This is a genomic window from Citrobacter sp. GW821-FHT02E08 (genome assembly GCF_059421685.1).
Window position 1 is genome coordinate 57,242 of the sequence record NZ_JBWKVL010000007.1, and the last position, 115,343, is coordinate 172,584.

General features: G+C 54.3%; 99 protein-coding genes (2 of these 99 running past the window's edge). 63 read left to right on the forward strand and 36 right to left on the reverse strand.

Features of this window, described 5'->3' with window-relative positions; translation table 11 throughout:
- From iscA to sseB, 7 genes are all read left to right on the forward strand, one after another.
- A protein-coding gene (iscA, locus tag AC07UY_RS11345) for an iron-sulfur cluster assembly protein IscA (protein ID WP_003037681.1) crosses the window boundary here: on the forward strand, positions 1-169 show its 3' portion. 155 nt of this gene lie to the left of the window's left edge; 169 of the gene's 324 nt are visible here — the last part of the coding sequence; its start codon lies off the left edge, out of view; the stop codon is at positions 167-169.
- Between the two features lie 92 nt (positions 170-261).
- Entirely contained in the window at positions 262-777 is a 516-nt protein-coding gene (gene hscB / locus AC07UY_RS11350) for a co-chaperone HscB (protein WP_494661023.1), read from the forward strand.
- Between the two features lie 15 nt (positions 778-792).
- A complete protein-coding gene (gene hscA, locus AC07UY_RS11355) occupies positions 793-2,643 on the forward strand; it encodes a Fe-S protein assembly chaperone HscA (RefSeq protein WP_494701222.1) in 1,851 nt (616 codons plus the stop codon).
- 1 nt (position 2,644) lies between these two features.
- The gene (gene fdx / locus AC07UY_RS11360; RefSeq protein WP_276294335.1) at positions 2,645-2,980 is read left to right on the forward strand and encodes an ISC system 2Fe-2S type ferredoxin; all 336 of its coding nucleotides are present in this window, start codon (positions 2,645-2,647) and stop codon (positions 2,978-2,980) included.
- An 11-nt stretch (positions 2,981-2,991) separates the two neighbouring features.
- Positions 2,992-3,192 (forward strand): Fe-S cluster assembly protein IscX, encoded by a 201-nt coding sequence (gene iscX, locus AC07UY_RS11365; RefSeq protein WP_162379114.1) that lies wholly within the window; start codon positions 2,992-2,994, stop codon positions 3,190-3,192.
- A 70-nt stretch (positions 3,193-3,262) separates the two neighbouring features.
- Positions 3,263-4,546, forward strand: coding sequence for an aminopeptidase PepB (gene pepB / locus AC07UY_RS11370; protein ID WP_494661020.1), 1,284 nt, complete (start codon positions 3,263-3,265; stop codon positions 4,544-4,546).
- A 107-nt stretch (positions 4,547-4,653) separates the two neighbouring features.
- Complete coding sequence (sseB, locus tag AC07UY_RS11375) at positions 4,654-5,430, forward strand: enhanced serine sensitivity protein SseB (protein ID WP_494661019.1); 777 nt, start codon at positions 4,654-4,656, stop codon at positions 5,428-5,430.
- Positions 5,431-5,519: 89 nt separating this feature from the next.
- On the opposite strand, the gene sseA is transcribed toward sseB, so the two are convergent.
- On the reverse strand, positions 5,520-6,362 hold the full coding sequence (sseA, locus tag AC07UY_RS11380) for a 3-mercaptopyruvate sulfurtransferase (RefSeq protein ID WP_494661018.1): 843 nt from the start codon (positions 6,360-6,362) through the stop codon (positions 5,520-5,522).
- 209 nt (positions 6,363-6,571) lie between these two features.
- Here sseA and AC07UY_RS11385 point away from each other — a divergent pair, with 209 nt between their 5' ends.
- The 11 genes from AC07UY_RS11385 (at position 6,572) to AC07UY_RS11435 (ending at position 23,312) form a co-directional block, all read left to right on the forward strand.
- Positions 6,572-11,533 (forward strand): alpha-2-macroglobulin family protein, encoded by a 4,962-nt coding sequence (locus tag AC07UY_RS11385; RefSeq protein ID WP_494701221.1) that lies wholly within the window; start codon positions 6,572-6,574, stop codon positions 11,531-11,533.
- Positions 11,534-13,846, forward strand: coding sequence for a peptidoglycan glycosyltransferase PbpC (pbpC, locus tag AC07UY_RS11390; RefSeq protein WP_494701220.1), 2,313 nt, complete (start codon positions 11,534-11,536; stop codon positions 13,844-13,846). It abuts the gene before it with no gap.
- A gap of 174 nt (positions 13,847-14,020) precedes the next feature.
- A complete protein-coding gene (ndk, locus tag AC07UY_RS11395) occupies positions 14,021-14,452 on the forward strand; it encodes a nucleoside-diphosphate kinase (RefSeq protein WP_162379108.1) in 432 nt (143 codons plus the stop codon).
- Between the two features lie 168 nt (positions 14,453-14,620).
- On the forward strand, positions 14,621-15,787 hold the full coding sequence (rlmN, locus tag AC07UY_RS11400) for a dual-specificity RNA methyltransferase RlmN (protein ID WP_203360416.1): 1,167 nt from the start codon (positions 14,621-14,623) through the stop codon (positions 15,785-15,787).
- A gap of 292 nt (positions 15,788-16,079) precedes the next feature.
- Entirely contained in the window at positions 16,080-17,090 is a 1,011-nt protein-coding gene (gene rodZ / locus AC07UY_RS11405) for a cytoskeleton protein RodZ (protein WP_494701219.1), read from the forward strand.
- A gap of 26 nt (positions 17,091-17,116) precedes the next feature.
- Positions 17,117-18,235 (forward strand): flavodoxin-dependent (E)-4-hydroxy-3-methylbut-2-enyl-diphosphate synthase, encoded by a 1,119-nt coding sequence (ispG, locus tag AC07UY_RS11410; RefSeq protein WP_203360418.1) that lies wholly within the window; start codon positions 17,117-17,119, stop codon positions 18,233-18,235.
- A 110-nt stretch (positions 18,236-18,345) separates the two neighbouring features.
- Complete coding sequence (gene hisS, locus AC07UY_RS11415) at positions 18,346-19,620, forward strand: histidine--tRNA ligase (protein ID WP_494661014.1); 1,275 nt, start codon at positions 18,346-18,348, stop codon at positions 19,618-19,620.
- 13 nt (positions 19,621-19,633) lie between these two features.
- Positions 19,634-20,254 carry a YfgM family protein gene (locus AC07UY_RS11420; protein ID WP_203360420.1) on the forward strand — a complete coding sequence of 207 codons (621 nt, stop codon included), beginning with the start codon at positions 19,634-19,636 and terminating at the stop codon, positions 20,252-20,254.
- A 10-nt stretch (positions 20,255-20,264) separates the two neighbouring features.
- Positions 20,265-21,443, forward strand: coding sequence for an outer membrane protein assembly factor BamB (gene bamB, locus AC07UY_RS11425; RefSeq protein ID WP_494661013.1), 1,179 nt, complete (start codon positions 20,265-20,267; stop codon positions 21,441-21,443).
- A 116-nt stretch (positions 21,444-21,559) separates the two neighbouring features.
- Positions 21,560-23,032: a ribosome biogenesis GTPase Der gene (der, locus tag AC07UY_RS11430; RefSeq protein WP_192613062.1), complete on the forward strand. Its 1,473-nt coding sequence runs from the start codon at positions 21,560-21,562 to the stop codon at positions 23,030-23,032.
- A 58-nt stretch (positions 23,033-23,090) separates the two neighbouring features.
- The gene (locus AC07UY_RS11435) at positions 23,091-23,312 is read left to right on the forward strand and encodes a zinc ribbon domain-containing protein (protein WP_203360422.1); all 222 of its coding nucleotides are present in this window, start codon (positions 23,091-23,093) and stop codon (positions 23,310-23,312) included.
- Between the two features lie 5 nt (positions 23,313-23,317).
- Here the strand turns inward: AC07UY_RS11435 and xseA are convergent, their stop codons facing one another.
- Positions 23,318-24,697: an exodeoxyribonuclease VII large subunit gene (gene xseA / locus AC07UY_RS11440; RefSeq protein ID WP_494661012.1), complete on the reverse strand. Its 1,380-nt coding sequence runs from the start codon at positions 24,695-24,697 to the stop codon at positions 23,318-23,320.
- 161 nt (positions 24,698-24,858) lie between these two features.
- Here xseA and guaB point away from each other — a divergent pair, with 161 nt between their 5' ends.
- From guaB to AC07UY_RS11460, 4 genes are all read left to right on the forward strand, one after another.
- Positions 24,859-26,325 (forward strand): IMP dehydrogenase, encoded by a 1,467-nt coding sequence (guaB, locus tag AC07UY_RS11445; RefSeq protein WP_203360424.1) that lies wholly within the window; start codon positions 24,859-24,861, stop codon positions 26,323-26,325.
- 68 nt (positions 26,326-26,393) lie between these two features.
- A complete protein-coding gene (gene guaA / locus AC07UY_RS11450; RefSeq protein WP_203360425.1) occupies positions 26,394-27,971 on the forward strand; it encodes a glutamine-hydrolyzing GMP synthase in 1,578 nt (525 codons plus the stop codon).
- A 617-nt stretch (positions 27,972-28,588) separates the two neighbouring features.
- Complete coding sequence (locus tag AC07UY_RS11455) at positions 28,589-29,683, forward strand: NapC/NirT family cytochrome c (protein ID WP_494701218.1); 1,095 nt, start codon at positions 28,589-28,591, stop codon at positions 29,681-29,683.
- 21 nt (positions 29,684-29,704) lie between these two features.
- Positions 29,705-32,149: a trimethylamine-N-oxide reductase 2 gene (locus tag AC07UY_RS11460; protein ID WP_494701217.1), complete on the forward strand. Its 2,445-nt coding sequence runs from the start codon at positions 29,705-29,707 to the stop codon at positions 32,147-32,149.
- A 128-nt stretch (positions 32,150-32,277) separates the two neighbouring features.
- Here the strand turns inward: AC07UY_RS11460 and AC07UY_RS11465 are convergent, their stop codons facing one another.
- Entirely contained in the window at positions 32,278-32,469 is a 192-nt protein-coding gene (locus tag AC07UY_RS11465) for a YfgG family protein (RefSeq protein ID WP_192613055.1), read from the reverse strand.
- Positions 32,470-32,822: 353 nt separating this feature from the next.
- Here AC07UY_RS11465 and AC07UY_RS11470 point away from each other — a divergent pair, with 353 nt between their 5' ends.
- On the forward strand, positions 32,823-35,066 hold the full coding sequence (locus AC07UY_RS11470; RefSeq protein ID WP_494661009.1) for a bifunctional diguanylate cyclase/phosphodiesterase: 2,244 nt from the start codon (positions 32,823-32,825) through the stop codon (positions 35,064-35,066).
- A 7-nt stretch (positions 35,067-35,073) separates the two neighbouring features.
- Here the strand turns inward: AC07UY_RS11470 and ppx are convergent, their stop codons facing one another.
- The 4 genes from ppx to purM form a co-directional block, all read right to left on the reverse strand.
- Entirely contained in the window at positions 35,074-36,618 is a 1,545-nt protein-coding gene (gene ppx, locus AC07UY_RS11475; RefSeq protein WP_494661008.1) for an exopolyphosphatase, read from the reverse strand.
- Between the two features lie 4 nt (positions 36,619-36,622).
- On the reverse strand, positions 36,623-38,689 hold the full coding sequence (gene ppk1, locus AC07UY_RS11480) for a polyphosphate kinase 1 (RefSeq protein WP_494701216.1): 2,067 nt from the start codon (positions 38,687-38,689) through the stop codon (positions 36,623-36,625).
- 211 nt (positions 38,690-38,900) lie between these two features.
- Complete coding sequence (purN, locus tag AC07UY_RS11485; RefSeq protein ID WP_490470877.1) at positions 38,901-39,539, reverse strand: phosphoribosylglycinamide formyltransferase; 639 nt, start codon at positions 39,537-39,539, stop codon at positions 38,901-38,903.
- A complete protein-coding gene (gene purM, locus AC07UY_RS11490) occupies positions 39,539-40,576 on the reverse strand; it encodes a phosphoribosylformylglycinamidine cyclo-ligase (protein ID WP_494661006.1) in 1,038 nt (345 codons plus the stop codon). The genes purN and purM overlap by 1 nt, the downstream gene beginning before the upstream one ends.
- Positions 40,577-40,862: 286 nt before the next feature.
- Here purM and AC07UY_RS11495 point away from each other — a divergent pair, with 286 nt between their 5' ends.
- From AC07UY_RS11495 to AC07UY_RS11510, 4 genes are all read left to right on the forward strand, one after another.
- The gene (locus AC07UY_RS11495; RefSeq protein ID WP_494661005.1) at positions 40,863-42,293 is read left to right on the forward strand and encodes a 6-phospho-beta-glucosidase; all 1,431 of its coding nucleotides are present in this window, start codon (positions 40,863-40,865) and stop codon (positions 42,291-42,293) included.
- Between the two features lie 210 nt (positions 42,294-42,503).
- Entirely contained in the window at positions 42,504-43,130 is a 627-nt protein-coding gene (gene upp / locus AC07UY_RS11500; protein ID WP_162379081.1) for a uracil phosphoribosyltransferase, read from the forward strand.
- 86 nt (positions 43,131-43,216) lie between these two features.
- Positions 43,217-44,506, forward strand: coding sequence for a uracil permease (gene uraA, locus AC07UY_RS11505; RefSeq protein WP_203360433.1), 1,290 nt, complete (start codon positions 43,217-43,219; stop codon positions 44,504-44,506).
- A 95-nt stretch (positions 44,507-44,601) separates the two neighbouring features.
- Positions 44,602-45,303 carry a DnaA inactivator Hda gene (locus AC07UY_RS11510; RefSeq protein ID WP_238929233.1) on the forward strand — a complete coding sequence of 234 codons (702 nt, stop codon included), beginning with the start codon at positions 44,602-44,604 and terminating at the stop codon, positions 45,301-45,303.
- Between the two features lie 43 nt (positions 45,304-45,346).
- Here the strand turns inward: AC07UY_RS11510 and AC07UY_RS11515 are convergent, their stop codons facing one another.
- Genes AC07UY_RS11515 through celB form a run of 3 tightly spaced genes read right to left on the reverse strand, consistent with a single transcriptional unit; the run spans position 45,347 to position 49,056 of the window.
- Positions 45,347-46,777 (reverse strand): leucyl aminopeptidase family protein, encoded by a 1,431-nt coding sequence (locus tag AC07UY_RS11515; RefSeq protein ID WP_494661004.1) that lies wholly within the window; start codon positions 46,775-46,777, stop codon positions 45,347-45,349.
- Positions 46,777-47,733 carry a glycosylasparaginase gene (locus tag AC07UY_RS11520; protein WP_494701215.1) on the reverse strand — a complete coding sequence of 319 codons (957 nt, stop codon included), beginning with the start codon at positions 47,731-47,733 and terminating at the stop codon, positions 46,777-46,779. The genes AC07UY_RS11515 and AC07UY_RS11520 overlap by 1 nt, the downstream gene beginning before the upstream one ends.
- A 3-nt stretch (positions 47,734-47,736) precedes the next feature.
- Positions 47,737-49,056: a PTS cellobiose transporter subunit IIC gene (gene celB, locus AC07UY_RS11525; protein ID WP_494701214.1), complete on the reverse strand. Its 1,320-nt coding sequence runs from the start codon at positions 49,054-49,056 to the stop codon at positions 47,737-47,739.
- 155 nt (positions 49,057-49,211) lie between these two features.
- On the opposite strand from celB, the gene AC07UY_RS11530 reads away from it, so the two are divergent.
- A complete protein-coding gene (locus tag AC07UY_RS11530; RefSeq protein WP_494661001.1) occupies positions 49,212-50,057 on the forward strand; it encodes a transposase family protein in 846 nt (281 codons plus the stop codon).
- Here AC07UY_RS11530 and arsC read toward each other — a convergent pair.
- Positions 50,054-50,413: an arsenate reductase (glutaredoxin) gene (arsC, locus tag AC07UY_RS11535; RefSeq protein ID WP_494661000.1), complete on the reverse strand. Its 360-nt coding sequence runs from the start codon at positions 50,411-50,413 to the stop codon at positions 50,054-50,056. The two genes, AC07UY_RS11530 and arsC, sit on opposite strands and share 4 nt — an antisense overlap.
- Before the next feature lie 11 nt (positions 50,414-50,424).
- Positions 50,425-51,888: a beta-barrel assembly-enhancing protease gene (bepA, locus tag AC07UY_RS11540; RefSeq protein ID WP_494660999.1), complete on the reverse strand. Its 1,464-nt coding sequence runs from the start codon at positions 51,886-51,888 to the stop codon at positions 50,425-50,427.
- A gap of 224 nt (positions 51,889-52,112) precedes the next feature.
- Here bepA and AC07UY_RS11545 point away from each other — a divergent pair, with 224 nt between their 5' ends.
- Positions 52,113-53,177 (forward strand): AI-2E family transporter, encoded by a 1,065-nt coding sequence (locus tag AC07UY_RS11545; protein ID WP_203360441.1) that lies wholly within the window; start codon positions 52,113-52,115, stop codon positions 53,175-53,177.
- A 76-nt stretch (positions 53,178-53,253) separates the two neighbouring features.
- Here the strand turns inward: AC07UY_RS11545 and focA are convergent, their stop codons facing one another.
- The 14 genes from focA to AC07UY_RS11615 all read right to left on the reverse strand — a co-directional run bounded on the left by focA (position 53,254) and on the right by AC07UY_RS11615 (position 68,397).
- Positions 53,254-54,105, reverse strand: coding sequence for a formate transporter FocA (gene focA, locus AC07UY_RS11550; protein WP_494701213.1), 852 nt, complete (start codon positions 54,103-54,105; stop codon positions 53,254-53,256).
- Between the two features lie 117 nt (positions 54,106-54,222).
- On the reverse strand, positions 54,223-56,238 hold the full coding sequence (locus tag AC07UY_RS11555; RefSeq protein ID WP_494660998.1) for a sigma 54-interacting transcriptional regulator: 2,016 nt from the start codon (positions 56,236-56,238) through the stop codon (positions 54,223-54,225).
- A gap of 109 nt (positions 56,239-56,347) precedes the next feature.
- Positions 56,348-56,761, reverse strand: a complete 414-nt coding sequence (locus tag AC07UY_RS11560; protein WP_494660997.1) for a formate hydrogenlyase maturation HycH family protein — start codon at positions 56,759-56,761, stop codon at positions 56,348-56,350.
- Positions 56,754-57,521, reverse strand: a complete 768-nt coding sequence (locus AC07UY_RS11565; protein WP_494660996.1) for an NADH-quinone oxidoreductase subunit B family protein — start codon at positions 57,519-57,521, stop codon at positions 56,754-56,756. Before AC07UY_RS11565 ends, AC07UY_RS11560 begins: the two co-directional genes overlap by 8 nt.
- Complete coding sequence (gene hyfH / locus AC07UY_RS11570; RefSeq protein WP_494660995.1) at positions 57,518-58,066, reverse strand: hydrogenase 4 subunit H; 549 nt, start codon at positions 58,064-58,066, stop codon at positions 57,518-57,520. The genes AC07UY_RS11565 and hyfH overlap by 4 nt, the downstream gene beginning before the upstream one ends.
- A 10-nt stretch (positions 58,067-58,076) precedes the next feature.
- On the reverse strand, positions 58,077-59,804 hold the full coding sequence (locus AC07UY_RS11575) for a hydrogenase large subunit (RefSeq protein ID WP_203360447.1): 1,728 nt from the start codon (positions 59,802-59,804) through the stop codon (positions 58,077-58,079).
- Complete coding sequence (hyfF, locus tag AC07UY_RS11580; RefSeq protein WP_494660994.1) at positions 59,782-61,374, reverse strand: hydrogenase 4 subunit F; 1,593 nt, start codon at positions 61,372-61,374, stop codon at positions 59,782-59,784. Before hyfF ends, AC07UY_RS11575 begins: the two co-directional genes overlap by 23 nt.
- A gap of 4 nt (positions 61,375-61,378) precedes the next feature.
- Positions 61,379-62,029 carry a hydrogenase 4 membrane subunit gene (gene hyfE / locus AC07UY_RS11585; protein WP_494660993.1) on the reverse strand — a complete coding sequence of 217 codons (651 nt, stop codon included), beginning with the start codon at positions 62,027-62,029 and terminating at the stop codon, positions 61,379-61,381.
- Between the two features lie 11 nt (positions 62,030-62,040).
- The gene (locus tag AC07UY_RS11590) at positions 62,041-63,480 is read right to left on the reverse strand and encodes a hydrogenase 4 subunit D (RefSeq protein ID WP_494701212.1); all 1,440 of its coding nucleotides are present in this window, start codon (positions 63,478-63,480) and stop codon (positions 62,041-62,043) included.
- A 16-nt stretch (positions 63,481-63,496) separates the two neighbouring features.
- Complete coding sequence (locus tag AC07UY_RS11595) at positions 63,497-64,444, reverse strand: respiratory chain complex I subunit 1 family protein (protein ID WP_203360451.1); 948 nt, start codon at positions 64,442-64,444, stop codon at positions 63,497-63,499.
- A gap of 10 nt (positions 64,445-64,454) precedes the next feature.
- On the reverse strand, positions 64,455-66,476 hold the full coding sequence (hyfB, locus tag AC07UY_RS11600; protein ID WP_494701211.1) for a hydrogenase 4 subunit B: 2,022 nt from the start codon (positions 66,474-66,476) through the stop codon (positions 64,455-64,457).
- On the reverse strand, positions 66,476-67,093 hold the full coding sequence (locus AC07UY_RS11605) for a 4Fe-4S dicluster domain-containing protein (protein WP_494701210.1): 618 nt from the start codon (positions 67,091-67,093) through the stop codon (positions 66,476-66,478). The genes hyfB and AC07UY_RS11605 overlap by 1 nt, the downstream gene beginning before the upstream one ends.
- Before the next feature lie 261 nt (positions 67,094-67,354).
- Positions 67,355-67,825, reverse strand: a complete 471-nt coding sequence (gene bcp, locus AC07UY_RS11610) for a thioredoxin-dependent thiol peroxidase (RefSeq protein WP_162379060.1) — start codon at positions 67,823-67,825, stop codon at positions 67,355-67,357.
- On the reverse strand, positions 67,825-68,397 hold the full coding sequence (locus AC07UY_RS11615; RefSeq protein ID WP_202882566.1) for a glycine cleavage system transcriptional repressor: 573 nt from the start codon (positions 68,395-68,397) through the stop codon (positions 67,825-67,827). The genes bcp and AC07UY_RS11615 overlap by 1 nt, the downstream gene beginning before the upstream one ends.
- Positions 68,398-68,542: 145 nt before the next feature.
- On the opposite strand from AC07UY_RS11615, the gene dapA reads away from it, so the two are divergent.
- The 6 genes from dapA to ypfH all read left to right on the forward strand — a co-directional run bounded on the left by dapA (position 68,543) and on the right by ypfH (position 75,103).
- Positions 68,543-69,421 carry a 4-hydroxy-tetrahydrodipicolinate synthase gene (dapA, locus tag AC07UY_RS11620; protein WP_203360454.1) on the forward strand — a complete coding sequence of 293 codons (879 nt, stop codon included), beginning with the start codon at positions 68,543-68,545 and terminating at the stop codon, positions 69,419-69,421.
- Positions 69,422-69,437: 16 nt separating this feature from the next.
- Positions 69,438-70,472 (forward strand): outer membrane protein assembly factor BamC, encoded by a 1,035-nt coding sequence (gene bamC / locus AC07UY_RS11625; RefSeq protein WP_494701209.1) that lies wholly within the window; start codon positions 69,438-69,440, stop codon positions 70,470-70,472.
- Between the two features lie 110 nt (positions 70,473-70,582).
- Positions 70,583-71,296: a phosphoribosylaminoimidazolesuccinocarboxamide synthase gene (gene purC, locus AC07UY_RS11630; protein WP_203360456.1), complete on the forward strand. Its 714-nt coding sequence runs from the start codon at positions 70,583-70,585 to the stop codon at positions 71,294-71,296.
- A gap of 138 nt (positions 71,297-71,434) precedes the next feature.
- Complete coding sequence (ypfJ, locus tag AC07UY_RS11635; RefSeq protein WP_203360457.1) at positions 71,435-72,301, forward strand: KPN_02809 family neutral zinc metallopeptidase; 867 nt, start codon at positions 71,435-71,437, stop codon at positions 72,299-72,301.
- Between the two features lie 15 nt (positions 72,302-72,316).
- On the forward strand, positions 72,317-74,332 hold the full coding sequence (locus AC07UY_RS11640) for a tRNA(Met) cytidine acetyltransferase TmcA (RefSeq protein WP_494660990.1): 2,016 nt from the start codon (positions 72,317-72,319) through the stop codon (positions 74,330-74,332).
- A 72-nt stretch (positions 74,333-74,404) separates the two neighbouring features.
- Entirely contained in the window at positions 74,405-75,103 is a 699-nt protein-coding gene (ypfH, locus tag AC07UY_RS11645; RefSeq protein ID WP_494701208.1) for an esterase, read from the forward strand.
- 80 nt (positions 75,104-75,183) lie between these two features.
- Here ypfH and AC07UY_RS11650 read toward each other — a convergent pair whose 3' ends face one another.
- Genes AC07UY_RS11650 through AC07UY_RS11660 form a run of 3 tightly spaced genes read right to left on the reverse strand, consistent with a single transcriptional unit; the run spans position 75,184 to position 76,899 of the window.
- Positions 75,184-75,384 carry a YpfN family protein gene (locus AC07UY_RS11650; protein ID WP_203360460.1) on the reverse strand — a complete coding sequence of 67 codons (201 nt, stop codon included), beginning with the start codon at positions 75,382-75,384 and terminating at the stop codon, positions 75,184-75,186.
- Between the two features lie 27 nt (positions 75,385-75,411).
- The gene (dapE, locus tag AC07UY_RS11655; protein WP_203360461.1) at positions 75,412-76,539 is read right to left on the reverse strand and encodes a succinyl-diaminopimelate desuccinylase; all 1,128 of its coding nucleotides are present in this window, start codon (positions 76,537-76,539) and stop codon (positions 75,412-75,414) included.
- Positions 76,540-76,542: 3 nt separating this feature from the next.
- The gene (locus AC07UY_RS11660; RefSeq protein ID WP_494701207.1) at positions 76,543-76,899 is read right to left on the reverse strand and encodes an ArsC family reductase; all 357 of its coding nucleotides are present in this window, start codon (positions 76,897-76,899) and stop codon (positions 76,543-76,545) included.
- Between the two features lie 413 nt (positions 76,900-77,312).
- Between AC07UY_RS11660 and ypfM the strand changes: the two genes are divergently transcribed.
- A complete protein-coding gene (ypfM, locus tag AC07UY_RS11665; RefSeq protein ID WP_001386977.1) occupies positions 77,313-77,372 on the forward strand; it encodes a protein YpfM in 60 nt (19 codons plus the stop codon).
- 94 nt (positions 77,373-77,466) lie between these two features.
- Here the strand turns inward: ypfM and acrD are convergent, their stop codons facing one another.
- Together acrD and narQ are read right to left on the reverse strand one after the other, a co-directional pair.
- Positions 77,467-80,580, reverse strand: coding sequence for a multidrug efflux RND transporter permease AcrD (gene acrD / locus AC07UY_RS11670; protein WP_494701206.1), 3,114 nt, complete (start codon positions 80,578-80,580; stop codon positions 77,467-77,469).
- A 184-nt stretch (positions 80,581-80,764) separates the two neighbouring features.
- A complete protein-coding gene (gene narQ / locus AC07UY_RS11675; RefSeq protein WP_494701205.1) occupies positions 80,765-82,465 on the reverse strand; it encodes a nitrate/nitrite two-component system sensor histidine kinase NarQ in 1,701 nt (566 codons plus the stop codon).
- A 236-nt stretch (positions 82,466-82,701) separates the two neighbouring features.
- Here narQ and aegA point away from each other — a divergent pair, with 236 nt between their 5' ends.
- The 3 genes from aegA to AC07UY_RS11690 all read left to right on the forward strand — a co-directional run bounded on the left by aegA (position 82,702) and on the right by AC07UY_RS11690 (position 86,492).
- Positions 82,702-84,681: a formate-dependent uric acid utilization protein AegA gene (aegA, locus tag AC07UY_RS11680; protein ID WP_494701204.1), complete on the forward strand. Its 1,980-nt coding sequence runs from the start codon at positions 82,702-82,704 to the stop codon at positions 84,679-84,681.
- 67 nt (positions 84,682-84,748) lie between these two features.
- Positions 84,749-85,324 (forward strand): GDP-mannose pyrophosphatase NudK, encoded by a 576-nt coding sequence (gene nudK / locus AC07UY_RS11685; RefSeq protein WP_494701203.1) that lies wholly within the window; start codon positions 84,749-84,751, stop codon positions 85,322-85,324.
- A gap of 124 nt (positions 85,325-85,448) precedes the next feature.
- On the forward strand, positions 85,449-86,492 hold the full coding sequence (locus tag AC07UY_RS11690; protein ID WP_494701202.1) for a DUF1176 domain-containing protein: 1,044 nt from the start codon (positions 85,449-85,451) through the stop codon (positions 86,490-86,492).
- A gap of 97 nt (positions 86,493-86,589) precedes the next feature.
- On the opposite strand, the gene tkt is transcribed toward AC07UY_RS11690, so the two are convergent.
- Both tkt and tal read right to left on the reverse strand, forming a co-directional pair.
- Positions 86,590-88,584, reverse strand: coding sequence for a transketolase (gene tkt, locus AC07UY_RS11695; protein WP_494701201.1), 1,995 nt, complete (start codon positions 88,582-88,584; stop codon positions 86,590-86,592).
- Between the two features lie 20 nt (positions 88,585-88,604).
- Positions 88,605-89,555 carry a transaldolase gene (gene tal / locus AC07UY_RS11700; RefSeq protein ID WP_494701200.1) on the reverse strand — a complete coding sequence of 317 codons (951 nt, stop codon included), beginning with the start codon at positions 89,553-89,555 and terminating at the stop codon, positions 88,605-88,607.
- Positions 89,556-89,827: 272 nt separating this feature from the next.
- Between tal and maeB the strand changes: the two genes are divergently transcribed.
- The 18 genes from maeB to eutR all read left to right on the forward strand — a co-directional run bounded on the left by maeB (position 89,828) and on the right by eutR (position 107,256).
- Positions 89,828-92,107, forward strand: a complete 2,280-nt coding sequence (gene maeB, locus AC07UY_RS11705; protein WP_203360470.1) for an NADP-dependent oxaloacetate-decarboxylating malate dehydrogenase — start codon at positions 89,828-89,830, stop codon at positions 92,105-92,107.
- A 159-nt stretch (positions 92,108-92,266) separates the two neighbouring features.
- Entirely contained in the window at positions 92,267-92,602 is a 336-nt protein-coding gene (gene eutS, locus AC07UY_RS11710) for an ethanolamine utilization microcompartment protein EutS (RefSeq protein ID WP_192613012.1), read from the forward strand.
- A gap of 12 nt (positions 92,603-92,614) precedes the next feature.
- Positions 92,615-93,094: an ethanolamine utilization acetate kinase EutP gene (eutP, locus tag AC07UY_RS11715; RefSeq protein WP_192613011.1), complete on the forward strand. Its 480-nt coding sequence runs from the start codon at positions 92,615-92,617 to the stop codon at positions 93,092-93,094.
- Entirely contained in the window at positions 93,072-93,788 is a 717-nt protein-coding gene (eutQ, locus tag AC07UY_RS11720; RefSeq protein ID WP_494701199.1) for an ethanolamine utilization acetate kinase EutQ, read from the forward strand. The genes eutP and eutQ overlap by 23 nt, the downstream gene beginning before the upstream one ends.
- 9 nt (positions 93,789-93,797) lie before the next feature.
- Positions 93,798-94,607 (forward strand): ethanolamine utilization cob(I)yrinic acid a,c-diamide adenosyltransferase EutT, encoded by an 810-nt coding sequence (eutT, locus tag AC07UY_RS11725; RefSeq protein ID WP_494701198.1) that lies wholly within the window; start codon positions 93,798-93,800, stop codon positions 94,605-94,607.
- On the forward strand, positions 94,597-95,613 hold the full coding sequence (gene pta / locus AC07UY_RS11730; RefSeq protein WP_494701197.1) for a phosphate acetyltransferase: 1,017 nt from the start codon (positions 94,597-94,599) through the stop codon (positions 95,611-95,613). The genes eutT and pta overlap by 11 nt, the downstream gene beginning before the upstream one ends.
- Positions 95,614-95,649: 36 nt before the next feature.
- A complete protein-coding gene (eutM, locus tag AC07UY_RS11735; RefSeq protein WP_005121908.1) occupies positions 95,650-95,943 on the forward strand; it encodes an ethanolamine utilization microcompartment protein EutM in 294 nt (97 codons plus the stop codon).
- A 105-nt stretch (positions 95,944-96,048) separates the two neighbouring features.
- Positions 96,049-96,336, forward strand: a complete 288-nt coding sequence (eutN, locus tag AC07UY_RS11740; protein WP_162379037.1) for an ethanolamine utilization microcompartment protein EutN — start codon at positions 96,049-96,051, stop codon at positions 96,334-96,336.
- Between the two features lie 11 nt (positions 96,337-96,347).
- Positions 96,348-97,751, forward strand: coding sequence for an aldehyde dehydrogenase family protein (locus tag AC07UY_RS11745; RefSeq protein ID WP_203360475.1), 1,404 nt, complete (start codon positions 96,348-96,350; stop codon positions 97,749-97,751).
- Positions 97,752-97,907: 156 nt separating this feature from the next.
- The gene (gene eutJ / locus AC07UY_RS11750) at positions 97,908-98,747 is read left to right on the forward strand and encodes an ethanolamine utilization protein EutJ (RefSeq protein ID WP_494701196.1); all 840 of its coding nucleotides are present in this window, start codon (positions 97,908-97,910) and stop codon (positions 98,745-98,747) included.
- Positions 98,737-99,924 (forward strand): ethanolamine utilization ethanol dehydrogenase EutG, encoded by a 1,188-nt coding sequence (gene eutG / locus AC07UY_RS11755; protein WP_494660976.1) that lies wholly within the window; start codon positions 98,737-98,739, stop codon positions 99,922-99,924. Before eutJ ends, eutG begins: the two co-directional genes overlap by 11 nt.
- 123 nt (positions 99,925-100,047) lie before the next feature.
- On the forward strand, positions 100,048-101,274 hold the full coding sequence (gene eutH / locus AC07UY_RS11760) for an ethanolamine utilization protein EutH (RefSeq protein ID WP_203360478.1): 1,227 nt from the start codon (positions 100,048-100,050) through the stop codon (positions 101,272-101,274).
- Complete coding sequence (gene eutA, locus AC07UY_RS11765; RefSeq protein WP_494701195.1) at positions 101,271-102,674, forward strand: ethanolamine ammonia-lyase reactivating factor EutA; 1,404 nt, start codon at positions 101,271-101,273, stop codon at positions 102,672-102,674. Before eutH ends, eutA begins: the two co-directional genes overlap by 4 nt.
- Positions 102,675-102,685: 11 nt before the next feature.
- A complete protein-coding gene (eutB, locus tag AC07UY_RS11770) occupies positions 102,686-104,047 on the forward strand; it encodes an ethanolamine ammonia-lyase subunit alpha (RefSeq protein WP_494701194.1) in 1,362 nt (453 codons plus the stop codon).
- A gap of 20 nt (positions 104,048-104,067) precedes the next feature.
- Positions 104,068-104,967 carry an ethanolamine ammonia-lyase subunit EutC gene (eutC, locus tag AC07UY_RS11775; RefSeq protein WP_203360481.1) on the forward strand — a complete coding sequence of 300 codons (900 nt, stop codon included), beginning with the start codon at positions 104,068-104,070 and terminating at the stop codon, positions 104,965-104,967.
- A 9-nt stretch (positions 104,968-104,976) separates the two neighbouring features.
- Positions 104,977-105,636 carry an ethanolamine utilization microcompartment protein EutL gene (eutL, locus tag AC07UY_RS11780; RefSeq protein ID WP_203360482.1) on the forward strand — a complete coding sequence of 220 codons (660 nt, stop codon included), beginning with the start codon at positions 104,977-104,979 and terminating at the stop codon, positions 105,634-105,636.
- Positions 105,637-105,647: 11 nt separating this feature from the next.
- Positions 105,648-106,154 carry an ethanolamine utilization microcompartment protein EutK gene (gene eutK, locus AC07UY_RS11785; protein ID WP_203360483.1) on the forward strand — a complete coding sequence of 169 codons (507 nt, stop codon included), beginning with the start codon at positions 105,648-105,650 and terminating at the stop codon, positions 106,152-106,154.
- 49 nt (positions 106,155-106,203) lie between these two features.
- On the forward strand, positions 106,204-107,256 hold the full coding sequence (gene eutR / locus AC07UY_RS11790; RefSeq protein ID WP_203360484.1) for an HTH-type transcriptional regulator EutR: 1,053 nt from the start codon (positions 106,204-106,206) through the stop codon (positions 107,254-107,256).
- Positions 107,257-107,339: 83 nt separating this feature from the next.
- Here the strand turns inward: eutR and hemF are convergent, their stop codons facing one another.
- Both hemF and amiA read right to left on the reverse strand, forming a co-directional pair.
- Entirely contained in the window at positions 107,340-108,239 is a 900-nt protein-coding gene (hemF, locus tag AC07UY_RS11795) for an oxygen-dependent coproporphyrinogen oxidase (RefSeq protein WP_494660973.1), read from the reverse strand.
- A gap of 2 nt (positions 108,240-108,241) precedes the next feature.
- A complete protein-coding gene (gene amiA / locus AC07UY_RS11800) occupies positions 108,242-109,111 on the reverse strand; it encodes an N-acetylmuramoyl-L-alanine amidase AmiA (protein ID WP_276294414.1) in 870 nt (289 codons plus the stop codon).
- A gap of 337 nt (positions 109,112-109,448) precedes the next feature.
- Between amiA and AC07UY_RS11805 the strand changes: the two genes are divergently transcribed.
- The 4 genes from AC07UY_RS11805 to yfeX all read left to right on the forward strand — a co-directional run bounded on the left by AC07UY_RS11805 (position 109,449) and on the right by yfeX (position 111,943).
- Positions 109,449-109,874 (forward strand): GNAT family acetyltransferase, encoded by a 426-nt coding sequence (locus AC07UY_RS11805; RefSeq protein ID WP_192612996.1) that lies wholly within the window; start codon positions 109,449-109,451, stop codon positions 109,872-109,874.
- The gene (locus tag AC07UY_RS11810) at positions 109,861-110,310 is read left to right on the forward strand and encodes a DUF2919 domain-containing protein (RefSeq protein ID WP_494660972.1); all 450 of its coding nucleotides are present in this window, start codon (positions 109,861-109,863) and stop codon (positions 110,308-110,310) included. Before AC07UY_RS11805 ends, AC07UY_RS11810 begins: the two co-directional genes overlap by 14 nt.
- Before the next feature lie 60 nt (positions 110,311-110,370).
- Positions 110,371-110,946: an RpoE-regulated lipoprotein gene (locus AC07UY_RS11815; RefSeq protein WP_494660971.1), complete on the forward strand. Its 576-nt coding sequence runs from the start codon at positions 110,371-110,373 to the stop codon at positions 110,944-110,946.
- 97 nt (positions 110,947-111,043) lie between these two features.
- Positions 111,044-111,943, forward strand: a complete 900-nt coding sequence (yfeX, locus tag AC07UY_RS11820; protein ID WP_494660970.1) for a porphyrinogen peroxidase — start codon at positions 111,044-111,046, stop codon at positions 111,941-111,943.
- A gap of 128 nt (positions 111,944-112,071) precedes the next feature.
- Here the strand turns inward: yfeX and murP are convergent, their stop codons facing one another.
- Complete coding sequence (murP, locus tag AC07UY_RS11825) at positions 112,072-113,496, reverse strand: PTS N-acetylmuramic acid transporter subunit IIBC (protein ID WP_494701193.1); 1,425 nt, start codon at positions 113,494-113,496, stop codon at positions 112,072-112,074.
- A 327-nt stretch (positions 113,497-113,823) separates the two neighbouring features.
- On the opposite strand from murP, the gene ucpA reads away from it, so the two are divergent.
- Together ucpA and AC07UY_RS11835 are read left to right on the forward strand one after the other, a co-directional pair.
- Positions 113,824-114,615 carry an SDR family oxidoreductase UcpA gene (gene ucpA, locus AC07UY_RS11830; RefSeq protein ID WP_203360491.1) on the forward strand — a complete coding sequence of 264 codons (792 nt, stop codon included), beginning with the start codon at positions 113,824-113,826 and terminating at the stop codon, positions 114,613-114,615.
- Positions 114,616-114,919: 304 nt separating this feature from the next.
- On the forward strand, positions 114,920-115,343 hold the beginning of the coding sequence (locus AC07UY_RS11835) for a sulfate ABC transporter substrate-binding protein (protein WP_494660969.1). It continues 593 nt past the right edge of the window; the window shows 424 of its 1,017 coding nt (coding positions 1-424); the start codon lies at positions 114,920-114,922; its stop codon lies off the right edge, out of view.

A 115,343-nucleotide genomic window follows, 5' to 3' on the forward strand; every position in this document is an offset into this window, starting at 1 on the left:
CACCGTGTTTGAAGACAAAGGCGTAAAAGTAGTGGTCGACGGCAAGAGCCTGCAATTTCTGGACGGTACGCAACTGGACTTCGTAAAAGAAGGTCTGAACGAAGGGTTTAAATTCACTAACCCGAACGTAAAAGACGAGTGTGGATGCGGCGAAAGCTTCCACGTGTAACGCGCTTACCGATAACCCCACCGTGGTCGCCTGCGCGTGGGGTTTGTTTTACCTGACTCTCTGTGAAAGAGAATCGCTGCCCTGAGAATGTTATGGACTACTTCACCCTCTTTGGCTTGCCGGCGCAATATCAACTCGATACTCAGGCGCTGAGCCTTCGTTTTCAGGATCTTCAACGTCAGTATCATCCTGATAAATTCGCCAGCGGCACGCAGGCGGAGCAACTCGCTGCAGTACAACACTCCGCCAACATTAACCAGGCATGGCAAACGTTGCGCCATCCTTTGATGCGCGCCGAATACCTGTTGTCACTGCACGGTTTCGATCTTTCAAGCGAGCAGCACACCGTGCGCGATACCGCGTTCCTGATGGAACAGCTCGAACTGCGTGAAGAGCTTGATGAGATTGAACAGACGAAGGACGAAGTGCGGCTGGAAGGTTTTATCAAGCGTGTGAAAACGATGTTTGAGACCCGCCGTCAACTAATGGTGGAACAGTTAGACAGTGAGACGTGGGATAGGGCGGCAGACACCGTGCGTAAACTGCGTTTTCTCGATAAACTGCAAAGCTCAGCAGAACAACTCGAAGAAAAGCTGCTCGATTTTTAATTTTCGGAAGCGAATATGGCCTTATTACAAATTAGTGAGCCTGGTCTGAGTGCAGCGCCGCACCAGCGTCGTCTGGCGGCTGGCATCGACTTAGGCACCACCAACTCTTTAGTGGCGACCGTGCGTAGCGGACAAGCAGAAACGCTGGCCGATCACGAAGGCCGTCACCTGCTGCCGTCTGTGGTTCACTATCAGCAGCAGGGCCACACGGTCGGTTATGACGCGCGCACCAATGCCGCGCTGGATACCGCCAACACCATCAGCTCGGTTAAACGTATGATGGGCCGTTCTCTGGCGGACATTCGTGCGCGTTATCCGCACCTGCCATATCAGTTTCAGGCAAGTGAAAACGGTCTGCCGATGATCGAGACCGCGGCAGGATTGTTGAATCCGATACGTGTCTCTGCCGATATCCTGAAAGCGCTGGCGGCGCGGGCAACCGAATCGCTGTCAGGCGAACTGGACGGCGTCGTCATAACGGTTCCGGCGTATTTCGATGACGCACAGCGTCAGGGCACCAAAGACGCCGCGCGGCTGGCGGGCCTGCATGTGCTGCGCCTGCTTAACGAACCCACGGCGGCGGCGATTGCCTACGGCCTGGACTCGGGTAAAGAGGACGTCATCGCGGTTTACGACCTGGGCGGTGGCACGTTTGATATTTCGATTTTACGTCTGAGTCGCGGTGTGTTCGAAGTGCTGGCGACCGGTGGTGATTCCGCGCTGGGCGGCGATGACTTCGACCACCTGCTGGCGGACTACATTCGCGAACAAGCCGGAGTTGCCGACCGTAGCGATAACCGCGTACAGCGCGAACTGCTGGATGCGGCGATTGCGGCAAAAATCGCGCTCAGCGATGCCGATGTCGTCACCGTAGATGTGGCGGGATGGCAGGGTGACATTACCCGCGAACAGTTTAACGAACTCATTTCCGCACTGGTCAAGCGTACCCTGCTGGCCTGTCGTCGCGCATTGAAAGATGCCGGTGTTGAGGCGCAGGATGTGCTGGAAGTGGTGATGGTCGGAGGCTCCACCCGTGTGCCGCTGGTGCGTGAACGGGTGGGCGAATTCTTTGGTCGTCCGCCGCTGACCTCGATCGACCCGGATAAAGTGGTCGCCATCGGCGCTGCAATCCAGGCCGATATTCTGGTTGGTAACAAGCCGGACAGCGAAATGCTGCTGCTGGATGTGATCCCGCTGTCGCTGGGTCTTGAAACCATGGGCGGCCTGGTGGAAAAAGTGATCCCTCGCAACACCACGATTCCGGTGGCGCGTGCGCAGGACTTCACCACCTTTAAAGACGGTCAGACCGCCATGTCTATCCACGTGATGCAGGGTGAACGTGAACTGGTGCAGGATTGCCGTTCGCTGGCACGCTTCGCGTTGCGAGGAATTCCGGCGCTGCCTGCGGGTGGGGCGCATATTCGCGTGACTTTCCAGGTCGATGCCGACGGTTTGCTGAGCGTCACCGCGATGGAGAAATCCACTGGCGTCGAGTCGTCTATTCAGGTTAAGCCTTCGTACGGCCTGACGGACAGCGAAATCGCCTCCATGATCCAGGACTCCATGAGCTTTGCCGAGCAGGATGTAAAAGCCCGTATGCTGGCAGAGCAAAAAGTCGAAGCTGCACGCGTGCTGGAAAGCTTGACCAGCGCGCTCATTGCGGATGCCGCGCTGCTCAGCGCCGCAGAGCGTCAGGTTATCGACGATGCCGCCGCGCGCTTGAGCGAGGTTGCACAGGGCGATGATGTTGACGCCATTGAACAAGCCATTAAAAACGTAGACAAACAAACCCAGGAATTCGCCGCTCGCCGTATGGACCAGTCGGTCCGTAGCGCGCTGAAAGGCCAATCCGTGGACGAGGTTTAATATGCCAAAGATTGTTATTCTGCCTCATCAGGATCTCTGTCCCGATGGCGCAGTTCTGGAAGCGGATCGCGGAGAAACCATTCTCGATGTTGCCCTGCGTAACGGTATCGAGATTGAACACGCCTGTGAAAAATCCTGTGCCTGCACCACCTGCCACTGCATCGTGCGTGAAGGTTTCGACTCCCTGGCCGAAAGCACGGAAGACGAAGACGACATGCTGGATAAGGCCTGGGGACTGGAGCCTGAGAGTCGTTTAGGCTGCCAGGCGCGCGTCACTGACGAAGATTTAGTGGTCGAAATCCCACGTTACACAATCAACCATGCGCGTGAGCATTAACAGAGGGTAGTATGGGACTGAAGTGGACTGATAGCCGCGAGATTGGCGAAGCGCTGTATGATGCCTTCCCCGACCTTGACCCAAAAACCGTTCGTTTCACCGACCTGCATCAATGGATCTGCGAGCTGGAAGATTTCGATGATGACCCGCAGGCATCAAACGAAAAAATTCTTGAAGCCATCCTGCTGATCTGGCTGGACGAAGCTGAATAAGTAAACGGGCTGCCCACGGGTGGCCCGTTTTTCTGTATGTGCGAATTATGTGCGAATAAGGAAAATAACAATGACAGAAGCCATGAAAATTACGCTTTCCACGCAACCTGCTGACGCTCGCTGGGGAGAAAAAGCGACATACAGCATTAATAATGAAGGCATTACCCTGCATCTCAATGGGAAAGACGACCTTGGTGTTATCCAGCGTGCGGCGCGTAAAATCGACGGCCTGGGTATCAAACATGTAGAGCTGACCGGAGAAGGCTGGGATGCGGATCGCTGCTGGGCATTCTGGCAGGGTTACAAAGCGCCGAAAGGCAGCCGTAAAGTGGAGTGGCCAGATCTGGAGGACGCGCAGCGTCAGGAGCTGAATAGCCGTCTGACCATTATCGACTGGGTGCGCGATACCATTAACGCGCCAGCGGAAGAGCTCGGGCCGGAGCAACTGGCGCAGCGTGCGGTGGATCTGCTGTGCAGCGTGGCGTGCGACCACGTCTCTTACCGCATTACCAAAGGCGAAGATCTGCGCGAGCAGAACTATATGGGTCTGCATACGGTGGGTCGTGGTTCCGAACGTCCGCCGGTCCTGCTGGCGCTGGATTACAATCCAACGGGCAGTAAAGAAGCTCCGGTGTATGCCTGTCTGGTGGGGAAAGGGATCACTTTCGATTCTGGTGGCTACAGCATCAAACAGAGCGCGTTTATGGACTCGATGAAGTCCGATATGGGCGGTGCGGCAACGGTGACCGGCGCGCTGGCGTTTGCTATCACCCGTGGTCTGAACAAACGCGTGAAGCTCTACCTGTGCTGTGCAGATAACCTGATCAGCGGCAATGCGTTCAAACTGGGCGATATTATTCGCTATCGCAACGGTAAAAACGTTGAAATCATGAACACCGACGCAGAAGGGCGTCTGGTTCTGGCGGACGGGCTGATTGATGCCTGCGCGCAAAAACCGGAGCTGATCATTGATGCCGCGACGCTCACGGGGGCGGCGAAAACGGCACTGGGTAATGATTATCACGCGCTGTTCAGCTTTGATGATCAACTGGCGGGGCGCCTGTTGGCGAGCGCGACAGCAGAAAACGAGCCGTTCTGGCGTTTGCCGCTGGCTGAGTTCCACCGTAGCCAGTTGCCGTCAAACTTTGCGGAACTGAACAATACGGCCAGTGCAGCGTACCCGGCAGGGGCGAGTACGGCGGCGGGGTTCCTGTCGCATTTTGTGGAAAACTACCAGCAAGGTTGGCTGCATATCGACTGCTCCGCAACCTACCGTAAGGCGCCTGTAGAGCAGTGGTCCGCAGGGGCAACAGGACTGGGTGTCCGCACGATTGCTAATCTACTGACTGCCTGAAAAGTGTTTTTGTAGGCCGGGTAAGCGAAGCGCCACCCGGCATTTTGCCTGATGGCGACGCAGTGCGTCTTATCAGGCCTACAATCCATATATAATTTGTGATCTCTATGTCTGAAACAAAAAATGAATTAGAAACCCTGCTGGAGAAGGCGGCCACCGAGCCCGCGCATCGTCCGGCATTTTTCCGTACTTTACTGGAGTCTACTGTCTGGGTTCCGGGCACCGCTGCAGAAGGCGAAGCGATTGTTGAAGACAGTGCGCTGGATTTGCAGCACTGGGAAAAAGAAGACGGCACCACGGTAATCCCGTTTTTCACCTCGCTTGAAGCATTGCAGCAGGCTGTGGAAGAGGAGCAGGCATTTGTGGTGATGCCAGTGCGTACCTTATTTGAAATGACGCTGGGCGAGACGCTTTTTCTCAATGCCAAACTGCCGACGGGCAAAGAGTTTATGCCGCGTGAAATCAGCCATTTGATCGGCGAAGAAGGCAATCCGCTGAGTACCCAGGAGGTACTGGAAGGGGGAGAGTCGTTAATTCTCTCTGAAGTGGCAGAACCGCCCGCGCAGATGATTGATTCGCTAACGACGCTGTTTAAAACCATTAAACCGGTAAAAAGAGCCTTCCTCTGTTCGATTAAAGACAGCGCAGAGGCACAGCCCAACCTGCTGATTGGTATCGAAGCGGATGGCGATATTGAGGAGATTATTCAGGCGGCGGGCAGCGTAGCGACCGACACGTTACTGGGTGATGAACCGATCGATATCTGCCAGGTAGTGAAAGGCGAGAAGGGGATCAGCCACTTTATTACTGAGCACATTGCGCCGTTCTACGAGCGTCGCTGGGGCGGGTTCCTGCGCGATTTTAAACAGAATCGGATTATCTGAAAAAGCCTGATGGCGCTGCGCTCATCAGGCCTGTAAGGTGCAATTCTGTTGGCCGGATAAGCGTTTAGCGCCATCCGGCATGGCAAACATTACGCAGGCTCTACCGGTAAATCGGCGCGAGCGCCCCATTCACTCCATGCTCCGTCATACAGTGCAACGTTCTGCACGCCGAGCGTCGTCAGTGCCAGAACCACAACGGCCGCCGTGACGCCTGAACCGCAACTTGCGATGATCGGTCTGTCAAAACTCACCCCGTGGCTGAAGAAAATAGTATCCAGCTCGTCGGTCGTTTTTAACTCGCCATCACGAACCAGTTCACTCCACGGTACGTTTAGCGCGCCAGGAACGTGACCACGTCTCAGGCCCGGACGCGGTTCGTCGACTTCAGCATTGAATCGTGCGGCCGGGCGGGCATCGACAATCTGGGCGGTTTTTTCGTGGCTGGCCAGCAGGACATCGGTTAGACGCACGACGGCCTCTGGGGTGAATTTAACCTCAAACTCCCCTTCAGACCAGGCGGCTTCCCCTTCCTGCAACGGCAGTTCTTCACGCTCCCAGCCTGCCAGACCACCGGCAAGAATAGAGACATTTTCCACCCCGAAGGTGCGGAGCATCCACCACGCTCGCGGTGCAGAGAAGAGGTTGCCGTCGTCATAAACCACCAGATGTTTATCCTGAAAGACGCCCAGTTCGCGCATCGCGACGGCGAAAGCTTCCGGGCGCGGCATCATGTGCGGCAATGGCGAGGTATGGTCGGAGAGCGCTTCGATATCGAAAAAAACAGCCCCGGGAATATGCCCTGAACGGTATTCGCCCGCAACATCACGGTCTTCTTGTCCAGGGGGAGCCATACGGGCGTCAATGATTTGTATTTCCGGGTCATCGATATGTTCGGCAAGCCAGTCGGCTGCAACAAACCAGGGGGTAGTCATAGGCGTCTCCATTTTTACCAGTGCTTTGGCAAATTGTCGGCCGTTTGCCGTAAAGGAACAAGTAAAAGAGGCTGATTTATCAGGCGGAGCCACATTTCTCACCCAAAAATCAGAATTCAGCCCCCTGATACAGACTTACACAACTGGAAATCTCGCGCATAATATCTTATCAACAGTGGCTAACGGGCCTGAGTGGCCAGGGATGAACAATGAAACACTTACGTGCAGCAGCCTGTATGCTGCTGGCGGTGCTGGCTGGATGCGACGACAACGCAACGACAGCGGCAAAAAATGCCGCTCCTGCGCCGCAGGTGACAAAGGAAAAAAATACAGCTCCTGCGAAACAGGCTGCAGCGGTGAAAGATCCCGCGCAGTTGCAGAAGCTGGTTCAGCAAAGTCAGGGGAAAGCGCTGACGCTGCTGGATGCATCGGAAGTCCAGGTGGATGGCGCGGCGGCGCTGGTGCTTACATTCTCGATCCCGTTAGATCCTGAGCAAGATTTTTCCCGTACCGTACATGTGGTTGATAAAAAAAGCGGCAAGATTGATGGTGCCTGGGAGCTTGCGCCAAATCTGAAAGAGTTGCGATTACGGCATATTGAGCCAAATCGGGATCTGATCGTGACCGTCGAACGCGATGTCAAAGCGTTGAATAAAGCCACGTTTGGCAGCGAATATGAGAAAACCATCACGACGCGGGATATTCAACCGAGTGTTGGATTCGCCAGCCGCGGTTCGTTGCTGCCGGGGAAAGTGGTTGAAGGTTTGCCGGTGATGGCGCTCAACGTGAACAATGTGGATGTTAATTTCTTTCGTGTAAAACCCGAGTCGCTGGCGGCGTTCGTCAGCCAGTGGGAATACCGTAACGCCCTGTCTAACTGGGAGTCCGACAATCTGCTAAAAATGGCGGATCTGGTCTATACCGGCCGCTTTGATTTGAATCCTGCCCGTAATACCCGTGAAAAACTCCTCTTGCCGTTAAGCGAGATTAAGCCATTACAGCAGGCTGGGGTCTATGTGGCAGTGATGAATCAGGCGGGTCAGTATAACTACAGCAATGCCGCTACGCTGTTTACGCTCAGCGACATCGGTGTTTCTGCGCACCGTTATCACAACCGTCTTGACGTTTTTACCCAAAGCCTGGGGAACGGCGCCGCACAGCAAGGCATTGAGGTCACTTTACTCAATGATAAGGGGCAAACACTGGCGCAAGCGACCAGCGATGCACAGGGACATGTCCAACTGGAGACGGACAAAAACGCGGCGTTATTGCTGGCGAGAAAAGACGGGCAAACCACGCTACTGGATTTGAAATTGCCAGCGCTGGATCTGGCTGAATTTAATATTGCGGGCGCCCCCGGTTACAGCAAACAGTTCTTTATGTTTGGTCCCCGCGATCTCTATCGTCCTGGCGAAACGGTGATCCTCAATGGATTACTGCGTGACAGCGACGGCAACGCGTTACCCGATCAACCCGTCAAACTGGAAGTGGTGAAACCGGACGGCCAGGTGTTGCGTACGGTCGTGAGCCAGCCAGAAAACGGCTTGTATCGCTTTACGTATCCGCTGGACAGTGGTGCGACGACCGGCATGTGGCACATCCGCGCGAACACAGGCGATAACCAGTCGCGGATGTGGGATTTCCACGTTGAAGACTTTATGCCCGAGCGGATGGCGCTCAACCTGACGGCACAAAAAACACCAATAGCTCCCGCCGATGAGGTGAAATTCTCGGTCGTCGGCTACTACCTGTATGGCGCACCGGCAAACGGTAATGCGCTGCAAGGGCAACTGTTTTTGCGCCCGCTGCGAGACGCGGTACCGGCGCTGCCGGGATTCCAGTTTGGCAATATTGCTGAGGAGAATCTCTCCCGCAGTCTCGATGAAGTTCAGCTCACGCTGGATGATACAGGTCGCGGTGAGGTGACTACGGCAAGCCAGTGGCAAGAGGCGCACTCGCCGTTACAGGTGATCCTGCAGGCAAGCTTGCTGGAGTCGGGGGGACGCCCGGTGACACGCCGTGTTGAACAGGCCATTTGGCCAGCGCAGACATTGCCCGGCATTCGCCCACAATTCGCCGCGAAAGCTGTGTATGACTACCGCACGGACACCACGGTGAATCAGCCGATTGTTGACGAAGGCAGCAATGCGGCCTTTGACATTGTCTACGCCGATGCGCAAGGCGTAAAAAAAGCGGTTTCAGGATTGCAGGTTCGTTTGATTCGCGAGCGACGTGATTACTACTGGAACTGGTCAGAAAGCGAAGGCTGGGAATCACAGTTTGATCAAAAAGATTTGATGGAAGGAGAGCAGTCTCTCGATCTTAATGCGGATGAAACCGGTAAAGTCAGCTTCCCCGTTGACTGGGGTTCCTATCGTCTGGAGGTGAAAGCGCCAAACGACGTGGTCAGTAGCGTGAGATTCTGGGCCGGATACAGCTGGCAGGATAACAGCGATGGCAGCGGCGCAGCGCGTCCGGATCGCGTAACGCTGAAACTGGATAAACCGACCTATCGCCTTGGCGACACCCTCAAATTACATATCGCTGCACCTGCTGCGGGCAAAGGGTATGCGATGGTGGAATCGAGTGACGGTCCACTGTGGTGGAAAGAAATTGATGTCCCCGCCGGGGGGCTTGAACTTGCAATTCCGATCGATAAAACCTGGAATCGCCACGATGTATACCTGAGCGCGCTGGTGGTGCGCCCTGGCGATAAATCACGCTCAGCCACGCCGAAACGTGCTGTCGGGTTATTACATCTGCCGTTAGGGGATGAAACACGCCGTCTGGATCTGAGCCTGGACACACCAGAAAAGATGCGACCCAATCAACCGCTGACCGTGAAAGTGAAAGCCAGCGTCAAGCAGGGCGAGACGCCAAAGCAGGTCAATGTGCTGGTGTCTGCCGTGGACAGCGGGGTGCTGAATATTACGGATTACGTGACGCCGGATCCGTGGCAGGCGTTCTTCGGGCAAAAACGCTATGGCGCAGATATCTATGATATTTACGGCCAGGTGATTGAAGGTCAGGGGCGTCTGGCGGCGCTTCGCTTTGGTGGTGATGGCGATGCACTCAAACGCGGCGGTAAACCGCCGGTCAACCATGTGAACATTGTGGCGCAGCAGGCGCTGCCGGTGGCGCTCAATGAACAGGGTGAAGGCACGGTGACTCTGCCGATTGGTGATTTTAATGGTGAACTGCGGGTGATGGCGCAGGCATGGACTGCCGGAGATTTCGGCAGCAGTGAAAGCAAGGTGGTCGTTGCGGCACCGGTCATTGCGGAGCTGAACACCCCGCGCTTTATGGCTGCTGGCGATACCTCACGCCTGACGCTGGACGTCACAAACCTGACTGACAAACCGCAAACGCTCAATATCGCGCTGACCGCCAGCGGATTACTCGAACTGGTGAGCCAACAGCCTGATCCCGTCAATCTGGCGCCGGGCGTCAGGACGACGTTGTTTATTCCCGTTCGTGCTCTTGAGGGCTTTGGCGATGGCGAATTACAGGCAACGATCAATGGAGTAAACCTGCCGGGTGAAACCATTGCCGCGCAGAATAAACAGTGGAAGATTGGGGTACGCCCTGCCTGGCCTGCCCAGACGGTAAACAGCGGCGTCACTCTGCAACCCGGAGAAACCTGGCGTGCGCCTGCGCAGAATCTGGAGAATTTCTCTCCGGCTACGCTACAGGGACAATTGCTGTTGAGCGGCAAACCGCCGCTGAATCTGGCGCGTTATATTCGTGAATTGAAAGCGTATCCGTATGGGTGTCTTGAGCAGACTGCCAGCGGGCTGTTCCCTTCACTTTATACCAATGCGGCACAACTGAAGGCGCTGGACATTGCGGGCGATAGCGATGAAAAACGTCGTGCGGCGGTTGATATCGGTATTTCTCGTTTGTTGCAGATGCAGCGTGATAACGGCGGTTTTGCACTGTGGGATAAAAACGGTCCGGAAGAGTATTGGCTGACGGCCTATGCGATGGACTTCATAGTGCGTGCTGGTGAACAAGGGTACAGCGTGCCAACGGAGGCCGTTAACCGTGGCAATGAACGCCTGCTTCGTTATCTGCAGGACCCGGGCATGATGTCGATCCGCTATAGCGATGATACTCCGGCCAGCAAATTTGCGGTTCAGGCGTACGCTGCGCTGGTACTGGCACGCCAGCAAAAAGCGCCGTTGGGCGCGTTGCGTGAGATCTGGGAACGTCATGCTCAGGCTGCATCAGGCTTACCCCTGTTGCAATTGGGTATTGCGCTGAAAAACATGGGCGATGCCACTCGCAGTGAGCAAGCGTTGACGCTGGCACTCAATACACCGCGGCGTGATACGCAGCAGTGGATGGCGGATTACGGCAGTTCGCTGCGCGATAATGCGCTGATGTTGTCGCTGCTGGAGGAGAATAAACTTAAACCGGATGTGCAAAATACCTTGCTGAACACCTTGTCTGAGCAGGCATTCGGTCAGCGCTGGCTTTCCACTCAGGAAAGTAATGCCCTGTTCCTTGCCGCGCGAACCTTGCAGGATTTGCCGGGGAACTGGCAGGCACAGACGTCGCTTTCAGAGCAGCCGCTTGTGGGCACGAACGCGCAAACGCGTAATCTTGATGCTGACCAGTTATCGACTCTAGCCGTCACCAACAGTGGCGATCAACCGCTGTGGCTGCGTCTGGACAGCAGCGGTTATCCGAATTCTGCCCCTGCGTCGACAAGTCAGGTTCTGCAAATTGAACGCCAGATCCTGGGGACCGACGGGCAGCGTAAATCGCTCTCGTCACTGCGCAGCGGCGAACTGGTGCTGGTATCGTTGACGGTGAAAGCCAGCCAGAATGTACCCGATGCTCTGGTCGTGGATTTATTACCGGCCGGGCTTGAACTGGAAAACCAGAATCTGGCGAACGGCAGCGCCAGCCTGCAGGACAGCGGTAGCGCGGTGCAGAATCTGTTGAGCCAGATGCAGCAGGCGGACATCCAGCATCTGGAATTCAGAGACGACCGCTTTGTTGCCGCCGTCGCGGTAAATGAAGGACAGCCCGTGACGCTGGTCTACCTGGCGCGAGCGGTGACGCCGGGAACGTATCAGGTGCCGGTTCCGCAGGTGGAATCAATGTATGTTCCACAGTGGCGGGCGACCGGGACAACCGAAGGGCTTATGATTGTCACACCGTAAATGATGGGTTTTCGAGGAAAACGCGGCTATTGGATTGGGCTGATAGCCGCCCCCCTGTTCATTCTCTTTTTGGTCTGGGGGGCAGATAAGATCTGGCCGCTACCGCTCAGAGAGGTGAATCCTGCACGGGTGGTGGTGGCGCATGACGGCGTACCGCTTTGGCGTTTTGCCGATGCGGACGGCATCTGGCGTTATCCGGTGACGATCGAAGAGGTGTCGCCCCGATATCTGGAGGCGCTCATCAATTATGAAGATCGCTGGTTCTGGAAGCATCCTGGGGTAAACCCGTTTTCAGTATTACGCGCTGCCTGGCAGGATCTTTCCTCCGGGCGCGTGGTGTCTGGCGGCAGTACGCTCACCATGCAGGTCGCAAGATTGCTTGATCCCCATCCGCGCACATTCGGTGGCAAATTTCGTCAGCTTTGGCGCGCACTTCAGCTTGAATGGCATCTCTCTAAACGCGATATTTTGACGTTGTATCTTAACCGCGCGCCCTTTGGGGGAACGTTGCAAGGCATTGGCGCAGCAAGCTGGGCCTACCTTGGCAAACCGCCAGGTCAACTGAGCTACTCAGAAGCAGCATTGCTGGCCGTTTTACCGCAGGCACCCAGTCGTTTGCGCCCCGATCGCTGGCCGGAGCGCGCACAAGCGGCGCGAAATAAAGTGCTGGAACGGATGGCGGCCCAGGGCATCTGGTCGGCAAAAATCGTGCAGGAATCCCGTGAAGAACCGGTCTGGCTGTCGCCCCGGAAAATGCCGCAACTGGCGCCGCTCTTCTCGCGCATGATGCTCGGGAAAAGTAAAAGCGACAAAATCGTTACTACGCTGGATGCGGGATTACAGTATCAACTGGAAGAGCTTGCCCAGATCTGGAAAAGCAGGCTTCCCGCCCGCAGTTCACTGGCGATGATCGTTGTTGATCACACGGATATGAGCGTGCGTGGCTGGGTGGGATCGGTGGACATGAACGACGACAGTCGTTTTGGTCATGTCAATATGGTCAATGCTATCCGATCGCCGGGATCGCTGCTCAAACCGTTTGTTTACGGTCTGGCACTGGATGAAGGACTGATCCACCCGGCGTCACTCTTACAGGATGTCCCGCGCCGTACCGGTGATTATCGTCCGGGGAATTTTGACAGTGGCTTTCATGGTCCGGTCAGCATGAGTGAAGCGTTGGTGCGTTCGTTGAATTTACCCGCGGTACAAGTGCTGGAAGCGTATGGGCCAAAACGTTTTGCCGCCAAACTTCGCAATGCGGGGTTGCCGCTCTATTTACCTGCCGGGGCAGCCCCCAATCTTTCACTGATTCTGGGGGGCGCAGGGGCGAAGCTGGATGAGATGACCGCAGCCTGGAGCGCTTTTGCGCGTCATGGCAAAGCCGGTACTTTGCGGCTTCAGCCTGACGACCCGTTACAAGAACGCCCGCTGATGTCGCCAGGCGCAGCGTGGATTATCCGGCGAATTATGGCGGATGAGGCGCAGCCTTTACCGGATAATTCGCTGCCGAGGATTGCGCCGCTGGCACGGAAAACCGGCACCAGCTATGGCTATCGTGATGCCTGGGCCATCGGCCTTAATGCGCGCTATATCATTGGAGTCTGGACGGGCAGGCCGGACGGCACGCCCGTTGTGGGACAGTTTGGATTCGCAAGCGCCGTCCCGTTACTGAATCAGGTGAACAATATTTTGCAGGCGCGGACAACGGTTCAGCCTGAAGATCCGCGCCCGCCATCGGTCAGTCAGGGCGTTATTTGTTGGCCTGGGGGACAATCACTTCCCGCCACAGAGCCGAACTGCCGCCGCCGACTGGCCACGTGGCTACTGGAGGGCAGTCAGCCGCCAACGTTGTTGCTACCTGAACAGGAAGGGATTAACGGCATCCATTTCCCGGTCTGGCTGGACGACTCGGGAAAACGTGTCGCGGCTGATTGTCCGCAGGCACGCGAGCAAACGCTGATTGTATGGCCGTTACCGCTTGAACCCTGGCTTCCAGCCTCCGAGCGCCGCGCATCGCGGCTTCCGCCGGTTTCAACCACCTGTCCGCCGTTGGGGCAGGGGGCGCTTTTACCCCTCCAGTTGACAGGGGTTCTCGACGGCGCGATTCTGAGGCGCTTACCCGGAACGCCAGAAGCCTCTTTACCGATCCAAACCCGTGGTGGAACAGAAGCGCGTTGGTGGTTTTTGAATGGTGAACGGTTGCAAGAGCGCGGGCGGAATATCACGTTACGCATTGCGGAAAAAGGGGAGTATCAGCTTCTGGTAATGGATGATGCGGGGCAGGTGGCGACAGTGAGATTTACCTTGCAATAGCCGGACAGTAGACCAGATCGCGTAGAATTGTTGCTAATGCTCGTTTTATTTTAAAAAAATGTTACCTCTGTCAATGGTCAATTGGCTGGAGGGCCATTATAATCCGCGCCAGGTCGTACATGCGTATATAAACCCTGGCGGGTATACAACAACAGAACATATTCAGAGGTAATCATGGCTATTGAACGTACTTTTTCCATCATCAAACCAAACGCGGTGGCAAAAAACGTTATTGGCAACATCTTTGCGCGCTTTGAAGCAGCAGGGTTTAAAATTGTCGGTACTAAAATGCTGCATCTGACCGTTGAGCAGGCGCGTGGATTCTATGCAGAGCATGACGGTAAACCTTTCTTCGATGGCCTGGTAGAGTTCATGACCTCTGGCCCGATCGTTGTTTCCGTACTGGAAAGCGAAAATGCCGTTCAGCGTCATCGCGACCTGCTGGGTGCAACCAACCCGGCTAATGCGCTGGCAGGCACCCTGCGCGCTGACTACGCTGACAGCTTCACTGAAAACGGCACCCACGGTTCTGATTCCGCTGAGTCTGCCGCACGTGAAATCGCCTATTTCTTTGGCGAAGGCGAAGTGTGCCCGCGTACTCGCTAATCGAGCACGCTTTTACACATTATTTTCGCTAATGTCTCGCGCAAGCGTGGCATCCTTGCGATAGAATTTGTACAATGCAGCGCCCCCGGACGAGCACCGCTCACCGGGGCGTTTCTTTTTTCAACCCTCCAGGGGCCATAACGTGTAATAACGAGGCCGGAATCGATTATGTCTGAACAAATTGTCACGTCTGAAAGCATCACCCCAGTAGTCCCTAATAAAGAGGGTAAAATTAATCTGTTGGATCTCAACCGCCAGCAGATGCGCGAGTTTTTTAAAGAATTAGGTGAAAAGCCCTTCCGCGCCGACCAGGTGATGAAGTGGATGTACCACTACTGCAGCGATGACTTTGATGATATGACCGATATCAACAAGGTATTGCGTGGTAAGCTGAAAGAGGTGGCGGAAATCCGTGCGCCAGAGGTGGTTGAAGAGCAGCGTTCATCTGACGGTACCATCAAATGGGCGATCGCGGTTGGCGATCAGCGTGTTGAAACGGTCTACATCCCGGAAGACGATCGCGCCACCCTGTGCGTCTCTTCACAGGTGGGTTGTGCGCTGGAATGTAAATTCTGCTCAACTGCGCAGCAAGGCTTTAACCGTAACCTGCGCGTGTCGGAAATTATCGGCCAGGTGTGGCGGGCGGCGAAGATCGTCGGTGCTGCGAAAGTCACCGGGCAACGTCCTATCACCAATGTGGTGATGATGGGGATGGGCGAGCCATTACTCAACCTGACCAACGTCGTTCCTGCCATGGAAATCATGCTGGATGATTTCGGATTCGGTTTATCAAAGCGTCGCGTTACCCTGTCCACCTCCGGCGTTGTACCCGCGCTGGACAAACTGGGTGATATGATTGACGTTGCGCTGGCAATTTCACTGCATGCGCCGAACGATGAAATTCGTGATGAAATCGTTCCTATCAACAAAAAGTACAATATCGAAACGTTCCTGAGCTCGGTTCGTCGCTATCTGGAGAAATCCAATGCGAACCAGGGGCGCGTCACGATTGAGTATGTCATGCTCGATCATGTTAACGACGGCACTGAACATGCGCATCAACTGGCGGAATTGCTGAAAGATACGCCGTGCAAGATTAACCTGATTCCGTGGAACCCGTTCCCGGGCGCACCGTATGGACGCAGTTCAAACAGCCGGATTGACCGTTTCTCCAAGGTGTTGATGGGCTACGGCTTCACCACCATCGTGCGTAAAACCCGCGGTGATGATATTGATGCAGCCTGCGGCCAGTTGGCGGGTGACGTGATTGACCGTACTAAACGCACTCTGCGTAAGCGCATGCAGGGTGAGGCAATCGACATTAAAGCGGTTTGATGTTAGTTACGCTGCGGTATAATTAATCTACCGCAGCACTAAGGTAAGCTATTTTGAGGGTATTGCTATCTCTCTCAGGTCAATATTAACGGTGCGTTTTTGTCGACTTTAGGGCAGTATGTAGCGGTGCAACAATAGTTTAGCCTTAGGCTTTAGCTGTTTTGTCATGAGTAACCTGACAGTCTTATACTGTCCGACTAAGGTTAACTGACCTGATGTTTCGCGGTGCGGGTGGGCATTGTGGCTCGCCGGCACCTGAACCCTTATTTACACGTACCTGCAGCTGTAGCGAATGAATACTGAAGCCACGCACGACCAAAATGAAGCACAAACCACCGGCGTTCGTCTGCGCAATGCCCGTGAACAACTCGGACTCAGCCAGCAGGCAGTCGCGGAGCGACTTTGCCTGAAGGTTTCCACGGTACGCGACATTGAAGAAGATAAGGCGCCAGCCGATCTCGCTTCAACGTTCCTGCGCGGGTATATCCGTTCTTACGCACGTCTGGTGCATATTCCTGAAGAAGAACTGCTGCCAGGGCTGGAAAAGCAGGCGCCGATTCGACCGGGCAAAGTCGCCCCGATGCAAAGTTTTTCTCTCGGCAAGCGTCGTAAAAAACGCGATGGCTGGTTGATGACTTTCACCTGGCTGATTCTGTTTGTGGTCGTTGGCCTGACGGGTGCCTGGTGGTGGCAAAATCACAAGGCGCAGCAGGAAGAGATCACCACGATGGCCGATCAATCCACCGCTGAACTGAGCGCCAGTAACGAGAGCTCGCAGAGCGTGCCGCTGGATACCAGCGCGACGGCAAGCCAGAATAACGCACAAGCGCCTGCGGACGCCGCGAGTACGGCTGCGACAACTGCGCCGCAGACGTCGGAAGCGACTTCCGCTGCGCCGACGGCAGATGCGCAACAAAATGCGGTTGTTGCTCCTTCCCAGGCTAACGTTGATACCGCAGCGACGGCTCCTGCTGTTGCTCCAGTCGCCCCGGGCGCGCCATTGCCAGCTGACCAGGCTGGTGTAACGACGCCTGCGGTTGATCCCAATGCGCTGGTCATGAACTTCACTGCCGATTGCTGGTTAGAAGTGACTGATGCAACAGGTAAAAAGTTGTTTAGCGGTATGCAGCGTAAAGATGGCAATTTAAACTTAACGGGCCAGGCGCCTTACAAGCTTAAAATTGGTGCTCCGGCCGCGGTACAGATCCAGTATCAAGGAAAGCCTGTCGATCTTAGCCGTTTTATCAGAACTAACCAGGTTGCACGTCTGACCGTTAATGCCGAACAATCACCGGCTCAGTAACAGACGGGCAATGCGGGAGATTTTTCATGCATAACCAGGCTCCAATTCAACGTAGAAAGTCGAAACGTATTTACGTTGGGAATGTGCCGATTGGCGATGGTGCTCCCATCGCCGTACAATCTATGACCAATACGCGTACCACAGATGTGGCGGCGACGGTCAATCAAATCAAAGCGCTTGAACGCGTTGGCGCCGATATTGTTCGTGTCTCTGTACCGACGATGGATGCTGCCGAAGCGTTTAAACTGATCAAACAGCAGGTCAACGTACCTCTGGTTGCCGATATCCATTTTGACTATCGCATTGCGCTAAAAGTGGCGGAATACGGTGTCGATTGTTTGCGGATTAACCCAGGCAATATTGGCAGTGAAGAGCGTATTCGCATGGTGGTGGATTGCGCTCGCGACAAAAACATCCCGATCCGCATTGGCGTTAACGCCGGATCGCTGGAGAAAGATCTCCAGGAAAAATACGGTGAACCCACACCGCAAGCGTTGCTGGAATCCGCAATGCGCCATGTGGATCATCTCGATCGTCTCAATTTTGATCAGTTTAAAGTCAGCGTTAAAGCCTCCGATGTCTTTTTGGCGGTTGAATCCTATCGTTTGCTGGCGCGCCAAATCGAACAACCCTTGCATCTCGGGATCACCGAGGCGGGCGGCGCGCGCAGCGGCGCAGTGAAATCAGCGATTGGTCTGGGGTTACTGCTGTCGGAAGGGATTGGCGATACGCTGCGCGTCTCGCTGGCTGCCGATCCGCTGGAAGAGATTAAAGTCGGTTTCGATATTCTGAAATCGCTGCGTATTCGTGCCCGCGGAATCAACTTTATCGCGTGTCCAACCTGTTCTCGCCAGGAGTTCGACGTCATCGGTACGGTGAACGCGCTGGAACAACGTCTGGAAGATATCATTACGCCAATGGACGTTTCGATTATCGGCTGCGTTGTCAACGGACCGGGCGAAGCGCTGGTTTCTACGTTGGGTGTGACGGGCGGTAACAAGAAAAGCGGCCTCTATGAAGACGGCGTGCGTAAAGACCGTCTCGACAACGACGATATGATCACGCAGCTTGAAGCCCGCATTCGTGCGAAAGCCAGCATCCTGGATGAAGCGCGTCGAATTGACGTGCAGCAGGTTGAAAAATAATAACGTGATGGGAAGCGGCGTGCTTCCCGTGTATGATTGAACCCGCATGGCTCCCGCACCGTTTGGGGAAGCGCTGAGGGTTCATTTTTATATTCAGAAAGAGAATAAACGTGGCAAAAAACATTCAAGCCATTCGCGGCATGAACGATTATCTGCCTGGCGAAACCGCCATCTGGCAGCGCATTGAAGGCACACTCAAAAACGTGCTCGGCAGCTACGGTTACAGTGAAATCCGCTTGCCGATTGTAGAGCAGACCCCGTTATTCAAACGCGCGATCGGTGAAGTTACTGACGTGGTTGAAAAAGAGATGTACACCTTTGAGGACCGTAACGGCGATAGCCTGACATTGCGTCCCGAAGGGACGGCGGGCTGTGTACGCGCCGGCATCGAACATGGTCTCCTGTACAATCAGGAACAGCGTCTGTGGTATATCGGGCCGATGTTCCGCCACGAACGTCCACAGAAAGGACGTTATCGTCAATTCCATCAGCTGGGTGTCGAAGTGTTTGGCCTGCAAGGCCCGGACATTGATGCCGAGTTGATCCTGCTCACTGCGCGCTGGTGGCGTGCGCTGGGTATTTCTGAACATGTCAGCCTTGAGTTGAACTCTATCGGTTCACTTGAAGCCCGCGCTAACTATCGTGATGCGCTGGTTGCCTTCCTCGAACAGCATAAAGAGAAGCTGGACGAAGATTGCAAACGCCGTATGTACACCAATCCTCTGCGTGTCCTGGATTCCAAAAATCCGGAAGTGCAGGCGTTGCTCAACGACGCCCCGGCGCTGGGTGATTATCTGGACGACGACTCACGCGAACACTTCGCGGGTCTGTGCAAGTTGCTTGAAGCAGCAGGTATAGCCTACACCGTCAACCAACGTCTGGTGCGCGGCCTTGATTACTACAACCGTACCGTCTTTGAATGGGTCACCAATAGCCTGGGCTCGCAAGGCACCGTATGTGCGGGTGGTCGTTATGACGGTCTGGTGGAGCAACTTGGCGGTCGCGCAGCCCCGGCAGTCGGTTTTGCCATGGGTCTCGAACGACTTGTTTTGCTTGTTCAGGCAGTTAATCCGGAATTTAACGTCGATCCTGTTGTCGATATATACCTGGTCGCTTCAGGCGTTGATACGCAGTCTGCTGCAATGATCTTCGCTGAACGTCTGCGTGATGAAATTCCAGGCGTAAAACTGATGACAAACCACGGCGGCGGCAACTTTAAAAAACAGTTTGCCCGTGCCGACAAATGGGGCGCCAGCGTTGCATTGGTGCTGGGTGAGACTGAAGTGGCCGACGGTACTGTGGTTGTGAAGGATTTGCGCTCTGGTGAGCAAACGACAGTCGCGCAGGATAGCGTTGCCGCACATTTGCGCACTTTGACTCGTTAAGGAGAAGGACAGCGTGGAAATTTACGAGAACGAAAACGATCAGATTGATGCGATCAAACGTTTCTTTGCTGAGAACGGTAAAGCGCTGGTTGTTGGGGTTATTTTAGGGGTTGGTGCGCTGGTAGGTTGGCGCTACTGGACCAGCCATCAGACGGAGTCTGCACGTTCTGCTTCTCTGGCCTATCAAAATGCGGTAACCGCAGTGAGTGCGGGCAAACCGGAGAGCCTTCCTGCTGCGGAGAAATTTGCTGCAGAAAACAAAAATACTTACGGCGCGCTGGCCTCTATGGAACTGGCGCAGCAGTTTGTTGATAAAAATGAACTTGAGAAAGCCGCTGCCCAGTTACAACAGGGGTTGACGGCCACCAGCGATGAGAATCTCAAAGCGGTGATCAATCTGCGTCTGGCCCGCGTTCAGATGCAACTCAAGCAAGCGGATACTGCGCTGAAAACGCTCGACACCATCAAAGGTGAAGGGTGGGCAGCCATTGTAGCCGATTTGCGTGGAGAAGCATTGCTGAGTAAAGGCGATAAACAAGGCGCGCGTAGTGCATGGGAAGCAGGCGTGAAGAGCGACGCTACCCCAGCGCTGAGCGAAATGATGCAGATGAAAATCAATAATTTGTCCATCTGAGAGGGACCCGATGCAATTGCGTAAATTACTTCTGCCAGGGCTGCTTTCCGTGAGCCTGGTGAGCGGCTGTTCACTGTTTAGTGGCGAAGAAGATATCGTTAAGATGTCCCCGTTACCTGTAGTTGAAAATCAGTTTCAACCGTCTACGGCCTGGAGCACCTCTGTAGGCAACGGTATTGGTGATTTCTATTCCAATCTTCATCCTGCTCTGGCGGATAACGTCGTCTATGCAGCCGATCGTGCTGGCGTTGTTAAGGCACTGAATGCAGACGATGGCAAAGAGGTCTGGTCTGTTAATCTGGGAGAGAAAGACGGGTGGTTCTCCAGAGCCTCTGCGCAACTCTCTGGCGGTGTGACCGTTTCTGGCGGCCATGTTTATATCGGCAGCGAAAAAGCGCAGGTGTATGCCTTGAATACCAGCGACGGTACGCCAGCATGGCAGACGAAAGTCGCCGGTGAAGCGTTGTCCCGTCCAGTGGTCAGTGATGGCGTGGTGCTGATTCATACCAGCAACGGTCAACTCCAGGCGTTAAACGAGGCTGACGGTGCTATCAAATGGACCGTTAACCTTGATATGCCGTCGCTCTCTCTGCGCGGTGAGTCTGCTCCAGCGACCGCTTATGGCGCTGCGATTGTGGGTGGCGATAATGGCCGTGTAAGTGCGGTACTGATGCAGCAGGGCCAGATGATTTGGCAGCAGCGTATTTCGCAAACTACAGGGACGACTGAAATTGACCGCCTGAGCGACGTTGATACGACGCCGGTCATCGTCAATGGCGTCGTTTACGCGCTGGCTTATAATGGTAACCTGACGGCGCTTGATCTGCGCAGCGGTCAGATTATGTGGAAACGCGAGCTGGGTTCGGTGAATGACTTTATCGTCGACGGCAACCGTATTTACCTCGTTGACCAGAATGACCGTGTCATGGCGTTGACCACTGACGGTGGCGTAACCCTGTGGACACAAAGCGATCTCCTGCACCGTCTGCTGACCTCACCAGCGCTGTATAATGGCAACTTAGTGGTCGGCGATAGCGAAGGCTATCTGCACTGGCTCAACGTTGAAGATGGTCGTTTCGTGGCTCAGCAAAAAGTAGACGGCTCCGGTTTACTGACCGAACCGGTATCGGCTGATGGTAAACTGCTGCTCCAGGCAAAAGACGGCACGCTGTATTCTATTACGCGTTAACCGTCACGGCCGCTCGCTTTGAAAAACGGCTCCTGGTGCAGGGGCCGTTTTACTGTTTTTAACAACGGCATAAAATGTGCGCGTTGTCTGATGATTTTTTAAATGAGGCTTTAAACATGGTACCTGTGGTCGCGCTTGTCGGGCGCCCTAACGTCGGAAAATCCACGTTATTTAACCGTCTAACTCGCACCCGAGATGCGCTGGTTGCGGATTTCCCGGGTCTGACTCGTGACCGTAAGTACGGTCGTGCGGAAGTTGAAGGCCGCGAGTTTATCTGCATTGATACCGGTGGTATTGATGGCACTGAAGACGGTGTCGAGACGCGTATGGCGGAACAGTCGCTGCTGGCGATTGAAGAAGCCGATGTGGTGTTGTTCATGGTTGATGCGCGAGCAGGGCTGATGCCAGCCGATGAAGCCATCGCCCAGCATCTGCGCTCTCGCCAGAAACCGACGTTCCTCGTTGCCAACAAAACTGACGGACTTGATCCTGACCAGGCGATCGTCGATTTCTATTCACTGGGTTTAGGTGAAATCCACCCGATCGCTGCATCCCATGGGCGTGGTGTACTGAGCCTGCTGGAACACGTGCTGCTGCCGTGGATGGATGATGTTGCTCCGCAGGAAGAAGTCGATGAAGACGCGGAGTATTGGGCAAAGCTTGCAGCCGAAGAAAACGGTGAAGAAGAGCCGGAAGATGATTTCAACCCGCAAGACTTGCCGATCAAGCTGGCTATCGTTGGCCGCCCGAACGTAGGTAAGTCTACACTCACTAACCGTATTTTGGGTGAAGATCGTGTTGTCGTTTATGACATGCCGGGCACGACGCGTGACAGCATCTATATTCCGATGGAGCGCGATGAGCGTGAGTATGTACTGATTGATACTGCGGGTGTTCGCAAACGCGGTAAAATCACTGACGCAGTAGAAAAATTCTCCGTTATCAAAACGTTGCAGGCGATTGAAGACGCCAACGTGGTGATGCTGGTGATTGACGCTCGCGAAGGTATTTCCGATCAGGATCTGTCGCTGCTGGGCTTCATCCTCAATAGTGGGCGCTCACTTGTTATTGTGGTGAACAAATGGGATGGCCTGAGCCAGGAAGTTAGAGAGCAGGTAAAAGAGACGCTGGACTTCCGTCTGGGCTTTATCGACTTTGCCCGCGTACACTTTATTTCTGCCTTGCACGGCAGCGGTGTAGGCAACCTGTTTGAATCTATCCGTGAGGCTTACGACAGCTCAACGCGTCGCGTGAGCACGGCGATGCTGACCCGTATCATGACGATGGCGGCAGAAGATCACCAGCCGCCGCTGGTGCGTGGTCGTCGCGTGAAGTTGAAATATGCCCATGCCGGTGGTTATAACCCGCCAATCGTGGTGATCCACGGTAACCAGGTGAAAGATTTACCGGACTCCTACAAGCGTTATCTGATGAACTACTTCCGTAAGTCGCTGGAAGTCATGGGGACGCCGATCCGCATTCAGTTTAAGGAAGGGGAAAACCCGTATGCCAACAAACGCAATACGTTGACCCCAACCCAGATGCGTAAGCGTAAGCGTCTGATCAAGCACATCAAGAAAAGTAAGTAATCTGCTCACCCTCTCCGTTCCGGGGAGGGTGTCATCAACAGGAATGTGAGGAGGATGTATGGAACTCATTTGTCCCGTCTGTCACCAGGCACTGGAACGCAATGGCGAAACAGCGCACTGTGCGTCATGTGAAAAAGATTTCAAACTGGAAGCACGCTGCCCGGATTGCCATCAGCCCCTGCAGGTTTTAAAAGCCTGTGGCGCGGTGGATTATTTTTGCCAGAATGGTCACGGTCTTATTTCAAAAAAACGGGTTGAGTTCGTCATTAATAACGAGTAACGCGATTACTGACTCGCGGGCTTACGTTTTCGGGGAGCTTTCACTGGCTTAATGTCGGTTATCTGGCTCTCCACCCAGCCATCTTTCAGGCGAGTGGTCATTGTTTCTCCTGCCTTCACCTGCTTAACCTGCTTCAGCACCGCGCCATCGGCAGTGCGGGTCACGCTATAACCACGCGCCAGTGTAGAAAGTGGACTGACGGCCTCAAGGTGGGTCACGGCGTTACCGAAGCGTTCACGCGTGGCGCTCAGCTTCGTTCGGAACGTTTCCGCCAGGCGATATTCCAGCTGCTGGATACGCGTTTGGGCACGATGAATTCGCGGTTGCGGACTCTGCTGATTCAGGCGTTGAGCAAGACGTTGCTGTTGCGTTGACGCGCGTTTGAGCTGGTTCTCCAGGGCAAAACGCATCCGTTTTTGCAGACGCTCCAGCGTGGTTTGCTGGCGCGCCAGTCGTAGCTGTGGATGCTGCTGCTGTAAGCGGTGATGGAGCTGGGTAAAACGGCGGGCGCGGTTGGCGAGATAATAATCCATCGCCATCTCCAGCCGCTGCTGTGCAGACTGCACCTGGCGCAGTAATTCTTGCTGATTTCGACTGACGATTTCCGCAGCAGCGGAAGGTGTCGGTGCCCGCAGGTCGGCAACAAAATCAGCAATCGTGACGTCGGTTTCGTGGCCGACGGCGCTGACCACCGGAATCTGGCTTGCAAAAATGGCCCGTGCAACGCGTTCGTCGTTGAAGCTCCATAAATCTTCCAGCGAACCGCCGCCACGCCCGACAATCAACACGTCACACTCGTTGCGGGCGTTCGCCAGTTCAATGGCGCGGACGATTTGCCCCGGTGCGTCATCGCCCTGTACGGCCGTTGGGTAAATGATCACCGGCAGTGACGGATCGCGACGTTTCAGGACGTGGAGAATATCGTGCAGCGCAGCCCCGGTTTTAGAGGTAATCACCCCTACGCAGTGTGCGGGGGAGGGAAGTGGTTTCTTTAACTGCTGATCGAAAAGACCTTCAGCCTGCAACGTTGCTTTTAGCTGCTCATATTTCTGCTGAAGTAACCCTTCACCCGCGGGCTGCATGCTTTCGACAATAATTTGATAGTCGCCGCGTGGTTCATAAAGCGTAATATTGGCGCGCACCAGAACTTGCTGACCGTGCTGTGGACGAAAGGTGACGCGGCGGTTGCTGTTGCGAAACATGGCGCAGCGGACCTGGGCGGTGTCGTCTTTTAGCGTGAAGTACCAGTGACCGGAAGAGGGCTGGGTAAAATTTGAGATTTCGCCGCTGATCCATACCTGCCCCATTTCCTGTTCAAGTAACAAACGAACCGTCTGGTTGAGGCGGGTGACAGTAAAAATTGAGGTGGTTTGAGCGGATAACATGTGAGCGGGATCAAATTCTAAATCAGCAGGTTATTCAGTCGATAGTAACCCGCCCACAGAGGAGCGCAAGTATTATTTGCAAAAAAGTGTGGAAGCAATCGGTTCCGCTCTGTATAATGCCACGGCAATATTTAACCACCCCCAGGTCAGAGATATTGCCCATGCTACGTATTGCTAAAGAAGCTTTGACGTTTGACGACGTCCTCCTCGTTCCCGCTCATTCTACCGTTCTGCCGAATACTGCCGATCTCAGCACGCAGTTAACGAAAACCATTCGCCTGAACATTCCTATGCTCTCTGCAGCAATGGACACCGTGACGGAAGCGCGTCTGGCGATTGCCCTGGCGCAGGAAGGCGGCATCGGTTTTATCCACAAGAACATGTCTATTGAGCGCCAGGCTGAAGAAGTTCGCCGCGTGAAAAAACATGAGTCTGGTGTTGTGACCGACCCACAGACTGTCCTGCCTACCACCACGCTGCGTGAAGTCAAAGAGCTGACCGAACGTAATGGTTTTGCCGGTTACCCGGTCGTCACTGAAGATTACGAACTGGTTGGCATTATCACCGGTCGTGATGTTCGTTTTGTGACCGACCTGAACCAGCCGGTGAGCGTATACATGACGCCGAAAGAGCGTCTGGTCACCGTTCGTGAAGGCGAAGCCCGTGACGTAGTGTTAGCGAAAATGCACGAAAAACGCGTTGAAAAAGCCCTGGTAGTTGACAGTGGTTTCCATCTGCGCGGCATGATTACCGTAAAAGACTTCCAGAAAGCGGAACGTAAACCGAACTCCTGTAAAGATGAGCATGGCCGTTTGCGCGTTGGCGCTGCAGTCGGCGCGGGCGCGGGCAACGAAGAACGCGTTGATGCGCTGGTGGCTGCCGGTGTTGACGTGCTGCTGATCGACTCCTCTCACGGCCATTCCGAAGGCGTTCTGCAACGTATTCGTGAAACCCGTGCAAAATACCCGGATCTGCAAATCATCGGTGGCAACGTGGCGACTGGCGCTGGCGCACGTGCGCTGGCTGACGCTGGCGTGAGCGCGGTGAAAGTCGGTATCGGTCCTGGTTCTATCTGTACGACTCGTATCGTTACTGGCGTCGGGGTTCCGCAGATCACTGCCGTATCTGACGCGGTTGAAGCGCTGGAAGGTACTGGTATTCCGGTTATCGCAGACGGCGGTATCCGTTTCTCAGGTGATATCGCGAAAGCGATCGCAGCAGGCGCGGCTGCCGTGATGGTCGGTTCCATGCTGGCAGGTACCGAAGAATCCCCGGGCGAAATCGAACTGTACCAGGGTCGTTCTTACAAATCTTACCGCGGTATGGGTTCCCTTGGCGCGATGTCCAAAGGTTCCTCTGACCGTTACTTCCAGAGCGATAACGCCGCTGACAAACTGGTGCCGGAAGGTATCGAAGGTCGCGTTGCCTATAAAGGTCGCCTGAAAGAGATCATTCACCAGCAGATGGGCGGCCTGCGCTCCTGTATGGGGCTGACCGGTTGTGGTACCATTGACGAGTTGCGTACCAAAGCAGAGTTTGTACGCATCAGCGGTGCGGGCATTCAGGAAAGTCACGTTCACGATGTGACGATCACCAAAGAGTCCCCGAACTACCGTCTGGGCTCCTGATTTTCTTCGCCCGACCTTGTGTCGGGCGATTTATTTAATCTGTTTCACTTGCCTCGGAATTAGCGTCAATGACGGAAAACATTCATAAACATCGCATTCTCATCCTGGATTTCGGTTCTCAGTACACTCAGCTGGTGGCGCGTCGCGTGCGTGAACTTGGCGTTTACTGCGAACTGTGGGCATGGGATGTTACGGAAGCACAAATTCGCGAATTCAATCCAAGCGGCATCATCCTTTCCGGCGGTCCGGAAAGTACCACTGAAGACAATAGCCCACGCGCACCGCAGTACGTGTTTGAAGCGGGTGTTCCGGTCTTCGGCGTTTGCTATGGCATGCAGACCATGGCAATGCAGTTGGGCGGTCATGTTGAAAGCTCTAACGAACGTGAATTCGGTTACGCGCAGGTTGAAGTGAAAACCGACAGCGCCCTGACGCGTGGTATTGAAGATTCCCTGACCGCAGAGGGTAAACCGCTGCTGGATGTGTGGATGAGCCACGGCGACAAAGTGACCGCGATTCCGGCTGACTTTGTCACGGTCGCCAGCACCGAAACCTGCCCGTTCGCCATTATGGCCAATGAAGAAAAACGCTTCTATGGCGTGCAGTTCCACCCGGAAGTGACTCACACGCGTCAGGGCCTGCGTATGCTGGAGCGCTTTGTGCGCGACATCTGCCAGTGTGAAGCGCTGTGGACCCCGGCGAAAATTATCGACGACGCCGTTGCCCGCATCCGCGAGCAGGTGGGCGACGATAAAGTGATCCTCGGTCTTTCCGGTGGCGTGGACTCCTCTGTCACTGCAATGCTACTGCATCGCGCTATTGGCAAAAACCTGACCTGCGTCTTCGTGGATAACGGTCTTCTGCGCCTGAACGAAGCCGAGCAGGTGATGGACATGTTTGGTGACCATTTCGGTCTGAACATCGTTCACGTGGAAGGCGAAAAACGCTTCCTCGATGCGCTGGCGGGTGAAAACGATCCGGAAGCGAAACGTAAAATTATCGGCCGCGTCTTTGTTGAAGTCTTCGACGAAGAAGCTCTGAAACTGGAAGACGTGAAATGGCTGGCGCAGGGCACCATCTACCCGGACGTTATCGAGTCTGCCGCTTCTGCGACCGGTAAAGCACACGTCATCAAATCTCACCACAACGTGGGCGGCTTGCCGAAAGAGATGAAGATGGGTCTGGTTGAGCCGCTGCGTGAGCTGTTCAAAGATGAAGTGCGTAAAATTGGTCTGGAACTGGGCCTGCCGTACAACATGCTCTACCGTCACCCGTTCCCGGGGCCAGGTCTTGGCGTTCGCGTGCTGGGCGAAGTGAAGAAAGAGTACTGCGACCTGCTGCGTCGTGCGGATGCTATCTTCATCGAAGAGCTGCATAAAGCTGACCTGTACAACAAAGTGAGCCAGGCGTTCACCGTCTTCCTGCCGGTACGTTCTGTGGGCGTGATGGGCGATGGCCGTAAGTACGACTGGGTTGTTTCCCTGCGTGCTGTCGAAACCATCGACTTCATGACTGCGCACTGGGCGCATCTGCCGTATGACTTCCTGGGCCGAGTCTCCAACCGCATCATCAACGAAGTGAACGGCATCTCCCGCGTGGTGTATGACATCAGCGGCAAGCCGCCAGCTACGATTGAGTGGGAATAATTACGAGTCCCTCTGCTTTGTTCATGCGCAGGAAAAAATGAAATCAACCCTCTGTTTTTACAGAGGGTTTTTTATGTGTGTTATAAATTCCCAGACGTTGAAAATTATGTGGGATAAATATATTTATAAAATCTATCAAATAAAATGACAACATTTAAATGATTTATATATGATGATGGAAATTGCTCAGAAGCAGCACTCTGGTCAATGATTTTGCGCTTTTAGGATATTTTAAATATAGTATTGGAATATCTTTTTCTAACCATAAATAAAGTGAATTATATAAAGCGTTTGGTCTTAGGTGTAAAATCATTATGTATTTAATTATATAACGATGTGCATTTTTCAGATGCAGATGATAATATTTGGTGCTGTCAAAATTTTATTCGTAGTAGTGCTTTTTATTTAGTTTAATAATCCAGCGCTGGTGGTTTAACTCACTATTTTTAGTGTTATTTTTGCTTTAATCTCTCGCTGTTTCTGAATTGAGACGTCATTCATAGTTTCTTCTTTGTCTGTTTCTTCTTCCTTTTCAATTGATGAATGTCAATAAGTCACTTGTGGTGCCTATTTAATGTCTACCTATAAAAGGGTATTTAGGCTTGCCAGGGTATACGATGAAAAAAACAAATAGAATAGTTATATGGATGGTGCTTCTGGGGGCCATTCTTGGGGGGTTTGTTATTTTGGCCGCGCAATGGACATTGCATAAAACGTCCAGCACGGAATTTTGTTTGTCGTGTCATACGATGCAGGCACCTTATGAGGAATATCAGGGGTCCAAACATTTTCAGAACCAGAAGGGGATCCGTGCGGAGTGCGCAGATTGTCACCTTCCGCAAGGTGGTGTGGATTACCTGTTCGCTAAGTTGCGTGCTTCGAAAGATATCTATCACCAGTTCATTACCAAAAAGATCGATACCCCCGAAAAATTTGAAGACCATCGTCTGGAAATGGCGCAAACAGTATGGGCAGAACTCAAAGCCAGTGACTCAGCGACCTGCCGCAGTTGTCACAGTATGGATGCCATGGATCTCGAAGCGCAAAGCGCGGACGCCCGAAAGATGCATGAGATGGGCGCTAAGGAAAAACAAACCTGTATCGACTGCCACAAAGGGGTCGCCCACTTTCCTCCAGAAATAAAAATGGACGATACCGCGTTACAGGGGCTTGAAGCACAGGCGGCCTCAACTCCTGCATCAACGAAAGAGCTCTATGTTGTCAGCGCTGGCGCGCTTGGCGATCTGGCGACGCTTTATCCGGCGACGCAACTGCATGTGCTGAAAACCACCGGAACCTCGCGTCATGTTGAAATTCGCGGTAGCCAGATGCAGGGCAGTGAACAGGTCATTTATTACGCGGCAGGCCAGCGACTTGTTCTTGCCAGTCTGAGTGAAAAAGGACAACAGGCGCTGAACGTACTCTCTGACTGGAAGAAAGATGAGTATGGCAATGCGTGGCGGGACGTCGCGCTACAGGGGGAGTGGAATGCTTCTGCCCTGGCCAGTCGTGAACCGATGTGGGATTACGCGCGTAAGCTCGACAATGTGTATTGCGCAGGTTGTCATGCGCCGATCCCCGCGAAGCACTTTACCCTCAATGCCTGGCCTTCAGTGGCAAAAGGGATGGGAGCACGAACCAACATCAGTGAAAACGAGCTGGATATTCTGAGTCGTTATTTCCAGTACAACGCAAAAGACATGAATAAATAAGCGACAACTCCAGGAGAAATCATGAAACTCACAAGACGTGACTTTATCAAAACGGCTGGCGCGGCAACCGGGACTATGGCGATTTCTTCAATGATCCCGATGCCCGCCTGGGCAGCAGGACCGGGAGGCGGCGCAGTTCTGACAGCGGCGCGCTGGGGGGCTGTTTATGTCGAAGTCAAAGACGGGAAGGTTGTCTCTTCGAAAGGGGCATTACAAAAAACAATTCCTAACTCATTGCAACAGACAGCCCCTGATCAGGTTCATACCAGCGCGCGTATAAAATACCCGATGGTGCGTAAAAGCTATCTGGAAAATCCAGGAAAGGCCGATGGTAAACGGGGAAGCGATCCTTTTGTCCGTGTGAGTTGGGAGCAGGCGCTTAAACTTATCCATGAGCAGCACAGCCGGATCCGTAGCAGCTATGGCCCTGCCTCGGTGTTTGCGGGTTCTTATGGCTGGCGTTCCAGCGGTGTGCTGCACAAAGCACAAACCCTGTTGCAACGTTACATGAGCATGGCGGGGGGCTACGCAGGTCATTCCGGTGATTATTCTACCGGTGCGGCGCAAGTGATCCTGCCTTATGTCGTCGGATCGGTGGAAGTCTACGAACAGCAGACAACGTGGCCGATGATTCTTGAACACAGCCAGGTTGTGGTGCTGTGGGGGATGAATCCGCTCAATACATTAAAAATTGCCTGGAGTAGCACTGACGAGCAGGGACTTGAGTACTTTAATTTGCTCAAAAAATCCGGGAAGAGCGTGATTGCTATTGACCCAATGCGATCTGAAACCATTGAATTTTTTGGTGATAATGCCACCTGGATTGCGCCGCACATGGGGACTGATGTTGCGATGATGCTGGGCATTGCACATACGCTGGTGAAAAAGGGTCTGCATGATAAGGCCTTCCTGGAGAAATACACGACCGGTTATCCACAGTTTGAAGAGTACCTGCTGGGTAAAAGCGATAAAACAGAGAAAACCGCGCAGTGGGCCGCGGGCGTATGCGGTGTACCTGCAGAGCAAATCGAGAAACTGGCGGAAATCTTCTCCGGTAATAAAACCATGCTCATGGCGGGTTGGGGCATTCAGCGTCAGCAGTATGGCGAGCAAAAACACTGGATGCTGGTGACACTGGCTGCCATGTTGGGGCAAATCGGCACGGAAGGGGGCGGCTTTGGTTTCTCCTACCATTATTCTAACGGTGGTAACCCGACGCGTACGGGTGGGGTATTACCTGCAATTTCAGCGAAGATTGAAGGCGGCTCCTCTGCAGGCAATGACTGGGCGGTCTCCGACGCGGTGACGAGCCTTCCTGTCGCACGAATTGTTGAAGCGCTCGAAAACCCGGATGGAAAATATCAGCATAATGGTAAAGAACAAACCTTCCCGGATATCAAAATGATCTGGTGGGCAGGTGGTGGGAACTTTACGCACCACCAGGATACGAACCGCTTAATTAAAGCGTGGCAGAAACCGGAGCTGGTCGTCATTTCTGAGTGCTACTGGACTGCGGCAGCCAAACACGCTGATATTGTTCTGCCGATCACCACATCGTTTGAACGTAACGATCTCACCATGACCGGGGATTACAGTAACCAGCATCTGGTGCCAATGAAGCAGGTTATTGAACCTCAATTTGAAGCGCGCAATGACTTTGATGTGTTTGCCGATTTGGCGGAGATGCTCAAAGCGGGCGGTAAAGCTGTCTATACCGAAGGCAAAGATGAAATGGCGTGGCTGAAGCAATTCTACGACGCTGCGCAAAAGGCCGCGCGTACGCAGCGTGTGGCGATGCCTCAGTTCAATACCTTCTGGCAACAGAATAAATTGATCGAGATGCGCGAGAACGAGAAGAATAACAAGTATGTGCGCTATGCTGATTTCCGCAGCGACCCGGTGATGAATGCACTTGGCACACCAAGTGGAAAGATTGAGCTCTACTCGAAAACGATTGAAGGATATCACTACAAAGATTGTCCGCCGCATGCTTCATGGCTAGAACCAGATGAGTGGAAAGGCTCAGCGGATAAGGATCAGCTGCAGTTGCTGACCGCGCATCCTGCGCATCGTCTGCACAGTCAGCTGAATTACGCTTCACTGCGTAAAGAGTACGCCATTGCTAATCGTGAGCCAGTGACAATTCACCCGGATGATGCGAAGGCTCGCGGTATATCCGATGGTGATTTGGTTCGGGTATGGAACGGTCGCGGACAAGTGCTGGTGGGTGCGCGCGTCAGTGATGGAATCAAACCCGGGATTATCTGCATTCATGAAGGGGCCTGGCCGGACCTGGAGAATGGGATCTGTAAAAATGGCGGCGCTAACGTACTGACTGCGGATATTCCGACTTCCCGACTGGCGAACGGCTGCGCGGGTAATACGTCACTGGTCTACGCAGAAAAATTCACCGGCGAAGCGCCAAAACTGACCGCGTTTGACGAGCCTGCGATTGTCACTTTGTAAACGGTGCATTGTCAGTTTATCTGAACAAAACGGGAGTCTGCGTACTCCCGTTTTTACTGCCCAATGCCAGGGTTGAATAAAAATATATTAAATTACAACGATGTGGGGAGTTTTTAGTCGCGAACAGATTATGACTGTGATGGCGTTTCAGTCGTCAGGGTTGATTGTTGTGATTCTTTTTTATCCTGATGATGATGCCAGGCGCCAATAGAAGAGTAGACGAAACGTCCAAAAAAGAAGAGAAAACTGATAAGCAGTACGATACGTGTCATGCGAGTGTTAAATCGATGTCGTTTTCGCATACTGGTTGCCTGACTCACAAAAGGTTCCTTAGGGTGGGCCCAACGCGTGGGCGATAATGACATTAAGGCACACTGTGGGGCGATGGTCAATTCTTCATTATGTAAAATTACGTCAGTCAATTTATCTTTTAATGTTATGAGAAATAAATTTAATATTTAAATAAATAATAACTTAATGATAAAACAGCAGAAATAAAGGAATAATTAATTAGTGATAAGTGAGTTATTTGACATAAGTCAAATGTTACACGCTGACGATAACTAAAATCTATGCTCCACAATTGTGATGAGTTTTTCATCATTGTTCTGACGTCAGGTGGGATGCCTGTCTGAATAAAGCCTTCAGGAAACGGAGGTTCTGCTGAGCATCTATGAGCCTTAAGAAATTATATATTCGTATCAGAGATAAATGGTGGGCACTGCCTCTTGTCTTGCCCTCTTTGTTATTACCCATATTGAGCAATACCAATACCTTTGCAAGTACTGCAACAGGTAATGTCGTGCTGTTTTATCTGCCTTTGGCATTAATGTTAAGCCTGATGCTATTTTTCGGCTGGGCGGCGTTACCCGGAATTGCAATTGCCATCTTCTGGTATAAATTTTCGCAGGTAGGATGGTATGAGACGCTGCCCATTATCATTCACTTTGTGGTAACGGTAGTGCTCAGTTGGGGAGGGTATCATGTGTTCGCCCCGCGGCGTGGGCATGTCTATCATGGCGATGTGCGATTAGTCTTTCAGCGAATGTTCTGGCAGGTAGTTTTCCCGGCATCGCTGTTTTTAGTCATATTTCAATTTGCCGCCTTTGTAGGAATGTATGATAGCAAACCCCATCTGATGGGAGTCATGCCTTTCAATATTAACGCATTGATTGATTATCAGGCGCTACTGGTCGGAAATCTTGTCGGGGTTCCGCTGTGCTATTTGATCATTCGAATTATTCGAAATCCTTGTTATTTATATGGTTATTTTTCGCAGCTTAAACTACAAATTGATGCGAAAGTAACGAAAAAAGAAATAGCTATCTGGCTGATAGTATTGGGTATGCTGATGGTTTTGTTATGCATGCCTTTAAATGAAGATAGCTCAATACTTAGCACAAACTATACGTTGTCACTCCTGTTACCCGTTATGTTATGGGGGGCAATGCGCTACGGTTATAAATTTATTTCGCCGTTATGGGCGATCATACTCATAGTATCGATAAATTATTATCACCGTTATATGCCGTTGTATTCCGGATACGATACCCAACTGGCTATTACCTCTTCGAGCTATCTGGTTTTTTCATTTATTGTGAATTATATGGCGATCCTGGCGACGCGCCAGAGGATTGTCAGTAGCCGTGCTCGCCGTCTCGCTTACCTTGATCCTGTTGTGCATCTTCCCAATTTACGCGCTCTGAATCGGGCTCTCAAAAGCGCACCCTGGTCTGCCCTCTGCTATTTGCGTGTGCCAGGAATGGAATTACTCATTAAAAATTATGGGATTATGTTGCGCATTCAATACAAGCAACAACTATCCCACTGGATCTCCCCCTTGCTGGCGCAAGATGAGTATGTGTTTCAACTGTCCGGCAACGATTTGGTGCTGCGTCTGAATACCGAATCCCACCAGCAGCGGATAGAAGCACTGGATAACCATATAAAGCAATTTCGATTTGCATGGGATGGAATGCCAATGCAGCCGCAGATTGGGGTCAGTTACTGCTATGTCCGCTCGCCTGTTAACCATATCTATCTGTTACTGGGTGAATTAAGTACCGTTGCCGAACTTTCGATCGTGACAAATACGCCGGAGAATCTACAACGTCGCGGCGCCATGAATTTGCAGCGCGGACTGAAAGACAAAGTGGCGATGATGAATCTTCTGCAACGGGCGCTGGAGTACGATCGCTTTTGTCTGATGGCTCAACCTATTCAGGGCGTTCGCGGTGATGTCTATCATGAAATTCTGCTGCGGCTTAAAGACCAGAACGGCGGGATGATTAATCCCGATATTTTTCTGCCTGTCGCTCATGAATTTGGTTTGTCTTCCAGTATCGATCTCTGGGTTATCGAACATACATTGCAGTTTATGGCGGTGAATCGGCAAAAAATGCCTGCCCGGCGTTTTGCCATCAATCTGTCGCCGACATCAGTGTGTCGTGCCCGTTTCCCCATTGAGGTGAGTAAGCTGCTGACTCATTATCAGGTTGAAGCCTGGCAGCTGATATTTGAGGTTACGGAGAGTAATGCACTTGCCGATGCCGAGCATGCGCAAACGACCCTGTCGCAATTACAGCAACTGGGCTGTCAGATTGCTATTGATGATTTTGGTACCGGGTATGCCAGCTATGCGCGTCTGAAAAACGTGAACGCAAATATTCTCAAAATTGACGGCAGTTTTATTCGCAATATCGTCTCGAACAGCCTCGACTATCAGATTGTGGCTTCCATTTGCCATCTGGCGCGCATGAAAAAGATGTTGGTGGTGGCTGAGCACGTAGAAAGTGAAGAGATACGCAACGCGGTGATCTCGCTGGGTATCGATTACCTGCAGGGTTATCTGATAGGGGAGCCGCAGCGACTGGAAGATACGTTGGAGAAACAAGCGCCGGAGTCCTCCGGCGCCTGAATGAGGATCATGCCGCAATATCGGGCGAGCTTTCTTCTTCTTCAATGGTCAGACGCCAGCCGGTTACGGCTTCCCAGTATTGCTGTTCTCTTTCCAGATCGAGCAAAACCAGCGCGTTCTGGCTGAACCAGTCGTGCGGGAAACGTAAAATCCAGTGACTGTCGTGGGTTATCAGCGTTAGCGTTGGTGGCGTAGTCGTTGCCTGACGCTGATTGTTCAGCAGGACGCCGAGGCGCAACAGCTGGATGAGCGGCAGAAACTGCTTCTTCTTAAACAGTGTAAACCGGGGCAAATCATCCAGTTTTACGCCTTTACGATGGTAACGAACTAAAGTCGCCATCATCATTTGCTGTTCCTGGTTAAAACCGGGCAGATCGCTGTGTTGAAGAATATAGGCGGAATGGCGGTGCAGACCGCTATGGTTGATGTTCAGCCCAACTTCATGCAGCATCGCCGCCCATTTGAGCAAAGCTTCCAGTTGCAGGTTCACCAGTTTAGGTTGCTGCGACTGCCACTGATCATACATCTGCATCGTGGTGTCCAGCACCCGTCTTGCCTGTTCGCTGTCGATATTGTACTGGTTTGCCAGGCTACTGGCGGTACGGCTGCGCACGTCCTGATGACGGAATCGGCCTTCCATTTCATACAAGACACCTTCACGCAGCGCGCCATCGGAAAGACGCAGTTCACGAATGGCCAGCGCGTCAAATACACCGCACAAGATCGCCAGACCCGGTACAAAAACGGCTTTGCGTTCTTCCGAAAGACCCGGAAGACTGAGCGCATCGAATGAGCGATGTTTAAGAACTTCAGCTTTCAACTTATCCAGACGCTCAGGCGTAATAAAACCATCTTTCTCGCCCATTTCCAGCAGCACTTCGTGTGCCGCTTTTATGGTGCCGGAAGCGCCCAGTGCAACGTTCCAGCCCTGGATACGGAACTGCCAGGTCAACGTTTCCAGTTTTTGCGCTGCCGCCATCCGCGCACGCTGGAAGTTCTCCTCGTTAATCACACCGCCCCGGAAGTAGAGCTGCGCAAAGCTGACGCAACCCATACGACGGCTTTCAACCAGTTTCGGTTCGAAGTTCTCGCCAATGACCAGTTCTGTTGAACCGCCACCAATATCGATAACCAGCTTGCGGCCTTTTTCCGGTTGCGTGTGTTCCACGCCCATGAAAATCAGACGGGCTTCTTCGTTACCGGAAATGATTTCAATCGGGTAGGGGATGACCTTTTCCGCACGCTTTAGAAAATCAGTGGCATTCAGTGCCTGACGTAACGTATGGGTCCCGACAATACAGACGCTCGACGGCGCGAAACCTTGCAGGCGTTCAGCAAACAAGGATAAGCAGCTTAAACCGCGTTCCATCGATTCTTCACTTAGCCTGCCGTCTTCACCGAGACCATCGGCCAGATGGACACGCTGTTTCAGCCGACCGATAATTTGCATCGCGCCATCCACAACGCGCGCAATGACCATATGGAAACTGTTTGAACCGAGGTCGACCGCAGCAAACTCCTGCGGTCGGGGTGTCCTGTCATGTATTGGCATAGCGTTAGTCTGGTTGCTCAAGTGATTTGATGTAGTCATAGATCGCCAATTGTGACTGCACTTTACGGCGATTTCCGCGCGGTACATAGCGATTACTCAGTTCTTTATCGATATAACGGGCTTTAACCGTGTCGCTAAACAGAATGTCTATAATATCAAGGACTCGCTGTTTGAGGCGAGGGTCAAGCAACGGCGTGGCAACTTCAATTCGATAATCGATGTTGCGCGTCATCCAGTCGGCGGAGGAGAGATACACCCGCTTATCGCCGCCATTCTCGAAAATATAGACCCGGTCGTGCTCAAGGTAGCGATCCACGATGCTGATCACCCGAATATTGTCGCTGATACCTTCCAGATTGGGGATCAGCGAACACATACCGCGGATCAGCAGGTTAATCTGCACGCCGGAACCGGATGCGGCATACAGTCTGTCAACCAGCCCTTTATCGACCAGGTTATTGAGTTTCAGTGTGATGCCCGACGGTAATCCCTGTTGTGCATTAGAAATTTCCCGGTCGATCATCTCATACAGCAGGCGACGGGAGTTTTGCGGCGAAACCAGCAGGTAATCGAATGTCACCGGACGATAGGGGTTCTCGATAAAATTGAACACCCGACGCACTTCGTTGGTGATCCTCGCATCCGCAGTCAGTAATGAATAGTCGGTATACAGACGCGCTGTTTTTTCGTTGAAGTTCCCGGTGCCGATGTGTGCGTAACGCACCACGTCATCGCCTTCTTTACGCGAGATGAGGAACAGCTTGGCGTGGATTTTCAGCCCCGGCGCAGAGAAGATCACATGGACGCCAGCCTCGGTCAGACGTTTAGCCCAGTGAATATTGGCTTCCTCATCGAAACGGGCCTGCAATTCCACAACCACGGTCACTTTTTTACCGTTATGGGCGGCGTGAATCATCGCGTCAATAATGCGCGAGTCTTTCGCCACGCGATAAATATTAATTTTTATCGCCAGAACACTCGGATCAAAAGAGGCCTGACGCAGCAGTTCCAGCACATGCTCAAAGGTATGGTATGGATAATAGAGCAGCACATCTTGCTCACGAATGGCGTCAAAGCCATTGCGGAACTTTTCTTTATCGAACCAGATATGGCGCTGCCGCGGTAGCGGTTTATTCACCAGGTTGGCTTTGCCCACATTGGGGAAATTAATAAAGTCTTTGAAATTATGGTAACGCCCGCCGGGAACAATCGAGTCATAGCGGGAAATGGTCAGTTTTTCGCGCAGAACCTCCACCAGCGCATTAGGCATATCACGTTGATAGACAAAACGAACCGGCTCTGCTGTCAGACGTTGCTTCAGGCTGGAGGACATCAACTCCATCAGACTGGATTCCATTTCGTGCACCAAATCGTATTCGGCGTCACGGGTCATCTTCATGGAATACGCATTGAGGGCATCGTAATCAAAGAACCCTTTGAAGATATCGTCGAGGCAGTAGCGCAGAATGTTATCCAGCAAAATCATCGGTTTGCGACGACGTGGCGCTTCCGGCGGCAGATTCACAAAACGAGGAACCTTGTCGGAAGGAATTTCCAGTAGCGCGTAGCGGATGGAATCTCCGCGAATAATCTCCACCGCCAGATAGGTGTAATCGTCCTTCAGAAACTGAACTAAATCCGTCTCCCGGTTGATCAAAATCGGCGTAATGTGTTGGCGAAGATAGTGTTTAAAGTAGTGGCGCAACCAGTCTTGCTGGTTTACCGACAGCTGGCGTTCGTTAATCAGGAAAATTTGATTACGCGCCATCTCCAGCAGTAATTCGTTGTACAGACCGTCAAATTCTTGATCGGCTTTCAATACGCGGGACTGGATTTTGCCTAACAGGTGACGAGAATGAGAATTTGAACCCTGTTCTTCACTAATAATGATGCGACGCTTTAATTCGGCAAAGCGGACTTTGTAGAATTCGTCAAGATTATTGGAATAGATGCCTAAAAAACGCATCCGTTCAATCAGCGGGTTTGATTTATCCGCTGCTTCCTGGAGTACGCGTTCATTGAACGCTAACCAGCTCAGTTCTTTCTCGATGTATAGCTTTTCCTGACCCATTACAACTTTTACTCCGTTTCAATCACGGGACACTGCCGGGTTATTATGGCGAGCATTAGTGTCAGATGTCCAACTGCGCCAGAAGAGTATGACAATAAACCGTCTGTGGCATGTGAGCAACTGACGCATTTTTGCGAAAAGGATGGGGAGACGAACGAGAGATAATGGAGCCGTTCCCCGTCAGTGGTTACTAACGGGGAACAGAGAGACGTTACTCGTCTGATGCGTATCCCTGAGGAGAGAGTTTGATGCCGTCAAGCCATGCTGCGTTTTCGCGCATTTCAAGACGCCCATCGACAAACCAGCTAACCACTAACGGGTAAATTGCATGCTCCTGCACCTGAACGCGTGCGGTGATGTCATCCTCGCTATCGCCTTCAAAAACCGGAATTTTAGCCTGGAGAATGACCGGGCCGCCATCCAGTTCATCAGTAACAAAATGCACAGAAGTGCCGTGCTCTTCGTCGCCGTTTTCCAGCGCCTGACGATGCGTATGCAGGCCAGGGTACTTTGGCAACAGGGACGGGTGAATATTGAGCAAACGCCCTTCGTAGTGCGCGACAAACGCCGGACTGAGGATTCGCATATAGCCTGCCAGTACCACCACATCGGGGGCATAAGCATCAATTTCCCGCATCAGTTCGCGATCGAACGCTTCACGGTTGGCAAATTGACTGGCGGTCAGCGCATGCGCTGGAATGCCTGCTTCCCGGGCACGTTCAAGGCCGAACGCGTCGGCCTTGTTACTGAATACTGCCCTGAGGGTGCCTTTAATTTTCTGCTCTTTGCAGGCGTCGATAATTGCCTGCAAATTGCTTCCGTTACCGGAAATAAGCACCACAATATTCATCATTCAATAACCACACGCTGTTCGGAATCAGAGGCTTTGATGATACCGATTTTCCACGCCTTTTCACCTTTGGCCTTCAGCAGCGTGAGCGCGTTATCGACTTCCGCTTCCGGCAGGGCAATCACCATCCCGACGCCGCAGTTGAAGGTGCGATACATTTCATGCTGACTGACATTACCTGCGGTTTTCAGCCACTCAAAGACGGCCGGCCACTGCCAGGAAGATTCGTCAATCACTGCCTGTGTGTTGTCGGGCAGAACGCGCGGGATGTTCTCCCAGAAACCGCCGCCCGTCAGGTGCGCGATGGCGTGTACATCAACCTGTTCAATCAGCTCCAGGATTGACTTCACATAGATACGCGTTGGCGCCAGCAGATGATCGGCTAACGGTTTGCCTTCGAGTTCTGTTATTTCAGGGTCGCAACCGCTGACGTCGATGATTTTACGCACCAGAGAGTAACCGTTGGAGTGCGGGCCGCTGGAACCCAGCGCTATCAGCACATCGCCATCAGCCACTTTCGAGCCGTCGATAATTTCTGATTTTTCGACCACACCAACGCAGAACCCGGCCACGTCGTAATCTTCGCCGTGATACATGCCCGGCATTTCAGCGGTTTCTCCGCCGACCAACGCGCAGCCAGACTGCAGACAACCCTCGGCAATACCGCTGATCACACTGGAGGCGGTGTCGACATCCAGTTTGCCGGTGGCATAGTAATCCAGGAAAAACAGCGGTTCTGCACCCTGAACGACCAGATCGTTAACGCACATCGCCACGAGATCGATACCAATGGTGTCGTGACGTTTTAAATCCATTGCCAGACGCAGTTTTGTCCCTACGCCATCAGTGCCGGAAACCAGTACAGGCTCACGATATTTTTGCGGCAATGCGCACAGCGCGCCGAAGCCACCCAGACCACCCATCACTTCGGGACGACGGGTTTTCTTCACTACGCCTTTGATTCGATCAACCAGAGCATTACCCGCGTCGATATCAACACCGGCATCTTTATAGCTAAGAGAGGTTTTATCGGTCACTGCTTGGGTCCCCACGCGTTTACTTGCGGTGAAAATTAAATTCGGCGCAATTCTAACAGGGAAAGCAAACGTTTGCGAGCCTGCTTTGCATCGGCATAGAACTGCTGATTTTTTCAACATTTCGCTCTCGAAATTCGGGTTATTTGAACTGCGCCACGAAAATGAACCCGGTTTCATTCTCGTTCTTGAAACCCGCCTGATAAATGCACAGTATCGTAATGAAACCGGTTTCTGTGAGTGTGGCCTGAGACTGCGGACAGCAAATTGCGACGAATGAGGGAAGCGTATGTCTGGATTTAAAGCGAATTTCATGTGGGGAGGCGCAGTGGCGGCTCACCAGTTAGAAGGCGGCTGGCAGGAAGGGGGAAAGGGCGTCAGCGTGGCGGATGTCATGACCGCCGGCGCGCATGGTATTCCCAGAGAGATCACCCCCGGCGTCATTCCCGGTAAGAATTACCCCAATCACGAAGCCATCGATTTCTATCACCGCTACAAAGATGACATCTCGCTCTTTGCTGAAATGGGATTTAAATGTTTCCGCACCTCCATCGCGTGGACGCGTATTTTTCCGTTGGGCGACGAATCCCAGCCGAATGAAGCAGGCCTGCAATTTTATGACTGCCTCTTTGATGAATGTCTGAAACACGGCATTGAACCTGTTATTACGCTGTCGCATTTCGAGATGCCGTATCATCTGGTGACGGAATACGGCGGCTGGCGCAACCGTAAACTGATCGACTTCTTTGTCCGTTTTGCGCAGGTGGTTTTCAAACGCTACCAGCACAAAGTGAAGTACTGGATGACGTTCAATGAAATCAACAACCAGGCCAACTTCCACGAAGACTTTGCGCCCTTCACCAACTCCGGCCTGAAATACCTGCCGGGTGAAGACCGCGAGCCCGTGATGTTTCAGGCGGCGCATTATGAACTGGTGGCCAGCGCGCTGGCGGTAAAAGCGGGGCGTGAAATTAACCCGTCACTGCAAATCGGCTGCATGATCGCCATGTGCCCAATCTATCCGCTGACCTGTGCGCCGAACGACATGATGATGGCGATGAACGCCATGCATCGCCGCTACTGGTTCACCGATGTACACGTGCGGGGGAAATATCCGCAGCATCTGCTGAACTACTTTGCGCGTCGTGGTTTTACGCTGGATATCACCGAAGACGATAAACAGGCGCTGATGCAGGGCTGCGTCGACTATATCGGGTTCAGCTACTATATGTCGTTCGCCACCAAAGCTACGGCGGATAACCCGCAACTGGACTACGACGAAAGCACCAGCCTGGTCTCTAACCCGTATGTGCAGAAGTCCGACTGGGGTTGGCAGATTGACCCGGTGGGGCTGCGCTATTCGCTCAACTGGTTCTGGGATCACTATCAGCTACCGCTGTTTATCGTCGAAAACGGCTTTGGCGCGATTGATGTCCAGCAGGCCGACGGCTCTGTAGACGATCAATACCGCATCGATTATATGGCCGCGCACATCCGTGAAATGAAAAAAGCGGTGGTAGAAGATGGTGTCGATCTGATGGGTTACACCCCGTGGGGCTGCATTGATTTAGTTTCTGCGGGGACGGGCGAAATGAAAAAACGCTACGGCTTCATCTATGTCGATAAAAATAATGACGGTAGCGGGACGTTAGCACGCCATCCAAAGAAATCATTTGCCTGGTATCAGCAGGTGATTGCGTCTAATGGTGAAAAACTGTAATCCGCGCAAATAGCGGTCAGCCCTGGTTGGCCGCTATCCCTTTTCGTTTATGCCCAGCGCTGAGATATTCGTCTGTCGAATATTTGCTCTATTCACGCCAACCCCTCCTATGCTTGATCAACATCAAGTAAATAAATGTTGCCCACTAAAAGAATGGCGGTATAATCCGTCGATTTTTTTTGTGGCTGCCCTATTCAAAGGAGAAAGAGAATGAAGATTGTGGAAGTGAAACACCCACTCGTCAAACACAAGCTGGGCCTGATGCGCGAGCATGACATCAGCACTAAACGCTTCCGTGAACTCGCCTCCGAAGTTGGCAGCCTGCTGACTTATGAAGCCACTGCGGGTCTGGAAACAGAAAAAGTGACTATCGAAGGCTGGAACGGCCCGGTAGAAATTGACCAGATCAAAGGCAAGAAAATTACCGTTGTGCCGATCCTGCGCGCAGGTCTGGGCATGATGGACGGCGTACTGGAAAACGTCCCGAGCGCGCGTATCAGCGTTGTGGGCATGTACCGTGACGAAGAGACGCTGGAGCCAGTACCGTACTTCCAGAAACTGGTTTCTAACATCGACGAGCGTATGGCGCTGATCGTTGACCCGATGCTGGCAACTGGCGGTTCCGTTATCGCCACCATCGACCTGCTGAAGAAAGCGGGCTGCTCCAGCATCAAGGTGCTGGTGCTGGTTGCGGCGCCGGAAGGTATCGCAGCGCTGGAAAAAGCGCACCCGGACATCGAGCTGTACACGGCGTCGATTGACCAGGGACTCAACGAGCACGGATACATTATTCCGGGCCTCGGCGATGCCGGCGATAAGATTTTTGGTACGAAGTAAACGAAAAAATAAAAAGAGCCGACTTTTAGAGTCGGCTTTTTTTTGAATAAAACACCAATAACATACAACACTCAGAGGAAAACACTATGACGCGCCGTGCTATCGGGGTGAGTGAAAGACCGCCGCTTTTACAGACTATCCCGCTTAGTTTGCAGCATTTGTTTGCCATGTTTGGCGCAACCGTGCTGGTGCCAGTCCTGTTTCATATCAACCCGGCCACTGTCCTGCTGTTTAACGGCATTGGCACCTTGCTGTACCTCTTTATTTGTAAAGGTAAAATTCCTGCCTATTTAGGTTCAAGCTTTGCCTTTATCTCTCCGGTTCTGCTGTTGCTGCCTCTGGGATATGAAGTCGCGTTAGGCGGCTTTATTATGTGCGGCGTCCTGTTCTGCCTGGTATCAGTGATTGTGAAGAAAGCGGGGACCGGCTGGCTGGATGTGATGTTCCCGCCTGCGGCGATGGGCGCAATCGTTGCCGTCATCGGTCTGGAGCTGGCGGGTGTTGCTGCAGGGATGGCGGGATTACTGCCTGCCGAAGGCCAAACGCCGGACTCGAAAACCATCATCATTTCTATGGTCACCCTGGCGGTAACGGTATTCGGTTCAGTGCTGTTCCGTGGCTTTATGGCGATCATCCCGATTCTGATCGGCGTGCTGGCGGGCTATGCGCTGTCGTTTGTGATGGGCGTTGTGGATACCACGCCGATTGCACAGGCACACTGGTTTGCGCTGCCGACCTTTTATACTCCGCGTTTTGAGTGGTTCGCCATTCTGACGATTCTGCCCGCAGCGCTGGTGGTTATTGCGGAACACGTGGGTCACCTGGTGGTCACGGCGAATATCGTGAAGAAAGATCTGATCCGCGATCCGGGGTTGCACCGCTCAATGTTTGCAAACGGCCTGTCGACCGTCATCTCCGGGTTCTTTGGCTCCACGCCAAACACCACCTACGGTGAGAACATCGGCGTGATGGCGATTACGCGTGTGTACAGTACCTGGGTTATCGGCGGCGCAGCCATTATTGCGATTCTGCTTTCATGTGTAGGTAAACTGGCTGCCGCCATTCAGATCATCCCACTGCCGGTGATGGGCGGCGTGTCGCTGCTGCTGTACGGGGTGATCGGCGCATCGGGTATCCGCGTATTGATCGAATCAAAAGTGGATTACAACAAAGCGCAAAACCTGATCCTGACCTCGGTCATTCTGATCATCGGTGTCAGCGGCGCGAAGGTGCACATTGGCGCGGCAGAACTGAAAGGTATGGCGCTGGCGACCATTGTCGGGATTGGCCTGAGCCTGATTTTCAAAGTGATCTCGCTGTTGCGTCCGGAAGAAGTCGTACTGGATGCGCAGGATGCGGATCGTCCTCAACACTAACTCTCTGTCCGGGCAGCGACGCTGCCCGGTTCTATCGCGACGGAATTCTGTGGTAAACTCACTGCGATTTTGTGAAATCCTGGGTTGAGGTATCTCTGAACACACCGGCACAGCTCTCTCTGCCACTTTATCTTCCTGACGATGAAACGTTTGCAAGTTTCTGGCCGGGGGATAACGCCTCTTTACTGGCCGCGCTGCAAAACGTGCTACGTCAGGAACATAGCGGATATATTTATCTCTGGTCGCGCGAAGGTGCGGGCAGAAGCCATCTGCTGCATGCCGCGTGCGCCGAGTTGTCGCAGCGTGGCGATGCGGTCGGTTATGTCCCGCTGGATAAACGTACCTGGTTTGTGCCGGAAGTGCTCGACGGAATGGAACATTTGTCGCTGGTATGCATTGATAATATTGAATGCGTAGCGGGAGACGAACTGTGGGAGATGGCGATCTTCGATCTCTACAACCGTATCCTGGAGTCGGGGAAAACCCGTTTACTGATCACCGGCGATCGCCCTCCGCGTCAGTTAAATCTTGGGCTGCCCGATCTGGCCTCTCGTCTGGACTGGGGGCAAATCTATAAACTTCAGCCGCTCTCCGATGAAGATAAACTTCAGGCTTTACAGCTGCGGGCAAGATTGCGTGGTTTCGAACTGCCGGAAGATGTGGGGCGTTTCCTGCTGAAACGACTGGACCGAGAAATGCGTACGCTCTTTGATACGCTGGATCAGCTCGATCATGCCTCTATTACCGCACAACGTAAACTTACGATCCCCTTCGTAAAAGAGATCCTCACGTTGTAATTTTGCCGGGCGGCGGTTCTACCTTACCCGGCTATTCATAGACTCACGCCTGTCGCATATCCTCCAGGAGATGTTCTACCAGCAGGGGAATCGGCCTGCCTGAGGCAACACTCTTCCCGTTTTCCCGCCATAGCGCCGTACCGCTAATATCCAGATGCGCCCAGGGAATTGTCGGCGGGCAAAAGTGGTGTAGCAACCAGGCGGCGGAAGCGCTGATCGCCGCGTTATTGCCGGGCGTATTGCACAGATCGGCAATGGCGCTTTCGGTCTGTTTTTTCAACCGCGCATCAAGCGGTAGCGACCAGACTTCATCTCCGCACTGTTTTCCGGCTACGTTTAGCGCCTGACGCAAAGGTTCATCCTGAGTCATGAGTCCGTTCAGTTCATAGCCCAGCGCTTTCACTACCGCACCGGTTAAGGTTGCCATATCAATAAGATACCTGGCCTGTGGATGTCGCTGGCTGGCCCAGGCAATCGCGTCTGCCAGCACCAGTCTTCCTTCTGCATCCGTATTATTGATTTCCACCGTCAGACCGTTGCAGGCGCGCGCCACGCTACCCGGCTGCATGGCGTCAGGGCCGATGGCGTTTTCAGCCAACGCCAGCACGCCCATAATGCGAACCGGTAAATGTAACTCTGCAACCGTCAGCAGCAACCCCAGCACATTGGCTGCGCCGCACATGTCGTACTTCATGGTGTACATACCCGCGCCTTCTTTCAGCCACAGGCCGCCGGTATCAAACGTAATACCTTTTCCCACATAGCAGCGTACCGGACCCTCGGTGATGCCATCGTAGTGAATGGCAAGCAAACGAGGCGGGCAGGTCGCGCCTTTACCCACGGCATACAGCAGACCCAGACGTTGCTCAATAATTTGTTTTTCATCAAGTACTTCGCAGCGAAGGGCAGGGAATGCGGAGCACTGCCTTTGCGCTTCTGCCACCACGAACTGCGGCGTACAGCGGTCTGATGGAATATCTGCCAGGCGGCGAGCGGCAAGCATGCCATTGGCAATCGCCTGCTGTTGGCGAAATAGCGTCTCTAATCTTTTTTGCTGCGCGGGCAGACAGAGTGCATCTATATGGCAAACTCGCACTGACGTTTGATCGGTCTTTTTGAGCTGTAAATCGCTGAGCCGGTGCGCCTGATTGAACAAAAAACGCAATAACTGCATCAGGACGGTGTCATTGATGTCCGTCACATCAATGACCACACGGGAACTGACAGGCTCTGCCAGCACCGGACGCAACGCGATCAGCAAACTTTCGGTCAGCGGATCGTGCCAGAAGGCTTCGGGGAGTAGCGTAATACGTGCGAACGGGGCGCAACCGAAACACGTATCGGCCGTTTTATCCTGCTGGCGCATTTCGTTGATGAGCGGGGTATCGGGCAGCTGCGGGCAGGATGCGCGTGCAATAAGATGGCTTTCCTGTTGCGTCTCTGTGAGTGAATGAATTAACTGAAAGGTAATCATTATTCTTCCTCTATCGGGGCACGAATTCGCGCAGCGTAGGCCTGCATCCATTCTTCATCGACAGGCTGATAATGCGTCTTTTCACGTTGGCGCTCGGCGCGATAAACGGTAAGCGGATGGTGGGCGGAGGCCACCGTGAATGAAAAGGTTTTAATATTGGTGGCGGCGCCAAACTCACCTTTATTGTTCATACAAACAACGGAGAGATCGCCTACGCGGCCAAAGCGCGACATCAGCTTGTCTTCCAGTTCGAACACCACGGAATCGGCGGCGTGTTGCGGCGTCATCCCCTGCGCCATGCGGCGCACGATTTCATAACTGACGCAGCCTTTCATCAGGTCTTCGCCGACGCCTGTTGCGGTCGCCGCGCCTGTCTCGCTGTCGCAATAGAAACCGGAACCCATGATTGGCGAGTCGCCAATACGTCCGCGTTTTTTCATAAACAGGCCGCTGGTGGAGGTCGCGACGCTCATTGAACCGTGTTTATCAAGCCCGATAATTCCGACCGTATCGTGGCCGTCATAGGGGCTCAGACCTTTATCCAGCGTTTCGCGACAGCGCTTGCGATAATGTTGCATAGCGCGGTCAGTCAGCATGGTTTTGCTCGCAAATCCCTGATTCAGCGCCCACTCGCGAGCTCCCTGACCCACCAGCAAATTGTTATAGCGCTGGCGGCTTAATGCGTGGGCCACCCGCACTGGGTTGGCGATATCGATCAGATTGCCCACCGCACCAAACGCCAGCGTGTCGCCATCCATAAAGGCGGCGTCCAGTTCGACATCGCCATTTTCAGTGGGCAAACCACCGTAGCCGACGGATTTGTAAAGCGGAAAGTCTTCAACGGTGGCAACGGCGTCGACGACGGCTGATGCCGCGTGTTTCCCCGCCGCCAGCGCAGACGCAGACTCCGTGACGCCCTCAAGCGCCATTCGCCAGGTGGCGATAATTCCCCACATGGTTTACTCCTGTTTAGCCAGCGTGGCTTCGGTTTGCGTAAGAGACGAGATTTCTGCAGCCCGGTATTGCTTGTCCAGAATACGCAGGAAAGGCAAATACAGCATGGCGCCAATCAGCAGGTTGATAAGCTGCATAATGCTGCCGCTGATATGCCCGGTAACGATAAAGCCGCTGATGACCGGTGGCAGCGTCCAGGGGATAAACACCCCGGTCGTCACTGCCACCATGCCTATTTTCATGGCCGCATACTGGATAGTCACCAGCACCAGCGGTACCAGATTGAATGGAATCAGCATGATCGGGTTCATGATCACTGGAAGTCCAAACAGAATCGGTTCATTGATATTGAACAGTGATGCGCCTGCGCCCAGTCGGGCCACTTCCCGCATATTTTTGCTACGGGCGAAAATCAACATAGCGATAACCAGCGACAGCGTCGCGCCCGCACCGCCCATCCAGATCATGTCAAAAAACTGTTCGGTGATAATGTGCGGCGGCGTGATGCCCGCCTGAATCGCGGCGATGTTATCGGTCTGATTTTCCATCCATGACGGACGAATGATGCCGTTGACCATCGAACCAGAGTTGATCCCCACTGACCACAAAATGGTAATGCTAAATACCGTCAGCAGTGCGCCAATGTAAGAGGTGCCGAAATGGCGTACTGGGGTGGCGACGACTTCGTAAATAAACTGATGAATTGTCTGGTAATGGGTGTTCTGGAAGAGAATACGAATGGCGAGCACCAGAATCATCACCAGCAATGCCGGAATCAGCGCGGCGAAGGACTCCTGCACGGCTGGCGGCACGCCATCGGGCATTTTGATCACCAGCTTTTTACGTTTCAGCCAGCAGAACAGCTCTGTCCAGAGCAGCGAGCCAATCATGGCCACGAACAGCCCTTTGCTGCCGATCCACTCAACCGGCATTACCGTAATCCCGCCGTTTTCAGCGACTTTCATAAACGGGGTGAGGATAAGAAAACTGACCAGCGACAGAATCCCGCAGGAGAGACGGTCATCACCATAATATTCGGCCAGTCGGAAGCCGACCAGAAAACAGATAAACAGCGACATGGTAGAGAAAACGGCATTAAACGGGATCTCAACGATGTTGCCCCAGTTTTCGCCAAAGGTGCTGGACATGAAATGCTGATAGCCCTCATTGGGAAACGACGAGATCACCAGCAGGATAGAACCGACGATAATAAATGGCATGAACGAGACGTATGCGCCGCGAATCGCACCTAAATGACGCTGCTGCGCCGTTTTTGCTGCGATGGGCATCAGTTTCGCTTCAAGAAATCCCAGAACATTGTTCATTGTGAACTCCGTACAAGATCAAGTGACGTGATGTGTGTTATGTCTGCGGATTATCAGTGAAGCATGGCGGCTGAAAGGTGAATCAGGTCACAATGTAATCGCTGTATTACTATAAATCTCACATGATTAGTTACGTAAATGCGGAAATTCTTACGATGGAAATCAAATTACACGCCAATGCCACGACCACACCACGTATTCGCCGTTATCTCCAGAATTCGGATAAAAGTGACAGAGAACTCGCCGCTGAGCTTGGCATATCGGTGACTACCGTGAGGCGCTGGCGTTGCCGCGAGGAGGTTTTAGACAAAAAAACGACGCCCGCTGTGATACACAAAGTGATGAGACAAGAACAGGTGTCTCTGGTCAATGCATTGCGTGATTTGTCGGGCGCGCCACTGGATGAACTGCTGTTGCTGGTGAATGACGTGTTGGGGATACCGGTCTCCCGTGCGACGCTGAACCGGTATTTAAAACCGGTGGCACCTAAACACCGGGACGCGCCGTTACAAGGGAAAAAAGCGTTAAAAGCGGGGCTGTTGCCACATCACCTGGAGGTGCATCACCTTCTGCTGTCATTGCATATGGACGATGGCGGCGAGCATCATTTGCTGTGGGCGCGTGAACCGTTAAGCGGATGGTGTTTTGCCAGACTGTATGCCGGGATCTCACCGCAGCGCGTGGTGAACTGGCTGGAAGAATTACTGAGTGAATGTCCTGCTGATATACAATCTATTGAGACTTTTCTTTTTGAAGCTGACAACGCCAGCGTGAGAAGCGTGCTAAAGCTGCGTGGAATTGAGCACAAAATCAATCCAGGTTCACCCGTCAGGGCGCAGGTGACTGTTCCGTTAATGACGATAATTCCGCGATTGCAAACAGAATCTGCCAGTCAGTTACTGATTCAGATATGCGATTTTTATAACGCAGGGCGGGCGCAAAAAAAATTGGGCGATAAGACGCCGCAGGCTTTTCTTGAAGCGCTGCGGCATGAGGATTAGCGGACGATGTCCAGTACCTGTTCTGGCGGGCGACCGATACGCGCCTGGCCGTTGGCAACCACAATCGGGCGTTCCATCAGTTTCGGGTTCTCTACCATTGCCTGAATCAGCGCCGCTTCGCTCAACTGGCTGTCTGCCAGGTTGAGCGAAGCATATAGATCTTCTTTCTGGCGCATGAGCTCACGTGCGCTGGACATTCCCAACATCCGTAACAGTTCACGCAGGGTAGCGGCATCAGCGGGGCTTTCCAGATAGAGCACCACTTCCGGCTCGACGCCGTTTGATTTCAGCAGGCTAAGCGTCTCGCGGCTCTTCGAGCAGCGAGGATTATGGTAGATTTTTACCGTGTCAGACATGAGTTCTCCTTTTACATCTTTTCATACGGCTTGAAGCGCTGCTGTAGCTGGCGCAACTGGTCGATGCGGGCATCGTAACGCGCCTGCTGCTGACTCCCCAGTTTGACCTGAGAGCTTGCGTTGCTGAGCATGGTGATCGCCTGATCCAGACGTCCCGACAGTGCATACACTTCAGCACGCGCAGCCAGTTCTTGATCGCGGTTATTTATCGCCGCTTCCACCTGCGCCAGCAGGTCCCAGCCGTTGCTGTCATCTTTATTATTGAAGGTATAGCGATTGAGTATGGTTGCGGCCTCTTTCGCTTGTCCTCCCTGCAACAAGGCATTGGCCAGGTTGAGTTGCAGGACGGGGTTAACGCGCAGATCGCGGGCGCTTTTCAGCCGGTTAATGGCGTCGTTGGGTTTCTTCTGACCGAGATCGATATCGGTTGCCAGGTCGAGATACCACGCATTGTTCGGCTCTGCGCTCAGCAATGGCTGCAGCGTTTTACGCGCCTCGTCATATTTATTGGCTTCCATCGCCTGTAACGCTTTGCCGTATTGCGCAGCGCGTTGCTGACGAACGTTGCCTTTGCTCCATTCATCCAACAGGTCGCTGGTTAACTGGTTGCGCCCTGAATTGTACATCCCCAGCGTACGCGCTTTCGCCAGATAAAAGTCTTCTGAAGATTGCACTACGTTTGGTCGCATCTGGTTCGCACGGTTACGGGCGTCCGCGAGACGGCTTTCCGGCAAGGGGTGGGTGAGCAAAATTTCAGGCGGTCGGGTGGAGTAACGTGCCTGATCGAGCAGTTTTTCCAGGAACGTCGGCATCGCCTGGGGATCGAAGCCCGAACGTTGCAGAACCTGAATACCGATACGATCGGCTTCCTGCTCGTTTTGCTGCGTGAAGCTGATCATCCCCTGGCGCGTACCTGCCAGAGTCCCGGTGAGCGCCGCCATACCCGCCTGCGGGCTGGCCATCGCCAGTAATATTGAGCCTAACGCGCCAACCCAGGTGAGCGGGGCGCTACGCTGTTGATCTTCCATCGCACGCGCCAGGTGACGCTGGGTCACGTGAGAGATTTCGTGCGCCATAACGGAGGCCAGTTGGCTTTCGTTGTCGGAATAGCGAAAAAGCGCAGAATGCAGAACGACGTTGCCGCCGAAGAAGGCAAAGGCGTTTATTTCGTCGTTATTAATCAAAAAGAAATGGAAGGGAGTTTTCACCGAGTCGGCATGAGAGACCAGGCGCATCCCGAGGGTATTGATGTACTGTACCAGCAGCGGATCGTTAATCAGCGGCGCGCTGCCTCGCAGCTGGCGAACATAATAATCGCCCATCTGCATTTCCTGACCGATGGAAAGCGTGCTGGCTGCCGAGGTCCCCATATCGGGCAGTGTGTCCGTTGGATCTGCAAACGCGGGCGCTATCTGACCGAGGGTCAGCGCAGCGATGAGGGTAGCAACCAGGTTTTTTTTAAACTGCCTGAACATGACCTCTGTCCTGTATTCTTTGAGATAGCCATTTGACCGATGCTGCGAAATATCGTTCCCGCTTCGGTGACATTGGGAGTGTAACTGCGAAACCCGTCAATGAACACCCGGACCAGGACGCTTCTCAGTTTCCTGAATCAGCCATAAAAAGCGAAGTCTTTTTTGAGACATTTCGATACAATTCGGGATCACAATCCCGCTATTGAGTTCAGGGAAGGGTTTTTATGCTCGAAATGTTGATGCAATGGTATCGCCGTCGCTTTAGCGACCCGGAGGCGATTGCTTTGCTGGTTATTCTGGTGGCTGGTTTTAGCATCCTGTTCTTTTTTAGTGGGCTTTTAGCGCCGCTGCTGGTGGCGCTTGTGCTGGCTTATCTGCTCGAGTGGCCGACAGTGCGTCTGGAGGCCATTGGCTGTTCCCGGCGATGGGCGACCTCGATTGTGCTGGTGTTCTTCGTCGGCATATTGCTGTTGATGGCATTTGTGGTGATGCCGGTGGCGTGGCAGCAGGGGATCTATTTAATCCGCGACATGCCGGGCATGCTGAATAAGCTCTCCGATTTTGCTGCGACATTGCCGCGTCGCTATCCGGCGCTGATGGATGCCGGGATCATTGATGCAATGGCGGAAAATTTGCGCACCCGAATGCTCTCAATGGGCGATTCGGTGGTGAAATATTCGCTGGCGTCACTGGTGGGGCTGTTGACGCTGGCGGTCTATCTGGTGCTGGTGCCGCTGATGGTTTTCTTCCTGATCAAAGATAAAGATCAGATGCTGAATGCCGTGCGTCGGGTTTTGCCGCGAAATCGGGGTCTGGCAGGCCAGGTCTGGAAAGAGATGAACCAGCAGATTACCAACTATATTCGCGGCAAAGTGCTGGAAATGGTGGTCGTTGGCGTGGCGACATGGCTTGGCTTTTTACTGTTTGGCCTGAACTACTCATTGTTGCTGGCGGTCCTGGTCGGATTCTCAGTGCTGATCCCCTATATCGGCGCATTTGTGGTGACGATTCCGGTGGTGGGGGTGGCGTTGTTCCAGTTTGGTTTAGGAACGGAGTTCTGGAGCTGTTTTGCCGTGTACCTGATTATTCAGGCGCTGGACGGCAATCTGCTGGTGCCGGTGCTGTTCTCTGAAGCCGTTAATCTTCACCCCTTAGTGATTATTTTGTCGGTGGTCATTTTTGGCGGTCTGTGGGGATTCTGGGGCGTCTTTTTTGCCATTCCACTGGCAACGTTAATCAAAGCGGTGGTTCACGCCTGGCCAGATGGACAGACCACGCTCGAAGAGTAATCTTTAGCCCATAAAATAGCCCGGCGACGATATGCGCGCTGGGCTACCCTTCATCTCTCTGTACTTGCGTTAATATTTAGTGTTTATCTTTACGCAAATAAATGATCCAGTACGTCACGCTGACCAGCAAACCACCACCGATAATATTGCCGATGGTCACCGGGATCAGATTATCGGTAATGAAATTGCTCATTGTTAAGGCCGGAAAATTATCCGCGGTGGTTTGCGTAAGATTCCAGAATGCGTCCGGCGAAAAATTGCGAATCAGCATAGCCAGAGGGATAAGAAACATATTAGCAATACTGTGCTCGAAACCGCTGGCGACAAACATGCTGATCGGTAATAACATGGCGGCAATTTTATCGGTGAGCGAATGGCCGGAATAACTTATCCATACCGCGAGACAGACCATTAAATTACACAGCGTGCCCAGACAAACGGCTTCGATAAAGGTGTGATGCATTTTGTGATCGGCGGTTTGTAAAACGTTTAACCCCCACAAACCGTTGCTGTTCATCGCCTGCCCGGAAAACCAAATCAGGCATACAAAAAAGAGCGCGCCGACCAAATTACCGCAATAGACGATAAACCAGTTGACGATTAATTGCCGCCAGCTGATCAGCCCACTTGCTTTGGCCATGACCGTCATTACTGTCGACGTAAATAGATCGGCACCACAAACGACGACAAAAATAAGACCGAGAGAAAAACAGAGACCGCCAACCAGTTTGGTTAACGCTGTCGCTGGCCCTGCGCCAGTGGTTACGGTGATATAAAAGACAAAGGCAATAGAAATGAACACACCGGCAGTGATTGCCAGAAAAAATGCCAATTCCTTTTTCTTTGTCACCTTATAGACGCCTGCCTGTTCGGTGACTTTTGCCATTTCTGCAGGCATTCTCAAATCTAAAGAAACGCTGTTCTTCATAAGATACTCCTGAATAGCACTGAGATATCAAAGACTGCATACCTTTATGCACAGTGCGTACCAGAGTGAGAGCCTCTTACGAGAATGAAATGTGAATCCCTTCACAGAGTTGCAGCGTTATAAGACCTCACGCGCGGTAATGCCCAGCCGTTGCATACGCGATAATAAGGTTGTGCGTTTCATGCCCAGTCGCGTAGCGGCGCCACGAGGTCCGGCGACAATGCCGTTTGTTTCCCGTAGAACCTGAATAATACGCTGGCGCTCCTCTTCATCATTTTCTGGTGTGGCGGGATTAAGCATTTCCGACATCGGCCCGGAAACGGGGGAGTCGCTTCCCAGCGGCGGCAGTAGCCGGGTCTGGCGGGTATTCAGATGCAAATTCAGGCTATTGCCCCGGGTGAGCAATACCGCACGTTCGATCACGTTTTCCAGTTCACGCACGTTCCCCGGCCAGTCCCAGGTCATCAGTTGACGTAGCGCTTCCGTCGGGATCACGTCAATGTTCCGGTTCATCCGCTTCGCCATCTTTTGCGTAAAGTGTTTCGCCAGAAGCGGAATATCTTCCGGGCGTTCGCGCAGCGGCGGTATCTCAAGGGGAAAAACGTTCAACCGATAAAACAGATCGCTACGGAATTGCCGGTCTTCGACCATTTGCCAGAGATCGCGGTTGGTGGCGGCAATCATTCGCACGTTGACCGGTATTGTTTTGTTTCCGCCAAGACGTTCGATCTCCCGTTCCTGCAGTACACGCAGCAATTTGGGCTGTAACTCGAGGGGAAGATCGCCGATCTCATCGAGAAATAAGGTTCCGCCGTCGGCAATTTCAAAGCGGCCGCGATGGGTGTTGATCGCGCCGGTAAAGGCCCCTTTATCGTGTCCGAACAGTTCACTTTCCAGCAGGCTGGCGGGGATCGCGGCGCAGTTAATCTTTACCAGCGGTTTATCCCGACGCAGACTTAACTGATGGATCGCGCGGGCAATCACCTCTTTCCCCGTCCCCGTTTCACCGCAGATCAATACGGTGCTGTCGCTCTGCGCCACAATGTTGATCTGCGAAAGCAGATCATCCATTGCCTGGCTTTGATAGATAATATTACCGGCGCCCTGGCTGGCGAACAGTTGTTCACTCAGCTGAAAATTTTCCTGTTTCAGGCTCTCTTTCAGGTCCGTCATACTGCGCCAGGCATCGGCATTATCTACGGCGATAGCAACGCGGTCGGCAATATGTTGGAGAAGTTCGCAATTCTCTTCGCTGAACTGCGATCGCGAAGGGTGGGCGAGAAGTAAGACGCCCGGCGTATGGCTGCCAAAGGTCAGTGGCAGAAAGAAGGCGTTTCCGACGTTGTTGTTTTTCAGATCCAGCAGCAGCGGGTCGTGCTCCCACAGAACGGGATCATCTGCCAGATGCAGCAAACAGGCGTGCTTGTCGCGCAGCGTTTGCATCAGCATGATGCTCTGTTCCTGCAGGATAAACTGCAGGCGTTCCGGCTGTTCTTCCTGAGAGAAATCGGTACTCCATGCGCAGAACTTGTCTGTCCGCCGGGTATCCCGCAAAACCATGCTGACGAAAGTAATACCGAAGAAGTGGTTAATCTCTCTGGCAACGTCGTCGATCAGCTCTTCCAGATTTAAATGGGAGAGCACCGAGTTGGTTATATCGACCAGCACACGATGATGATCGCGTTCTTTCGAGACGGTCTGAAGGGATTCCTGCTGGCTCGACTGGGTAAGCATAGATTCCAGTACAGGCGTCATAATGCGAACTAACCAGTTGAATAAGCTGGTGTCCTGGCGGGTAAACGTTCCTTTATCCGTGCGAATGAAGCGCAACTCCGCCATCAGCGTATCGCCGAGCAGCGTGGCGTGTAGCGAAGAGTCGCTGACGTCGCGCAGGTAAGGTTCTTCGACAATCTCGTCGGTTCCATCGTCGAAGCAGCGATAATAAAAGCTGCTTTCCGGGATGTGGAGTTCAATAAGTTGTATTGGGCTGAAGGGCGGGGGGAGCGGAACGAAGGCGTGCAGTATAGAGGCCTTATCATTCTGCCGAGTCAGAGAGTGCATAAGTGTACTGACTACATCATCCAACAACTTACCTACAGGCGGGGCAAAAATTGCCTCGTCAAACTTTGTCATCAACGGTCCTTTTTACTGAAGAGACATTGGGTGTAGCGAGTGCGTTTCGGTAGCGATCATGGCAACGCGACACTTTACCTTATCCCTTCACTTCGTAATGTTATCCGTCTCACGAGATCTTCCGCGCCATCAGATAAATGGCGGGCTCACGAACAATATCATCCAGCAGATGAATCAATTGGATACTCAAATTACGCCACGGTTCCGCGGCGTCATCGGCGAGGGGGGAGAAGGCGCGGCTGAGCATGTTAACGTGACTGGCATCGATAACAATCTCGTCAAAGCGGAGTACGCCCGACATTTTGCGGCGCGCCTCTTCATCTTCCACTTGCGCTATCCATTGGTTGTAGTCTGCCAGCGGGCAGGTTAATGCCACGTTCAGGCAGTCGATGACACCAACGTGATGGCCTATCGCCAGTGAGTAGTACATGACCTGGCGACTTTTTTCCGGCATGGCGACCGTACTGTCGAGAAACTTCTTTCGCAGCGTCCAGAAGACGATTTCGCCGCGCTGATTAGCCATGTTGCCCCCTGAGAGTCAGTAATAACTGGTGTACGATGTCGGTCAGACGCGGATCGTCAGCCTCTTGTAACCAGCTCGCCACCTGTTGACCGGAAGGATCCTGAGTCAGCACCCGTAAGAGCTGGTCACAGATCTCCCGTCCCTGGCGATAACCCGCCAGGCGGCGCGCCTCTCTCTCCACGGCGATACGCTGAGCGGAAGGGATCTGCGGCCACAGCGGTTGAGACGGTTCGGCTGCGGCATCGACATAATCCACACCATGAATTTTCTGCTGCAGTAATCCCAGCGCCACGGCAAAACCGTGGATCGTAGCGGCTGGCGTGGGTGGACATCCCGGTATCCACACGTCGATAGGCACAATCGTGTCACTGCCTCCCCACACGCAGTACAGATCGTGGAAAATCCCGCCACCGACGCCGCAGGCGCCATAGGAGACACAGATCTTATGGTCTGGCGCGGAGTGGTACGCGCGCAGCGCAGGCATGCGCATTGCACGGGTAACGGCGCCGGTAAATAACAAAATATCGGCATGTCGGGGGGACGCCACCACCTTAATACCAAATCGTTCAGCGTCGAACACCGGGGTGATCGCAGAGAAGATCTCGATTTCGCAGCCATTACACCCGCCACAGTCAACGCGATAAACATACGCTGAGCGGCGAATATCCTTCAGGAGGCGCTGCTTCATTTGTTGTGCCTGGTCGTCCAGCGTAATGGGCTGACTGACGTGGTGGCGATGTGTTGCCGTCAACGAAGTCATTGCTTCTCCTTAATGGCAAAAGATATATTTTCGCAGCCGCCATGAAACAGCGCGGCGCGTTGTTTACACTCCGGGCAGATGCCTGCCTGCTGACGCAGCAATTCCAGGTTTTGCGGCGCATTTTGCTGTTGCACCAGTAACGCGATAGCCATCTCGATCGACTTTTCTGGCGCAAACGGCCGCTGACACTGAGTGCAGTGTTGCAGACGGAACGTTGCGCGGGTGTACAGGTCCGCCTTACAGGTGACCGCCAGCTCGAAGTTTTCAGACAGCCGTATCGCCCGGGTTGGACACACCTCTTCGCAACGACCGCAATAAATACAGCGCCCCAAATAGAGCTGCCAGGTGCGGGTGTTATCCTGCGCGGAGGTTTCCATGGTCAGGGCGTTGGCGGGGCACGCCGACGTACAGGCCGCACACGCGATGCACTGACGTGGGTCCAGCTCCGGCTTGCCGCGAAAGCCAGGGCTGACCTCCAGCGGCGCAAAAGGGTATTTCACCGTGGGCTCTCCAGCCCGCATGATGGTTTTGAGTAATTTCAGCATTTTTCTGTCCTTACTTCAGCGGCGAACGGCTACGGTCAATGCTGTAGCGCTCGATCTCTTTATACGGCACGGTTTTCGACTTGCGCTTACGCACATCAATCAGCGTCACGCGGTCAGTGCAGGAATAGCAAGGATCGAGGCTGCCGATAATCAGCGGCGCATCAGAAATGGTGTTACCACGCAGCATGTAGCGCAGAACTGGCCAGTTCGCATAGGTCGCGGCACGGCAGCGCCAGCGGAACAGCTTCTGGTTGTCGCCGAGCATGCTCCAGTGCACATCTTCGCCGCGTGGTGCTTCTACAAAGCCAAGTGCAAAAGCATGCGGGCGATAGGTGAAGCCTTCGGTGAGCAGCGGCGTATTCGGCATCATGTCGAGGGCGTATTCGATCATCGCCAGCGAGTCGAAGGTCTCTTTCACGCGTACCATCACGCGGGAGAACACATCGCCACCAGGGAAGCTGAACAGCGTTTTCGGGATGTTGGCGTAGTCAGAATACGGGTGGTCAAAACGCAGGTCGCGGGCAAAACCGCTGCCGCGAATCAACGGTCCTACGGGACTAAAGTCGCGGGCAATTTGTCGGTCGAGAATACCGACGCCCTGGGTGCGTTGTTCCATATTGGGGGTCGCGAGCAACATTTCGACGAGATCCGAAACCTCTGCGCGCATCTCCCGAACCAGCTTCAGCGTTTGCAGACGCTGCTCTTTGAGAATATCGCGGCGAACGCCGCCGATCAGGTTGAGACCATAGGTTTTACGCGAACCCGTCAGCAGTTCTGCCATCGTCATCGATTTTTCGCGCACGCGGAAAAACTGCATAAAGCCGGTATCGAAGCCGACAAAGTGGCAGGAAAGACCCAGATTAAGCAGATGGCTGTGCAGGCGCTCTACTTCCAGCAATATCGAACGGATGGTATGCGCACGCTGCGGGACGTGGATCCCAAGCGCATTTTCGACGGACGTGGCGTAGGCCACGCTGTGGGCAAATCCACAAATGCCGCAGACCCTGTCCGACAAAAATGTCACTTCGTTGTAGCCCATCCGCGTTTCCGCCAGTTTTTCCATGCCGCGGTGCACGTAAAACAGGCGATAATCGGCGTCGACGATCCGCTCACCATCAACAAAAAGGCGGAAATGCCCGGGTTCGTCGGAGGTAATATGCAGCGGACCGATGGGGATCACGCGCGCGTCATCGCCACCGTCGTTAATAAACGGATAGGTTTCGCTATCGGTCGTCGGTCCTGGGCGCAGGCGATAATCCATGGCATCTTTACGCAGCGGATGCATATCGTCAGGCCAGTCGTCTGGCAGCACCAGTCGGCGCTGATCGGGCAAACCGACCGGAATAAGGCCATACATATCGCGAATTTCTCGCTCGCCCCAGACCGCAGCAGGGACGCGTGGCGTGACCGATGGGAACTCACGACTGTTGGCATCGACCAACGCCTTCACCACAATCCAGCATTTTTCCGCGCCTTCAATCGAGAGCGCATAGTAAACCGCATAGTGTCCGTTCAGGCTTCGTTCGTCGTTACCAAACAGCACCGGTAGCCAGCCTTCATGCTGGTAGTAAAGATAATGCACGATGTCGGGCAGCAGATTCGTTTTTACCGTAATCGTCACCTGCGTCGGCGTTTGTCGCTCTTCGTCCAGCACCGCGCCAGGAAACTGATTTCGTACTGCGGCCAGACAGGCTTCGCCGCGGATTGACTGGTTATTAACGCTGTCTGAATAATTCACTTTTACTCTCCGGTACCGATGCAGTAGTGGGGTTAACAAAATCACGCCAGCCGTTTAGCTGAATAGGGCGTTCAGAGGAGCCTGAAAGCACGATCGCGGAGGCATTTTCCAGAATTCGGCTTACCGGTTGCGGGATGTGGGTACCCATGACCAGCATCATGACCAGCAGAACCACCATGGGTAGTGTCGTCAGCCAACCCAGTTCACCGCGACTCACCGCCTCTGGCGGGCGAGCAAACAGAACCCGGGCGACCATGCGGATCAGACCCGCCAGCACCACCGTCAGCAGTAGCAAGAGCACGATGGTGAGCACGATATGATCACGGGCAAGACCCGCCGTGACGGTCATAAATTCACTGAGGAAGATATTGAACGGAGGCATGCCTGCGAGCGCCAATGCACCACCCGCAAACAGGACGGCGGTAAACGGCATGATTTTTAGCATTCCGCAGACCACATCAATATTTCGCGTGCCATATTTCAGCAGTACGTTGCCGGAACCGCAGAACAGCAGGGTTTTCGCCAGACTGTGGTTTAACGTGTGCAGCAACGCCGCCAGAATCCCCAGCGGCCCGCCGATACCCAGCGCGACGGCGACCAGTCCCATGTTTTCCACGCTGGAATAGGCCAGCAGACGTTTCATGTCCTGCTGCACGAGAATAAAGAAGGCGGCAACCCCGACGGACAACAGACCGAAGATCAACAGCAGCGTATTGGGGAAATCACTGCCGATGGCGTTGCAGATAATGATGTAATAACGGATCAACACCAGCAGCGCACAGTTAAGCAGTACCGCAGAAAGCAGGGCGCTCACCGGGCTTGGCGCCTCACTATGCGCATCCGGCAGCCAGGCGTGCATCGGGAACAGACCGGTTTTGGTACCGAAACCAATCAGCACAAACACAAACGCCAGCAGCATCAGCGTCGGATCAAGCAGCGTCGCCTGCTTCAACACGTCGGTCCAGAAAATCGCCAGATTAGGATCGGACATGATGCTCGCGGCGTTGGCGTATACCAGAACGGTGCCAAACAGACCGAAAGCGACGCCAACGGTACAGATGATGATGTATTTCCAGGCCGCTTCCAGTGAGGAGCGCTGGCCGTAGATACCCACCAAAAACGCGGAACTGAGGGTGGTGGCTTCAATCGCCGCCCACATCACGATCAGGTTATTGCTGGTCACCACCAGCAGCATCGTGAACAAAAACAAATGGAAGAAACCGTAATAGTTACAGAGCGTAGGCTCGGTGATTTCTCCGTGTTTCACCTCATGATTCATATAACCGATTGAATAGAGGCCCGTGAGAAAACCAATGACACCCAGAATGGCTAAAAACAGTCCACTCAGGCTATCAATATGCAGCCAGCGATGCCCGGCGAAAATCTCGCCTTCGCTCAGCGCTTCTTTTACCGTCCAGAGCGTCAGAATCAGCAGTAATGTGATCCCCACGGTATGAATCAGGGTGACCGCGTTGCGTGCTGACCCGCCCGTCATGCGACAGGCAAAACAGAGCAATGAGATAACCAGTGGCGTCAGCAACAGTAAGGTGAACATGACAGAATGACTCATTTCATTATCCCTTCAACGCAGTCAGGTTGTTCACGTCCAGCGTGCCATGGGTCCGCCAAATTTTTCTGGCCATCAGCACCATCACGATAACGGCGAAAATGGCGTCGGTCGCAATGCCTATTTCGACCAGCTCCGGCGCGCGCCAGGCGATCAGCGCCAGCACCAGATGGGAGCCGTTCTCCATCAGGCAGTAACCGAAAATCTGCCGCAAAATATTGCGTTGGCTGATAATGCACAGCAGTCCGAGGAGGAAATGCCCCAGCGCTACCGCCAGTGCAGGCTTCAGGTCCGCCGCCATCGGTAATTTCACCGGCTGTACGACGAAAGCGCAGAGCAGCACAATGAGTGCAGCCAGTAACGCCATGGTTGCCGGGCCGAACAAGTTCTTCTCTGTGCTGACCGGGGCGATTTTGCGTACGGCAAAACTCATAATCAGCGGCACCATCACCACTTTGGTGACGAAGGCGCTGACCGACCACATCATCAGTTGTTCTGCCGCAAACACCCGCGAGAGCGTCACGAAAATGGACACCAGAACCAGCGACTGGACGGCATAAAAAATACATGAGAGGCGATAGCCTTTGACGCAGATCACCAGAAGTGACGTCAGCATCATCAGTCCCGCCAGATTATTTACGAGCGTTGTTCCCGTCATCCTTCACCTCCTTACTGAAGCCAGGTTGCGGCGATGACGCTGGACACAAGCGACATCACAATCAGTACCATCAACACCAGACGCATTGAGAGCGGCAGCGGCACTGCCTGCGCAACGTCGTCACTCGGTTTGCCCGGCACGACGCGACCAAACCAATAAATAAACCAACCGAAACTGGCGACCGATTCAATCAGCACCAGAACCAGGACAGGTATCAGCAACCAGTACTGACTGGAGAGCATGAAACCGGCGGCGAAAAGCGGGTACTTGCTGAAGAAACCGTTGAATGGCGGTACGCCGGTGATGGCCAACGCCGCCACGCAGAAACCAATTCCCACCAGCGGCAACGTGCGCAATATGCCGCGCAGACGCGGCAGCAGACGTGTTCCGCAGCTATAGCTCAGAGAACCCGCGACCAGGAAGAACAGGCTTTTGGCAAACGCGTGGTTGACGATGTAAGCAATACCGCCCTCGAAAGCGAGATGAGAACCGAAAGTGGCAAGTGACAGTGCGAGAAAAATATAGGCCAGTTGGGTAATGGTCGACCAGGCCAGCAGGCGTTTCATATCGTGTTGCGGCAGATACATCATGAAACCGTAGATAAGCGTTACCAGCGCCATCACCACGCCCGTCCAGCCAATGGCAGGCGGGATCTGACCGCCGTCGAGGATCGCGCGGGCAAAAATGTAGACCCCCACTTTGACCATCGAGGCCGCATGCAGATACGCACTGACCGGCGTTGGCGCTTCCATCGCATCCGGCAACCAGGCCTGGAGCGGCAGCTGTGCCGATTTCCCCCATGCGGCGAACAGAATGCCGCCGTAAACCAGATAGCGGGCGTCACCTTGCACTTCACTCAGCGCGCTGAGCGCAAAGGTGCCGGTCTGTAAAAACAGCGTGGCGGCGGCGAGGTACAACCCCAGTGAGGCGATGTGCGTAATCAACAGCGCCTTTAACGCAGAACGCTGTGATTTTGCTGTCTGGTAGTAGCTGATCAGCGCCCAGGAGCAGCCGCCGGTGATTTCGAAAAACAGCAGTTGCCCCAGAATGGTGGAAGAGAGCACCAGCCCGGACATTGCGCCGATAAAAATCAGCAGAAAGGCGTAATAGCGGTTGCTGCCGTTGTGCGGGTGTTCGCGGTTTTTTTCGGTCAAATAGCCGTTGGAAAAGAGTGAAACCAGCAGGCCGAGAAAAACAACCACAAACAGGATCAACGTACTGACGCGATCGATCACCAGTCCAAACAGCGCGATGTCATTGACGCTCGCCAGCGGAAGAACAACCGTCACTTTCCCGGTCTGGTAAAACATGACCTCCAGCGCCAGCATACTGATCGTCGCCAGTCCGGCAAAGAGCGTCCCCAATGTGGCGGCCTGGCGCTGTGGGGCAAGCGAAACGACCAGCGCGCCGATAAACGGTAGCAGCAGCGTCGTTAGAGCAAGAGATTCCATGGTATGTCGATGCTCCTTACAGACCGGTTAACCAGAAAACATACGACAGCGCGGCGAGACTAAAACCGAGCCAGGTAACGTGGTGCGTCAGCAGGAATCTGCCGCGCGCCAGAGTATTTTCGACGAAAGACGCCAGCACGAAGAGCAGCAGAACTTTGCCCAGTGTCACGACCAGCGAGATCAGCAAGCTGCTGAAAGTCAGGGTTGTTGCGTTGCCAAACGGCAGGAACAGCGAGATGAACAACGCGGCCATCACCACCTGTTTCAGCCCAAGCCCCCACTTCACCAGCGCCAGTCCGGCACCGGAATACTCTGTTAACGGCCCTTCCTGAAGTTCCTGCTCGGCTTCTGCAACATCGAAAGGAATTTTTCCCATTTCAATGAAGCAGGCGAAACCGCAGGCGAGCAACGCCAGCAGTGTGGCGACCGGCGATGCCCAACCTGCCGCCAGTACGTTGCTAATGACGGCGATATGCGTAGAGCCGGCCATTAATGCGATAACGAGCAGAGAGAGGATTAGAATGGGTTCCACCAGGATACCCATCGTCATTTCCCGGCTGGCCCCGATCCCTGAGAACGGACTTCCGGTATCCAACCCGGAAAGGGCAAAAAAGAAGCGGAATAAGGCAAAGAGATAGATAAGAGTGATCAAATCGCCGCCGCCCGCGAGGGGCGACGTACGGATGAAGAGTGGCAACGCCATTGCCACCACCAACATGCTGCTGAGCAATACCCATGGCATGACGCGAAACATCAGACCCGATGAAGAGGGCGCGACTTCCTGACGCTTTAACAGTTTGTTGATGTCGCGGTAGTCCTGCCAGATCCCCGGTCCCGTGCGTGAGTGCATACGGGCGCGGATCTGCCGGGAGATCCCGGTGAACAACGGCGTCAGTGCCAATAAAATGACGGCCTGCAACAACGCAAAACCCGCCAGATATCCGTCGAAGAGTGTGGGTGTCATGGTCGTTTCCTCAGACGGCGATAATCAGTAACAGAATGACCAGCGCAGCCACGACATACAGGCAATACAGGCGGAAATCGCCGCTTTGCAGATACTGTATTTTGTGCGCCAGGCGCTGTGTCATACGAACGATGGGGGCGATGATGTACTCATCCCAGAACGGTTCCGTGTTCCGCGCAGCGGTCGTGGCGTGGAGTAAACCACTGGCGAGCGGTGGTGACGGATCGAGCTGTTTGCGTAACCGATAGAGCGTAGAGAACATCACCCGCAACGGCTGAGTGAAGCTGCCAGCAGAAGGCGCCATCGCACTTTCCCAGCCGTAGCCGCAGGCCCACGCATCCCCGGCACGGCGGAAGTCGCCGCGTCTGGAGCGATAGACCCACCAGTAGAGACCCGGCAGGAGAGGCAAGGCGAGCAGCAACAGGAAAACGGTTGATGGAGTCATCAGGGTTTCATGCATTTCACCCGGGATCAGCGAAATGCCCTCTGCCACAGGCGCGGTGCTGGCCGCCGTAAACGAGAGCACAATCTGCATGATTTGCGGCGCGACCCAGCTGGCGCCAATGCCGGTAAAGACGCACAGCGCGGCGAGCACGATCATCGCCACCACCATCTGCCAGGGCGCTTCCTGCGCCTGCTCCGCTTTTTCGCTGCGCGGTGCGCCGCAGAAACTGATTCCGTAGACTTTAACGAAACACATGGCGGCCAGCGCACCCGTAATGGCGAGCATCACGATGGCGATGGGACCCGCCAGACGCAATGCCACATCGTCAAACCGGGTCATGGCAAATAACGACTGGTAGGTGTACCACTCACTGATAAAACCGTTCAGCGGCGGCATTGCGGAAATGGCCAGACAGCCAATCAGAAACGCACCTGCGGTCCAGGGCATCCTTTTCGCCAGCGCGCCCATTTTTTCCATATCGCGGGTGTGCAAACGCCAGATGATGGCCCCGGCGCCAAGAAACAGCAGACCTTTAAACAAGGCGTGATTGAGCAGGTGAAAGAGAGCGCCCAGCAGGCCGACCGCCGCCAGGATTGGCTGGTGTATCGACAGGCCAATCATGCCGACCCCGACCCCGAGCAAAATAATGCCGATGTTCTCAACGGTGTGCCAGGCCAGCAGGCGCTTAATGTCATGCTCCGCCAGGGCATAAAGTACGCCGAGCACGGCAGACACGGCGCCAAACGCCAGCACGACGATGCCCCACCACAGCGGAATGCCGCTATGCGCGAGGAGATCGATACCGACTTTGAGAATGCCGAAAATACCGATCTTCACCATCACACCTGACATCAGCGCGGAAGCATGTGACGGTGCGGCAGGGTGAGCGCGGGGTAACCAACTGTGCAGCGGTAGCATCCCCGCTTTTGCGCCAAAGCCAAAAAATGCCAGCAGGAAGACGGCAGAAGCCAGACCGGGCGAGAGTGACAATTCCCGGAAGCTGGCGAAGTCGAGGCTGCCGCTTTGTCGCCACATCAGGAAGAAGGCGATCATGATCAGAACTGAACCGGCGTGGGCGATGAAGAAGTAGAGCATGCCTGCGCTGACGGATTCGTCATCCTGTTCGGCAATCACCAGGAACCATGAGGCCAGCGACATGATTTCGAACAGCACAATAAACCAGAAGGCGTTGTCCATCACCAGCAAACCGACCATCGAGGCGATAAAGAGGTTCATAAAGAACCCCATCGCGGCGGCGCCCTTGCCGACGTATTCGCGCATGTAGGCCAAAGAGTAAAGCGCACAGACGGTGACCAGCAATGAAATCACCAGCACCATAAAGGCGGACAGGCTGTCCATTCGAACTGTCAGCGCGGCAAATGAGAAGGGAGTCTGAATAGCCCAGGTGAGCGTCGCGCCGGTTTTCAGCTGCGTTATCGCACTGCCGATGCCGGTAAGTCCCCCTAAAACCCCCGATAAACCGGCGATATTAATGGCAGCCCGATCGCGTCCTGAGAATAACAATGACATCACGCCGCCGGCGACATAGAGCGCCAGCGACCACATCAATAATTGCAGGGCATCCATCAACGTTGCTCCTGAGTCAATGAAAGAGGATCCAGCGCGAGGTCCGGCATCGCGTCGACAGCCAGCTGCTGTTTCAGTCTGGTCTGCTGGCGCAGGACATCATCGGTGACCAGGTGCAACGCCTGAGTAACACAGGTGGCGACGCACGCCGGACCTTCGGGGAGGAAATAGCAGAGGTCGCACTTAACGGCGATGGCTTGTACCCCGGCATCCCAGCGTAAGAAGGGGCTGAGCGCCGGCGCGCTTTCCGGCACGTCATTGAGTTGTCCTTCCGCCTGATGGGCAAACTGCGTGGGAACGTCAACAGGACGACTGCCGGAAGGGACAATGGCGCCAAACGGGCAGACAAGGCCGCAAAGTTTACAGCCAATGCAAAGGCTTTCATTGAGCTGAATGGCGTCATCATGGCGCGTGATCGCATTGACAGGACACACCTGCTTGCAGGGGGCGTCTTCGCAGTGACGACAAAGCACAGGCGCAGTTTGTGTGGGGGTTCGCACCAGAGCAAGTCGTGGATGTTGCTGCAAGCCTTGCTTTTTATGTACGTCCGAACACGCAGCAAGACAGGTATTGCATCCAATACACCACTGAGGATCGGCTATCACAAAGCGGTTCATGTGGCTCCTTGAGACAAAACAAAACGTTACGCCTGTTATGCACAAAGGATGCCATCTTTTTAATTATCTTAAAATCAACTGGTTACGTGGTTTTTGTTGCGAAAATAGAACAAAAGTGATGGTCAATACCGTCCGCGATTTGGTGTGTCGGCATTAGTGTCGGCAGGGAAAATAACACTGTGATATTAGTCACATTGGGGGATGTTACGCAGAGAAAAACGGCGCTGGCGACACGATTGTCGCCAGCGCCGGGAAGAGGAGTTACGCGTTTTCTTTTAACCAGTTCAACACCACATCGTGGTGATTGCTGGTTTTAAAGTCATCGAACACATGCTCAATTTTCCCGTCGGGATCGACCAGGAAACTGATGCGATGGATGCCATCGTAGGTTTTGCCCATAAAGGATTTTTCACCCCAGATGCCGAATTGTTCGCAAACCTTATGATCTTCATCTGACAGCAGCGTGAAGTTAAGGACTTCTTTCTCAGCAAATCGGGAGAGCTTCTCAGGTTTATCGGTGCTGATCCCCAGCACTTCAACACCTGCTTTTTTTAACTCGTCCATGTTATCGCGTAAGCCACAGGCTTGAACGGTACAGCCGGGCGTCATGGCTTTGGGGTAGAAATAAACCAAAACTCGCTGTCCCTGGAAGTCGGTTAAATTTACTTGTTCTCCGTCTTGATCCGGCAAGCTAAATTTCGGTGCGGTATCACCGGCTTTCAGTGGGTTCATTACTTAACTCCGTCCTGTTCATCATGTTGTGAGTAATTGACAACGTTTATACTGCCTTGCGCATTGAGTTCTGTACATAGTGCTTTAAACGCTTGTTCAATATTTACCGAAACCTGCGATGCCGGGCTATGTGCGGTAATTTGAATAAAAAGCTGCGCAGCCTTTTCGTTTTCAGCGGGTTGAGTGCGTGAAACCAGTTCGGCGATGTTCATTTGGTGGTTGTCGAACAGGGCGGTAAAACGCTCAATCAAATGCGGAGAGTCTGGCACGTCGACCTGCACCCACACCGTGGCGGGCATTGCCGGGCGAGGACGGGCGGTCGTGCGCTTCATCACAATCAATAAATCCAGCTCTGCGCCTTTCAACGGCAAGGTCGATTCAATCAGGGTGATGGCGTTCCAGGAACCCGATAACAACATAATAAACGTAAACTCATCCCCCAGCATCGCCAGTCGACTGTCTTCGATATTACAGCCGCAGCTGCTGACATGGCGGGTGATAGTGTTCACAATTCCCGGGCGATCGGCACCCAGCGCAGTGATGACCAGATAATGTTGCGATGACGATGTCAATCCTGTTCTTCCTTTCAGAGGTGAGGTAATCATAAGGAAAGCATAAAAAAAACCTGCATACAACAATCAGAACGGCTCTGGTCACTTGCTTTTATTGTCGTACCAAACGTACCATTGAGACACTTGTTTGCACAGAGGATGGCCCATGTTCACGGGAAGTATTGTCGCGCTTGTTACACCGATGGATGATAAAGGTAATGTCTGCCGGTCAAGCCTTAAAAAACTGATTGATTATCATGTCGCTAGCGGCACTTCGGCGATTGTTTCTGTTGGCACCACAGGCGAGTCCGCCACGCTGAGTCATGATGAGCATGCCGACGTGGTGATGATGACGGTGGAGCTGGCTGATGGACGTATTCCGGTGATCGCCGGAACGGGCGCCAATGCGACTGCGGAAGCCATTAGCCTGACTCAGCGTTTCAACGACAGCGGTATTGTCGGTTGCCTGACGGTGACGCCGTACTACAACCGTCCGACGCAGGAAGGGCTGTTCCAGCATTTCAAAGCCATCGCTGAGCACACCGACCTGCCGCAAATTCTGTATAATGTGCCATCCCGTACTGGCTGCGATATGCTGCCGGAAACCGTTGGTCGCCTGTCGAAGGTGAAAAATATTGTCGCAATTAAAGAGGCGACAGGGAACTTAAGTCGCGTTCACCAGATCAAAGAGCTGGTTTCAGATGATTTCGCGCTGCTTAGCGGCGATGATGCGACCTCGATGGACTTTATGCAGCTCGGTGGTCATGGCGTGATTTCTGTAACGACTAACGTTGCAGCGCGCGATATGGCTGAAATGTGCAAACTGGCGGCAGAAGGGCGTTTTGCCGAGGCGCGTGTGATCAACCAGCGTCTGATGCCGTTACACAACAAACTATTTGTCGAACCCAATCCTATCCCGGTGAAATGGGCATGTAAGGAGTTGGGTCTTGTGGCGACCGATACGCTGCGCCTGCCAATGACGCCGATCACGGATAATGGTCGTGAGATTGTCAAAGCGGCGCTTAAGCATGCCGGTTTGCTGTAAAGTTTAGGGAGATTTGATGGCTTACTCAGTACAAAAGTCGCGCCTGGCCAAGGTTGCGGGTGTTTCGCTTGTTATGCTGCTCGCTGCCTGTAGTTCTGACTCGCGCTACAAGCGCCAGGTGAGCGGTGATGAATCCTATCTGGATGCCGCACCGCTTGCTGAACTTCATGCCCCTGCAGGGATGATTCTGCCGGTGCAAACAGGCGACTACAACATTCCGGTGACCAACGGCAGCGGTGCTGTGGGTAAAGCGCTGGACATTCGCCCGCCAGCTCAGCCGTTAGCGCTGGTCAGCGGCGCGCGTACCCAGTTTACTGGCGATACCGCAACTCTGCTGGTGGAGAATGGTCGTGGCAACACGCTGTGGCCACAGGTTGTTAGTCTGATTCAGTCTAAAAACTACCCGATTGACAAACGTGACGATGCCACTCAGACGCTGACGACCGGTTGGGTTGACTGGAACCGTCTGGACGAAGACGAGCAGTATCGCGGACGCTATCAAATCTCTGTTAAACCGCAAGGTTATCAACAGGCTGTCTCTGTGAAACTGGTTAACCTGGAACAGGCGGGTAAACCGGTTGCCGATGCGGCGTCGTTGCAGCGTTACAGCGCTGAGATGATGAACGTTATCTCTGCGGGCCTCGATAAGACGGCCACTGACGCGGCGAATGCGGCGCAGAATCGTTCTGCTGCGAGCATGGACGTACAGAGCGCGGCCGACGACACCGGTCTGCCAATGCTGGTGGTGCGTGGTCCGTTTAACGTCGTCTGGCAGCGTCTGCCGGCAGCGCTTGAAAAAGCGGGCATGAAAGTGACCGACAGCACGCGCTCGAAGGGCAGTCTTGCCGTGACTTACAAACCGCTTTCTGACAGTGACTGGCAGGAACTGGGCGCAAGCGATCCGGGACTGGTGTCCGGCGATTATAAATTGCAGGTCGGTGATTTAGATAACCGTAGTAGCTTGCAGTTTATCGATCCGAAGGGGCATACCCTGACGCAATCGCAAAACGATGCCCTGGTTGCCGTATTCCAGGCTGCATTCAGTAAGTAATAAAACAGGGCTGGAGATATCCGGCCCTTTTTTCTGATATGATACGCAAACGTGTGCGTCGGCAGAAAAACGCAATTTTTATCGTTAATTCACACCCAGGAGTGTTAAAGATGCAAAAGCAAGCTGAGTTGTATCGTGGTAAAGCGAAAACCGTATACAGCACGGAAAACCCGGACCTGTTGGTGCTCGAATTCCGCAATGATACGTCAGCAGGGGATGGCGCGCGCATTGAACAATTTGATCGCAAAGGGATGGTGAACAACAAATTCAACCATTTCATTATGACCAAACTGGCAGAAGCGGGTATCCCGACCCAGATGGAGCGACTGCTTTCCGACACCGAGTGTCTGGTGAAAAAGCTGGATATGGTGCCGGTAGAGTGCGTGGTACGTAATCGCGCTGCAGGCTCTCTGGTGAAACGCTTAGGCGTAGAGGAAGGCATTGAACTGAACCCGCCGTTGTTCGATCTGTTCCTGAAAAACGACGCCATGCATGACCCGATGGTCAACGATTCTTACTGCGAAACCTTTGGTTGGGTGAGCAAAGAAAATCTGGCACGGATGAAAGAGTTAACCTACAAAGCCAACGATGTGCTGAAAAAGCTGTTTGATGATGCGGGTCTGATTCTGGTCGACTTCAAACTGGAATTCGGTCTGTACAAAGGCGAAGTGGTACTGGGTGATGAGTTCTCTCCGGACGGTAGCCGTCTGTGGGATAAAGAGACGCTGGATAAAATGGATAAAGACCGTTTCCGTCAGAGTCTTGGCGGCCTGATCGAAGCCTATGAAGCCGTCGCACACCGCCTGGGTGTAAAGTTAGACTAACATCTTCTCTGAAACCGGAGGGTTAAAAACTCTCCGGTTCATCCCGAACAGCCGATTCTGGTAGCTGTTTCCTATGGTAATCCTCTCCCTGAGCGCCTACGATCATCACTATAACGAATATATTGATGAGGTATGACTATGCGCTGGCAAGGGCGTCGTGAAAGTGACAATGTGGAAGACAGGCGCAATAGCACCGGTGGTGGCCCCTCTATGGGCGGTCCTGGCTTTCGTTTGCCAAGTGGCAAAGGCGGCATCATTCTGCTGATTGTGGTGCTGGTAGCGGGTTATTACGGTGTGGATTTAAGCGGATTAATGACCGGTGAACCGGTCTCGCAACAACAATCGACACGTTCCATCAGCCCAAATGATGATGAAGCGGCAAAATTTACCTCGGTGATCCTGGCAACAACAGAAGACACCTGGGGACAACAGTTTGAAAAGATGGGGCGTACCTACCAGCAACCGAAGCTGGTGATGTACCGTGGCGCGACGCGTACCGGGTGCGGTGCGGGCCAGTCGGTAATGGGGCCGTTTTACTGCCCGGCGGACGGTACCGTCTACATCGATCTCTCGTTCTATGATGACATGAAGAACAAACTGGGCGCTGATGGCGATTTCGCTCAGGGCTATGTGATTGCCCATGAAGTGGGACACCATGTGCAAAAACTGCTGGGCATTGAGCCGAAAGTGCGTCAGTTGCAGCAGAACGCAACGCAGACAGAAGCAAACCAGCTTTCCGTGCGCATGGAATTACAGGCGGATTGTTTTGCCGGCGTCTGGGGCAACAGCATGAAACATCAGGGCGTGCTGGAATCGGGTGATCTGGAAGAAGCGCTGAATGCCGCTCAGGCGATTGGCGACGATCGTCTGCAGCAGCAGGGTCAGGGGCGGATTGTCCCGGACAGCTTTACGCACGGTACATCTGAGCAACGTTACAGCTGGTTTAAACGCGGATTTGATAGCGGCGACCCGGCACAATGTAATACCTTTGGCAAAGGCTTTTAAACGACCGGGGCAGGGATGTCGGAAAACAATGTGCTGAGTACCTTAACTGCGCAAATGGCGAAGGAGGGCATTCGTCGTCTGCTGGTGCTCAGTGGTAATGAACGCTGGTGCGCTGAACAGGCGCTCATGCTTCGCGACGCGTTGCCGGGCGACTGGCTGTGGGTCGCGTCTGAAGCACCTGTTGAGCCGCACTGTCGGCCTCAGGCGTTGCAAACATTACTGGGGCGAGAGTTTCGTCATGCGGTGTTTGATGTGCGGCAGGGATTTGACGCTGCTGCATTTGCCGCGTTGAGTGGTACGCTTCAGGCGGGAAGCTGGCTGGTATTGCTGACGCCTGCCTATGCTACCTGGGAAAATCACCCTGACGAAGATTCGCTACGCTGGAGCGACTGCCCACAACCGATTCCCACCCCTCACTTTGTCCAACATTTTATGCGATGCATCGCCCGCGATGAGCAGGTGTTGCACTGGCAACAACATCAGCCCTTCTCGTGGCCGCACTTTCCAGTCCGTGACGACTGGCAACCCGCATCGGGTGAGCCGCAGCCTGAACAAGCCGAAATTTTGCAGCAGTTGTTGCAAATGCCTTCCGGCGTGGCCACTGTCACCGCCGCGCGTGGTCGGGGAAAATCGGCGTTGGCAGGGCAGTTGATCCGGCGAATCGGCGGTACGGCGATTGTGACGGCACCGGCAAAAGCGGCAACGGACGTGCTGGCGCAGTTCGCGGGTGACAAATTTCGTTTTATTGCACCGGATGCGTTGCTGGCGGGCGCTGAATCCGCAGACTGGCTGATTGTTGATGAAGCCGCCGCACTGCCCGCTCCGCTACTTCATCGCCTGGTGGCGCGGTTTCCCCGCACGCTGTTGACCACCACCGTTCAGGGTTACGAAGGCACTGGCCGCGGCTTTTTACTGAAGTTTTGCGCTCACTTTGCGCATCTGCAGCGTTTTGAGTTGCGCCAGCCAATTCGCTGGGCGCAAGGATGCCCGCTGGAAAAAACAGTCAGCGACGCACTGGTTTTTGATGACGAAACATTCGCGCAGACTCCGCAGGGCGATATTCGCATCTCGGCGTTTGCACAGGACGCCTGGCGCACAAATCCGGAACTGCCGCTGGCGGTATATCGACTGCTCTCCGGCGCGCACTATCGCACATCGCCGCTGGATTTACGCCGCATGATGGATGCCCCTGGTCAGCATTTTCTTCAGGCCTCAGGGACCGACCGTGTGGCTGGCGCCGTCTGGCTGGTGGATGAAGGCGGATTATCCGCCCGTCTGAGTCAGGCGGTCTGGGCGGGCTACCGCCGACCCCGAGGCAATCTGGTTGCGCAATCACTGGCAGCGCATGGAGGCTCTCCGCTGGCGGCAACGCTGACAGGGCGACGCGTGAGCCGCATTGCCGTACATCCCACACGGCAACGTGAAGGCCTTGGTCAACAGTTGATCGCACAGGCCAGTGCCGACGCGTCTCAGCTGGATTATCTCTCCGTCAGCTTTGGCTTCACGGCGACATTGTGGCGCTTCTGGCAACGCTGTGGATTCATCCTGGTCCGGATGGGGAACCATCGGGAAGCGAGTAGCGGGTGTTTTACAGCGATGGCCATTTTCCCGATCAGCGAAGCGGGGAAACAGCTGGCAGAGAGTGAGCATCACCGGCTGCGACGAGATGCGCTGGCGTTGTCTCACTGGAACGGTGAAGCGGTTCCGGTTATCCCGCTGAAAGAGGCTACGCTTAATGATGATGACTGGCAGGCGCTGGCAGGTTTTGCTTTTGCCCATCGTCCGCTGCTGACGTCGCTAGGCAGCCTTAGTCGTCTGCTGGAGACCTGCTGTCACCCGCTTCCTGCGTTACGTGGACGTCTGCGGGACAAAGACAGTGAAGTGCAATTGTGCGCCAGACTGGCTCTGTCAGGGCGTAAAGCGCTGCTGGCCATGCAGAGAGCGGAAGTCGCGCAGGCGCTGGCAACGCTGGATGCCGGACGCGCGCAGCGGTTACATGATCGTATTTTGCAATGGCAATTTTTTCACTAACTCCTTCAATTTCCTGGCATGGTCATTGTGATTAAGCGGCGTAGAATCGACCCATCAGTTAAGGAGATTGCCATGAAACATGACCATTTTGTTGTTCAAAGTCCTGCCCAACCCGCACAACAGTTGTTGCTGCTGTTTCATGGCGTGGGTGACAACCCGGTCGCGATGGGGGAATTGGGGCGCTGGTTTATTCCCCTGTTCCCGGACGCGCTGATTGTCAGCATTGGGGGCGCAGAACCCTGTGGTCCGGCACCGGGACGCCAGTGGTTTTCCGTGCAGGGCGTGACGGAAGAAAATCGTCAGGCGCGGGTTGACGCTATCATGCCGGTATTCGTTGAAACGATCCGCTACTGGCAACAGCAAAGCGGGGTGGGCGCGAAAGCCACGGCGCTGATTGGCTTTTCACAAGGCGCGATTATGTCGCTCGAAAGCGTGCAAGCGCATTCGGGACTGGCCTCCAGAGTGATTGCGTTTAATGGTCGCTACGCCAGTCTGCCACAAACCGCGACAACCGCGACCACCGTGCATCTGATTCACGGCGGTGAAGATCGGGTGATTGAGTTATCGCATGCGGTGGCGGCCCAGGAAGCCTTATTACGGGCGGGGGGCGATGTCACACTGGATATCGTGGAAGGTTTAGGGCACGCCATTGATGACCGCAGTATGCAGTTCGCGCTCGATCATTTGCGCTTTACCGTGCCGAAGCATTACTTCGATGAAGCGCTCAGTGGCGGTACGCCCCATGATGATGATGTGATTGAGATGATCTGATAGGTAAGGCCTGATACGCGTAGCGCCATCAGGCGCGAGGGCCGGATGGCAACGCTATGCGTGCTATCCGGGCCTACGGGTTACTTCTTCGGTTGATCTTTCTTCGGCCAATCGTCGTCATCGTCCCACTTGTCGTTAAAGTCACGATGTGGGGGAAGATCCGGCTTATTGGCGAGGAATTTTTTATGGTCGACGCGCTTGAGATCTTTGATCACGTTCAGCAGTACGCCTACCAGAAAAACCAGTATCAGAACCCACCAATATTGTGCCAGCCAGTCCATGCTTATTTCCTCTTTCGGGAGCACTCATCAGGCGACGAGTTGCTCCATGATACGTTGATACATACGGGCAAGCAGTTGCAGATCGGCCGCATTCACACATTCATTAATTTTATGAATGGTGGCGTTGACCGGCCCAAGTTCCACCACTTGTGCTCCCATACGTGCAATAAACCGCCCGTCGGATGTTCCACCCGTCGTGAGCAGTTGGGGTTTGATCTCATTATAGTGCTCAATGGCATTCACCACCGCATCCACCAGTTTGCCGCGTGCCGTCAGGAAAGGTTGGCCGGAAAGCCACCAATCGACGGTGTAGCGCAACTGATGTTTGTCGAGCAGTGCCTGCACGCGGGACTTGATCATCTCGTCGTTCAGTTCCGTGCTAAAACGGAAATTGAACTGGACAAACAGTTCGCCCGGGATCACGTTATTGCTGCCGGTGCCCGCCTGGATGTTGGCTATCTGCATGCTGGTGGCAGGGAAAAATTCATTGCCCTGATCCCACTCAATCCCCACCAGTTCATTCAGCATGGGTGCTGCGCGGTGAACGGGGTTATCTGCCAGATGCGGGTAAGCCACGTGACCCTGGACGCCGTGAATCGTCAGATTACAGGTCAGTGAACCACGACGACCATTTTTCACCACGTCGCCGACGATTTCAGTGCTGGAAGGTTCGCCCACCAGGCAATAATCGAGTCTTTCGCGACGCGCCATCAGCGCTTCAACCACTTTAACGGTGCCGTTCTGCGCGCTGGCTTCTTCATCTGATGTGATCAGAAATGCCAGACGCCCACGGTGATTGGGATGCTGAGCCACGAAGCGCTCTGCCGCCACAACCATCGCCGCCAGGGAACCTTTCATGTCTGCCGCACCGCGGCCGAACAGCATACCGTCACGGATCGTTGGCTCGAAAGGCGGGTTAATCCACCGATCGACATCTCCGACGGGGACCACGTCGGTGTGGCCGGCAAAGGCGAGGGTTTCACCTTGTCCGCGCCATGCCCAGAAATTCTGTGTGTCACCAAAATCCATGCGCTCGACGGTAAAACCGATAGCGCGCAGGCGTTCAATCATTAACGCCTGACATCCCGCATCATCCGGGCTCAGGGAAGGGCGGCGAATAAGCTGCTGTGTCAGCTCAATGACCGGGCACGACATAGACTACACCTCATTAAAAAACTGCTGATAACTGGATTCGCTAAAGCCAAGCAGCATAGGCTTACCGGGCGTCCAGAGCAATGGTCGTTTTATTATTGCTGGCGTTTCTGTCATCAATGCGGCAGCGGCAGTAGCATCGGTAATGCTATTACGCGTCGCTTCATCAAGTTTGCGCCAGGTGGTGCCACGCGTATTCAGTAACGCTTCCCAACCTAACTCAGCAATAAAGCTATTCAATAATTCATTATCTAATCCGTCCACACGGTAATCGTGGAAACGGTAGTCGATGCCGTGCGCCTCCAGCCAGCGCCGCGCTTTCTTGATGGTGTCACAGTTTTTGATGCCGAAGACGGTAACCATTTTTGAATCCTTTTACGCGAATTTCGAATAATTAAGCAATATTATCGCAGTGCATGACTACGCGGAATAGTCATCATCGCTGTTATTTCTCAGGTAATGATGGCCGTGAAATATAACATTGTTGAATGTATTGTGAATAATGATACATGAATGTTCTTGAATATTCCGCAGAGGTGATAATTCAGATTATCACCTGTTGCAATTGACTGTTTTTACATCAAAATTGAGAAAGTAGTAGAAGATGTATGATTGTTGCAAAATATTGCAGTTGGTCACATAAAGTTTATGAGTATAGGACCATAGTGATGACATAGTCTCGTTTTCCGAAGAATGTAATTGCACCAATCGGTTAAATTATCTTCTCCTGAAGATAATGTTTTTGTAGAATACCCATAATAATAAGAGAGGTTGTTATGATTGAACGTGAACTGGGGAACTGGAAAGACTTTATCGAAGTGATGCTTCGTAAATAGTTTTCAGGAAGAAATAAGCAGTGAAATAATCATAGTGTGAAGGTTTCACACAGAAAAGGCGACCCGTTGGCAGGTCGCCTTTTTTATGGCGCGATTATTCTGGTCGCGGTTTTAGCGGAAAGCGTCGACGTACCAGCACGAAGAACAACGGTACGAAGTAGATCGCCAGAATCGTTGCGGAGATCATTCCGCCCATCACGCCGGTTCCCACGGCGTGCTGACCACCGGAACCTGCGCCATTGCTGATCGCCATCGGCAACACCCCGAAGATAAACGCCAGCGAGGTCATCAGAATTGGTCGTAAGCGCTGACGACAGGCGTGCAAAGTGGCTTCCAGCAGATCGTGCCCTTTCTCATTCATCTCGTTGGCGAACTCGACAATCAGAATGGCGTTTTTCGCCGAGAGACCAATGACCGTGAGTAACCCCACCTGGAAATAGACGTCGTTTTCCAGACCGCGCATCCACGTGGCAAGTAGGGCGCCGATAACGCCTAATGGCACCACCAGCATCACCGAGAACGGCACCGACCAGCTTTCATACAACGCCGCCAGACACAGGAATACCACCAGTAGCGAGATGGCGTACAGCGCTGGCGCTTGTGCGCCAGAGAGGCGTTCCTGATATGACATTGCGGTCCACTCCAGACCAAAGCCCGTCGGCAATTCGCGTACCAGCGACTCCATAATATCCATCGCGGTGCCGGTGCTGACACCGGGGGCAGCTTCCCCCACAATCTCTACCGCAGAGTAGCCGTTGTAGCGCTCCAGACGCGGTGAACCGGTCTCCCAGTGGGAGGTTGCAAAGGCGGAGAAAGGCACCATCCCGCCCTCTTTATTACGCACGTACCAGAGATTGATGTCGCCTGGCAGCATGCGGTATTTTGCCGCCGCCTGAACGTACACTTTCTTCACACGACCTCTGTCCATAAAGTCGTTGACGTAGCTCGACCCCCAGGCTGTTTGCAACGTATCGTTGATATCATCGATAGAGACGCCAAGCGCCTGCGCTTTACGTTGGTCAATTTCAATTTGCAACTGCGGACTGTCGTCCAGACCATTGTGGCGGACACGGGTCAACAGACTGTCTTTCCCGGCGAGCTCAATCAGTTGGTCGCGGGCAGCCATTAATGCGTCATGCCCGGCACCGGCGTGATCCTGAAGCTCCATATCAAACCCAGCGGAACTGCCAAGGCCGCTGATCGCGGGGGGGCTACTGGCGAACACCCGGGCTTCTTTAATCTTGTTAAAGGCTTTCGTTGAGCGCTCAATGATGGCAAACGACGTTCCGGTTGTGGTGTCTCGTTCGTCCCAGTCTTTTAAACGGACAAACATGCGGGCCACGTTCTGCCCGTTTCCACCCGGGCCTGAGCCGACCGTTGAGAAGACAGACATGATGTTGTCTTTTTCATGGGTAAAGAAATATTTCTCGACTTCCTCCACCACTTTCAGCGTCTGTTGCTGCGTTGAACCGCTGGGTAACTGGACGGAGGTCGTGAACATGCCGCGATCTTCCAGCGGCAAAAATGAGGTGGGCAGGCGCAAAAACAGGAACACCATACCGCCAAGCAGCAGCACGTAGATCAGTATCCAGCGCAGGCTGCGATGCAGAATTCTCGCAACCCCTTTTTCGTAACGTTCAGCATTGCGGTTAAAGCTGCGGTTAAACCAGCCGAAGAATCCTTTTTGCCCGTGCTGTTCGCCTTTATGCAACGGCTTCAGCAACGTGGCGCACAGGGCAGGGGTCAGGATCATCGCTACCAGCACGGAGAGCACCATCGCGGCCACAATGGTGATAGAAAACTGTCGATAAATCGCCCCGGTTGTCCCACCGAAGAAAGCCATCGGTACAAATACCGCGGAAAGCACCATCGCGATACCGACCAGCGCCCCCTGAATTTGCCCCATCGATTTGCGTGTTGCTTCGCGCGGAGAGAGCCCTTCCTCGCTCATTATTCGCTCGACGTTCTCCACGACCACGATGGCGTCATCGACCAGCAGGCCGATCGCCAGCACCATCGCGAACATCGTCAGCGTATTGACACTGTAACCAAACGCGTAGAGCACGGAGAAGGTGCCCATCAATACCACGGGCACCGCAATGGTCGGGATCAGCGTTGCACGGAAGTTTTGCAGGAACAGGTACATGACGAGGAACACCAGCAGGATGGCTTCCAGCAGCGTTTTTACCACGTCTTCAATAGAGGCTTTTACGAAGGAGGTCGTTTCATAGGCCACCTTGTATTCCAGCCCATGCGGGAAGTACTGCGCAAGCTCATCCAGACGGTGAAGGACCAGACTGGCAGTGGCCATTTCATTGGCGCCAGAGGCCAGTTTTACCCCGAGACCAGAAGCAGGATTGCTGTTAAAGCGGCTGATGTAATCGTATTTTTCCGCCCCCATTTCGACGGTGGCGACATCCGCCAGTTTCACCTCGGAACCGTCCTGATTGACGCGCAGCGTAATGGCGCGGAATTGATCGGGCGTTTGCAGCAGCGATTGCGCATTAATGGTGGCGTTCAGCGCCTGTTTGTCCACCGAGGGTGTACCGCCAAGTTGCCCGACGGCGATCTGCGCATTCTGCGACTCAATGGCGTCGGTCACGTCTTTGGCGGTCATCTGAACGCTGTTCAGTTTGGCGGGGTCCAGCCATATTCGCATTGAATACTGTGAACCGTAGGCATCAATGTCCCCCACGCCATTCACGCGGCTCAGCGGGTCCTGAATATTACTGGCGACATAGTCGGCGATATCCTGCTTATCCATTGAGCCATCGGTAGACACAAACGCGATAGTCAGGATGTTGGTATCCCCGGTTTTTCGCACGGTGACGCCCTGATCCTGTACCGCCTGCGGCAACTTGCGCATCGCGGATTGCAGCTGGTTTTGTACCTGCTGCACAGCCTCATCCGGGTCGGTCCCGGCGATAAAGCTGAGTGTGATCGACGCTTGCCCTGTTCCGCTGCTCTGCGACGACATGTACATCAGATTATCGAGACCAGTCATATTCTGTTCGATAACCTGAGTGACGGTATTTTCCAGCGTTTGTGCGGACGCGCCCGGATAGTTTGCGGTGATTCGCACGTTCGGAGGCGCCAGATCGGGGTATTGTTCAACGGGTAAAGATAAGATGGCCAGGGTTCCTGTCAGGCACAACAGTATTGCCAGCACCCAGGCAAAAATGGGGCGATCGATGAAAAAATTCGCCATTAAAAGAGGACCTCGTGTTTCTACGTATCGTTATGGGTATGACTTGCATCACTGTAGCGGCAAGGCGTCAGGCAAACGTGGAGAAAAAAAGGAGATAATGTAAATTATCATGCCCATTTACAGCGTACGTTTTGTGCCTGTCGCGTCTGGCCTGTATTCAGGTTTTCTGACGCTTTGCCATTTTTTACGTCAGTTGACTCTCTTCAGTATCTGAAGACCGGAAACTGATACTCACCAGCGTACCTCCCCCGGAAGGTTGTGAAAAAAGTAAGGTACCGCTGAGTCTTTCAGCACGCTCACGCATAATGTTCAGACCATAGTGCCCCGGTGGCTCGTTTGGTTCGCCGATCCCCACGCCATTATCCCGAATGTAGACGGTATGATTTCCGTCCGGTGCGGTGACGCAACTGACGGCAATCTCGGTGGCGTCGGCATGTTTAATGGCGTTTAACACCGCCTCCCGGATAATCTGCAATAAATGCACCTGCATTTGCGCATCCAGCGCCAGCGTGGGCAAGCGGCAGTCCAGAGACAGTTTAGCGGAGGTTTGATTTTGCAGGGTATCGAGCATTTCGTGCAATGCCGAGGGCAAATCGGCCTGCTGCAGCGTCAGACGGAAGGTGGTGAGCAGCTCACGCAATTGACGCCAGGCATCATTTAACGCGACGGAAAAATCGGAGAGGATCGATTGTGCTACCGCGTTCTCTTCCGCCACCGAGCGTTTTAACAAGGTGAGCTGAATGCGTAAATAGGAAAGCATCTGCGCCAGCGAGTCGTGCAGTTCGCGGGCGATGGTCGCGCGTTCTTCCATCAACAGCAACTGCTGGAAGTGTTTCTGCGCCTGGTTAAAGTACAACCCGCGCCCCAGCATACTTGAAACGCTGTTCAGCAGCGGTGCAGAGGCATTAACGTTGGGGCTTTGCCAGTGCAACTCACCGTAGACCGTCTCCTGCATGGTGACGGGCAAGATTTGCAACGGGAGGGAGGCGCTCAGCGTCCCTTCGCTGATGCGCCAGTTGTCGCCGACGGTCAACTCCAGATAATACGCGGCGTCATTTTCCCGCACGATCTTCAGAATATGACGGAAACAGTGCACATCGATCTGACTGGTATTCAGCGCCTGCGAGCACTGATAGAGCACCTCAAGTTGACGGTTGGCTTCATGCAGGTCGTGGGTTTTCTCTTCGACAGAGGCCTCGAGCGAACGATAAAGTTTATACAGTTCGCTCGACATCTGATTAAAGGTTTTTGCGAGCAACCCCAGTTCGTTGGGTAAACCGGTATCCAGCGGCGGAGTGTCAAACTGCCCGTGTTCAATACGCTGGCTCGCCATCACCAGTTGGTTGAGCGGCCGCACGACCTGTTGGCGAATCCGCCGCAGCGTAAAGAAGACCAGCGTAAAAATCCCAATCCCGCCCGCCAGTGAGATGCCGACGACCAGCATCATTTTCCGCTCGGCGTAGCGCTGGAGCGCCAGCACATACAAATCTATCTGATCGACATACGCGTTGATGTTTTTTTGATACCACGGTAAATCGCCGTCGACCAGTCGTGCGTCCATTTCCAGCCAGTTAGCATGCAGTCGCGCGTAGCCGCTTTTTACCGCGTCCGGAACGTACCAGGTATTCAGTTTTTGCAGCACCGGCGAGTTCAGGGTTTGCTGGAACAGCTGGCGGTGCGCATTCAACTGGGGGCTGCGGCTTTGCAGGTCGTAGCCCAGCCGATAGCTTTGCATACGCAGTGAGCCAGAAATATTGATGGCTTCGGCATCCTGCAAACTGCTGGCAAGCGTCAGCAACGCGACACCGGTAGAAAGTATCGACAGCAAAACAATGTAAAAAAATGCCCGGGCCAGGCTGGCCGAGACGGGGCGTTTGACCGTCACACGCGTAATCCTCTGTACAAAGGCAATGGGTAAAGCGCAGGTGATGAAATGATAGAGAAAGTCCTTAATTAACTAAAACGCAATTTCACCTGCCATGAAATAAATTGATCTGCCACAGGTTCTGGAGAAATAGTTGCCCATCCTGGGCAAATGGACATTGCCGACCTTTGTCGGGTCGGTTAATAACATTGTTCCTATAAAGAATAAGGTTTTTACAACCAAAACAGAAGGTCGCCATGAATCGTTTTATTATGGCTAACAGCCAGCAGTGCCTGGGATGCCATGCCTGTGAGGTCGCCTGCGTGATGGCCCACAATGCAGAGCAACATGTACTGAGCCAACAACATTATCAACCCAGGATTACGGTTATCAAACATCAGCATCAGCGCAGCGCGGTGACCTGCCACCATTGCGAAGATGCACCCTGCGCCCGAAGCTGTCCTAACGGCGCGATAAGCCACGTCAACAACAGCGTGCAGGTGAACCAGCAGAAATGCATCGGCTGCAAATCCTGCGTGGTCGCCTGTCCGTTTGGCACCATGCAAATTGTGCTAACGCCGGTCGCCCGCGATCAGGTCAAAGCCACGGCGCACAAATGCGATTTGTGTCAGGAGCGTGAAGGCGGTCCGGCCTGCGTCGAAAACTGCCCGGCCAATGCGTTGCAACTGGTGACGGAATCGTCCCTCGCCAGCTTGTCTAAAGCGCGCCGTTTGCGTACGGCACGTCAGGAAAGTCAACCCTGGCATGCTGACGCCACCGGGATGACGCCTTACGTCATGAGCAAAGTGGAGCAGATGCAGGCGACGCCGCCGCGCGGTGAGCCGGACAAGCTGGCGATTGAGGCGCGAAAAACCACCTTTGAAGAAATTTATCTGCCATTTCGCACGGCCCAGGCCCAGCGTGAGGCGTCGCGCTGCCTGAAGTGCGGCGAACACAGTATCTGCGAATGGACCTGCCCATTGCACAACCATATTCCGCAGTGGATAGAACTCGTCAAAGCCGGAAACATCGACGCGGCGGTGGAGCTCTCCCACCAGACTAACTGCCTGCCGGAAATTACCGGGCGCGTTTGCCCCCAGGACAGGCTGTGTGAAGGCGCGTGTACCGTTCGTGACGAGCACGGTGCAATCACTATCGGCAACATTGAGCGCTACATTTCCGATCGGGCGTTGAGTAAAGGTTGGCACCCCGACCTGAGCGGTGTTCAGAAGGTCGACAAACGTGTCGCCATCATCGGCGCGGGGCCGGCAGGTTTGGCCTGTGCCGATGTGCTGGCGCGTCATGGCGTGAGTGCGACGGTGTTCGATCGTCATCCGGAGATCGGCGGCTTACTGACATTTGGCATCCCGGCCTTCAAGCTGGATAAATCCCTGCTGGCGCGCCGTCGGGAAATCTTCAGCGCAATGGGGATCCATTTTGAGCTGAATTGTGAAGTGGGCAAAGAGGTGACTCTTGAAGCGCTGCTGGACGATTTCGATGCCGTCTTCGTGGGGGTGGGAACCTACCGCTCCATGAAAGCCGATCTGCCTAACGAAGATGCGCCGGGGGTTTACGACGCGCTGCCGTTCCTGATCGCCAATACGAAAAACGTGATGGGAATTGATGAATCGCCGGATGAACCCTTTATTGATACCGCGGGGCTGAATGTCGTGGTATTGGGCGGCGGCGACACGGCAATGGATTGTGTGCGTACGGCGCTGCGCCACGGAGCCAGTCAGGTCACCTGTGCTTATCGCCGTGATGAAGTCAACATGCCGGGTTCGAAGAAAGAGGTGAAAAACGCCAGGGAAGAAGGGGCAAATTTCGAGTTCAACGTACAGCCGGTTGATCTGGTGCTCAACGATGAAGGACGCGTGAGCGGCGTGCGCTTCCTGCGTACTCAACTGGGTGAACCCGATGCGCAAGGACGACGTCGTCCGGTGCCTGTCGCAGGCAGCGAGTTTGTCATGCCTGCGGACGCGGTCATTATGGCGTTTGGTTTTCATCCTCACGGCATGCCGTGGCTGGAAGCGCACGGGGTGAAGGTAGACGACTGGGGACGGATTGCGGCTAACGTCGAAAGCACTTTCCGTTATCAGACCACCAATCCGAAAATCTTCGCCGGAGGCGATGCGGTACGCGGCGCCGATCTGGTGGTCACGGCAATGGCGGAAGGGCGGCATGCCGCGCAGGGGATGATCGACTGGTTGGGGATAAAATCAGTCAAATCTCACTAGGTCGGGCTGACGACAAATCCGGTTTCACGGCGTAGTATGGTGATTCACTTCTCGCTGTGGAGCCGGTATGTCGCAAAAAATTACCCTCATCAAAGATAAAGTCCTCTCTGATAACTACTTCATCCTGCGCAATATCACCTACGATCTGACTCGCCAAAATGGTGATGTCATCCGCCACAAACGCGAGGTGTACGATCGCGGAAACGGCGCGACGATTCTGCTGTACAACGCAGAGAAAAAAACGGTCGTTCTGATCCGCCAGTTTCGTGTTGCCACCTGGGTTAATGGCAATAAAACGGGTCAATTGATTGAAACCTGTGCCGGATTGCTGGATAACGACGAGCCGGAAACCTGTATCCGCAAAGAAGCGATCGAAGAGACCGGGTACGAAGTGGGGGAAGTGAGGAAACTGTTTGAGCTGTATATGTCGCCGGGCGGGGTGACGGAGCTTATCCACTTCTTTATTGCTGAATACAGCGATAGCCAGCGCGCCAATGCCGGTGGGGGCGTGGAAGATGAAGATATTGACGTACTGGAGTTGCCCTTTACCCAGGCGCTGGAGATGATCAAATCTGGCGAAATACGGGACGGTAAGACGGTGTTATTACTCAATTATTTACAGTCATCGCATCTAATGGACTGATTAATAAATGTTATAAATATTTACATTTATTAACGTAATCCGATAAATCTGATTGAGCCGGATGGGAACCCCAACGAAGATACTCACTGTGTAGGTTGTTTGACTTCTGGGGTTCGTACCGTCCATGCGCTATCGCGTTATTTTCATTTTCCTGCTCAGCGTCATCGCGACCCGACTTACGTGGGCGGCGCCAGCACAACAGTCGTTTTCCGACTGGCAGGTGACCTGTAATAATCAAAATTTCTGCGTGGCGAGAAACAGCGGTGAGCATCATGGCCTGGTCATGACCCTGAGTCGCAGCGCTGGCGCGCGCACGGATGCCGTTTTACGCATCGATCTGGGTGGATTGACGCCCCCCGACGCGAACGAAGCGGATATTGCGCCGCGTCTATTGCTGGAAGGAAAGCCGTTGGCGCTGGACGCGCAAAACTGGCAGATCTCACCGTGGCATCTGATGACGGGCGATGCGGCAACCATTACGTCATTTTTGCAAACCATTCAGGAATCCCGGGCGATTACCCTGAGCGGAGGGCCGCAGATCCTTTCGCTGGAGGGATTGAAGGCCGCCTTACTGTTTATCGATTCTCAGCAAAAGCGCGTGGGCAGTGAAACGGCATGGATTGAAAAAGGCGACGATCCGCCGCTCAGCGTGCCGCCTGCGCCTGCGCTAAAAGGGGTGGCAGTGATTAACCCGACGCCGACCCCCCTGTCTGATGAAGAACGCAGCGATCTGCTGGAGTACGCTAACTGGCGAATGAATGGTTTTCGCTGTTCGCTGGACCCGATGCGTCGCGAGGTTCGGGTCACCGCGCTGACGGATGACAAAACGCTGATGATGATAGGCTGTGAGGCCGGTGCTTATAACACCATTGATCTGGCGTGGATTGTTTCGCGCAAAAAACCGCTGACCTCCCGATCGCTGCGTCTACGCCTGCCGTTTAATTCCGGTGCTGAAAGTAATGACATGGAACTGATGAACGCCACGTTTGACGAAAAATCGCGTGAGCTGGTGACGCTGGCAAAAGGGCGGGGATTGACCGACTGCGGCATTCAGACCCGCTGGCGTTTTGACGGCCAGCGTTTTCGTCTGGTGCGCTATGCCCAGGAGCCAAGTTGCGACAACTGGCATGGGCCAGACGCGTGGCCCACACTGTGGATCACGCGTTAATTTTCTGTCGGATGGCGACTGCGTCTTATCCGACCTACGAAAAGCTATCTGTAGGCCGGATAAGACGCGTTAGCGTCGTCATCCGGCGTTGCATACATCAGGCGTTCAAAACCTTGTGTGCTTTCTCCACAATGTTCTCAACCGTAAAGCCAAAGTGGGGGAACAGTTTTTCCGCAGGCGCAGATTCCCCGTAACTGGTCATCCCGACGATGGCCCCTTTCAGCCCGACATATTTGTACCAGTAGTCGGCAATTCCCGCCTCGATAGCCACGCGTGCGCTGACGTTCGAGGGCAAAACTGATTCCCGGTACGCGTCATCCTGGGCGTCGAAAATATCTGTTGAAGGGAGGGAAACAACGCGGACATTGCGGCCTTCTCCGGTCAGCTTTTCTGCGGCCTGTAGCGTTATCTCCATTTCAGAACCGGTCGCTATCAGGATCACATCCGGTTTTCCTCCGCTGTCTTTCAACACATACCCGCCGCGGGCGATGTCTTTGACCTGCTCGGGTGTGCGCTCAATCTGAGCCAGGTTCTGGCGGGAGAGGATCAGCGCCGTCGGGCCGCTGCGACGCTCAACGGCCAGTTTCCAGCCGACTGCCGCTTCGACCTGATCGCACGGACGCCAGGTGCTGAAGTTTGGCGTCAGTCGCAGGCTCGCTAGCTGCTCCACCGCCTGGTGCGTCGGACCGTCTTCACCCAGACCGATAGAGTCATGGGTATAGACCATGATTTGCCGGGCTTTCATTAGCGCTGCCATTCGGGCTGCGTTGCGGGCGTATTCAACAAACATCAGGAAGGTGGCGGTGTAGGGTAAGAATCCGCCGTGATGGGCGATGCCGTTGGCAATGGCGGTCATGCCGAATTCGCGTACGCCGTAGTGGATATAGTTTCCGGCCAGATCCTCCGTCAATGAAGTGGAGCCTTTCCAGATGGTCAGGTTGCTGGGGGCGAGATCGGCCGACCCACCGAGCAGTTCCGGCAGCAGTGGGCCGTAGACATTCAATGTGTTCTGCGAGGCTTTACGGGTGGCGATTTTAGCCGGATTAGACTGGAGTTCGGCGATATATTTTTGGGTGGTCTTTTCCCAGGATTTGGGCAGGTCGCCGTTCATCCTGCGGGTAAACTCTGCGGCCAAATCGGGGTAAGCTTTTGCATAGGCGGCGAACTTCTCTTGCCACGCCTGCTGCGTTTTCCCGCCTTTTTCATGGGCATCCCAGGCCTGATAAATCTCTTTAGGGATCTCAAAGGCAGGATGATGCCAGCCCAGTTTCTGGCGCGATAATGCCACTTCTTCCTGGCCAAGCGGCGCGCCGTGCGCCTCTTCTTTACCGGCTTTATTCGGTGAGCCAAAGCCAATCACCGTCCGGCAAAGAATCAGCGACGGTTTATCTTTCACGCTCTGCGCTTGCAAAATCGCTTTTTTCACCGCTTCCGGGTCATGGCCGTCGATCTCCTCCACCACATGCCAGTGGTACGCTTCAAAGCGTTTTGCTGTGTCATCGGTAAACCACCCTTTGGTTTCGCCATCAATGGAGATGCCGTTGTGATCGTAAAAACCGATCAGTTTGCCCAGCCCCAACGTGCCCGCCAGCGAACACGCCTCGTGGGAGATCCCTTCCATCAGGCAACCGTCGCCCATAAACACATAGGTGAAGTGATCGACAATCTCATGACCGGGCTGATTAAACTGCGCCGCCAGCGTGCGCTCGGCGATCGCCATCCCGACGGCATTGGCCAGGCCCTGACCCAGCGGACCCGTCGTGGTTTCTACACCCGGCGTATAGCCGATCTCCGGGTGTCCCGGCGTTTTGGAGTGCAGCTGGCGGAAATTCTTTAACTCTTCTAACGGCAGGTCATACCCGGAAAGATGCAGGAGACTGTACAGCAGCATGGACGCGTGACCGTTGGACAAAATAAAGCGGTCACGATCGTGCCAGCCGGGGTCAGCGGGATTGTGGCGGAGAAAATCATTCCACAGCACTTCGGCGATATCGGCCATCCCCATTGGCGCACCGGGATGCCCGGAATTGGCTTTTTGCACGGCATCCATACTCAGCGCACGAACAGCATTGGCAAGATCTTTACGGGTCATAAATCACTCCGTGGCAAGGTTTACAGTTTGGCAGCAAGCAGGTCTTCCAGTTTGCGTTGGTCAACGGCGAACAGACGAATGCCGTCCGATAATTTTTCTACTGCCATCGCGTCCTGATTGTGTTCCCAGCGGAATTCCGCTTCCGTCATTGGCGTTGGGCGGGGGAGCGCCTGGGAGGATGGCACCAGTTTGCGGACCACCGGCTCCTCGCTATCCTGTAGCGCTTTTAGCAGATTAGGGGCGATAGTCAGGCGATCGCAGCCGGTCAGCGCCAGAATTTGTTCGGTGCGACGGAAGCTGGCGCCCATGACGATGGTGTCATAGCGATGCTGCTTGAAGTAGTCGTAGATGTTACGTACTGATTTCACGCCCGGATCTTCATCGACCACGTACGGATCCATCGGGCTGCGCGCCTGATACCAATCGTAAATACGACCGACAAAGGGCGAGATCAGAAATACGCCCGCTTCGGCGCAGGCACGTGCTTGCGCAAACGAAAACAGCAGCGTCAGGTTGCAGTTGATCCCCTCTTTTTCAAGCTGCTCTGCGGCACGAATGCCTTCCCAGGTTGAAGCCAGCTTGATAAGGATCCGTGACTTTTCGACACCTTGTTGTTGGTAGAGATCGACCAGATGGCGCGCTTTCTGAATGCTCTTTTCTTTATCGAAAGAGAGACGCGCATCCACTTCGGTCGACACGCGACCGGGAATGCTGTTCAGAATTTCCGCACCGAAATTCACCGCCAGTTTGTCGCAGGCTTCGGCCACCTGCTCGCGCTGGGTTTTTCCATGGTGTTTGCCCCAGACAACCGCGTCGTCAACCAGATGACCGTACTGGGCTAGCCCGGCGGCCTTCAGCAACAGCGAGGGGTTGGTGGTGGCATCCTGGGGGTGATAATGACGAATAGACTCAATATCACCACTGTCGGCTACGACTGTCGTGAATTGTTTGATACCGTCTAACTGGTTCATAAGAAATACTCCTTGAAAAGTAAAGTGTTAGCTGAGTGCTGTGATTCACACTTCTGAGAAATTCATGGGGTATATCACAAAAAAGCATAGCAGACGGGCATGGTATTGCTGGTTTAAGCAGGTAACATGGCAGTTATAAATTGATAACAAATTCTTTCTTTGAGTAGTGAGAGTTTGGTGACGTTCAAAGTTTGTGCCGCCCAGTAAGGCGATAATGTGCGGCTCAGTTGAACCGCGCCACTTTTTTGATCGATACGTGAAAGGAACAACAAATGGATGACCAGTTAAAACAAAGCGCTCTTGATTTCCACGAATTTCCTGTGCCGGGTAAAATCCAGGTGTCCCCGACCAAACCCCTCGCCACTCAGCGCGATCTTGCACTGGCCTACTCGCCAGGCGTGGCGGCTCCCTGTCTTGAAATTGCAAAGGATCCGCTGGCGGCCTACAAATACACTGCCCGTGGCAACCTGGTCGCGGTGATCTCCAACGGTACGGCGGTACTTGGGCTGGGCAATATCGGCGCCCTGGCAGGTAAACCGGTGATGGAAGGCAAAGGCGTTCTGTTTAAAAAGTTTGCCGGCATTGATGTCTTCGACATTGAAGTGGATGAACTCGACCCGGATAAATTTATCAATGTCGTCGCGGCGCTTGAACCAACGTTTGGCGGTATTAACCTTGAAGATATCAAAGCGCCAGAATGTTTCTACATTGAGCAAAAACTGCGCGAACGCATGAATATTCCGGTATTCCACGACGATCAGCACGGTACTGCGATCATCAGCACCGCCGCCATTCTGAATGGCCTGCGCGTGGTGGAGAAAAACATCTCTGACGTGCGTATGGTGGTCTCCGGCGCAGGGGCGGCGGCGATTGCCTGTATGAACCTGCTGGTGGCGCTCGGGATGCAGAAGCACAACATTGTCGTCTGCGACTCGAAAGGCGTTATCTACAAAGACCGCGAACCGAATATGGCGGAAACCAAAGCGGCTTACGCGGTGGAGGACGACGGCAAACGTACGCTGGATGATGTGATTGACGGCGCGGACATTTTCCTCGGCTGTTCAGGGCCAAAAGTCCTCACGCCTGAGATGGTGAAAAAAATGGCCCGCGCGCCGATGATTCTGGCGCTGGCCAACCCGGAACCTGAAATCCTGCCGCCGCTGGCGAAAGAGGTTCGTTCGGACGCCATTATCTGTACCGGTCGTTCTGACTATCCAAACCAGGTAAACAACGTTCTGTGCTTCCCGTTCATCTTCCGTGGCGCACTGGATGTGGGTGCTACGGCGATCAACGAAGAGATGAAACTGGCGGCGGTGCATGCCATTGCTGAACTGGCGCATGCAGAGCAAAGCGAAGTCGTGGCTTCCGCCTATGGCGATCAGGATCTGAGCTTCGGCCCGGACTACATTATTCCAAAACCGTTCGATCCGCGTCTGATCGTTAAGATCGCCCCTGCGGTGGCGAAAGCGGCGATGGATTCCGGCGTGGCGACGCGTCCGATTGCTGATTTTGATGCCTACATCGATAAACTGACCGAGTTTGTTTATAAAACCAACCTGTTCATGAAGCCTATCTTCTCTCTGGCCCGCAAAGCGCCAAAACGCGTGGTGCTGACGGAAGGGGAAGAGGCGCGAGTCCTGCATGCCACGCAGGAGTTGATCACCCTGGGGCTGGCGAAACCGATCCTTGTTGGCCGTCCGAGCGTGATTGAAATGCGCATTCAAAAACTGGGTTTGCAGATCAAAGCCGGCGTCGACTTTGAGATCGTCAACAATGAATCCGATCCCCGCTTTAAAGAGTACTGGAGCGAGTACTACCAGATCATGAAGCGCCGGGGGATCACCCAGGAGCAGGCGCAGCGTGCGGTGATCAGTAATACGACGGTGATTGGCGCAATCATGGTGCAGCGTGGCGAAGCGGATGCGATGATCTGCGGGACTATCGGCGACTATCACGAACATTTCAGCGTGGTGAAGGATATCTTCGGTTATCGCGAAGGCGTACACACGGCAGGCGCGATGAACGCTTTGCTGTTGCCAAGCGGTAATACCTTCATTGCAGACACCTATGTCAACGATGATCCAGGCCCGGAAGAGTTGGCTGAAATTGCCCTGATGGCGGCAGAAACCGTGCGTCGTTTTGGCATCGAACCGAAAGTGGCGCTGCTGTCACACTCCAACTTTGGCTCCTCTAACTGTCCATCCGCTGGCAAAATGCGCACGACGCTGGAACTGATCAAAGCGCGGGCGCCTGATCTGATGATCGACGGCGAAATGCACGGGGACGCCGCGTTGGTGGAGAGTATCCGTAATGACCGGATGCCTGACAGTCCGCTGAAAGGGTCGGCCAATATTCTGGTGATGCCGAACATGGAAGCCGCCCGCATTAGTTACAACTTACTGCGCGTCTCCAGCTCCGAAGGCGTCACGGTGGGACCTGTGTTGATGGGCGTCTCTAAACCGGTTCACGTATTAACGCCGATCGCCTCTGTTCGCCGTATCGTGAATATGGTGGCGCTGGCCGTGGTGGAAGCGCAAACACAACCGCTGTAATTTCACTTTAATTAATTCAGGCGCGGGTTTCTCCCGCGCTTTTTTATATCCCCATTCTTAGTGATCCATCTCACCTTTTAAACCAGCTTGCCGAATTTTGTTATTTACTCTGACGAAAAATTGCCACGATGAGGAAAGTTTCAGCACAGGCGACGGGTCATGGATAAAGAACGCATCATTCAGGAATTTGTACCGGGAAAACAGGTCACGCTGGCGCATCTCATTGCACACCCCGGTGACGAACTGGCGAAAAAGATCGGCGTTCCCGAAGCCGGAGCCATCGGCATTATGACGCTGACACCAGGAGAAACCGCGATGATTGCCGGTGACTTAGCCATGAAAGCGGCTGATGTACATATCGGTTTTCTCGACAGGTTCAGCGGTGCACTGGTGATTTATGGGTCTGTCGGCGCGGTAGAAGAGGCGTTATTACAGACGGTCAGCGGCCTGGGACGCCTATTAAATTTCACGTTGTGCGATCTGACAAAAAGCTAATGAGAGGCGGCCATGAAACGAATTGCGTTTGTCGGCACCGTCGGCGCGGGGAAAACAACGCTTTTTAACGCATTACAGGGAAATTATTCCCTCGCCAGAAAAACGCAGGCCGTGGAATTTAATGAAAACGGCGATATCGACACCCCTGGGGAATATTTTAGCCATCCTCGCTGGTATCACGCCTTAATTACCACGCTGCAGGATGTCGATACGCTGATTTATGTTCATGCAGCAAATGACAAAGAAAGTCGCTTACCTGCCGGGCTGTTGGATATCGGTGCCAGTAAACGACACATCGCCGTGATCAGCAAAACAGACGTACCGGATGCCGACGTCGCCGCAACGCGACAATTACTGCGCGGATTAGGGTTTCAGGACCCCGTTTTCGAACTCAATACGCATGATCCGAACAGCGTGCAGCATCTGGTGGATTATCTGGCAGCACTTACCGAACAGGAGGAAGGGGCAGGTGAAAAAACTTATCACAGCTAATGACATTCGTGCGGCTCACGCACGTGGCGAACAGGCATTGTCGGTTGTTCTGCGCGCCAGCATCATCACCCCGGAGGCTCGCGAAGTTGCGGAGCTACTGGGCGTCACAATCACCGAATGCGACGAATCTACCCCGGTAGCCGCCGCGGCATCCGCTCCCGCGACATCCACTCCGGTGGATGACGGCAAAACGGACAGCCAGCGTATTCGTGAAACCATCATCGCCCAGTTGCCGGAAGGGCAGTTCACCGAAAGCCTCGTCGCGCAGCTGATGGACAAAGTGATGAAGGAAAAACAGTCGCTGGAACAAGGCGGTATGCAGCCGAGCTTTACCTCGGTCACCGGCAAAGGCGGCGTGAAAGTGATTGATGGCAGCAGCGTGAAGTTCGGCCGTTTTGACGGTGCTGAACCCCACTGTGTCGGCTTAACGGATTTAGTGACGGACAAAGACGGTAGCAGCATGGCCGCTGGCTTTATGCAGTGGGAAAACGCCTTCTTCCCGTGGACGCTGAATTACGACGAAATCGACATGATTCTGGAAGGGGAACTCCACGTTCGTCACCAGGGCGAAACCATGATTGCCAAAGCCGGGGATGTGATGTTCATCCCGAAAGGCTCCAGCATTGAATTTGGTACGCCATCGACCGTGAAATTCCTGTATGTGGCCTGGCCTGCGAATTGGCAGTCCTGCTAAGGCGGATGTATGAAGGATTTCATTACTGAAGCATGGCTGAGAGCGAATCACACGCTCAGCGAAGGAGCTGAAATTCACCTCCCCGTTGATGCTCGCCTGACGCCATCTGCCAGGGAACTGCTGGAAAGCCGCCACCTGCGCATTAAGTTTCTGGATGAACAAGGAAGTCTGTTTGTCGATGACGAGGAGCAGCAACCGCAGCCGGTACACAGTTTGACCAGCAGCGACTCGCACCCGCAGGCGAGCTGTGAGTTGTGCCGTCAGGAAGTGACGAAAAAGCCCGACACGTTGACCCATCTGACGGCGGACAAAATGGTCGCCAAAAGCGACCCACGGCTGGGCTTTCGCGCCGCGCTGGACAGCACCATTGCCTTGACGGTGTGGCTGCAAATTGAGTTGCCGGAACTGTGGCAACCCTGGCTTGCGGACATTCGCTCGCGTCTGGGCAACATCATGCGCGCCGATGCGATGGACGAGCCGCTGGCGGCGCAGTCCATCGTGGGACTCAACGAGGAACAACTGCACCGGCTTTCTCATCAGCCGTTGCGCTACCTTGACCACGATCACCTGGTGCCGGAAGCCAGCCACGGTCGCGATGCTGCGCTGCTCAATCTGCTGCGCACCAAAGTCCGTGAAACGGAAGTGGTGGCGGCCCAGGTCTTTATTACCCGCGGCTTCGACGTACTGCGACCGGATATCCTGCAGGCGCTGAACCGTCTCTCGAGTACCGTCTACGTGATGATGATCCTGAGCGTAGCGAAGCATCCGCAGACGGTCAGCCAAATTCAACAACGACTGGGAGGTGGCAATGATCATTGAACGTTGCCGTGAGTTGGCAAAAAACTCGCCTGCCCGGGTGGTCTTCCCGGACGCGCTGGATGTACGCGTGTTGAAAGCGGCGCATTACCTGCAACAGCAGGGGCTGGCGCAGCCGATTCTCGTGGCCAGCCCGTTTGAGATGCGCCAGTTTTCCCTGACGCACCGTATTGCCATGGACGGTCTTCGCGTAATTGATCCACAAAGCAATCTGCAGATGCGTGAAGAATTTGCGCAGCGGTGGCTGGCGCGGGCCGGTGAGAAAACGCCGCCGGATGCGCTGGAGAAACTCAACGATCCGCTGATGTTCGCCGCCGCCATGGTCAGCGCAGGCAAGGCGGATGTCTGTATCGCAGGCAACCTGTCGTCAACGGCGAACGTACTGCGTGCCGGGCTGCGCCTCATTGGTTTGCAGCCGGGCTGTAAAACGCTGTCGTCCATTTTTCTGATGCTGCCGCAGTACACCGGACAGCCATTAGGGTTTGCCGATTGCAGCGTGGTACCGCAGCCAACGGCGGCGCAGCTGGCGGACATCGCCATTGCCAGCGCCGACACCTGGCAGACGATTACCGGCGTTGAGCCGCGCGTGGCGATGCTGTCATTTTCCAGCAACGGCAGTGCGCGTCACCCCAACGTCGCCAACGTGCAACAGGCGACGGATATCGTGCGTGAACGTGCGCCGCAGCTGGTGGTGGATGGCGAATTGCAGTTTGACGCCGCGTTTGTGCCGGATGTCGCGGCACAAAAAGCGCCGACCAGCCCGTTACAGGGGAAAGCCAATGTGATGGTCTTCCCGTCGCTGGAAGCGGGCAACATCGGTTACAAAATTGCACAGCGTTTGGGCGGTTATCGCGCCGTCGGGCCATTGATTCAAGGGCTTGCCGCGCCGCTACACGATCTTTCCCGAGGCTGTAGCGTGCAAGAAATTATCGAACTGGCGTTGGTGGCAGCTGTGCCGCGCCAGACTGACGTGAGCCGTGAAAACGCCTCGCACACACTGGTTGTATAAGGTCCCGTTCTGGACCCTTTAAACGAGGAAAACACAATGGAAGCATTAGGAATGATCGAAACCCGGGGCCTGGTTGCACTGATTGAGGCTTCTGACGCAATGGTTAAAGCGGCACGCGTGAAACTGGTTGGCGTGAAGCAGATCGGTGGCGGCCTGTGTACTGCCATGGTTCGTGGCGATGTGGCAGCCTGCAAAGCGGCGACCGACGCCGGTGCCGCCGCAGCGCAACGTATTGGTGAGCTGGTTTCTGTGCATGTTATTCCACGTCCGCATGGCGATCTGGAAGAAGTGTTCCCGATCAGCTTCAAAGGCGACAGCAACGACATGTAATCACCCCATGTGACGTCACAGGCTGGCGTCACTCTCTCTCCTTTTCGCAATGTTCTCTTTGGAGAGCAGGGGGAGGTTTTACCTGAAAAAGCCACGGAGGCGGGTATGAAACTGGCAGTCGTCACAGGACAAATCGTTTGTACCGTACGCCATCAGGGTCTGGCGCATGACAAATTGTTGATGGTGGAAATGATTGATTCCCAGGGAAATCCCGACGGACAGTGTGCCGTTGCTATCGACAGCATCGGGGCGGGAACCGGGGAGTGGGTGTTGCTGGTCAGCGGCAGTTCCGCTCGCCAGGCTCATCGGAGCGAAGCGTCTCCTGTCGACCTGTGCGTGATTGGCATCGTCGATGAAGTGGTGGCCGGTGGTCAGGTGATCTTCCATAAATAAGGCAGAAAATCATGAATCAACAGGATATTGAACAGGTCGTCAAAGCGGTGTTGCTGAAAATGAAAGACAGCAGCCAGCCAGACCAGGCTGTTCATGAAATGGGCGTCTTTGCCTCCCTGGATGACGCGGTTGCCGCCGCAAAAGTGGCTCAGCAGGGGCTTAAAAGCGTCGCGATGCGCCAGCTGGCGATTCACGCTATTCGTGAAGCAGGCGAAAAACACGCCAGAGAATTAGCGGAACTTGCGGTTTCTGAAACCGGCATGGGACGCGTAGAAGATAAATTTGCCAAAAACGTGGCGCAGGCCCGCGGCACGCCGGGTGTGGAATGTCTGTCACCCCAGGTGCTGACCGGCGATAACGGCCTGACCTTAATTGAAAACGCGCCGTGGGGCGTGGTGGCATCCGTCACCCCGTCAACCAACCCGGCGGCGACGGTGATTAATAACGCTATCAGCCTGATTGCCGCAGGTAACAGCGTGGTGTTCGCGCCCCATCCGGCGGCGAAAGGCGTTTCTCAACGCGCCATCACCTTACTCAACCAGGCGGTTGTCGCGGCAGGCGGTCCGGAAAACCTGCTGGTCACCGTCGCGAACCCCGATATCGAAACGGCTCAGCGCCTGTTTAAGTACCCGGGCATTGGCCTGCTGGTCGTCACCGGCGGCGAAGCGGTGGTGGACGCTGCACGTAAACACACCAATAAACGTCTGATTGCCGCAGGCGCGGGGAACCCGCCGGTGGTGGTGGATGAGACCGCAGACCTGGCACGCGCCGCGCAGTCCATCGTCAAAGGGGCGTCCTTCGATAACAACATCATTTGCGCCGATGAGAAGGTGTTGATTGTTGTCGATAGCGTCGCCGATGAGCTGATGCGTCTGATGGAAAGCGAACAGGCGGTGAAACTGACCACGGCTCAGGCCGAACAGCTTCAACCGGTGCTGCTGAAAAACGTCGACGAGCGTGGCAAAGGTACGGTTAGCCGTGACTGGGTGGGACGCGACGCAGGGAAAATTGCCGCCGCAATTGGCCTGAATGTGCCAGAGCAAACGCGCCTGTTATTCGTCGAAACGCCCGCCACTCACCCGTTCGCCGTCACCGAACTGATGATGCCGGTATTGCCGGTAGTACGGGTGGCGAACGTCGACGAAGCGATCGCGCTGGCGGTCACGCTTGAAGGGGGTTGTCACCATACGGCGGCGATGCACTCACGCAATATCGACAACATGAACCGGATGGCGAATGCCATTGATACCAGCATTTTCGTCAAGAACGGACCGTGCATTGCCGGACTGGGGCTGGGGGGCGAAGGCTGGACCACCATGACCATTACCACGCCAACCGGGGAAGGGGTGACCAGCGCGCGTACCTTTGTGCGTCTGCGTCGCTGTGTGTTGGTGGATGCGTTCCGCATCGTTTAAGTGCCTGCCCATCAGGCTATTTTATTTGGCATTTTGGCCCTGGGCAGTGCTCAGAATCCTCACGTACTGCGTGTACGCTCCGGTTCTTGCGCGCTGTCCGTGCCCAAACTGCCTGCAACAATAACGCCTGATGGGACAGGCACCAGGAGAGAAGAGATGGCGCACGACGAACAACAATGGCTTACCCCACGTTTGCAGAAAGCCGCAGCGCTGTGCAATCAGACACCGGCAATGAGCGATTCCGCGCTGTGGCTGGGCGTTGATTTGGGCACCTGCGACGTGGTGTCGATGGTTGTCGACAGCGACGGAAACCCGGTGGCGGTCTGCCTCGATTGGGCCGACGTGGTGCGTGACGGCATCGTCTGGGACTTCTTCGGCGCGGTGACCATTGTTCGTCGCCATCTCGATTCCCTTGAACAACAGCTCGGTTGTCGGTTTACCCATGCGGCAACCTCGTTTCCGCCGGGCACCGACCCACGCATCTCGATTAACGTGCTGGAGTCGGCAGGTCTGGAAGTGAGCCATGTGCTGGACGAACCGACTGCGGTGGCAGATCTGCTGCAACTGGATAACGCCGGGGTGGTGGATATTGGCGGGGGAACCACCGGGATCGCCATCGTCAAGCGGGGCAAGGTGACTTACTCAGCCGATGAGGCGACAGGAGGACACCATATTTCCCTGACCCTTGCCGGAAACCGCCGCATTCAACTGGAAGATGCAGAGCAGTACAAACGCAGCAACGGGGCAGAAATTTGGCCTGTGGTGAAACCGGTCTACGAAAAAATGGCGGAGATCGTCGCCCATCATATCGAAGGACAGGGGATCGCTGATTTATGGCTGGCGGGCGGTTCGTGCATGCAACCGGGCGTTCATGACCTGTTTCGCAAGCGCTTTCCAGAGTTAGCGGTGCATTTACCACAGCACAGTTTGTTTATGACGCCGCTGGCGATTGCCAACAGCGGGAAAGAGAAAGCGGAGGGGATCCATGCAAGCTGAATTGCAAACGGCGCTCTTTCAGGCCTTTGACACCCTGAATCTGCAACGGGTGAAAACGTTTAGCGTTCCACCGGTCACGTTGTGTGGTTTAGGCGCGCTTAGCGCCTGCGGGCAGGAAGCGCAAACGCGCGGGCTGACGCATCTGTTTGTGATGGTCGACAGTTTTCTGCACCAGGCCGGAATGACGGCCGCGCTCACGCGTAGCCTGGCGATGAAAGGTGTGGCGATCACGCTCTGGCCTTGCCCGGTGGGTGAGCCGTGCATCACGGATGTTTGCGCGGCAGTGGCGCAACTGCGTGAGTCGAAGTGCGACGGCGTGGTGGCGTTTGGCGGCGGTTCGGTGCTGGATGCGGCGAAAGCGGTCGCCTTGCTGGTCACGAACCCGACACAACCGCTGGCAGACATGACGGCACAAAGCGCATTGCGTCCGCGGTTGCCGCTGATTGCGGTGCCGACGACGGCAGGAACCGGGTCGGAAACGACGAACGTGACGGTCATCATTGATGCGGTCACCGGGCGTAAACAGGTGCTGGTGCATGCGGCGCTGATGCCGGATGTAGCGATTCTGGATGCCGCGCTGACGGAAGGTATTCCGTCGCACGTAACCGCGATGACCGGGGTCGATGCGTTGACCCACGCGGTTGAGGCATACAGCGCGCTGAACGCCACGCCATTTACCGACAGTCTGGCGATTGGCGCGATTGCGATGATCGGCAAATCACTGCCGAAAGCGGTGGGCAATGGTCACGATCTGGCCGCGCGAGAGAGCATGCTGCTCGCCTCCTGTATGGCCGGAATGGCGTTTTCCAGCGCGGGGCTGGGGTTGTGTCATGCGATGGCACATCAGCCAGGCGCTGCGCTGCACATCCCGCACGGACAAGCGAACGCCATGTTGTTGCCAACGGTGATGGGATTTAACCGCATGGTGTGCCGTGAACGCTTCAGCCACATCGGGCGGGCATTAACCAATAAGAAATCAGACGATCGCGACGCGATTAATGCGGTGAGTGAACTGATTGCCGAGGTTGGCCAGACCAAACGGCTCGCCGACGTCGGCGCGCAGCCTTCGCAATACAGCGCATGGGCGCAGGCCGCACTGGACGATATTTGTATCAGCAGCAACCCACGAACCGCCACGCAGAGCGAAATTATCGATTTGTACGCGGCGGCACAATAAAAGCATACCAGGACGTAGGCCGGATAAGGCGTTTGCGCCGCCATCCGGCAAAACGCGGCATCATTGCCTGATGGCGCTGCGCTTATCAGGCCTACGAAAACCCTGGCAAATGGAGACAAGGCTATGGGAATTAACGAAATCATCATGTACATCATGATGTTCTTTATGCTGATTGCCGCCGTGGACAGGATCCTGTCGCAGTTTGGCGGCTCTGAGCGCTTCCTCGGTAAGTTCGGTAAGAGTATCGAGGGGTCCGGCGGTCAGTTTGAAGAAGGTTTTATGGCAATGGGCGCGCTGGGTCTGGCAATGGTCGGTATGACCGCGCTGGCACCGGTGATGGCGCATGTGCTGGGACCTGTGATTATTCCGTTGTACGAGATGCTGGGTGCCAACCCATCGATGTTCGCCGGTACGCTGTTGGCCTGCGATATGGGCGGCTTCTTCCTCGCCAAAGAGCTGGCGGGCGGCGATGTGGCGGCGTGGCTATACTCTGGATTGATTCTCGGCGCGATGATGGGGCCGACGCTGGTTTTCTCTATTCCGGTGGCGCTTGGCATTATCGAGCCGTCTGACCGTCGTTACCTGGCACTCGGCGTGCTGGCCGGTATTGTCACCATCCCTGTCGGCTGTATCGCCGGAGGGTTGATTGCCATGTACTCCGGCGTTGAGGTCAACGGCCAGCCGGTAGAGTTCACCTTCGCGCTGATCCTGATGAACATGATCCCGGTATTGATTGTGGCGGTGCTGGTGGCGCTGGGGCTGAAATTTATCCCGGAAAAAATGATCAACGGTTTCCAGATCTTCGCCAAATTCCTCGTGGCGCTGATAACGATCGGTCTGGCGGCGGCGGTAGTGAAGTTCCTGCTGGGCTGGGAGCTGATCCCGGGTCTTGACCCTATCTTTATGGCCCCTGGCGACAAACCTGGCGAAGTGATGCGCGCCATTGAAGTTATCGGTTCCATCTCCTGTGTGCTGCTCGGCGCTTATCCGATGGTGCTGCTGCTGACCCGCTGGTTTGAAAAACCGCTGATGAGCGTTGGCAATCTGCTGAAAATCAACAACATTGCTGCGGCAGGTATGGTGGCGACGCTGGCGAACAACATTCCGATGTTCGGCATGATGAAGCAGATGGATACCCGCGGCAAAGTGATTAACTGCGCGTTTGCGGTCTCCGCCGCGTTCGCCCTTGGCGACCACTTAGGCTTCGCGGCCGCAAACATGAACGCCATGATCTTCCCGATGATTGTCGGCAAGCTGATTGGCGGCGTGACGGCGATTGGCGTAGCGATGCTGCTGGTGCCAAAAGATGATCCGGCAGCGGTTAAAACCGAAGTGGAGGCGCAATCGTGAAGACTCGCCAGCTACTGAGCGTCGGTATCGATATCGGCACCACCACCACTCAGGTGATCTTCTCGCGCCTTGAGCTGGTTAACCGTGCGGCAGTGTCGCAGGTGCCGCGTTACGAATTCATCAAACGCGAAATTAGCTGGCAAAGCCCGGTCTTCTTTACCCCCGTCGATAAGCAGGGCGGGTTACAAGAAGCCGAACTGAAGGCGCTGATTCTGGCCCAGTATCAGGCCGCAGGCATTGCTCCGGAGTCTGTAGATTCCGGGGCTGTCATCATCACCGGTGAGAGCGCGAAAACCCGTAACGCCCGCCCGGCGGTGATGACCCTCTCCCAGTCTCTCGGCGACTTTGTCGTCGCCAGCGCCGGACCGCATCTGGAATCAGTGATTGCCGGTCACGGGGCGGGGGCGCAAACCCTGTCGGAACAGCGTCTGTGTCGCGTATTGAACATCGATATTGGTGGCGGTACGTCGAACTACGCGCTGTTCGACGCCGGGAAAGTGAGCGCAACGGCCTGTCTGAACGTGGGCGGCAGACTGCTGGAAACCAACAGCCAGGGACGTGTTTCCTGGGCGCATCAGCCGGGGCAACAGATTGTTGATGCAGTTTTCGGCGCGGGTACCGATGCCCGCGCGCTGACGGTCGCACAACTGGGGCAGGTGGCGCAGCGGATGGCCGATCTTATCGTCGAGGTTATCGACGGTACGCTCTCGCCGCTGGCACAGGCGCTGATGCAAACAGGGCTGCTGCCCGCAGACATGCAGCCTGACGTCATCACGCTTTCCGGCGGTGTGGGGGAGTGCTATCGCAACCAACCTGCCGATTCATTCTGTTTTTCTGATATTGGACCGCTACTGGCACTGGCGCTGCATGAGCATCCGCGCTTGCGTGAGATGAACGTGCAGTTCCCGGCGCAAACCGTGCGCGCCACGGTGATTGGTGCCGGGGCCCACACGCTGTCGCTCTCGGGCAGCACGATATGGCTGGAGGGCGTTGCGCTGCCGCTGCGCAATCTGCCGGTAGCCATTCCTGTCGATGAATCCGACCTGGTGAACGCCTGGCATCAGGCGCTGATTCAGCTCGATCTCTGCCCACAAACTGACGCGTATGTACTGGCGCTTCCCGCCTCGCTGCCGGTGCGTTACGCCGCATTACTCACGGTCATCGACGCGCTGTTAGCGTTCGTCGCGCGTTTTCCGAATCCGCATCCCCTGCTGGTGGTGGCCGAGCAGGACTTTGGTAAAGCCCTGGGCATGCTGTTACGCCCACAGTTACAGCAACACCCGCTGGCGGTCATTGACGAAGTGATCGTTCGGTCGGGGGACTATATCGACATTGGTACGCCTCTTTTTGGCGGATCGGTTGTGCCGGTGACGGTGAAATCACTCGCATTTCCTTCCTGAGGGAACGACTTATGAAACTAAAGACCACATTGTTCGGCAATGTTTATCAGTTTAAGGATGTAAAAGAGGTACTGGCAAAATCCAACGAACTGCGTTCGGGGGATGTGCTGGCAGGGGTCGCTGCAGAAAGCTCGCAAGAGCGTGTTGCTGCGAAACAGGTGTTGTCGGAAATGACGGTAGCGGATGTCCGCAACAACCCGGTGATTTCCTATGAGGAGGACTGCGTTACGCGTCTGATTCAGGATGACGTCAACGAAACGGCCTATAACCGCATTAAAAACTGGAGTATCAGCGAGCTGCGCGAATACGTGCTGAGCGATGAAACCTCCGTTGACGACATTGCCTTCACGCGTAAAGGCTTGACCTCAGAAGTGGTGGCGGCGGTCGCCAAAATCTGCTCGAACGCTGACCTGATCTACGGCGGCAAGAAGATGCCGGTGATCAAAAAGGCCAACACGACCATTGGTCTGCCGGGCACCTTCAGCTGCCGTTTACAGCCGAACGATACCCGTGATGATGTGCAGAGTATTGCTGCGCAAATCTATGAAGGACTCTCTTTCGGTGCGGGCGATGCGGTGATCGGCGTTAACCCGGTAACGGACGACGTGGATAACTTAAGCCGCGTGCTGGACACCGTTTACGGGGTTATCGACAAGTTCAACATTCCAACTCAGGGCTGTGTGCTGGCGCACGTCACCACCCAGATTGAAGCCATTCGTCGCGGTGCGCCGGGCGGACTGATTTTCCAGAGTATTTGCGGCAGCGAAAAAGGGCTGAAAGAGTTTGGCGTAGAGCTGGCGATGCTGGATGAAGCCCGTGCCGTCGGTGCTGAGTTCAACCGTATTGCCGGGGAAAACTGCCTGTACTTTGAAACCGGGCAGGGTTCTGCGCTGTCAGCGGGCGCGAACTTCGGCGCGGACCAGGTGACGATGGAAGCGCGTAACTACGGTCTGGCGCGCCATTACGATCCGTTCCTCGTGAACACCGTGGTGGGCTTTATCGGGCCGGAGTATCTCTACAATGACCGCCAGATTATTCGCGCCGGTCTGGAAGATCACTTTATGGGCAAGCTGAGCGGCATCTCGATGGGCTGTGACTGCTGCTACACCAACCATGCCGATGCCGACCAGAACCTCAACGAAAACCTGATGATTCTGCTCGCCACTGCAGGCTGTAACTACATCATGGGCATGCCGCTCGGTGACGACATCATGCTCAACTATCAGACCACCGCGTTCCACGATACCGCGACCGTGCGCCAGTTGCTGAATCTGCGCCCGTCGCCGGAGTTTGAACGCTGGCTGGAAACCATGGGCATTATGGCAAACGGTCGCCTGACCAAACGGGCGGGCGATCCGTCACTGTTCTTCTGATGACGCGGGGATGACACACGATGGATCAAAAACAGATTGAAGAAATTGTACGCAGTGTAATGGCGTCAATGGGACAACCGCAGCCACAGGCATCCGCGCCGTTACCGGAAGCGAAATGCAGCACGACGCAATGTGCTACCTCCTCTGCGGTGGAAAGCTGCGCGCTGGATTTGGGTTCGCCCGAAGCTAAAGCCTGGATTGGCGTTGAGAACCCCAACCGTGCAGATGTGCTGACGGAGCTGCGTCGCAGTACCGCCGCGCGCGTCTGCACCGGTCGTGCAGGTCCGCGTCCGCGTACCCAGGCGCTGCTGCGTTTCCTGGCTGACCACTCACGCTCGAAAGATACCGTCCTGAAAGAGGTGCCGGAAGAGTGGGTGAAAGCACAGGGTCTGCTGGAAGTGCGTTCAGAAATTAGCGACAAAAACCTGTACCTGACTCGCCCGGACATGGGCCGTCGCCTGAGCCCGGAGGCCATTGAAGCGCTGAAGGCGCAGTGCCTGGCGAATCCGGACGTGCAGGTGGTGGTTTCCGATGGCCTGTCTACCGACGCTATTACCGCCAACTATGAAGAGATCCTGCCGCCGCTGCTGGCCGGGTTAAACCAGGCGGGTCTGAAGGTCGGCACACCGTTCTTTGTGCGCTATGGCCGTGTGAAGATCGAAGATCAGATCGGCGAAATTCTCGGCGCGAAAGTGGTGATTCTGCTGGTCGGTGAGCGTCCGGGGCTGGGGCAGTCGGAAAGTCTCTCCTGCTACGCCGTTTATTCACCGCGCGTGGCGACGACCGTTGAGGCTGACCGTACCTGTATTTCCAACATTCACCAGGGTGGCACACCGCCGGTGGAAGCGGCCGCTGTGATTGTAGATTTGGCAAAACGTATGCTGGAGCAGAAAGCCTCCGGCATCAACATGACCCGTTAAGGAGACATCATGCCAGCATTAGATTTAATTCGACCCTCGGTCACCGCCATGCGTGTGATTGCCTCCGTTAACGCTGAGTTTGCACGGGAACTTAAATTACCACCGCATATACGTAGCCTCGGACTCATCACTGCAGACTCTGATGATGTGGCGTATATTGCCGCAGATGAAGCCACTAAACAGGCCATGGTTGAAGTGGTATTCGGTCGCTCGTTGTATGCGGGGGCCGCGCATGGCCCATCACCGACAGCCGGTGAAGTGATGATCATGCTGGGCGGCCCGAATCCGGCGGAAGTGCGCGCCGGGCTGGATGCGATGGTCGCCAACATCGAAAGCGGCGCGGCGTTCCAGTGGGCGAACGATGCCGAAAACACGGCATTCCTCGCGCATGTTGTTTCACGTACCGGCTCGTATCTTTCGGCAACGGCCGGGTGTCGACTCGGCGATCCGATGGCCTATCTGGTGGCACCGCCGCTGGAAGCGACATTTGGGATTGATGCGGCGCTGAAATCTGCCGATGTACAACTGGTGACCTACGTGCCGCCGCCGTCAGAAACCAACTATTCAGCGGCGTTTCTGACCGGTAGCCAGGCTGCCTGTAAAGCTGCCTGTAACGCGTTTGCCGATGCCGTTCTGGATATTGCCCGTAATCCAGTACAGCGCGCGTAAGGGAGGTTTCCATGATCAATGCACTGGGATTACTGGAAGTGGAGGGCATGGTCGCCGCTGTTGATGCTGCGGATGCCATGCTGAAAGCCGCCAACGTGCGTCTGCTCAGTCACGAAGTGCTCGATCCTGGCAGGCTTACGCTGGTGGTTGAGGGGGATTTAGCGGCGTGTCGTGCGGCGCTGGATGCCGGAAGCGCTGCCGCACAGCGAACAGGTCGTGTTATCAGTCGCAAGGAAATCGGGCGACCAGATGATGACACCCAGTGGCTGATCGGCAGTTTTAAGCGCCAGCCAACACCCTCTGTGAAACCGAAAAAGACGCCAGATGAGCCGGTGGCGTCTGAATCTCTGGAGGAATTGCTGGCGCAGTTGGCGACAGTACGTCAGGGAATGACGGCAGGGGAGGTGGCGGCGCACTTTGGCTGGCCACTTGAAAAAGCCAGAAGCGCGCTGGAGCAGCTCTTTTCTGATGGGACGTTGCGTAAACGCAGTAGTCGCTATCGTCTGAAGAACGAATAACCTGTCGGAGGTGCCGGGGGCTTCGGTGAAGTTCCCGGCTTAAAAGATCATGAAAAAGACCCGTACAGCAAACTTGCATCATCTTTATCATGAAGCGTTGCCCGAAGACGTTAACTTTACGCCGAAGGTCGAGGTGGACGCGGTTCACCAGCGACGGACAACGGATGTGTATGAACACGCCCTGACGATTACCGCCTGGCAGCAGATCTATGATCAGCTAAATCCGGGCAAATTTCATGGCGAGTTCACGGAAATCCTGCTGGATGATATTCAGGTATTCCGTGAATACACCGGCCTGGCGTTACGCCAGTCTTGTCTGGTCTGGCCAAACTCATTCTGGTTTGGCATTCCGGCGACACGCGGCGAGCAGGGATTTATTGGTTCGCAGTGCATTGGCAGCGCGGAGATTGCGACCCGACCGGGGGGAACCGAATTTGAATTGAGCACGCCGGACGATTACACCATTCTTGGGGTGGTCATCTCCGAAGAGGCCATTACACGGCATGCGAACTTTTTACATAACCCGGAACGGGTGCTGCATATGTTGCGCAACCAGTCAGCGCTGGAGGTAAAAGAACAGCATAAAGCGGCGCTGTGGGGGTTCGTGCAGCAGGCGCTGGCGACCTTCAGTGAGAATCCTGGCAATCTGCATCAGCCCGCGGTACGTAAAGTGCTGCGGGATAATTTGCTGTTGGCGATGGGCACGATGCTGGAAGAAGCGCAGCCGATCATAACGGCGGAGAGCATCAGTCATCAGAGCTATCGACGGTTGCTGTCACGCGCGCGGGACTATGTGCTGGAGAATATGTCAGAGCCGCTGACTGTACTGGATTTGTGCAATCAACTGCATGTGAGCCGTCGTACGCTGCAAAACGCCTTTCACGCGATTTTAGGTATTGGGCCGAACGCGTGGTTGAAGAGGATCCGTCTGAATGCGGTGCGTCGTGAGTTGATAAGCCCCTGGTCGCAAAACGTCACGGTGAAAGACGCCGCAATGCAGTGGGGGTTCTGGCATTTGGGGCAGTTTGCCACCGATTATCAGCACCTGTTTGCCGAGAAACCGTCACTGACGTTGCACCAGCGGATGCGGGAGTGGAGGTAGTTGCGTGCCTGATGGCGCTTCGCTTATCAGGCCTACAAAGCCAGACTCCGTAGGCCGGATAAGGCGAAGCCGCCATCCGGCAATCACACCCAATCGCGCACTTGAATAAACTCGCTTAAGGCGGCTTCCGGGCTGTCGGCTTCCGGTTGCCAGTCATATTCCCAGCGAACCAGCGACGGCATCGACATCAAAATGGATTCAGTGCGCCCGCCGGTCTGCAAACCAAACAACGTTCCTCTGTCCCACACCAGATTGAATTCTACGTAGCGCCCGCGACGATAGAGCTGGAAGTTACGCTCACGCTCACCCCAGGTCATCGTTTTGCGGCGCTCGACGATCGGCAGATACGCATCGCTATACCCTTTACCGACCGCCTGCATAAAGGCAAAACAACTGTCGAAATCCGGCGTGTTCAGGTCGTCAAAGAACAGCCCGCCAATACCGCGCTGTTCGTTGCGATGTTTCAGGAAGAAGTAGTCGTCGCACCATTTTTTATAGCGCGGGTAGACGTCATCGCCGAACGGCTGGCACACATCACGCGCCGTACGGTGCCAGTGAATGGCATCTTCTTCAAAGCCGTAGTAGGGCGTGAGATCAAACCCTCCGCCAAACCACCAGACCGGGTCCGCACCGGGTTTTTCAGCGATGAAAAAACGCACGTTGGCATGGCTGGTTGGAATGTACGGATTTAGCGGGTGTACCACCAGCGAGACGCCCATCGCTTCAAAGCTGCGCCCCGCCAGCTCAGGCCGGTGTGCAGTGGCGGAAGCAGGCATTGCATCGCCGTGAACATGGGAGAAATTGACGCCCGCCTGTTCAAAGATCCCACCGCTGCGCAACACCCGGCTGCGTCCGCCGCCACCCGCTTCACGCTGCCAGTTGTCTTCGACAAAGCTGGCGCCATCGACCGCTGACAATTGCTGGCAAATGTCATCCTGCAAACTCAGCAGGAACTGTTTCACGCGTTGTGCATCGGGTTTCATGGTTAACGTTTCTTCGAGTGGGCTTTCTGGTTATCGAACCAGTGAAAATAGCTGATCACGCCGTTGGCGATGGCGGTGGCAATTTTTTGCCGGAATGCGGCTGTGCCCAACAGGCGTTCCTCTTCCGGGTTGGTGATAAAGGAAGTCTCAACCAGCACCGACGGAATTGACGGTGATTTTAGCACCACGAACGCGGCCTGCTCTGTACTGCGCGTGTGCAGACGATGCACGGGTTTGATCTTCCTGAGAATATGCGACCCCAGCGTCAGGCTGTTTTTAATGGTGTCCGTCTGTACCAGGTCGAAAAGCACCTGCTGTAACAGATGATCTTTGTCGGTGGTTTTTTTGCCTGCGACTTCATCGGCGCGGTTCTCGCGATCGGAGAGGTATTTCGCCATGGCGCTACTGGCGCCGCGATTGGAAAGTGCGAAAACAGACGCGCCAGCGGCAGACGGGTTGGTAAAGCCATCGGCGTGAATGGACATGAACAGGTCAGCGCCGTGTTTGTGGGCAATCTCAACGCGATCGTATAACGGAATAAACGTGTCGCCGCTGCGGGTTAAACGCGCATCAATCCCCTGACCACGCAAGATTGAACGGACGTTTTTGGCGATAGCCAGTACCACGTGTTTCTCTTTCGAACCGTTGCGGCCAATGGCGCCGGTGTCGATTCCTCCGTGGCCGGGGTCGAGTACGACAACACGTCTGGCCCCCGCTTTTTTGGCCTTCGGCTTACTGTGACCATTGCTGGTTTTCAGCGGTTCTTCTTTGGCGATGGCGTTCGACATGCCTGACAGCGTCAGGGCAGCCAGCCCAGCTTTCAGCACCTGGCGGCGCGATGTGAGAGTTTTTAGTGGTTTAAAAGTGCTCATACGGCCTGAGTTGTAATAAAAATAAGTTCCAGATGTACCCGTCATACTTCAACTTGCATGTGCGTTGGCTGCGTTCGCTCACGCCAGTCACTGACTTTAGTCAGCTCCTGGAGATTCACTCACTTGCCACCTTCCTGCAACTCGAATTATTTAGGGTATGTATATCGTACCGTGTAATCCGTTACGACTGTTCAGGATGAGAATTGTTTTACGTTTCATTTCAATACGTGACAATGATCTATTATGCCATTTTTTTCACCGCTTCGCGTCAGATATTGGCTAAATCAGGCGATCGCGCCATAATCACTGTTTTTAACCCTAAAAGGTGACTCATACCATGGAGATACGCGTTTTCCGCCAGCAAGATTTCGAAGAGGTGATCACCCTCTGGGAGCGCTGCGATCTGTTGCGTCCATGGAACGATCCGGAAATGGATATCGAGCGCAAGGTGAATCATGACGTCAGCTTGTTCCTGGTCGCGGAGGTGAACGGTGAAGTTGTCGGCACGGTGATGGGGGGATACGACGGGCATCGCGGCTCGGCGTACTATCTTGGCGTGCACCCTGAGTTTCGCGGTCGCGGTATCGCCAATGCGCTACTGAACCGGCTGGAAAAAAAACTGATTGCCCGCGGCTGTCCGAAAATTCAAATCATGGTGCGGGACGAAAACGACGTCGTGCTGGGGATGTATGAGCGCCTGGGCTACGAGCACAGCGATGTGCTGATTTTGGGTAAGCGTTTGATTGAAGATGAAGAGTATTGAGTTTCATCCTGGCGACTATGACAGTCACGGACGTTTACGCCTGCCTTTTCTGTTCTGGTGCGTTCTGTTGCTACAGGCGCGCACCTGGGTATTGTTTGTGATCGCGGGTTCATCGCGTGACCAGGGCAATACGCTGCTTAATCTGTTTTATCCCGATCACGATTCTTTTTGGCTGGGGCTAATCCCTGGCGTACCCGCTGTGCTGGCGTTTTTACTCAGCGGGCGGCGCTTTGCGTTTCCGGTGCTGTGGCACAGATTTCGCGCGCTTTTGATTTTAGCCCAATCGGTGCTGCTTTGTTGGCAACCGGTATTGTGGTTGATGGGGGAGCCGGTCAGCGGCGTCGGGCTGGCGCTGGTCGTCCTGGATATCATCGCCCTTATCTGGCTGGTGACCCATCGGCGTTTACGCGTCTGTTTTGCCATTGAAAAAGAATAACGGCACTTTTTAACGAAGCCGGACTCCAACCAACGTTGATTAATAAAGAAAGGAAGTGAGATGAAATCGCTGCGTTTGCTTTTATGTGCGATGCCGCTGGCGCTGACCGGCTGTTCGACACTCTCGTCTGTAAACTGGTCCGCCGCAAATCCGTGGAACTGGTTTGGATCATCGACGGAAGTCACCGAACAAGGCGTTGGAACATTAACGGCGTCCACCCCGCTTGATGAAAGCGCCATTGCCGACGCGCTGGATGGCGACTATCGCCTGCGTAGCGGGATGAAAACGGATAACGGCAATGTTGTACGTTATTTCGAGGCGATGAAGGGGGACCAGGTGGCGATGGTGATCAACGGCGACCAGGGAACCATCAGTCGGATTGCTGTATTGGACAGTGAGATCCCGGCACACACCGGCGTTGAGATCGGTACACCGTTTAGCGACCTTTACAGTAAGGCATTCGGCAACTGCGAGTTGGCGTCTGGTGACGATAGCAACGCTGTTGAGTGTAAAGCGGAAGGAAGTCAGCACGTTAGCTATGTTTTTTCCGGCGAATGGAGCGGTCCTGAAGGGTTGATGCCCTCTGATGACACGCTGAAAAACTGGACGGTAAGCAAAATTATCTGGCGTCGTTAATTTGCGTCTGAACAAACCGCCCCGCAGAAAAAACGGTTACAATAGCCCCCATCAATAATGCCACCCAGTCGTGGCATTCTCATATTCAGGAGGAATAATGTCTCAGGTTCAGAGTGGCATTTTGCCAGAACATTGCCGTGCGGCGATTTGGATTGAAGCCAATGTTAAAGGGGAGGTTGATGCCCTGCGTGCGGCGAGCAAAGCGTTTGCCGACAAACTGGCAACCTTCGAAACAAAATTCCCGGATGCGCACTTAGGCGCCGTCGTGGCTTTCGGCAACAACACCTGGCGCGCCCTCAGCGGTGGCGTCGGCGCAGAAGAGCTGAAAGATTTTATCCCTTACGGTAAAGGTCTGGCGCCGGCAACGCAGTACGACGTGCTTATCCATATTTTGTCTCTGCGTCATGACGTGAATTTCTCCGTTGCGCAGGCAGCGATGGAAGCCTTTGGCGACTGCATCGACGTGAAAGAAGAGATCCACGGTTTCCGTTGGGTAGAAGAGCGTGACCTCAGCGGCTTTGTCGATGGGACGGAAAACCCGGCGGGCGTTGAGACGCGCCGTGAGGTTGCAGTCATTAAAGACGGCGTTGATGCGGGCGGCAGCTATGTGTTTGTTCAGCGTTGGGAGCACAACCTGAAGCAGCTCAACCGCATGAGCATTCACGATCAGGAAATGATGATTGGCCGCACCAAAGAAGCCAACGAAGAGATCGACGGCGACGATCGCCCGGAGACGTCTCACCTGAGCCGCGTGGATCTGAAAGAAGAAGGTAAAGGGCTGAAAATTGTCCGTCAGAGTCTGCCGTACGGAACGGCCAGCGGTACACATGGCCTCTATTTCTGCGCCTACTGCGCACGTCTGTACAATATCGAACAGCAGCTGTTGAGCATGTTTGGTGACACCGACGGTAAACGCGATGCCATGTTGCGCTTCACCAAACCGGTGACCGGCGGTTATTACTTTGCACCGTCTCTGGATCGTTTGATGGCGCTGTAAGGCGTTAATGACTTTACCGGTGGTGAAAGGCCAGTCAGTGATGTCACTGACTGGCCTTTTTGTTATTCACGTTTCAGCGTGGCACGGGCGGTAAAACTGAGGGCTACGCATCAGGTGATTATCGCTTTTTAATCCAGATTCACGTTACGGCAGCCAAAGAGAACCGTAAAAATAAATCCGGCAATGTATGAAACCAGCATGCCGCCTGCATACACCGCCATTGCAGGGAGGATCCCTTGCGCAGAGGTCATTAAGGGCAGAGCCACCAGACCGGAGGGGCCAAAGGCGCTGTTTAACCCCATCGGCAGACCGGACCAGGCCACCAGACCGATAAACAGACCACCGGCAGCGCCGCCGAAGCAGGCGGTGATAAAGGGTTTCATTCGCGGCAATGTGACGCCATAAATCAGCGGTTCGCCGACGCCGAGTAAACCTGGAATGATCGCACCGCGAACCTGACTGCGTAACGTGCTGTGTTTTTCTGCCCGCCAGTAGAGCGCCAGCGCGGCACCGACCTGACCCGCGCCCGCCATGGAAAGAATCGGAAACAGGCTGTTAAAACCCTGACTGCTCATTAACGCCAGATAGACGGGAATAAAGCCTTGATGGACGCCAAAGACGACCGAAATCAGAAAAAGCCCGGCGAGGACGGCACAGCCCAGCGGGTTGCTGTTGAGATGGATAAAGAGCCACGACATCCCTTCGAACAACCATCCGCCCAGCGGCATAATCACCAGATACGCCAGAATGGCGGTGATCACCAGGGTCAGCATGGAGGTCAGAAGCATATCCAGATCATCAGGCATAAAACGGCGAATCAGACCTTCAATGCGCGCGCTGGCCCAGGCGGCGATCAGAACGCCAATAATGTTGCCGCGCGGGTCTATCGTCAGCCCGAAGAAATCCTGAAGACCAGAGTAATAACCCGTGGTGGCGGCTGGGTTGTACCCCAGCAAGAACAGCGAGGCGATGATGGCGCCGTTAACCCCTGTGCCGCCAAAGGCTTGCGCGGCGTTGTAACCAATAAGAATGACCAGAAAGGTAAAGAGACCTTTGCTGAAGACCTTCATAAAGTTCAGCGCATCGGCAAGCGTGCCGGTCGCATCGGCCGGGACGTGCATCACGGTGCCGATGAGCGTTGCAATCCCGAGTAGCAGACCCGCGGCAATAAAACCGGGGATCAACGGGGTGAAAATAGTGGCAAACGTTGACAGAAATTGCTGAATCCCGGATGTCTGCTTCGCTTTAATCTGGCGTTTGTTCTGGGCCGCGATTTCCGCAGCATGCGGGGTCACCGTTTCGCCAAGCAACACGTTCATGGCATCTGCCGCGCGTTGCGCTTTACCCGGGCCAAAAATGACCTGCACCTGGTCATTAGAGATCACGACGCCTTTCACGCCCTCCAGCGTTTTAATGGCGGGATCTACCAGACTGCTGTCATGCACTGACAGCCGCAAACGGGTCATGCAGTTGCCGCATTTGGCAATGTTAGCCGCGCCGCCGACCTGGTCAAGGATGCGATTCAGGAGTTCATTACTGATGTCTTTTGCCATTCGCGTTATTCCTTAGAAGCGCAGTGAGCGCCTTCGGTAATCATCTTCTCAAATTGCATGATGTGTGTTTCCTTACAGGTTCGTTGTTACCCAGGCGAATAACTGGAATCATATATTTCATAGCATTAAACACAATGTGAATCATTGCATCCCTGCGCATAATCGAACGCCGTAGCCAGCTGATTAAGCGGCTGGGTAAATAGCGTGCTGATTTTTTACCTAAGATTTACCTGAATTAGTGAGCTGTTCCGCAGCACTTATTTGTTATTGCTGTATTTTCAGTGTTAATGGAGTGTAAGGCTCTGTATTCAAATGGAGAACATTGAAATGGGTAAACTCACGGGTAAAACAGCACTGATTACGGGCGCGTCACAAGGTATCGGCGAAGGGATCGCCAGAGTGTTTGCCCGCCATGGCGCGAACTTAATTTTGTTGGATATCTCCGATGAGATTGAAAAACTGGCGGACGAGCTAGGGGGCCGCGGCCATCGTTGTACGGCGGTTCATGCAGATGTCAGGGATGCCGCCTCTGTTGCCGCAGCCATTGCCCGCGCGAAGGCGACGGAAGGTAAAATTGATATTCTCGTCAACAACGCAGGCGTTTGCCGGTTAGGTAACTTTCTCGACATGAGCGAGGAAGACCGGGATCTACATATCGATATCAATATTAAAGGTGTCTGGAACGTCACCAAAGCCGTGCTGCCCGAAATGATCGAGCGCAACGACGGTCGCATCGTGATGATGTCTTCCGTGACGGGCGATATGGTTGCTGACCCGGGCGAAACCGCCTATGCCTTATCCAAAGCTGCACTGATCGGCCTTACCAAATCACTGGCCGTGGAGTTCGCGCAGGCGGGGATTCGTGTGAATGCTATCTGTCCCGGCTACGTGCGCACCCCGATGGCGGAAAGCATTGCCCGGCAGTCCAATCCGGATGACCCAGAGTCCGTGCTGACCGAGATGGCGAAAGCGATCCCGATGCGCCGCCTGGCGAGCCCGCTTGAGGTCGGTGAGCTTGCAGCTTTCCTCGCCTCCGATGAGTCCAGCTACCTGACGGGGACGCAAAACGTCATTGACGGTGGCAGCACGTTGCCGGAAAGCGTCAGCGTCGGTGTCTGATTGACACCCATAACCTCCTCACCGTCGGTGGGGAGGTGTTCTCTTATTCTCTTTTCAACTTTCAAATCATCAAACGGTATATAAAACCGTTACTCCTTTCACCCTGGTTATAAATATGATGGCAAATAGAAAGAGTCTGACCCATTAGGCTATTTTATTTGGCATTTTGACCCCGGGCAGTGCTCAGAATCCTCACGTACTCTGTGTACGCTCCGGTTCTTGCGCGCTGTCCGTGTCCAAACTGCCTGCAACAATTACGCCTAATGGGGCAGGCTCTACGTCATTAAATTTATAAGGGTGCGCAATGGCCGTTAACTTACTGAAAAAAAGAACCCTGACGCTGGTAGCAATTCTGTTACTGGCCACGCAGGCGCAGGCAACGGAACTGCTGAACAGTTCATACGATGTTTCCCGCGAACTGTTTGCCGCCCTGAACCCGCCGTTTGAACAGCAATGGGCGAAAGACAACGGCGGCGACAAGCTGACGATTAAACAATCTCATGCCGGGTCATCAAAACAGGCGCTGGCGATTTTGCAGGGTCTGAAAGCCGATGTCGTCACCTACAACCAGGTGACGGATGTGCAGATCCTGCACGATAAAGGCAAGCTTCTCCCGGCGGACTGGCAAAGCCGTCTACCAAATAACAGTTCACCATTCTATTCCACGATGGCGTTCCTGGTGCGCAAGGGCAACCCGAAGAACATCCACGACTGGAATGACCTGGTGC

Excerpts from the sequence above, each read along its gene's own strand:
- hscB (WP_494661023.1), top strand. The coding sequence starts at position 262 with ATGGACTACTTCACCCTCTTTGGCTTGCCGGCGCAATATCAACTCGAT.
- hscA (WP_494701222.1), top strand. The coding sequence starts at position 793 with ATGGCCTTATTACAAATTAGTGAGCCTGGTCTGAGTGCAGCGCCGCAC.
- fdx (WP_276294335.1), top strand. The coding sequence starts at position 2,645 with ATGCCAAAGATTGTTATTCTGCCTCATCAGGATCTCTGTCCCGATGGC.
- iscX (WP_162379114.1), top strand. The coding sequence starts at position 2,992 with ATGGGACTGAAGTGGACTGATAGCCGCGAGATTGGCGAAGCGCTGTAT.
- pepB (WP_494661020.1), top strand. The coding sequence starts at position 3,263 with ATGACAGAAGCCATGAAAATTACGCTTTCCACGCAACCTGCTGACGCT.
- sseB (WP_494661019.1), top strand. The coding sequence starts at position 4,654 with ATGTCTGAAACAAAAAATGAATTAGAAACCCTGCTGGAGAAGGCGGCC.
- sseA (WP_494661018.1), bottom strand. The coding sequence starts at position 6,362 with ATGACTACCCCCTGGTTTGTTGCAGCCGACTGGCTTGCCGAACATATC.
- AC07UY_RS11385 (WP_494701221.1), top strand. The coding sequence starts at position 6,572 with ATGAAACACTTACGTGCAGCAGCCTGTATGCTGCTGGCGGTGCTGGCT.
- pbpC (WP_494701220.1), top strand. The coding sequence starts at position 11,534 with ATGATGGGTTTTCGAGGAAAACGCGGCTATTGGATTGGGCTGATAGCC.
- ndk (WP_162379108.1), top strand. The coding sequence starts at position 14,021 with ATGGCTATTGAACGTACTTTTTCCATCATCAAACCAAACGCGGTGGCA.
- rlmN (WP_203360416.1), top strand. The coding sequence starts at position 14,621 with ATGTCTGAACAAATTGTCACGTCTGAAAGCATCACCCCAGTAGTCCCT.
- rodZ (WP_494701219.1), top strand. The coding sequence starts at position 16,080 with ATGAATACTGAAGCCACGCACGACCAAAATGAAGCACAAACCACCGGC.
- ispG (WP_203360418.1), top strand. The coding sequence starts at position 17,117 with ATGCATAACCAGGCTCCAATTCAACGTAGAAAGTCGAAACGTATTTAC.
- bamB (WP_494661013.1), top strand. The coding sequence starts at position 20,265 with ATGCAATTGCGTAAATTACTTCTGCCAGGGCTGCTTTCCGTGAGCCTG.
- der (WP_192613062.1), top strand. The coding sequence starts at position 21,560 with ATGGTACCTGTGGTCGCGCTTGTCGGGCGCCCTAACGTCGGAAAATCC.
- AC07UY_RS11435 (WP_203360422.1), top strand. The coding sequence starts at position 23,091 with ATGGAACTCATTTGTCCCGTCTGTCACCAGGCACTGGAACGCAATGGC.
- xseA (WP_494661012.1), bottom strand. The coding sequence starts at position 24,697 with ATGTTATCCGCTCAAACCACCTCAATTTTTACTGTCACCCGCCTCAAC.
- guaB (WP_203360424.1), top strand. The coding sequence starts at position 24,859 with ATGCTACGTATTGCTAAAGAAGCTTTGACGTTTGACGACGTCCTCCTC.
- guaA (WP_203360425.1), top strand. The coding sequence starts at position 26,394 with ATGACGGAAAACATTCATAAACATCGCATTCTCATCCTGGATTTCGGT.
- AC07UY_RS11455 (WP_494701218.1), top strand. The coding sequence starts at position 28,589 with ATGAAAAAAACAAATAGAATAGTTATATGGATGGTGCTTCTGGGGGCC.
- AC07UY_RS11460 (WP_494701217.1), top strand. The coding sequence starts at position 29,705 with ATGAAACTCACAAGACGTGACTTTATCAAAACGGCTGGCGCGGCAACC.
- AC07UY_RS11470 (WP_494661009.1), top strand. The coding sequence starts at position 32,823 with ATGAGCCTTAAGAAATTATATATTCGTATCAGAGATAAATGGTGGGCA.
- ppx (WP_494661008.1), bottom strand. The coding sequence starts at position 36,618 with ATGCCAATACATGACAGGACACCCCGACCGCAGGAGTTTGCTGCGGTC.
- ppk1 (WP_494701216.1), bottom strand. The coding sequence starts at position 38,689 with ATGGGTCAGGAAAAGCTATACATCGAGAAAGAACTGAGCTGGTTAGCG.
- purN (WP_490470877.1), bottom strand. The coding sequence starts at position 39,539 with ATGAATATTGTGGTGCTTATTTCCGGTAACGGAAGCAATTTGCAGGCA.
- AC07UY_RS11495 (WP_494661005.1), top strand. The coding sequence starts at position 40,863 with ATGTCTGGATTTAAAGCGAATTTCATGTGGGGAGGCGCAGTGGCGGCT.
- upp (WP_162379081.1), top strand. The coding sequence starts at position 42,504 with ATGAAGATTGTGGAAGTGAAACACCCACTCGTCAAACACAAGCTGGGC.
- uraA (WP_203360433.1), top strand. The coding sequence starts at position 43,217 with ATGACGCGCCGTGCTATCGGGGTGAGTGAAAGACCGCCGCTTTTACAG.
- AC07UY_RS11515 (WP_494661004.1), bottom strand. The coding sequence starts at position 46,777 with ATGATTACCTTTCAGTTAATTCATTCACTCACAGAGACGCAACAGGAA.
- AC07UY_RS11520 (WP_494701215.1), bottom strand. The coding sequence starts at position 47,733 with ATGTGGGGAATTATCGCCACCTGGCGAATGGCGCTTGAGGGCGTCACG.
- celB (WP_494701214.1), bottom strand. The coding sequence starts at position 49,056 with ATGAACAATGTTCTGGGATTTCTTGAAGCGAAACTGATGCCCATCGCA.
- AC07UY_RS11530 (WP_494661001.1), top strand. The coding sequence starts at position 49,212 with ATGGAAATCAAATTACACGCCAATGCCACGACCACACCACGTATTCGC.
- arsC (WP_494661000.1), bottom strand. The coding sequence starts at position 50,413 with ATGTCTGACACGGTAAAAATCTACCATAATCCTCGCTGCTCGAAGAGC.
- bepA (WP_494660999.1), bottom strand. The coding sequence starts at position 51,888 with ATGTTCAGGCAGTTTAAAAAAAACCTGGTTGCTACCCTCATCGCTGCG.
- AC07UY_RS11545 (WP_203360441.1), top strand. The coding sequence starts at position 52,113 with ATGCTCGAAATGTTGATGCAATGGTATCGCCGTCGCTTTAGCGACCCG.
- focA (WP_494701213.1), bottom strand. The coding sequence starts at position 54,105 with ATGAAGAACAGCGTTTCTTTAGATTTGAGAATGCCTGCAGAAATGGCA.
- AC07UY_RS11555 (WP_494660998.1), bottom strand. The coding sequence starts at position 56,238 with ATGACAAAGTTTGACGAGGCAATTTTTGCCCCGCCTGTAGGTAAGTTG.
- AC07UY_RS11560 (WP_494660997.1), bottom strand. The coding sequence starts at position 56,761 with ATGGCTAATCAGCGCGGCGAAATCGTCTTCTGGACGCTGCGAAAGAAG.
- AC07UY_RS11565 (WP_494660996.1), bottom strand. The coding sequence starts at position 57,521 with ATGACTTCGTTGACGGCAACACATCGCCACCACGTCAGTCAGCCCATT.
- hyfH (WP_494660995.1), bottom strand. The coding sequence starts at position 58,066 with ATGCTGAAATTACTCAAAACCATCATGCGGGCTGGAGAGCCCACGGTG.
- hyfF (WP_494660994.1), bottom strand. The coding sequence starts at position 61,374 with ATGAGTCATTCTGTCATGTTCACCTTACTGTTGCTGACGCCACTGGTT.
- hyfE (WP_494660993.1), bottom strand. The coding sequence starts at position 62,029 with ATGACGGGAACAACGCTCGTAAATAATCTGGCGGGACTGATGATGCTG.
- AC07UY_RS11590 (WP_494701212.1), bottom strand. The coding sequence starts at position 63,480 with ATGGAATCTCTTGCTCTAACGACGCTGCTGCTACCGTTTATCGGCGCG.
- AC07UY_RS11595 (WP_203360451.1), bottom strand. The coding sequence starts at position 64,444 with ATGACACCCACACTCTTCGACGGATATCTGGCGGGTTTTGCGTTGTTG.
- hyfB (WP_494701211.1), bottom strand. The coding sequence starts at position 66,476 with ATGGATGCCCTGCAATTATTGATGTGGTCGCTGGCGCTCTATGTCGCC.
- AC07UY_RS11605 (WP_494701210.1), bottom strand. The coding sequence starts at position 67,093 with ATGAACCGCTTTGTGATAGCCGATCCTCAGTGGTGTATTGGATGCAAT.
- bcp (WP_162379060.1), bottom strand. The coding sequence starts at position 67,825 with ATGAACCCACTGAAAGCCGGTGATACCGCACCGAAATTTAGCTTGCCG.
- dapA (WP_203360454.1), top strand. The coding sequence starts at position 68,543 with ATGTTCACGGGAAGTATTGTCGCGCTTGTTACACCGATGGATGATAAA.
- bamC (WP_494701209.1), top strand. The coding sequence starts at position 69,438 with ATGGCTTACTCAGTACAAAAGTCGCGCCTGGCCAAGGTTGCGGGTGTT.
- purC (WP_203360456.1), top strand. The coding sequence starts at position 70,583 with ATGCAAAAGCAAGCTGAGTTGTATCGTGGTAAAGCGAAAACCGTATAC.
- ypfJ (WP_203360457.1), top strand. The coding sequence starts at position 71,435 with ATGCGCTGGCAAGGGCGTCGTGAAAGTGACAATGTGGAAGACAGGCGC.
- AC07UY_RS11640 (WP_494660990.1), top strand. The coding sequence starts at position 72,317 with ATGTCGGAAAACAATGTGCTGAGTACCTTAACTGCGCAAATGGCGAAG.
- ypfH (WP_494701208.1), top strand. The coding sequence starts at position 74,405 with ATGAAACATGACCATTTTGTTGTTCAAAGTCCTGCCCAACCCGCACAA.
- AC07UY_RS11650 (WP_203360460.1), bottom strand. The coding sequence starts at position 75,384 with ATGGACTGGCTGGCACAATATTGGTGGGTTCTGATACTGGTTTTTCTG.
- dapE (WP_203360461.1), bottom strand. The coding sequence starts at position 76,539 with ATGTCGTGCCCGGTCATTGAGCTGACACAGCAGCTTATTCGCCGCCCT.
- AC07UY_RS11660 (WP_494701207.1), bottom strand. The coding sequence starts at position 76,899 with ATGGTTACCGTCTTCGGCATCAAAAACTGTGACACCATCAAGAAAGCG.
- acrD (WP_494701206.1), bottom strand. The coding sequence starts at position 80,580 with ATGGCGAATTTTTTCATCGATCGCCCCATTTTTGCCTGGGTGCTGGCA.
- aegA (WP_494701204.1), top strand. The coding sequence starts at position 82,702 with ATGAATCGTTTTATTATGGCTAACAGCCAGCAGTGCCTGGGATGCCAT.
- nudK (WP_494701203.1), top strand. The coding sequence starts at position 84,749 with ATGTCGCAAAAAATTACCCTCATCAAAGATAAAGTCCTCTCTGATAAC.
- AC07UY_RS11690 (WP_494701202.1), top strand. The coding sequence starts at position 85,449 with ATGCGCTATCGCGTTATTTTCATTTTCCTGCTCAGCGTCATCGCGACC.
- tkt (WP_494701201.1), bottom strand. The coding sequence starts at position 88,584 with ATGACCCGTAAAGATCTTGCCAATGCTGTTCGTGCGCTGAGTATGGAT.
- tal (WP_494701200.1), bottom strand. The coding sequence starts at position 89,555 with ATGAACCAGTTAGACGGTATCAAACAATTCACGACAGTCGTAGCCGAC.
- maeB (WP_203360470.1), top strand. The coding sequence starts at position 89,828 with ATGGATGACCAGTTAAAACAAAGCGCTCTTGATTTCCACGAATTTCCT.
- eutS (WP_192613012.1), top strand. The coding sequence starts at position 92,267 with ATGGATAAAGAACGCATCATTCAGGAATTTGTACCGGGAAAACAGGTC.
- eutP (WP_192613011.1), top strand. The coding sequence starts at position 92,615 with ATGAAACGAATTGCGTTTGTCGGCACCGTCGGCGCGGGGAAAACAACG.
- eutT (WP_494701198.1), top strand. The coding sequence starts at position 93,798 with ATGAAGGATTTCATTACTGAAGCATGGCTGAGAGCGAATCACACGCTC.
- pta (WP_494701197.1), top strand. The coding sequence starts at position 94,597 with ATGATCATTGAACGTTGCCGTGAGTTGGCAAAAAACTCGCCTGCCCGG.
- eutM (WP_005121908.1), top strand. The coding sequence starts at position 95,650 with ATGGAAGCATTAGGAATGATCGAAACCCGGGGCCTGGTTGCACTGATT.
- eutN (WP_162379037.1), top strand. The coding sequence starts at position 96,049 with ATGAAACTGGCAGTCGTCACAGGACAAATCGTTTGTACCGTACGCCAT.
- AC07UY_RS11745 (WP_203360475.1), top strand. The coding sequence starts at position 96,348 with ATGAATCAACAGGATATTGAACAGGTCGTCAAAGCGGTGTTGCTGAAA.
- eutJ (WP_494701196.1), top strand. The coding sequence starts at position 97,908 with ATGGCGCACGACGAACAACAATGGCTTACCCCACGTTTGCAGAAAGCC.
- eutG (WP_494660976.1), top strand. The coding sequence starts at position 98,737 with ATGCAAGCTGAATTGCAAACGGCGCTCTTTCAGGCCTTTGACACCCTG.
- eutH (WP_203360478.1), top strand. The coding sequence starts at position 100,048 with ATGGGAATTAACGAAATCATCATGTACATCATGATGTTCTTTATGCTG.
- eutB (WP_494701194.1), top strand. The coding sequence starts at position 102,686 with ATGAAACTAAAGACCACATTGTTCGGCAATGTTTATCAGTTTAAGGAT.
- eutC (WP_203360481.1), top strand. The coding sequence starts at position 104,068 with ATGGATCAAAAACAGATTGAAGAAATTGTACGCAGTGTAATGGCGTCA.
- eutL (WP_203360482.1), top strand. The coding sequence starts at position 104,977 with ATGCCAGCATTAGATTTAATTCGACCCTCGGTCACCGCCATGCGTGTG.
- eutK (WP_203360483.1), top strand. The coding sequence starts at position 105,648 with ATGATCAATGCACTGGGATTACTGGAAGTGGAGGGCATGGTCGCCGCT.
- eutR (WP_203360484.1), top strand. The coding sequence starts at position 106,204 with ATGAAAAAGACCCGTACAGCAAACTTGCATCATCTTTATCATGAAGCG.
- hemF (WP_494660973.1), bottom strand. The coding sequence starts at position 108,239 with ATGAAACCCGATGCACAACGCGTGAAACAGTTCCTGCTGAGTTTGCAG.
- amiA (WP_276294414.1), bottom strand. The coding sequence starts at position 109,111 with ATGAGCACTTTTAAACCACTAAAAACTCTCACATCGCGCCGCCAGGTG.
- AC07UY_RS11805 (WP_192612996.1), top strand. The coding sequence starts at position 109,449 with ATGGAGATACGCGTTTTCCGCCAGCAAGATTTCGAAGAGGTGATCACC.
- AC07UY_RS11810 (WP_494660972.1), top strand. The coding sequence starts at position 109,861 with ATGAAGAGTATTGAGTTTCATCCTGGCGACTATGACAGTCACGGACGT.
- AC07UY_RS11815 (WP_494660971.1), top strand. The coding sequence starts at position 110,371 with ATGAAATCGCTGCGTTTGCTTTTATGTGCGATGCCGCTGGCGCTGACC.
- yfeX (WP_494660970.1), top strand. The coding sequence starts at position 111,044 with ATGTCTCAGGTTCAGAGTGGCATTTTGCCAGAACATTGCCGTGCGGCG.
- murP (WP_494701193.1), bottom strand. The coding sequence starts at position 113,496 with ATGGCAAAAGACATCAGTAATGAACTCCTGAATCGCATCCTTGACCAG.
- ucpA (WP_203360491.1), top strand. The coding sequence starts at position 113,824 with ATGGGTAAACTCACGGGTAAAACAGCACTGATTACGGGCGCGTCACAA.